The organism is Penaeicola halotolerans (assembly GCF_016464625.1).
Taxonomy (GTDB): Bacteria; Bacteroidota; Bacteroidia; order Cytophagales; family Cyclobacteriaceae; genus Penaeicola; species Penaeicola halotolerans.
Genome location: NZ_JAEAGO010000003.1, coordinates 461,371 through 576,713 on the forward strand (window position 1 = coordinate 461,371; position 115,343 = coordinate 576,713).

A 115,343-nucleotide genomic window follows, 5' to 3' on the forward strand; every position below is an offset into this window, starting at 1 on the left:
TGAGGGCTAAAGTAAAACTACCGCTTTCACTGACCAATCAGCAAATAGAGTCTGAAGTCATGGCAGTAGAGGAAGTGATCAAGTGGTTGGAAGGAAAATCCCCTAAAAAAGTGATCATCGTCCCAGGTAAGATCGTCAACATCGTGATCTAAAAATAAAAATCCGAGGCGCCTGCTTCGGATTTTTTTATTCCTCTTCCTCGTTTGAGTTGACGATAGCTTCTTGTTCTTGCTTGCCCCTCCTACGTTTATTATCAGAGTTAGGCGTATTGATAGGCTGGTTATTTCCTTTCCTTTTTAGAAAAGAAAAAGGTCCTTTTCTCTGCTGCGTACTGTCTTGCAGTGTATCTACAGGGATGACCTCTGGCACGGGAGCTTCATACTCAGGGAAGTCTAGTAAATGTCCAAACTTCTCCATATACATATAATGATCCGTATTGAAAGGCGGCATGTCATCACTTAGTATAAGCGGATTACGCCTGACAAACATCACAGAATCTGCATTGAGTGTCGAGTCTATCAAAGCGAAAGAAGTTGTATCCTTCCCTATATAAGTCTCTCTGCGAAGGGTGTTAAATTTCTTACTTCGCGCCATGAGCTGATTCGTCCGTGTGCCATGCTGAAAAACTACAGGCTCGTCTCTATGGAAGAAGTTGAATCGAGGTGGTGGGGTGTACTTATGAGCAGCTGGATTAGCTATCGGATTATTTTTAGGCAACTTGCTAGTGGCATACAAAGGCTTATGATCCACGGGTTTTTTACGAAAAAAGAAAAAACGTTTCTCTTCACGCTGTGCTCTAAAATTAGGATCCATCAAGGTGGTATCTATGAAATGCCCAAAAGTCATCGCCCTCAGATCATCATCTAAAATCATGGCTGTCTGATAAGCAGGACATATCCTCCGAGGCGCACAGGAATAAATCCCTATGGCACAGATCAATAGAAAAAATAAAAGCTGTCTCTGCTTCATTAAATACACTAAATGAACTCAAAAATAAGCAAAATAAATACAAAATAATCCATCTTGTACTGACTAATCAATCTGTGATGAACTAATCCCTTTCCTGAGACATTAAAGATATAAGTTTTATCTTGCAACAAATTTTAAAACATGACAATATCTAACAAAAAAGTCGTAGGACTTACTTATGAATTAAAAGTATCAAATGATGAAAACTCCGCACCTTTTAGTGTAGAAGTGAGAAATGAAGAAGATGCTTTTTATTTCCTTTTTGGCAATAGTGGCCTTCCTGAGAAGTTTGAAGAACTTCTCTCTGGTAAAGTACAAGGAGAAGCATTTTCATTTACACTCTCTGCTGATGAAGCTTACGGACAAGCCAGTGATGACATGATCATCAGTGTCCCTAAAGAGAATTTCTCCAAAGAAAGAGGTTTTCAAGACGGTATGCTTGAAGAAGGTAATTTCCTCCCACTTTTAGATGAAGAAGGCCTCCCGATGCAAGCCAAAGTAGTGAAAGTATTTGAAGAAGATGTACTCTTAGATTTCAATCATCCCCTAGTAGGTTTTGATCTGCACTTTGACGGAGAAGTCTTAGAAGTAAGAGAAGCCACTGAAGAAGAATTAGCACATGGTCACGTACATGGAGAGCATGGAGTAGACCACGACTGAGACAAAACCTCATCTAAACATAAAAAAGCGCTCTTGAAATGGCAAAGAAGGATCATCCTTTTCACTTATTTCATTAAGCATTTTACTTTTGATATAGTAGTAAAGCTCCACAATAAGCTCATCTTTACTTTCAAAATATGTGTAGATCGTACCAGCAGCAACTCCCGCCTTCTTTGCGACCATGCTCATAGGACTTCCATGAAATCCATTTTCTTTGATCAATTCTAAGGCACTTTCAAATACTAGCTTTTTCTTTTCTGCTATTTGCTCCATGAAAAATTTATGAGTGAATGAATGTTCAATCGATAAATGAGTAAAAATGTTCCCTAAAGCGAAAGAAAAATGAAAAACGTGTCCTTTTAAATAAGAAACTCTAATTTAAAATCTTGAAGATCAAATCTCAATCAGTTGATCTGTATGGAGCTGAATGTTTACCTGTTCTCCAGCTTGCAATGCATTTGAATCAGTTAAATAGGCAGTGAGTGAAGACCCTTGAATATCTAATGTCACACGACTATAAAGTCCTAAAAATTGAACAGATTTGATTTGAGCCGCCACTCCTGAAGAGGATATATATAGTGCGCTAGGTCTGTAATAAACTTTGTTGGAATCATACATTTCCTCTAAGCCAAATACGGCAAATAAATTCAAAGGAAATAAATAGGTCTCCCCAAAAAGTGACGCTACATATTGACTATTAGGCTTGTGATAAATCTCTTGACTACTTGCTCTTTGCATGATTTTACCTTCTTTGATCACCACGATCTCATCGGCCAGCTGCAAAGCATCCTCATAATCATGCGTTACCATGATGACTGTACTCTCCATCGCCTTAAAAGCATCCCGTAATGCTACAAGCAACAGACGCTTTTGTATGGTATCCAACTGACTAAAAGGCTCATCGAGCAAAACTAATTGAGGTTCTATAGCCAGTGCCTTTGCGATAGCTGCTTTTTGACGTTGACCTCCTGATAGCTGAGTAGGCTTTTGATCAGCCAAGTGCTCTAGTTTGAATAATTCAAGCAGTAAGGCTATACGCTCAGCTGCATAATCAGCATCATAAGCGAGCAATTCTCTTTTGATATTTTCCCGAACGGTATTGTTTATATGCAACTTAAGGTCTTGATGGATCAGCTTGACCTCTTCATAGCCAGCAATCAGCTTTTCTCTAGGATCCTGTAATACATCTCCATCCAAAAATGCATTCCCTCTGTCGGCAGGCAACAAACCAGCGATGATTTTCAAAAGAGTAGATTTACCAGAACCACTTTCACCAAGTATTGCCAGTACCTTTCCCTTATCTAGTACCAGATCTATAGGGCCTAAGACAAAATTCGAATCATAATGCTTCTCTATTTGCGTCAACTTGAGGAAACTCATGAGGCTAAATTTGATTTGACTTTAGCAGGCAGACTTTGATAGACCAAGTCATAAGAGTGATCTGTTAGTTCTAAAAGTAGTTTGTCACTCACAGAACCATCATTGAGGATGGTATTCCAATGCCTCTTATTCATGTGATAGCCTGGTAAGATACCTTCATAGCGTTCTCTCAACTCTATCGCATATTCAGGATCACATTTGAGATTGACACTCACAAACTCTTCAATATCCAGTAAAGCAAAAATTTTTCCACCGACTTTAAAGACTAAAGTGGAAGTATCAAAGGGAAAACCCTCTTCTACTCCCACCTTAGAAAGACAGTGTGTCCTATAATATTCGACATTCATCAAAATACATGTCTAATCAACATCACGATGAGGGCAAATAAAAACAATAGGATAGATATCTTATTGATCCCATGCATCATCCTGAGGTTGAAATTTCCCTTTTGGTCAGGATCTGTTTTTTTAAATACTCTAAAGAAGTAATTGCCTACTTCTCCAAGCTTGAAATAATCTCCGAACTTATTTGCCATAATGTATTGCTTATAGATACTTAACTCAAAGCTTCTACTTCGGGTTCAATCCATTTGTTATCTTCTTTGATCAAATTAATTAATTCATTCACAGCTTTTTCCGAAGGAACAGATCGCTTGACGACCTCTTGACCTCTGTAGAGTGTGATCTTACCCTTACCAGAACCTACATAGCCATAATCTGCATCTGCCATCTCTCCAGGACCATTAACGATGCAACCCATGATACCTATTTTTACTCCTTTGAGGTGGTCTGTACGCTTACGAATCATCGCAGTTGTCTCCTGCAAGTCAAAGAGCGTTCTACCACAAGAAGGACAAGAGATATACTCTGTCTTAGATATCCTCGTACGAGCTGCCTGCAATACTCCAAAACAAACGCTATTGGCGAGTTTCAAATCAGCCAAATGTTTTTCCTTGTCATTAACGTGATACTGATCTACACCATACATGACGCCATCTCCCATGCCATCGATGAGTAGTCCACCCATGTCTGTGGCTGGATAGATCATCATTTCATCCTGACTCATATTATGATAAGTCGAATGAATGATCACAGGGATATTGATATTTCTTTTGATTAACTCAATGAAAAATCTCCTATTGGCGGCTAATGCGTGTTGATTATAGGTTTCTAACCACACGACCAACTTATCATCCTCTGCTTCTAAGATGCTAAAAATCTCATCTTCTAGTCTAGCGGCATCTAGCTTCAGGAAGTTGATTTCCTTGTGTCTAGTTGGAGCAAACATCCAATCTTGCAGGTTAAAAACAGGAATCTTATTGCCATGATCTTCATCTTTGAGCCATGCTTGATAGTTGAGGATTTCCTTTAGTCCATTTGGCAGCATAAAGGGTATCGGATGATCTCCGCTAAACACATAATCAGCCCCGATATCATTCATCTTCCACTTGTCTAGCTCTGGAAGATAAAAGTGTCCTATGGCTTTCAGGTCTTTGACTTGTACGTCTTCTAATTTGCTAAAATCAGCAATCACTCGAGGCACATTACCTCCACCGATATTGGCGACCTCTTTTGTTTGTCTTTTCTCATAAGCAAAAGGGTTTAGTGGATTGTCAGAAATAGGCGCTATCGGAGCATGGCCTGAGCGCTCTTGGTATCGATTGACGAGTACTTGTGCTACTGGTGCTTCAAACTCTGGTTCTTCTGTCAAAGAAACCCTCACCGTATCTCCCAAACCATCTTCGAGGAGTGTCCCTATACCTAAAGCTGACTTGATTCGGCCGTCTTCACCATCACCTGCTTCAGTCACTCCAAGGTGTAGTGGATATGGCTTAAAACCTTCCTCATCAAGTTTTTGTACGAGTAGTCTGTAAGCTTGTACCATGACTTGTGGATTGCTTGACTTCATAGAGATCACGATATTGTAATACTCCATGTCTTCACATATCCTCAAAAACTCTAATGCTGACTCAACCATACCTAGTGGAGTATCTCCGTATCGGCTCATGATCCTATCAGAAAGTGACCCATGATTCGTCCCTATTCGCATCGCTGTACCATGCTCTTTGCAGATCTTCACTAGTGGCTCAAATCGCTCTCTGATACGCTGTAGCTCAGCTTGATAACTCTCATCGGTATATTCGATGGTTTCAAATTTCTTCTTGTCAGCGTAGTTGCCTGGATTGATTCTGACTTTCTCTACGATTTTAGCGGCTACTTCTGCAGCATTAGGGGTAAAATGTATATCAGCTACAAGAGGGACTTTATAACCTCTCTTAAGCAACTCTTTCTTGATTTCTGCTAAGTTTTCAGCTTCTTTGATACTAGGAGCTGTGATTCTTACAAGTTCACAACCCGCCTCGACCATCCTGATGACTTGTTCTACAGATCCCTGCGTATCCATCGTATCTACAGTAGTCATAGACTGAACTACTATGGGATTGTCTCCCCCGATGATGACATCCCCTACTTTGACGGGAATAGTCTTTCGCCTCTTGTAAGCAACCATACTGTCGCAGTACTTTTTAGCTGTGGTAAAGGAAGTCTTCATATCAAATAAATGCTTTATATGCTTGCTTAAATATCCCCCAACTGAGGTCTAATCACTATCTCTTCTACTACTGTCTGCGGAGACATCTGATATGCTGACCATACAGCCTCAGCCACATCTTCTGACTTCATAAATCTCTCCACTGGCAGATCGACACCTTCCCAGCTACTTGTGTAGGTAGCCCCAGGCAATATCGAGGTTACTTTGATACCGTCTCCTTTGAGTTCAGCTCTGAGACACTTAGTAAATCCAAGCATCGCCCACTTAGAAATGGCATAAGAACCACCATGCTCATAGGCAGTCAATCCTGCTATGGAGCCCATGGAAAATATATGACCTGACTTTCTAGCCTTCATCTGAGGCACTATAGCCCTCGTGAGATGATACGCACTGTATAGATTGGTCTCTATCATTTTTTCCAAACTACCTTCTTCCTCTGTATGGATTTGTCCTGGGATAAATACACCCGTATTATTTACCAATACCCCAACTTCACCTTTAGACTGAATGAAAGTGGCAAAATCAGCTACAGCAGCTCTCTTTGAAAGATCTGCCACCATAGTATGTACTTGGACTCCGTAGAGATTGATCACTTCTTGAGCCATTTCATTTAGCGCTGCTTGATTACGTGCGCAGGTCACGATATCATATCCTGCGGCTGCAAATTTATGGATAATGGCTTTTCCGATACCTTTACTTCCTCCTGTGACTACTACCAATTCCTTCATATCATTTTTAACTATTTCAACTCAAGAAAGTTGTCATGACAACAAAAATAAAGAATGTTTGCGCCATCTTAAACAATTGCCTCAAAACAATGCACTAACCTGCATCCTGCCTGTGTGCACTGTGCGCTGATCTCCTGAGTTTCTGCCTTCATACACGAGGTTAAATTGCAAGCCATTTCCTATTCTCTGAAGCCAATTAAGTGTCCAAGTGACATTGGTCCCTGGCTGTAATGCCTCGAGCATCTCATAACCAATGGGGGAATTTACCAGCCCATCATATTGTATATTGACCAGTCTTAGATTAGCTCCTATCGTACTTTGGATAGCTTTAGCATATCTCAGATCAAAGACAAACTCACTCAAAGTAGCCTGTTCTCCACCCGCATCTCCATTAGCATTTGACTTGTCCGTAAAACCATAGGTCCCCGTCAACCGAAACTTAGTCGAAGGCTGCCAAGCCAATTCTGGACTCAACTTATAGGCATTGATCAAAAAATTCCTATTGTCTAAAAAGTCAGAAACGCTGGCTTTTACTTGCTGCGTGTAGCCTAAGTTGAGGTTGTACTGCTTCTTAATATTCACTCTAAAGTTGCCTCTCCACTCTCTCTGGCTGATCTCCTCAAATCCACCAGTGAGCAATTGTCGATTGTCCGTATTGAGAAAGCTAAGTTCAAAGCCATTTTTAGCAGAAGACCTATTATAGAAAAAAGTAGACCTAAATGACCTTCTCAAAGAGAGTAAATTTTCCTCATCTAATTGATTAATAAATGGAGAAATACGCTGCAAAAGGTCTGAATCGGTAGTCTTTTTCTCCACTGTCCAACTGGTATTATTAGTAAATCGCTGAATGAAAGCCTTCAACCCTTCCTCTTTTCGCCAAGTATCTGGGAAGCGCGCATTCAATCTGTAATTAAAAAGAGTACTAAAAGCCTGGATGTAGTCATCCGTAGGTACAAATATTTTCACATAGTTCTTTTCATCTGCATTGACTGCTAGATAAAACTCTTCAAGTTGTTGCACCCCATCTCTATTATCATCACGCCAAGTATGTGTTCCCTCACCTGTAGGCACTGGCAGATAGACATATTCTCTTCGTAGTTCTCGACCATTGCTGATCGCATAGTTGAGCTCATTTCTGATAGCACCTTTCCATAGTGAGCCATTGTAGTCTACGCGTCCCATCACGGTCTCTTCGTCAAAGTCAGGAAAAAGCACATTCTCTAACTTTCTGTATGTAAAAGTACTCACCAAAGAGTGATTCGAAGCCAACTCTCTTCTGAGTTGAAAATTGGTAGTGATCGACTCATTTTGTTTCCTGATTTCTCCTTGCTGAGGGGTATTATCCTCTCTCAAAATGACTTCACCTAGAAACTGTGTTTTTAGCGTATCATTTGATCTTAAATAAATTCTATGAGAGACAAAATTCATTGCTGTATTGACCACACTGTCAGCTGCACGATCTCTGATGACATTACGATCCTCAGAGTAAGTATAGCCAGGCACTAAGTACTTACTCCTAAACTGCAAGTCAGCATTGAGTCGATACCATGAAGCATCTAATGTAGCTTGCTTATTTTGCATCTGAAACAAATCCGATTTCAGGTAAAGCCTTTTGAATATTCGCTGCCCAAATTCCGCCCTGAATTGATAGCCGTCTACCACTTCTCCCCTATTTCTAAAAGTAGAGGATATCCCCGCATAAGCATCTGCATTTTTACGGACTGACAATCCTCCATTAATGATTTGATCTGAATTGTTTACCTCCAAATCCTCAAAACTAGCATTCCAGTCACGATCAAACTCTATATATCTAACGCGATCTACAAACTCAAAATTTCTTGAGTCAAACTCGATATCTACCTCACTTTCAAGCTTATAATCTTTCAACCATCCAATAGGTCGACCTACAGATTTTAAACCGCTCTTTACCGCAAATCCCTGATTATCTGCATTATCTATACTAGAAAATGTATTCAAATCTCGCTGACTAAGTGCTACTTCTGTAAATACTTGCTCATACTGTGACAACTTGTATTTGATGCTTGCCGTCATCATTTGTCTGAGTGCCGGAGTAGTGAGACGGATTACAGGTTCGTGAGTTCCTTGTGGCTGACCATTTATTGGAGCCACATACGCGTAGACCGTTCCATTAGCTTGGAAGTTTTGACGGACATAGTTCCCATTACCGAAGCCTACCTCACTAAAAGTAAGCGTGTATCTTGCACTATCCGGATTAGTGGAGTATTCATAATATACAAACCCAGTTTCATCTGTAAGCCTCCTATATAAGATCAAATCTTGGCTAAACTCCGTACTATCAACCCTAGGCACTATCGCCTGATCCAGATCGTCTCCGATACTACTGAGCAATATTTTATCTGCATCGCTGAGGTCTTGGAGAAGTGGCCTGTTACGATTGTCCTCTTCTTTATAAAAATCCAAGCTTACTTCAAGCTTATCATTTGTAAATCGCTGATTGGCTAAAATAATAGATCGGCTATAGTTTTGATCTGCGTACTCAAAATCAACCCGCAAACGAGAAAATTCTGTGATTAATACATTATTGGTAAATGTAATTTCCCCGATATTATAGTCTATGACATAGTCATTGTTAAATCCTCTTTGAAGCAGCTTTCCATCTAGATAAACTTTCTCTGAGTTAGCCAATACGATGATAAAGCGTTCATTATTAGGTCCTCTAAGCCGATAAGGTCCTAGCACTCCTTCTAACACTTCCACTATCGTAGAAGCAAATTTTCCTTTAGCTACAGAAGCACCTATAGAAGTCTGTGCTTTAAATTTGCCCAGATCATACTTGGTACTGAACATGCCACCTTGTACGTTTTTGTAGTATTGCAAAAACTCTGAATCTCGCTTTTGAAAAACCACGTCTCCCCCGCTGAGCGAAAACTTCTCATTGTATAACTCTATAAATACTCTATCAAAATCTTGTAGCTGTTGGGTATTTCCTTCCGGTTGGAAAGGCACATTTTGATCAGTGATACTAGCTCTAATCTGTAAGTTATCAGAAAGCTTGCCTTCCATCTGTAAGTTGAGAGCCGAGTTGACAAAGACATTTTGAGTATTGCCAAAAGATATCCCTCGACTGATACTACCACTCTTCTGTAAATCCGAAGTGCTAAAGAGCTCTTCTCTGACATCAAAAACAGTATTATTAATCGCTATGCGTTTGTCTTTAAATAGCGCATTGGAATCATAAATCGCCAAGGTCTTATGTTGGATAGGTCTGTGTAAGCTGTAAGGGAAAGTTCTGTAACAAACACGCGCAGAGTCTACACTCACTGCTGAGAAGGAGATCATTCCAGTATTTAAATCAAAACTATGGGCTAAAGTGTCTCCTGCTAGAGTAGTCGCAACAATACTCTCAGGGATCGCTGTGAGAGAGTCTAGTTCTATCGGTATCGCTGTTTTAACCCACTTACAATTGGGCAAGTTGGTCTGAGCACTTAGCGTATATGCGCTCATCATGCACCATATGACTAATCCCCAACAACGCATCTAGACTAATAGAAACTCTAAATAAAATGTAGTCCCTGCTCCTTCTTTCGAATCAAACCAGATCTTCCCTCCTGCATTCTCTACCCCTCGCTTGACGATGGCTAGTCCTAGTCCAGATCCCTCAGTTTTAGTACTGAAGTTTGGCACAAACACTTTTTCTCTCAAATGACTCGGGATACCCTGTCCATTATCTTTAACAGTGATTTTCACCTTGCCTTCTGATTGCCTTGCTGTAATCTTGATCTCAGCCACCTGATCGTCTGGGACAGCTTGTATACCATTGATCACCAAGTTGCTAAATACCCTCCCAAACAGCTTCTCATCTCCTAGTACATAGATCTCTCCTTTGATACCTTGACAGATCACGCTTCCCTTTTCATGATTTCTAAAGAGCGTTTCTATTTGTCTCAATACCTTGGCTAGATCGATTTTCTCATTTTTAGGAAGCGGCATTTTGGCAAAATCTGAGAAAGATGTAGCGATATCACTAAGCGTATCGATCTGCTCCAGCAGCGTATTGACAGGCCGCTCTAGCTGCTTAGGATCATCTAGCTTACCTTCCATTTGAAGCCTTCTCATATGCTGCAATGTGAGCTTCATCGGTGTAAGTGGATTTTTGATCTCATGTGCCACTTGCTTAGCCATTTCTCTCCAAGCAGTTTCCTTCTCGCTCGCTGCCATAGATTCTCTACTGGCTTCTAGCTTTTCCAGCATCTTATTGTATTCACCTACTAGTAAGCCGATCTCATCCTTATTTGGCCAAAACATCGGCTCGTTTTTCTCGAGGGATGTAGATTTGATCTTTTGAGCAATTAGCTTGAAAGGACTAGTGAGGTTTTGCGAAGCAAAGTAGGACACTACCAAAAAGATGATCAAGATAATGATAAAGATATTGATGATATTCCCCAACACATCCGTTCTCAACCTATTCAACTCGCTAGCTGACTCAAAGAACGGAATGCCTATTATAGCGTTGAGTTTATCTCCATTGGGTGATCTTAATGCCATGTATACAGTCTTAAAGTCCAGCTTACCGATCTGCTCATCTATGATGATGCGTGTATTATACTGTTCCTTGATCTGAGAGAATGCAATAGGATTAATGAGATCTGACAGTATCTTCTTTTCATATATCGCTGGCTGATTTCCTGAGAGCAATCTACCCTCTTGATCATAGACATTGATATCGGAGTTGGTCGTACCCGATAAGGCATATAGCTGCCCTTCTAGCTCCTCTATATCCATCTCTCCACTAAAGTATGTCTCGAGACTTCTACTGATATTTTCCTTGATGAGCTGTGCCTTATCGAAATATTGCCTTGTCAGATCTTGCGTGTAACTTCTACTCACTAAGGTCACTGTCACAGCACTCACGATAAGCATCGGAAGGAAGAATGCTAAGTTGAGATATAACTGGATCTTCGTGGAATAATTGAGTGTGTAATGCCTAAATCCTTTGAGACTCTCAAATAAGACGACTACCACAATCGTCATAAGTATGAAGATCAAGAGAATCAGAGAGAAATCAGCGATAAATAGTCTTGGCTCATACAGTGGGGAAGATACGATCACCATTTCATCTTCACCAGTATCGAAGGCCATATGATGATATCCCCCCTTTCTAATCCCAACCTCTCTCAACCTCCTCGATTCAAAAAACTCAGGAGTGACTACCGTACGATAATTGATATTTCCTACCGAAAGCATCAATCGCTTATTTTCATAGATCGCGTAATCAAAATCTTGATTAGGGTCACTATTGACATAGCGATTGTCTATCAACAGTTTAGGAAATACGCTGGAGGCGAGCAACCTTCTTTGTCTTAGCTCAATAGCTACTGTCCCGATCTGCACATTATTTCTATTGATATCGACTATTCCGAAGTAATTTTTATTGAAATTTTGATCCTGATCTCGACTAAAATAAAGGTTGGTCACCGCTGTTTGATTCTCAAACTTGACAAATTTACGCATCAAGTTTCTCAGGTTGTCAGCCCCTGAGCGCCTATTGTAGAGATCTCCTCTTGAGTTAAAGATGTACACAAAGGCATCATATTTATCAAAATAACTACCCAAATACACTCGCTTGATCTTTCGCTCGATCACTTCTTTATTTCCAAAAGGCTCCGCCAGTTTACTCCTTATGAAGACATCACTACGGATATTATCCATCACTTCTGCTAATAAAAATTCTCCAAGGATATCATTGTCTATAAGTAACTGGTTGGAAAATTTCTGCTTATCATTAATGGCTGCTAATTCTTGATGTTTATAAAGCGCAAAAACCCCAATCATGGCACAGATCATAGCGCCAAAGAACAAGGTCAAAAAAGTCGAAAAACTGAAGCTAAAGATATTTTGATACAGCCTCAGAGTGATCACAAAAAGCAACGCTAAAACATGAAATATAATCAGCGTTCGCATCTCCAACCCTGTAGCATAGTCAAAGGCTAATGCTATCACGGCAAAAATCACCAAGACTGTATAAGGCTCATGCTTCAATCTATTCCGAGCAAAAACCACCATATTGATCCCTAATAGCAGCATCAAAATATAGAAAGCCCCTCCCATGAAGATGATCAAGTAGCTGATCAACTTAAAAACATCAAAATCCGCAATAGAGCTAATGTCCAAAGACCACTGTGAGTTGAAAAGTAGGGATCTATACAGCAAATAGTAAAATATACCAAAGCCCAAACTCACTGCATAGGCAATGATATACCAAAACCCTATGGGATGTCTTAGGGTAAACTTTCTAAATTTTTTCAGGAAGTAGTTTTCTGCAATAATGCTGAAGCCAAGAGTAACTATTACTCCCAAGGCCAAGATATTGAGCAATAGATCTCCTAATGAGGGATTGATGATTGAAGCGGCATAAAACTTTGGATCAAACAGGTCTAGATCAAAAAAACCAAATGGAATCTTCAAGCTAATCATCAGCACTCTAATCAAAATCAAAATAGCTGTAGTATACACTAGTGCTAAAAACTTCCTATTCTTTCTCCAAAATGGTGTGATGAAATTGATCGAAAAAATAGTAAGCAAAGCAAATAGTGACACGGAGAAAATCAAAGCGGCACTGTTGATACCAGATTTATTAAGCGCATATCCTGATCTGAATGAGACAGCAAACAAAAACTCACCATTAGGATCGGTGATTTGTTCAAAAAACTCATTTTCTACACTACTAATGACGAGGTTGTCATTGCCAAATACTGATGGGTCATAGCCTCCATTGATATATTGATTGACCAATTGTATATTTCTGTAAAGCGGTATCAGTTGAACAATCCGATACTGATCGCCACTACTTATCTCTATTAATGAGGTTTTACTAATAAATTTCCCTGAGGTATTTTCTACCAACCTGATCAAGTCGCTATCACGCGTCTCTACATTTTGTGGGATGTATTCATTATCTGACCAGTAAAGCAACTTATCATCACGATAGACGAAAAAAGCATGATTAGTAGGGATGTTTAAATAAGTAAAAGTGACCGTATCTCTAGCATTGATCCTGTTAGCAATCAAGGTAGAGTCCTGTGTTAATTCTTCAAATAATTGATCGATGTTTGACTGAACAGTCTTTCTAAATAGCTCCTTTTGCTGCAGCTCATCAGAGCTGTCATAAAACCAAAAATACCCTGTAATAAAAAGGGCTATGGCGGACAAAAATATATAGATAAATCGCTTCAAATTCACTCAGCTAATATGTTGTCAATTTAATAAAAATAAAATACCCGATAGTCATATCGGGCACTTAGCTGAGATTATTTATATTTTCAACGCTTTATAAAGCGCATGGCTTTTAGTTTGTTTTTCTTACTACTCCTGTACCAAAAGAAGCCTATCACCATTGCCATCAAATAGGGCATGACAAAAAGATAAAGAATACCGAAATTTAAGCCTGAAGCTACAGAAGTATCTCCTGCACTGACATTATTTTCTACAGAAACCCTACACATGGCACACTGTGCAGAGGCACTTATCTGAACTAATAGTAGCGAACAGGCTATGACTAATGATTTCAAAAACTTTCTCATGACTCCTTTAGATTACTAAGTATTAAACGTCAAATGTCTGGACTGAGTTCTTAAAATGAATAATATGGACTGATCATCAAATATACAATCACTCCTGTCACAGACACATAAAGCCATATAGGAAAAGTCCATTTGACGATCTTTTTGTGCTTCTCTATCTTCTGCGTCAACGCAAAGTAAAAGGCAAAGAGAACAAAAGGAACTACGATAGCGGCTAATAAAATATGACTAAGCAATACCACATAGTATATAGTTCTAATAGCGCCCTCCCCACCAAAACTAGTCGATGGAGCACTTGCGTGATATACTACATATGATACCAAAAATAATGCTCCCAAGACAAAAGCAGATGACATCACTGCTCTATGCTGGTTGATCATTTTCTTTTTGATAAAAATAAAACCAAGAATGAGCAGTACTGAAGTCAGGGAATTGATGACTGCATTGATTTTTGGCAAAAGGTAAACCCACTCCGCACTTAAGCTTAATTTAGCTGGCACAAATAGAAGCACTGCTACGACAATCGGAATCAAAACAGAGACGATAGCGATCAATCTGCTGTATTTTTTATCTACTTGATTTGATGATAATGTACTCATTACTCTGCTAGATTATATTCGTATAATAGTATTTTGATCTCTAATATCAACCTGTCCACCTCTTCACGATTGGTACCACTGTAATAGCCTCTAATCCTTCTTTCTTTATCTACTAAGACAAACTTATCACTATGGACAAATTCATCAGGATCACCATTACCATCTATAGTAGGTAGCGCAAATCCACAGGTAGCCAATTCATAAATATTGTCTTTATCACCCGTCAAAAAGTGCCAAAAACCATCAATCGCTTGGTGTTTCTGTGCATAAGATTTTAACACTTCTACTGAGTCATAAGTAGGATCTACGCTGACCGATAGGATTTGAATATTAGGATTATCCTTGAAAGCATCCTGCACACGCTCCATTTGACTAGACATGATCGGACAGATACTAGGACATGAAGTGAAGAAAAAATCAACAATAGTGATTTTGTCATTTAATGATGTCCCTTCTATTACCTGATTAGACTGATTTGTCAAAGAAAAATTCGGAACTAAGTACTGGGTAGAATCACTAGGACAATCCCCATAAATAGTGGATAAACCACTCTCATAAAATACTGGCACTGAATAATGATTCTCCCCAAAAGTCCTTAAAAACAAGTAAATAAGCACTGGGATCATCAGTATGCAAATAAGTACTAGAGCCTTGAGTAATTTCATATTGCGTTTATTAGACAACAAAAAAATAGGTTGAAGTTCACACCCCAACCTACCTTTTTTCTATAAATTTTATTTTATCTGTAGATGGAGATGGCACCACCTTCATTGAGTAACGCTATCACTAACCATACTACAAATAGCAATGGGATCACGATAGACCAGAAAAGTGCTTTAGACTCTTCCTTTAAGTGCATAAACTCCATCACGATGTAGGCTGCTTTCACCAAGGTCAACCCAATGAAGATTGAGTAAAGCAATAATCCTCTCTCCATGGTGAAAGCAAAAACGAATTCTACTAAAGTCACTACCAATAGGATCAAAGCGATCTTCCAGATCTTCTGGATTTTCTCTTTGTTAGCTGGTATTACTTCTAATGTCTTGTGTTGATTGTCAAATGAATCCATGACTATGATATTTTAAAATTTCGTTAAATCAAATAAAAGAATGTGAAGACAAAGACCCATACTAAGTCTACAAAGTGCCAGTAAAGACCTACTTTCTCTACCATTTCATAGTGTCCTCTTTGCTCTAACTTGCCTACTGCCGCTTGATAAAAGATCAAGAAATTAAAGGCTACACCTGAAAACACGTGGAATCCATGGAAACCTGTGATAAAGAAAAACAGTTGAGCGAATGCTGCTGGCCCATATTCATTAACGCTGAGATTAGCTCCTTTTACTGTCTGAGACACCCAGTCTCCATCTATCAAAAATCTAAAAGTAGAGCCTGTGTCTGTACCGTGAATAAAGTGATTCCACTCCCAAGCCTGACAGCCCAAGAAAGCAAAACCTCCAACTACCGTCCAAAGCATCCACTTTACTACAGCATCTTTATCATTTCTATGTCCTGCTTCTACTGCTAATACCATAGTTACTGAACTTAGGATGAGGATAAAAGTCATCAAACCTACGAAACCAAGTGGAATATGTACACCATGAAGGAACGGGAAGGCATCAAATACAAGCTCTGGCACTGGCCAGTACTCATTAGACCCTACAAAATCCTCCGCTGGCCCAGCATATCCTGGGTAAGTAAATCTGATCATTCCATAAGCTACCAGTAATGCAGAGAATGTAAAAGCATCTGATAACAAGAAAAACCACATCATCAGCTTACCATAACTCGCATTAAGCGGCTCATTACCTCCGCCCCAAACTTTACGCTTTGGGCCATCTAAAACTGCAGTAGTTGACATATTTCAGTAGTTAAAACTATTTGTTAATTAATGATTCAATAATAAAAAGACGAAAAGGTAAATCCAAAGCCCACCTAGGAAATGCCAGTAGGTAACACACATTTCCATCCTAGTCATGTTCTTGGAGTGTACTTTATATTTGTAAGACGAAATTAATACAATTATTAGAAATATCACACCAGAAATCAGGTGAACCGCATGAAGTCCTGTGATAACATATAAAAATGAGGCAGATATATTACTCCCCACGAAAAATAAATCAGCATCAACTAATACTCCCCAAGCTTCCCACTGACCTACTAAGAAAGCAAAACCCAAAACGGTAGTCAGCCACATCGCTAATTTCACTTGCCCTAAATTGTCCTTTTGGGCTGCAGTGTATGCCCAGTGCATAGTCGCACTACTAAGTATAATGATACCACTATTGACATAAAACAAAGTAGGTAAATCAAAAATAAGCCAGTTACCTTCCCCTTGCCTTACGATGTAAGCACTCGTCATCGCAGCAAAAAGCATCACCACTGTGACAATAAAAAGCCACAATGCAAACTTTTGAGGATGCATCGAAAGCGGCTGCTCTGCCTCTTCTACTGTATTTATTTTATCTATACTCATACTAAACTTTATCTAATAAATAAGCAATCTGTACTATAGGCAAATACAAGAATGATCCAAACATGATCCTGAGGGCTGATTTTTTAGAGCAGTCTTTCATCAAAGAAAATGTCTGCGCCAAAAAGAGTACACCACATATCGTAGCTACTATGCCAGAGTTCAACCCAGTAAAACCAAAATAAGTAGGCAATAAACCTAGAGGTAGTAAGAACAGCGTATAAATCATTATTTGAATAGCTGTATTAAGATCCTTACGACCACCCATCGGCAAAAGTTTAAAACCGGCCTTCTTATAGTCATCATCCCCTACCCAAGCGATTGCCCAGAAGTGAGGAAACTGCCATATGAACTGTATGCCGAAAATAATCAAAGCTTCATAACTGATACTCCCTGTAGCAGCAGTCCAACCTAGCAATGGAGGCATAGCTCCTGGTATAGCTCCTACAAATACTGCTATCGGACCTACCTTTTTCAAAGGAGTATAAACAAATACGTACAATACTAAACTAGTGATGGCCAGTACTGTGGTCAATAAATTAGTAAAAGCATAAAGTAGTGTAAATCCTATAAGACCTGTAAAGATCACAAACCATAAAGCCTCCTGTACACTGATAGACTTAGTAGGTAGCGGCCTGTTTTGAGTTCGCGTCATCAGCTTATCGACATCTCTTTCGATGATTTCATTAGCGGCACACGAAGCACCACTTACCAGAAACCCACCAATCATAGTCATGGCAAACTGAAACCAATCAATCTGACCATTAAAACCTAATATGTAACCGAAACCACAAGAGAATGCTACTAAAGCCGATAAACGAAATTTTAGTAAATCATTATAAGCCTTTAATCGACTTACGACTATGGCTTGTAGGGTTATAGAAAGCTCGTTTGACTGCATCAGATTATTTTACTTTTGGCTAATAGCCTGTGCTGATAATTAAGGTGCAAAATTAACAGAAATTCGACACCTATGATAAGAGTACCCACTAATAAATGTATTGGCTGCACAAATGCTGGTATAGCAAAATATGCCATGGCTGCGCCAGTACCTATTTCTATAAGCATTAATGCCAAGATAAAATTCCCCATTTGAGAAATTCTTGACCTACTTGGAGTGATTTGATACAACTTGACTATCAGATAGATGTGTATACCTAATAGTACGAGAGAAAAGGATCTGTGGATGATAAAATCAATACCCAAATTATCAATCCATCGCTCTCTAAAGAGATTGTCAAAAGAAGATGCAATGACATCAAGCGATTCTCTCACTTGTGTACCTAACATGATCTGTATAAACATCAATACTAAGGCTATCCATAATAGTGCAAATAGTCTGGGTTGCGGCTTATCGATATTTTCTTTATACACTTTCCCAAGAGTAAGGCTTTGAAAGTATATCCAAATCAAAACTCCTACAATTACGATAGCCAACACCATATGTACAGTAATAGTCCATTGAAGAAGGTTAGTACTGACTACGATTGATCCAAACCATCCTTGGATCCCTGTAAGCACCATAGCGACAAGAGCGATGATGCTGATAATAGGCTTAGAAGAAAAAAAGTTTAAAGAGTAGATGAAGGTTGCGAAAATCAATAAACCAATGATTGCACCTATTAATCTATTGACATACTCTGTCCATGTTTTGGCCACATTGAACTCTTCTTCAATGAGAATAGACTTATCTGATCTGATTTTTTGAGCTTGCTCATCTAGACCAACTAATTCCAAATAAGAAATGAACTTAATGTTTTTTTCAGCACGAAGGGCTGCATATTGATCTTGATAATCAACAGGGAGTTGATCAACAGAAGTAGGAGGCACCCAACTGCCAAAGCATTTTGGCCAATCTGGGCAACCCATTCCAGAGCCAGTAGACCTGACGATCCCACCTACTAAAATAAGGAAGTATACTGCAATAACAGTCAGGAGGCTGAGCCTCCTGAAGTTATTGATTTTTTTAATGTTTATGCTCATTAGCTACTACGACATCATCCGCTGCATCTTCTCTCTCCTCATCTACAAACTGCTGCTCGTGCGGTAAGTTAGACTCAGGAGTTTGAGAGTAAGGCACTGTCTGAGGGATAAAGTCCTCTTCTGCACCTGGCTTAGAATAATCGTATGGCCATCTGTATACAGTTGGTATTTCACCAGGCCAGTTACCATGAACAGGCTCAAGTGGAGTAGTCCATTCAAGCGTATTTGATCTCCATGGATTAAGAGGTGCCTTTTTACCTCTATACATACTCCAGAAGAAGTTGAATAAGAATACAAACTGCGCTACAAAGGTCAAGATCGCAGCCACAGAAACGAACATGTTCAAATCTGTAAAAGAGTTAGCAAACTCAAAGTTAGACCATGAATAATATCTTCTTGGGAATCCAGCAATACCGATGTAGTGCATAGGGAAGAATACCATGTAAACACCTACGAATGTTAGCCAGAAGTGGATGTAACCCAATTTGGCATCCATCATCTTTCCAAACATTTTAGGGAACCAGTGGTAAACACCAGCCATCAAACCAAAGAATGAAGCCGAACCCATTACCAAGTGGAAGTGAGCTACTACAAAGTATGTATCGTGCAACTGGATGTCAATCGCTGAGTTTCCAAGGAATATACCAGTCAAACCACCAGAAATGAAGAACGATACAAGACCTATAGAAAATAGCATCGCTGGCGTGAAGATGATATTACCTTTCCAGAGTGTAGTTAAGTAATTAAATACTTTCACTGCTGAAGGTACTGCAATGATCAATGTCAAGAACATGAAGATTGAGCCTAGGAATGGATTCAAACCTGACACGAACATGTGGTGAGCCCATACTACGAAAGATAGTACAGTGATCCCCAACATAGAGATGATCATCGCCTTGTATCCAAAGATTGGTTTACGAGAATTCGTAGCAATAATCTCAGATGTGATACCAAGAGCAGGTAGAAGTACGATATATACCTCTGGGTGACCTAGGAACCAGAATAAGTGTTGGTAAAGGATAGGGCTACCTCCCATGTTAGGAAGCGCTTCACCTTGAATGTAAATATCTGATAGGTAAAAGCTAGTACCAAAGCTTCTGTCAAATACTAATAACAATGCTGCAGCAAATAACACTGGGAACGAAAGGAGACCAATCACAGCTGTCAAAAAGAAAGCCCAGATCGTCAGTGGAAGTCTTGAGAAAGACATCCCCTTTGTTCTTAGGTTAATCACAGTAGCGATATAGTTGATACCTCCAAGAAGTGAAGAGACGATAAAGAATACCATCGCCACTAGCCAGAGTGTCATACCTAGGCCAGAACCTTGGATCGCTTGAGGAAGTGCACTCAGTGGCGGATACACAACCCATCCACCTGCAGCAGGACCTGTCTCTATAAATAAAGACGTCAACATGATCACACTTGAGAGGAAGAAGAACCAATAAGACAACATGTTCATGAAACCTGATGCCATGTCTCTTGCTCCGATCTGAAGTGGGATCAAGAAATTAGAGAATGTACCACTAAGACCTGCCGTCAATACAAAAAATACCATGATAGTACCATGCATCGTGACGAGGGCTAGGTAAAACTCAGGATCTAGACTTCCATCTACCTGAATCCACTCTCCTAATAGTGGTCTTAACCACTCCAACTTCATCTCTGGAAAGCCAAGTTGAAGTCTAAAGATGACAGAAAGAAAACCACCAATTAATGCCCATAACATACCTGTAAGCAAAAACTGCTTACCGATCATTTTATGATCTGTACTGAAAATATATTTGGTGATAAAATTTTCTTTGTGCTCATGGTGCTCATCATGAGCATGTGCACCTGCGGAAACATTAGCTGCTACTGACATATTCTACCTTTCTATTACTTCTGAATAATTTTTTCCTGATCCACTATTACCTGCGCCACACCCTTCAAATCATCAGGAACTTTCTCCATATACTCTGGATTCTGAGATAACCAAGAAGACTGTTTTGCTAACCAAGCTTCATATTCTGCTGGCTCCACTACCTCTACTCTATATCTCATTGCAAAGTGCGATCTGCCACAAACTTCCGTACAAGCTATTTCATAAGTGAAATCAGGATTTCCTGTTTCTTCTCTCATTTCAGCCGTAGTTTTAGTTGGTGTAAACCAAAATCTGGTAGGCATACCGGGTACTGCATCCATCTTTAATCTGAAATGTGGAGCAAATACAGAGTGTAACACATCCCTTGATCTGATTTTGAACAATACGGGCTTACCTTTAGGAAGTACCATTACGTTTGGCGCTACGAAATCATCTAAAGAAGACTCATCCGTAAGATCCATCCCAAATTGATTAGATCCATCAATCAATCTAAAGTCGTAGTCACCGATCTTCTTATCTTCTCCTGGATATCTTACTGCCCAAGCAAATTGATAACCCATGATCTCTACTTCTTCAGATCCCTCAGGTGCCTTTTCAGTGATATCTACCCAAGCTCTCCACCCAGTAAAGATCAACAAGGCAAGTACAACTGCTGGCACAACAGTCCAAATCAATTCAAGCTTATTGTTATCAGGATAATAGAGTGCTTTACCATTCTCCTTGTACTGGTATTTGTAACCAAACCAGAAAAGCAAGATGTGAGTAATCACAAAGACTATCCCTGTAACAGCCATAGTCGTCCAGAACAAACCATCTGTCACTACCCCATGCTCAGAAGCAACAGGCAGTTGATAGTTGTCAAACTCTTTGAATGAATACCAAAAGAACAAGAATCCAGTACCTAACAAGAAAATCATCCCTAAAGCAGCATTCCATTTATTGCTGCCTGTAGCTCTCTTCTTATCAGATCCTTTGACTACACTAACTAGTGATTGTATCCTGAAAATCATCAACAAAATGCTAATGAGCAACAGAACCCCTATACCTATGATAAATCCTAACATATTATTAAATTATACTTGTCCTTTACTATTAAATATGATGATTATAGCTCTCCTCTAACATCGGGTGATTCTTAGGAACCAAACCATTTTTAGCAAGTGAAGTGAGAATAACGAATGTAACAATCGCTCCATATACTAAAAGAGAACCAACTTCCATCAAACCAACCCCTCCATTTTCTTTCAGCGTACCAGGTGTCACCATCAAGAAGAAATCCATCCAGTGTCCGAAAAGGATAACAGAGCAGACAATCTTTAAGAAGATCGTATGTCTCTTTGAATCTCTTGTCATCAAAACTAAAAATGGAAAGAAAAAGTTTAGGATAATATTTATAAAAAATACACCTGCATAATGATCACTTTCCATTCTTTCCACGAAGTAAACCGCCTCTTCAGGGATGTTAGCATAGTAGATTAGCAGGAACTGTGAAAACCATATATAAGTCCAGAAGATGGAGAAAGCAAATACGAACTTACCTAAATCATGAAGGTGGTTAGCATTGATCATTTTCAGGTAACCAGCCTCTCTCAAGAATACTACGATCAAGGTGATAGCTGCAAGCGCAGATACAAACCATGAAGCAAATACATACCATCCAAACATCGTTGAGAACCAGTGTGTATCAATAGACATCACCCAATCCCAAGCAGATACTGATGAAGATACCGCAAAGAAAACAATAAAGAAAGCCGATACTGATCTGATCTTGTACCAATAAGAATTTCCTCCATTAAGGTCTTCAGCAATAGATAAACTTCTCAGTTTTCTAAAGAAAAGTACCCAAACTCCAAAGAAGACAACCATTCTTAAGAAATAGAATAGTGGAAAACCTCCCGCCTCTCCTGGCCAGAAGAAAAATGTCTTTTTACCATCTATGATCTTATCATACTCAGGGCTTGTAGTATCGTACAGCTCGGCATGAGTCCAGTGGAATATATCATGATTTCCTATCAAAAACACAGCGATCATTGCTAGGCCAGCAAAAGGCAACCAAGAACCAAATGCTAAAGGCACTCTCAAAAATGGAGTAGACCATCCCGCTTGAGCTGCATACTGTAGTGCAAAAAAGAACACTCCAACTATTGCTATACCTGCAAAATACACGTTATTGATCCAAATGTTGGCGATTAACCTTTTTGACCAATGAAATGCATGATGTGCACCGTCTGCTGCTTCATGCTCACCATGTCCTCCTCCAGAAGCAAAGACAATACCGAGTACCAGCATCACCAATCCTATGATTGCTACGATACCGATCTTTTTCTTAAGAGAGCTTGAGAAATCAAACTTCTCTTCCAGATTGAAATTAGTTGCTTGTGCCATTACTTATTTAGTCTGAAGTTGTTTAACATAATGAACAATTTTCCATCTATTCTCTGGGGTGATTTGAGAACCATGGGCTCCCATTCTTCCTTTTCCTTGAGTGATCACATGGAAAATATGACCTTCGGTGATGTTAATATATGCGCCACCTTTGAAGTTAGCCACACCACCTATCACTTGACCTACTGAACCATTGCCATCTCCTGCATCACCATGACATGGCGCGCAGTATGAAGTATAAAGCTTCATACCCTCAGCAAGTACTTGCTCCGTTGGTTCGATTGGGCTTTTTACTACTCTAGCGGCATACTCTAAGCTGTCCATAGGGATTCTGTATGGAAGGTATCCATTAGCAGTTCTTTGAACAGTGTTAGGAGCTGGCTCTCTCATGTTCATGCCATGAGGATTGTTATCATTTGAATTGTAGAATTCACCAAGACCATCTTCTCTATTTGACAACCACTTACCTGCTTCCTTATCTCTAGTTTGAGATAGTGGCTCATAAGCAATAGAATGATACATCTGAGGAGCGTATTCTACCCCTGGGTTATCTCCATCAGCAGAACAGCTAGTAAGTGCTGCTAAGCCTAGTGTGGAAAGTAACAATGTATATTTAGTTATAGACCTCATATTTCCAATATTCATGCTTATTCGAAACTTTTGTTATTTACCTCTGATGCACCTGAAGATTTCAATACTTCCTTGATTTTATCTTCTGCACCGTCATTGTAAGCTAGATCGATAGCCATGATATGCTTATCATCTGTGCTTCTAAGGTCGAAAATTCTTGGAATCTTATAGGGTTTCAAATCGCTAGACACCATAAAAACAGCCACCATTCCAAGTGCCGCTAATAATACTGTCAATTCAAAACCTACAGGAACCATAGTCGGGAAGTTACCGAAATCCTTACCACCAATGATCATAGGCCAATCCCACTTCATCATGTAAAACTGCATCAATAGTGCTAAAGTAGTTCCTAGCATACCAAAAAGAAAAGCAGCAATCGGAAGTCTAGATCTTCTATATCCGAGTACTTCATCTAGTCCGTGAACAGGAAATGGAGAGTAAACCTCATGTATTTTCACACCTGAGCTTCTTACCTCTTTTACTGCATTTAATAGGACATCCTCATCATCAAATACTCCGAGGACAAAGTTCTTATCTCTTTCCATATTACTTGTTAACTTTTTCAGATGAAGACTTTAGTACAGATTTCACTTCGGCCATGTTGATCACTGGGAAGAACTTGGCAAAAAGGAAGAATAAAGTGAAGAATAAACCAAATGTGAAGAGGTAAACACCCACATCATACATGGTCGGGTAGAACATAGCCCAGCTAGACGGTAAGTAATCTCTGTGAAGCGATGTCACGATAATCACAAAACGCTCGAACCACATACCGATATTTACTACAATAGATAGGATAAATGTAGCTACGATACTTGTTCTGATCTTCTTAAACCAGAATAGCTGTGGAGAAATCACGTTACAAGTCATCATAGACCAGTAAGCCCACCAGTAAGGACCTGTAGCTCTATTGATAAAGGCATACTGCTCAGCAGCTACACCTGAATACCAAGCGATGAAAAATTCTGTGATATAAGCAATACCCACAATTGAACCAGTGATGATAATGACAATATTCATCAACTCGATATGTGTCATAGTCACGTAGTCTTCGAGTTTGTACACTTTTCTAGTAATGATCATCAAAGTCAATACCATGGCAAAACCAGAGAAAATCGCCCCTGCAACGAAGTATGGAGGGAAGATAGTAGTGTGCCATCCAGGTATCACTGATGTAGCAAAGTCAAAAGATACGATCGTGTGTACAGAAAGTACAAGAGGTGTAGCCAAACCTGCAAGGATCAAAGAAACTGTCTCGTATCTCATCCAAGTTTTAGCAGCGCCATCCCATCCGAAGCTCAACGCACCGTAGATAACTTTTCTCAAGCCTTTTGCTCTATCCCTGATAGTAGCAAAATCTGGGATCAAACCAATGTACCAGAAAACAAGAGAAACAGTAAAGTATGTAGAAATCGCAAATACGTCCCAAAGAAGTGGTGAGTTGAAGTTCACCCAAAGTGAGCCGTAAGTATTTGGAAGTGGCAATGCCCAATAAGCACCTAACCATGGACGTCCCATGTGTATGATAGGAAACTGAGCCGCACAGATAACGGCAAAGATGGTCATAGCTTCAGCAGCTCTGTTGATAGATGTTCTCCACTTTTGTCTGAAAAGTAAAAGTACTGCAGAGATCAATGTACCAGCGTGACCGATACCAACCCACCATACGAAGTTGGTGATATCCCAAGCCCAGCCTACAGTTTTATTGAGACCCCACATACCTATACCTTCCCAAAGTGTCGCTACCAATGCTAATGCACCGATAGTCAATACGCCAAGAGAAACAGCTACAGCTAGAAGCCAGCCTTTGGTTGGTTTACCCTCTACGTGTCTGGCGATGTCATTAGTGACATCTTTGATGGTTTTCCCACCAGTTACTAAGGGTTCTCTTACGGATGAAGTAACCTGCATATCTTAATTGTTTGTAATGATTAAGCCTTATTTTCTACGTCCTTGTTTCTGATCTTAGTGAAGTACCAAACGTTTGGAGCAACATTGATTTCCTCCAGTACGTGATAAGCTCTTTCTTCATTCACTACTTTCTCTTCACCCTCTTCTTTGAGTTGAAGCATCTTAGTGATTCTGCTGTTTGGATCATTCATATCACCAAATACAATAGCATCTGAAGGACAAGCCGTAGCACAAGCCACATCTACATCACCATCTTTCATTGGTCTAGCCTCACGCTTAGCAGTTAATTTACCAGCTTGGATTCTCTGTACACACATGGTACATTTCTCCATCACACCTCTTGCTCTCACTGTTACGTCAGGGTTCAACACCATTTTACCTAGGTCATTGTTCATAGATAGGTTAGTGTCAAACTGCTTATTATCGTGATACTTAAACCAGTTAAATCTTCTTACTTTGTAAGGACAGTTGTTAGCACAATATCTAGTACCGATACATCTGTTATAAGTCATTTGGTTGAGACCTTCAGATGAGTGCGTAGTAGCCGCTACTGGACATACTGTCTCACAAGGAGCGTTGTTACAGTGCTGACACATCATCGGCTGGAATGTTACCTCTGGGTTCTCCGCAGCTACTTCCATAGCAGTAAGATCACCAGCAGGTGCATCAGAACTGTAATATCTATCAATTCTGATCCAAGCCATTTCTCTTCTATTGAGGACTTCATCTCTGCCAACTACCGCAACGTTGTTTTCAACTTGACAAGCAATGGTACAAGCTCCACAGCCCACACATGAGTTCATATCTATTGCTAGACCCCAGTGATGCTGACTGTATTGATGTCCTTTCCAAAGTGATATTTTCGAAGGCTTTTTAAAACCTTCAGAAGTATAGATTTCTGGATGCTCTCTTCCAGCACTAGCATCTTCTTTATATTTAGCTAATACAGACTCCTGTACTACGTTCGTCCTACCCATGTAGGTCTGATGAGTCTGTGTCTGAGCTATTCTATATTTAGTAGAAGTCAACTCTACATTGACCCCTGAAGTGATGCTATAATTAGCAAAACCATTGGCTACTGCTACTAACGGGAAGGCATTCATACCAACGCCATTGGCGACTTTACCAGCTTTAGTACGTCCGTATCCTACTGCTAGACCAATCGTGCCGTAAGCCTGACCTGGCTGAACCAATGCAGGTCCTTCTAGTGTCTTACCATTTACAGTTACCTTGATGACAGTGGTCTCACCTTCTACCATCTTGATACCATTCTCATTAGCCCACTTTTGTGATACAGTGAAATAGTTGTCCCAAGTAGCTTTGGTGATAGGATCAGACATCTCTTGTAGCCAAGGGTTATTAGCTTGAGACCCGTTTCCTAGACCGATCTTTTCGTAAAGCACGATCTCTACATCTTTACTATCAGCCTTATAAGTTTTACCTATTTGCGAAGCACATACAGGGAGATTTCCTCCAAAAGAAACACTTTCCGCAGCTGGAGTAGCTGTAGTAAATACACCATCAAAAAGTGCTTTATCCCAGAACATATTGAAATCACCTGTCTCACTTTGCTTAGTGAAATAGTTGGCTTTCCAATTGGCTCTTAAGAAATCATAGTATGAAGACGAATCCTCAGCCCATGTCAAGAAAGATTCTCCAGCATGACGAGTATCAAATAGTGGAGTAATCGTAGGCTGAGCTAGACTGTAGTGTCCTTCTTTTGGATTAGCGTCATTCCATGACTCTAGGAAATGATGGTCTGGTGCTACAAACTGAACTAGAGAAGTCGTCTCATCCATTCTGTCTGAAGTGGATACTGTCAAACCAATCTTAGAAATAGCATCTGCTAAATCCGCTCCATTAGCATGGTTATAAACTGGGTTAGCATTGAAGAAAATAGCTGCTGCTACTCTTCCAGCCTTAGCATCTGCTATGAACTGTGTCATGGCAGCATCATTACCCTGTCTGAAGTTCACAGGTGCTGACAAGTTGATTGTCTTACTATAGCTTCCTATTAGGCTGTTGATGGCATTTACTACTACTTGTACATAAGGGTCATTTGATGAAGCTACTACGAGACCAGCTCCTGGATTTGCCCAAAGTTCATTGGCAGCTTTAGTCAAGAATGGCACATCAAGTTTAGCAACACTCATAGTAGCTGCACCTGCCTTAGCTGCTAATAGATTATATAAGTTAGCGATCACTAGACCTTCTTGTGAAGGTTTGATCGGTGTTCTGTAGTCTGCATTAGCTCCAGTCAATGAGAAATTGCTCTCAAACTGGAAGTGTCTTGACATCTCTGGCTTCTCCTTAGAGATTTTTCTTGTCTTACCATACTGCTTGGTAAACTCAATTGGAGAAATCCATGTACCTAGAAAATCTGCACCAAAACCAACAATCACCTTAGCATTGTCAAAGTGATATGAAGGAATTACAGCCTTTCCAAATGCCCAATCATTAGCTTGAACCATACCGTTTGAAGAAGTAGGATCATAGGCTACGTGAACTGCATTAGGATATTTTGATGTGAAGTTTTTGATAGCCTCTTTAGTGGTTGGGCTCAAAACAGTATTAGAAACAATTCTGATAGCACCACCAGTGAGTGCAATACTCTTTAATTTAGCAATTACCTGCTTGTCCAACTCTTCCCAAGAAGCACCTTTGCCTCCAATGTATGGATTAGTCAGTCTTTCTTTGTCATAAAGAGAAAGTACAGAAGCTTCTACTTGAGCATTTGTACCTCCTTGAGTGATCGGAGAAAGTTTATTGCCATCTATTTTGATAGGACGACCTTCGCGCGTCTTTACTACTATCGATGCATAATCTCCACCATTAATATAAGTAGATGCATAGTAGTTAGGAATAGAAGGGTTGATATCTACAGGCTTGTTGAGATATGGAATAGCATTTTTGATAGGCGTTTCGCAAGCCGCTAGTGATGCAGCAGCTACTCCAAAACCCATCAACTTCAAGAAGTCTCTTCTAGAGCTTCCAGAAGCCTCTTCATTTTCTAGAGGCAATGCTTCAGGAAATTCTTTGTCAGCGTGCTTAACAAACTCAGGATCATTTGTGAGTTGCTCTACGCCTTTCCAATATATCTTTTGATTCTCTTTCATATTATATTAAGGAGAAGATGTTTCTAATTAATTGATTATTAATAGTGACATTTAGCACACTCTAGACCACCGATATCAGCTACTTTCATAGCGTTGCCATCACCGTGTAGTTTGACTAGATTATCATAGTATGCGTTTCCAGCTGTATTGACATCAGTTGTTCTATGACAGTCAATACACCATCCCATTGTCAGCGGACTGTGCTGTGCAACTACCTCCATTTCCTGGATTTGTCCGTGACATGTCTGGCATTCTACACCACCTACTTTGACGTGCTGAGAGTGGTTGAAATACGCCAAGTCTGGCAAATTGTGAATTCTCACCCACTCGATAGGCTCATTGTTTTCTACAGCATCATAGATTTTCTTGATTTCTGGAGAAAAACCTTCTGCACCACCTACGTTTTTGATATGTTGGTGACAGTTCATACAGATATTTGCAGATGGGATGTTAGCAGACTTTCCTATTTCAACGCCTGTGTGGCAGTATTGACAGTCGATACCGTACTGACCAGCGTGCAGTTGGTGAGAGAATGCAATCGGCTGAGCAGGAGCGTATCCTTGTTGAATACCGATAGAGTAAAGACCATCAATTGCTGTTTTAGCGATCAAGGCAACCACGATGGCAGTCACTATGAGGATGAAACCCTCACTCTTGAAAACTTTCTTAAGATCAGTTTTTTGATTGATGTACTCCTTCTCGTCTTCGTCTAAGTCCTTTTTATCATTTAAGAATTTAGTCAAAACAGAAATGATAAGACCTAGTACGATCAAGATGAGTAATAAAACAACTACTAGCACAACTAAGATGACAGTCAAGTACTCGCTAGGCATAGAAGAATCCCCAGACTGCGCAGCTCCACCATCTGTAGCAGCTCCATCAGCATCAGCTTTATCTCCGCCTTTATCACCATTTTCGATGTAAGCGAGTAACTGCATGATTTCTTCATCAGCTAAAAACTCGTGAGGAGGCATTACTGTGCCACCATACTCTTGGAAGAGTGCTTTAGCATCTGCATCCGTTGCGATTAACTTTGAGGAGTTCTTGATAAATGATTTGATCCAAGGAAGCTCTCTTCTTCCTGTTACACCTCTAAGTGCTGGGCCAGTGTACTTCTGATCTAACTTGTGACACTGAGCACAGTTAGCACCAAAAAGACTTTTACCAGCAGCGATGGATGCTTCATCACTTGGGATATCCTGCGCCTGCACTGGTGAGCTAAATGCCACCAAAGCTAGCATCGCTACAAAGAAGCCTGCGATTACATGAACTTTAGTCAACGAGCGTTTAATAGACATATTTATTACTCTTTAGGTATTTTTTATGCGTTTTTTATAAACTCCACAAATGTACTATAGGACTTCCTTTTTTCAAACAAATAAGTACAGTTAGCGACACAATGAGGAAATGCTAACTATTCGATACTATCATTTGAATATCAGACACTTAAGCGTTGTTTAATTAAGGGGTCTTATAATTTAGAATTTGTATAAATAATAAGTTGAATTGCTTTCAGATCTCAACTGATGTCCATATTATAGCGAAAAGTCTAAGTAGAATGTTTGGTCTCACACGAACAAATAGGCTATGTTTTAATAAAATTTGGATAAATCTTTATAATACAAAATAATCACCTATAGAAACCCCATTTAGCTGCATTGATTAAAAAAGATCCTTTCACTTAACCCATTATCAGAGTAGGGCATATGCTAAAATGACTGTAACAATTAGGTATAAAGCTTATCAAAATGCTAGGATTTAACTCACAGTGAAACTTCTTCTAACGCGAGTCTACGCTACCGAAAATGATTGAAACAAAAAAAAACCAAACATTGCTGCTTGGGTTTGCTGAGGTCGAGAGCGGATTGCTCGTATCCACTTTAGTTTTGAAATGTACTCGCGAAGCTTCAAAAATCTTAATGATTTTCTCGCTTTCGAACCGAGCGGTTCTCATCCGCCCAGCTGCATGAAGTGAGTGAAACAAAAAACCCAAACATTACTGCTTGGGTTTGCTGAGGTCGAGAGCGGATTCGAACCGCTGTAGAAGGTTTTGCAGACCTCTGCCTAGCCACTCGGCCACTCGACCAATCGTTGATTGGACTGCAAATGTAAGGACATTGCAGATACATTACAAAGCTCTAAGACTAAATTTAGTTCAACGGCAACTAATATTTTGATTGCTATTTTGATGAAAACGAAAAAAGCGCCTCATAATGAGGCGCTTTGTATATTATTGGATTGGATAATTACTTCTTATCTTTTCCACCTTCCATTTGCTCTTTCAAAGAAGCTAATGCATCGATGTCTCCAAGTGTTGACTTTTCAGCATCTTTGTTTTGATCTGCAGGAGCAGCAGCTTTCTTAGAAGTTTTCTTCTTCTCAGCTGGCTTCGGCTTCTCTTCTTTGAAGATAGCAGTATGAGAAAGTACTATTCTCTTGTCTTCTTTAGAGAATTCCATCACTTTGAAATCCAGCGCCTCGCCAAGTTCAGCTACAGAACCATCTTCTTTTTCGATGTTCTTAGCTGTAGCGAAGCCTTCAAGTCCATAAGGAAGCTCTAGTACAGCTCCTTTATCGTTTTTGCTAGTGACAGTACACTTGTGAATAGAACCTAGTGCAAATACTGTTTCGAAAGTATCCCATGGATTCTCTTCCAACTGCTTATGACCTAGAGCCAATCTTCTGTTTTCGATATCAAGCTCAAGTACTTGAACTTCGATCTCCTCACCTACTTTGATAAACTCAGATGGGTGCTTGATCTTCTTAGTCCAAGAAAGGTCAGATACGTGTACTAGACCATCAATACCTTCTTCAAGCTCGATGAACAAGCCGAAGTTAGTCAAGTTTCTCACGATACCTTTGTGCTTAGTACCGATCGCATACTTAGTCAATACATTATCTTTAGTCCATGGATCTTCAGTCAATTGCTTGATGCCAAGAGACATCTTACGCTCTTCTTTGTCCATAGTCAAAACTACAGCCTCTAGCTCATCACCGATGTTGATGAAGTCTTGTGGGTTTCTCAAGTGCTGAGACCATGACATCTCTGACACGTGGATCAAACCTTCTACGCCAGGAGCGATTTCAAGGAATGCACCGTAGTCAGCTACGTTTACAATCTTACCTTTTACTTTAGAACCTACTGCAAGGTCAGCAGGAAGTGAATCCCAAGGATGAGCAGTCAACTGCTTCATACCAAGTGAAATTCTCTTCTTGTCATCATCAAAGTCTAGTACTACTACGTTCAACTTTTGGTCTAAGCTGAGTACCTCCTCTGGATGATTGATACGACCCCAAGAGATGTCTGTAATATGAAGTAGACCATCCACACCACCAAGATCGATGAATACACCGAAATTTGTCATGTTCTTGATCACACCTTCTAGTACTTGACCTTTCTCTAGGTTGTTGAGTATTTCTACTTTTTGCTTCTCTAGGTCTTTTTCGATCAAGACTTTATGAGAAACGACTACGTTATCATTTGCGTGATTGATTTTCACAACTTTCACTTCCATCTTCTTGCTCACATAGATATCGAAGTCTCTGATCGGCTTCACATCTATCTGAGATCCTGGAAGGAAAGCCTCGATGCCATAGACATCTACGATCAAACCACCCTTAGTTCTTCTTTTCACTAGACCTTCGATCACTAGATCCTCATCATGTGCCTGCTGGATTTTCTCCCATGCATTGACGATTTTGGCTTTTCTTCTAGATAGGATCAATTGGCCTTGAGCATTTTCTTGCTCTTCTACATATACTTCTACTTCATCACCGATTTTAAGAGATGGAGTATCTCTAAATTCTGTAACTGGTACAAGTCCATCAGATTTGAAGCCGATGTTGATGATGACATCCTTGCTGTTGATACCTACTACAGTACCTACGATGACTTCTTTTTCAGAGACTGAGGTTAGAGTATTCTCATAAAGCTTAGCCATTTCAGCTTTTTCAGCTTTTGAGTAACCTTCTCCGAAACCTTTGGTCTCGAACTTTTCCCAGTCAAATTCTTGATTTTTAGACATGTTGTATGCAGCTCATTAAATACTCATCGACTCTAGAGCTATCGATTCGTGAGTTTTTGGTTAGAAAATTTCTCAGCAAACTGAGACCGCTCACTCGAACGGACTGCAAAATTAGGGATTTTTGATAGAATACAAGGTGATAAATGAAAAAAAATGCAAGTATGAAACCGCTAAAAGTCTGTAAATCAGCAAAGACCTATACCAGAGTACGTGCCTTTAGATAAGGAAGCCACTCGATAGCATTTTGTAGCGCATATTCCTTCAAAAAATCTGCATAGGTGGGCTTATAAGGTTGCTGCGCTAGTTTGAGTCCTACCTGCTCAGGAGTTTGATGACCTTTGCGCGCATTACAACGTCTACAGGCTGTTACGAGATTTTCCCAAGTAGTTTTACCTCCTTTTGATTTAGGTATCACATGATCTAAAGTGAGGTCTTTTCGCGAACTACAATACTGACAACTAAACCCATCTCTTTTAAAGAGATTGAACCTGTTTAGCATAACACCTTTGTAGGGGATGTTTTTGTAGTTGGACAGCTTGATGACTGCTGGATAGGGAAATGATTTCTCTATAGTTCTAAGCTTAAGAGACTCAAACTGCTCGATGATATCTGCTTTGTCAAGAAAAACAAGTATGAATGCTTTCTGGACATGGCAAACCCCTATGGGTGAATAATCCTGATTGAGCACTAATACTTTCTTATTCATCATTCCTTGGGTAATATCCTTTTGATGCTATGAAGCTTATGTGTCAACTGCCCATGCTCTGAGTGGATGATTCCCTCTTCAGTGAGTTTGTCTATCCTTACTTTGCCAGAGGCATGTATCAGCTGATGATCTTCTAAGATAATGCCTACATGGGTAATTTTTCCATTTTCATTTGAAAAAAAAGCTAAGTCTCCAGGACAAGCATCAGTCAAATGAGGCACTAGCTTTCCTTGATCAACTTGTTGAGAAGCATCACGGTTTAATCTGTAGCCTGATATTTTAAAGACATTTTGTGTAAAACCAGAACAATCGATCCCAAATGGTGAACGACCTCCCCACTGATAGGGACTATTGAGGTAGGTCAAAGCTACTCTTTTGACAAATTCAAAATCTCGCTTCTGATGAAGGCTTTTGCTTTCTCCATTGAAAGCCAAACTCTCTTCTACATGGAAAAGCTCATTACTGGTGATCGGTAGCACACTGCCTAGGAGGATATTTTGAGTTTGCTTTTTGAAAAGGATCGTGCTGACCAAATCAAGCGTGACCTTGAAATCTGAACTACTCAACTCTTGATAATAAGCATCTGGAATGATGTAATGCTGCTTTGCATCAATCCATCCCTGATAGCTATCATAGGCGATTTCTACTCTCAGCCATTTACCATCAGCACTACTTTCTAATACCTGATAATGGTCACCAAAGAGTAACTGACTCACCTGTTCAGAAGTATCACTGGCCTTTGACCTAACTGGTACTACACTCAATCTACAAATCCCTTTATTCTCTTCCATATCAGAATTTTAATCGATCCATTTCTCGTTTTGCATCCTTGGCCTTCATGTCTTGTCGCTTGTCATGAAGCTTCTTCCCTCGTGCCAAAGCGATCTCCAATTTAGCAAATCCTCTGTCATTGATAAATAGCCTAATGGGGATAATGGTCAAACCCTTTTCATCCATTTTAGATTGAAGCTTTTCAATCTCCTTTTTACTCAAAAGCAACTTACGCTCTCTATCTGAGATATGGTTAAAGTGGGCAGCTTGATTGTAGGGCGTGATGTGGAGTTGCTTCACGTAAAGCTCATCTCTGTTAAAGTAACAATAAGCATCATTAAGTGTAGCTTTGCCCTCTCTGATGGATTTGATCTCAGTACCCATCAGCACCATACCTGCTACTACTTTCTCTATAAACTCAAATTCAAAACTTGCCTTGCGATTTTTAATGTTGACCGTCTTAGCAAATCTATTTTTATCTTTTACCTGCGACATTTCTATTGTATCAATTAAATTTTCATTCTAGGCAAAGGACTTACCTCCTGCCCCACAAACTCCCCTGCCAAAAACTTATAATGTGCCGCCATGGCGATCATTCCAGCATTGTCTGTACAGTATTCAAAAGCAGGAATATATACTTTCCAACCATACTTATTAGCTAACTCAGCAAGTGTTGCTCTCAAGCCAGAGTTAGCCGAAACACCTCCTGCGATAGCGATTTCTTTGATGCCCAAATCCTTGGCTGCTTTGATTAGCTTTTTCATCAAAAGTGCAATCAAGGTATACTGGATACTCGCGCAGATGTCTGCTAAATTGTTTTTGATAAAGCTCGCATCTGCTTTCATTCGATCCTGTAAAAAATACAAGATAGCAGTTTTTATTCCACTGAATGAATAGTCATAACCTTTCATTTCATAGAGTGGAAATTCAAAAGCTTTTGGGTTACCACTTTGTGCATATCGATCGATCAGTGGTCCTCCAGGATATGGCAAGCCTAAGATTTTAGCAGATTTGTCAAAGGCCTCCCCAACTGCATCATCGAGCGTCTCCCCGATCACTTCCATTTCCAGATGGCTTTTGACCAGTACAATCTGCGTATGCCCCCCACTCACTGTCAAACATAAAAACGGGAAGTTTGGCTTAGGATCATCAATAAAATGTGCTAAAATATGCGCCTGCATGTGATTTACCTCAATCAAGGGGATATTCAGACTTAGTGCAAACGCCTTAGCAAAAGAAGTACCTACCAATAGCGCTCCTAATAACCCTGGTCCACGAGTAAAGGCTACAGCAGACAGTTGATCTTTACTGATGCCGGAGGTCTTCAGCGTCTCTGCAATAACTGGGATCAGATTTTGCTGGTGTGCACGTGAAGCTAACTCAGGAACCACTCCTCCATATTTTTCGTGTACGGATTGCGTGGCTACAATATTATTAAGTACTTTGCCATTAGATATAATAGAAGCCGAAGTTTCGTCACATGAGGACTCTACAGCCAGGATATTTATTTCCATCTTTCAACTTTGAAACAAAAATTTCAATTTAGCCAAATTTTCAAAAGCCGTATCTTTAAAACGATCATGGCTGTGATCTTATCACTGCTGACCATCCTTTTGGCTTTGGTTTTATTGATTTCTCTCCCTCCTGTACAGACTAGAATTATCCAAGTAGCTACTAGCTATCTCAACAAAGATTCTGACTTTACAGTAAAGATCGGCTACATCAATATCAGCTGGTTTGATGCAGTATATCTCAAAGACTTATCCGTCACAGACCCACTCGATAGTACCATGATCTCTACACAGCGACTGCATGTAGATGTGAGTATCATCGATCTGATCAGATCTAATCGATTTAGATTAGATGCAGTCAATCTTGAGAACACAAAGATACAATTAATTAAACCTGACAGTACCTCTGGGCTGAATATCACCACTTGGATAGCAGAACTTAATGAACGATTTGGATCAGAAGAGCCGGTGGATACTACTGCTGCTGCCGTTTTTGGAATAGGTCGTATTCGACTCAAAAATGGTGTTTTTGCAATGTATGACCTCACTCAAGCGCCTCTTGAAGATGGTTTTGACTACCAAAATTTCCAACTGGATAATGTCAATTTGAGTCTGCAAAATTTTCATAGTGAAGGAGATTCATTGGCATTTAATGTTTTGCAATTAGAAGCTTATGACGATGTATCTGGATTAGAAGTCAATCGATTGGAAACTGCCTTCAGAATGAATGCACAGCTGATGCACTTCGATGAACTAGACCTGAGTCTCAATGAAAGTCGAATAGGCGAGTCTATTCGACTGAACTATGACAGCATAGATGATTTAAGTGATTTTATCGATAAAGTACAGATCCAAGCAATCCTAACACACACCTATCTAGATACGCGAGATCTAGCTTTGTTTGCGCCAGCTTTAGCAGACTACACGGACATCTACAAAATAAGCGGGGAATTTGATGGCACGATCAGTGACTTCAAAATCAATAATCTTGCAGCTTTGCTAGGGGAAAACTCTCTCCTTAAAGGCACCTTATCTATGCAAGGACTGCCCGATATCAATGCCACCTTTATCCAAGCGAGTCTGAACAATTCAGTACTTGACATGAGGGATCTGCAAACCTATCTCCCTGCTGATGCTTATCAAACAGCTCGCAAATTTGGAATGGTTAATTTGACTTCGGAGTTTATCGGCTATACCAATGACTTTGTGGCCAATGGTAGATTTCGCACAGCATTAGGAAATATCAGGACAGATATCAATTTAAAGCTCCCTCAAAACCAAGATAATATCTCTTACAATGGCTCACTTTACTTGAGAAATTTTCAGCTGGGAAAACTCCTAGATCAAGAAGAAACAATCCAACAAATCAGCTTTGATGGACTAGTGAAAGGCCAAGGAATAGATCCTGAAAAAGCAGTCATAGAGCTAGATGCAAAAATAGCCAAACTTGGTGTCCTCGGATATGACTATCAGGATATCATCGCAGAAGGGAAATTGGCCCTAGGGCTCTTTGAAGGCTCTCTAGACATCAACGACCCTAATCTTAAATTTACCGCACTTGGAAATGTGAACTTAGCTGCTGATCAAGAGCTGATTAATATCTCAGCAAGTCTTGATACAGCCTTTTTTCAAGAACTAAACTTGACAGAGAGGGAGCTATTTCTAAGCAGCAAAATGGTCCTCAACACTTCTGGTTTTACAATAGATAACCTGACAGGTGAAGCCTTCTTCTCTGATAACTACCTGTACCTCGATGGACGAGGTCTAGAGATCGAAAATCTGAATTTTTCCTCAACCCAAACCAATAACAACAGAAAGATCAATATCGAATCTGAGCTGATCAAAGGAGAAGTCAGCGGTGACTTTCTTTTCACCCAATTTGTAATAGATCTAGAGCAACTACTCGAAGACTACAGACGCATACTTGTGAGTGAAGCTCGCGTGCCCGCAGACTCACTAAATAGCTCTTCCGCTTCTAAAACTTCCAATAAACAAACTTCAATAAACTCAAAAAATCTTGGCACAAAGGCTAACGAACCCAAAGACTCACTATCAAATTATACCATTACGTATAATTTCGATTTAACAGACATCAGCCCACTGGTGCATTTACTAGAGCCATCATTTTATGCCTCAAAGAATATCAATCTTTCGGGGGAATTCATCAATGGAGAGAATACCATTTTTAATATCTTCACAGAATTTGATTCCTTATTTTTCAAAAACAATTGGTTTTTTGACAATACCCTAGACTTCAATACCGCCAAAGTGAGGAATACGAGCAATATCCTCGCGATGGGATTTGTGGAGTCCAAAAAACAAAAAATCTCTAATAGCATAGACACAGATAATCTGTTCGTGGAAGCACTTTGGGATGATGATCACATAGACTTTTCTATTGGAATCGAACAGTTAGCATCAGATAACAAGTTGCTATTTGAAGGCGAGCTCGATATCATGACTGATCGGACAGAGATCACCTTCAAACCATCTGAAATTAGAGTTTTGGAAAGAAAATGGGAATTTACTCCTAATAACCTCATCACGATCAGTGACGGTGAGTTTGGTTTTTTTGACTTCAAAATTTCCAATCAAAACCAAGCGATCTCTTTGGAAGGTTTCCTGTCGAGTGATCCTGAAAAGGAATTTATCTTCAAACTAGATCAGTTTGAAGCGGACAATATCAATCCAGTCACACTCCAATCCTACGAAGGGCTCATTACCTCTAAGATCATCATCAGTGATCCATTCAATGACCTCAAAGTAAGTGGCGATCTTCAGACAGAGGAATTTAGAATCAATAGCTTACTGGTAGGTGATATCACAGCTAGCGCAAAATGGAATAACAATGAAGACGAAATGGATGTCAGTCTAGTAAACAACAGACGAGACATTAAAACAGTCGATATCAATGGCTCCATTGCTTTCAATAACGAAACTCAAAATTTTGATTTGACTGCTAGGTTTGATGAAGCCGTACTCAATGTGGCAGAGCCTTTCCTCCAAGACTATATCAGCAATATCAAAGGCACTGCAAGTGGTAGTTTTAGGATACTGGGAACATTTGACTTTCCCAACATCACTGGAAATGGCGAAGTGAAAGGCGCTCAAATGAAAGTGAACTATCTAGGCACTACTTACAACTTTGATGGAGGGTTGGTTTTCACAGATAATGAAATTGGTTTTAGGAGACTAGCCCTCAAAGACAATGAAAATAATACGGCTTTCATCAGTGGTGGGGTATTTCATGACGGCTTTAGCAACTTCGTCCTTGACATCAGTGGTAACTTAAACAAATTTAAGCTACTCAATACTACGGCTAGAGACAATGAGCTTTTCTATGGTACTGCAGTAGCCACTGGCAATATATCTGTACTAGGTGCTGCCAATAACTTGACCATAAACGCTAAAGCTAAAACAGAAACAGGAACGAGAATATTTATTCCAATAGGCGGCACATCAGAGCAAAAAACAGAAGACTTCATCAAGATCGTCAACAAATTAGACACTAGCAGGACGGTAACCTTCACCGAAGAAGTAGAGAAACTGGATATCACAGGACTCAAAATGAACTTTGATCTAGAGATTACTCCTGACGCTTATACAGAGATCATCATCGACCCACGAACGGGTGATATCATCAGAGGTCGCGGCAATGGAGATATCAAGCTAGAAATTGACAGCAAGGGCACTTTCAAAATGACTGGAGATTATACAGTCACAGAGGCATTTTACAATTTTACACTAGGAGGTGGGATCATCACCAAAGAATTTATCATCGAGCCAGGAGGAAAAATCTCTTGGTTTGGCGATCCTATGGCGGGCACGCTCAATCTCCGCGCTTACTACGAAGAGCTCGCTTCCCTCGCATCCTATGACACGACCTTGACTAGAGATCCACAGCTGAGCAGAAGGTATCCAGTCAAAGTAACCCTCAACTTAGATGGCCCGCTTCTCGAGCCTAATATCCAATTTGGATTCGATTTTTCTGGATTTCCAGAAACGAGTACAGAGATGCAAACAGCCATAGCCTCTTTCAAAAACCGTATTCAAAATGACGATCAAGAGATGAATCGCCAAGTATTTAGTGTGATCATCCTGAGGAGGTTTTCACCACAAGGATCGCTCAATCTAGGTGGTGGCGGTGGTGCTAGTGTAGGACAGAGTTTATCTCAGTTGCTCTCTAATCAACTCAGCTACTTAGTGGCTCAGATAGACCAAAACCTAGAGATTGACTTTGACTTATCAGGATTAGATGAAAGTGCCCTCAATACTTTCCAGCTGAGGCTTTCATACACGCTGCTCAATGGTCGCCTACGTATCACCAGAGATGGTGGGGTAGCTAATATGGACAATACAGTGGATGCTACGAGTATAGCAGGCGACTGGACTGCTGAATACCTACTCACTGAGGATGGAAAGTATCGTGTGAAAATCTACAATAGAAATAACTTTAATACTGTCAACAGATCTCTCAATAACCGTGTAAATACCACAGGGGTCAGCTTACTTCAAACCATCACTTTCAATAGCTTCAATGAGTTTTTTAATGATCTCAAAAAGAAGAAAAAAGAAGAAAATGAGCTCTTCAATGATAATGATGAGTATCTCAGAAATGAAGATCAAGAAGGTCTCGTAGAAGAAAAATCTGAAGATACTGGCGAATAATTTTTCCTACAGCAAACAATTTGGATGGCTAAAGAGTCAAAACAAAAACACTAATACAGGAAAGATGTCAAAACCAAGTATTTCAATTTTTTGGCTAAGAAGGGATCTTAGGCTAGAGGACAATGCTGCGCTTTACTATGCGCTGAGAGAAAAAGAACCCGTACTCCCGATATTTATATTCGACAGTAATATCATAGACAAGCTATCAGATAAGGATGACGCAAGAGTGAGCTTCATCCATCAAACTTTATCCGATATCAAAGCTGAACTTGAGTCAAAAGGTAGCACGCTAGTAGTCAAATACAACACGCCTGAAGCTGCTTATCAAGAAATTTTTGAGTCCTATGACGTCAAAGCAATCTATACCAATAGAGACTATGAACCATACGCTAAAGAAAGGGATGCTCAGATAGAGCGACTTGCTCATCAAAAAGGCATCACATTTTTGACATTCAAGGATCAGGTCATCTTCGAAAAAGACGAAATACTGACTGATGGAGGGGATTTTTACAAAGTTTTTACGCCTTATAAAAACAAGTGGCTCGCTAAGTACAAGGAGTCTAACATACAGCCTTATCCTTCTGAAAAGCACTTATCCAACCTGTATAAAACGGCTCCTATCAATATGCCAAGCTTAAAAGATATGGGATTTGAGAAGTCGACCATTGAAATCCCTAGCTCAGAAGCAAAGCAGGATATCATCGCTAACTATGATAAGACGAGAGACTTCCCTGCTGTGAAAGGTACTACAAGACTAGGCATACATTTGAGATTTGGTACGATCAGTATTCGTCAGCTAGTTCAAAAGTCAGCTAAACTCAATGATACTTACCTCAGTGAGCTGATCTGGAGGGAGTTTTACAGCATGGTACTTTACCACAACCCTCAAGTGGTAGATCATGCATTTAAGCCGCAGTATGATCGCATACCTTGGAGAACGTCAGAAGAAGACTTCGAGCGCTGGTGCCAAGGCAAGACCGGATATCCGATAGTTGATGCTGGTATGAGAGAACTCAACGCTACTGGCTATATGCACAATAGGGTACGTATGATCGTAGCAAGTTTTCTTACCAAACACCTACTGCTCGACTGGAGATGGGGCGAAGCTTATTTTGCTAGAAAATTGCTCGACTTCGAACTAGCCTCCAACAATGGTGGCTGGCAATGGGCAGCAGGAACAGGAACAGATGCTCAACCCTACTTTAGAGTGTTCAATCCTAGTTCACAAACGGAGAAATTTGACAAAGACCTCAAGTATATTAAAAAATGGGTGCCAGAATACGGGACTCAAGATTATGTAAAGCCAATGGTAGAGCATAAATTTGCTCGAGAAAGAGCAATCAGCACATTTAAAGAAGCACTCAACCAATGAATATAGGCGACAGAGTCAGACTACTGCACGGGCATGAAGAGGGAAGAATAGTCAAAATACTAGAAAATGGTCTCATAGAGATCGAAATAGAAGATGGCTTTCAGATCCCAGTGATGAAAAAAGAAGTGGTCTTGATCGCACGAGAAGAAGCTGACTATTTTAACAAGCCAGAATCTGATCAAGGGACTCCTATCATCAAACAGAAGCAGGTGAATCAGTCAGAGAAAGGCGTATTCCTCTCCTACATTCCTGTAAATGATAAAGTACTCGCCTGCCACATCATCAATACCAAAGAAGAAACATTGCTTTTTTCGCTATCGGAGCAGCATGGCAATGATCTCAAACACTTATCAGCTGCTGAACTAAAGCCTAACAAAAGTCTGAAAATAGCTGAGTTTACGGTAGCTAGCTTTGACCAATGGCCTAGCCTCCACTTTGAAGCGCTGTTTTTCAAAACTGGCTTTTATGCTAAGCGACTTCCCTTTATCAAAGATATAAAGTTTAAGGCTAGCGCTTTTTTTAAAAGTCAAAAACTCACGCCTCTCTTGAACCAAAAAGGCTATGTCTATCAACTAGATGCCAATATTAGTTCAGTGGATACAGCTGCACTTAAAGAGGCATTGACTGAAAAAAACATACCTGAACAAGCAAATCCAAGTTTTGTCAGACCAGCCAAAGAAATAGATCTGCACATAGAAGTTCTCACGGATCAGTATGAGCAAATGAGTAATGCAGAAAAGATACAACTGCAACTAAAGACTTTCGAACAACAGCTAAACTATGCCATAGCTTCGGGTATGGATGAGATCACTTTCATACATGGTGTTGGAAATGGTGTACTGAGAAAAGAAATCCATAAAATCCTCAGTCAAAATAATAACCTGAAGTTTTTTCAAGACACGCAAAAGAGCAATTTCGGCTATGGAGCGACACTTGTAAAAATCAAATAATTTGAGGACATTAGGAGTAGAATTATAAGGTTGTGAAATCAAACAAACTACTTCTTTCTCACTTTCACTCCGTATCATCGGATCTAGATCATGCTTTAGTAGCATTAAGCAAGGCATTTGACCCTGTACATAATCAGCACCTGATAAAGTGTCTTAATAAATTACACATACTCTATGAATTAATAGAGACTGCCTATCCTATGGATAATGTTCAGGCTAAGCAACTTTTTAAACCTTATCATAAACTTGCCAAACTTGCTAGACAAACAGCTGACTATCAGAATTTATATGAGAAGTTTAAACAGTATCAACTCAAGTCCGAAGAGCTCTACAGTAGCTATAAGCAACAAGTAAAAAAACATAAGCAAAATGCGGAAAAAGAGCTGAGAGAATTTATTATAAAGATCAAACTTGAGTCACTACATCAGCACCACGAACTGGTCAATGAAAAACTAACTGAGGCATCAAACTATGTGGCAAATGTACTGACAGCCAAACTCATCAATAACTACATGGATGAACATATCATACCAAATATACATGCTTCAAAAAATGTAGCTACACTTAAGGAACTGAGGGAGTCACTCGAAAACTTGATCCTAATAGAGCATCTTCGCGAAACTAGCGGCTACAATAAGACATTCAGAGACGAAATCTATACATCTTTTATCAAGCTAAAAGCGTCTCTAGAGACATGGTATCGCACGCAAGTATTTATCCAACACTTGTCTTTTTTTCTTTCTGACCGAGAAATCAAAAAAGAGAAATACACCAAACTCTTGATTCACCTCAAAAACGACAAGACCAAACAAGTAGAAAAAATAAGCAAACTCACAGATAGTCTCTTTAGTGCTACAAAGAGCTTCTAAAAAAAATCGGCCAGTATCTCTACCAGCCGATTATCAATAAATTCATCTTAAGCTTAACCGATCGCTTTTCTCAAATCATCGATCAAATCTTCCACGTCCTCTATACCAACAGATAATCTGATGAGAGAGTCTGTCACACCTGTCTTTTCACGCTCCTCCTTAGGGATACTCGCATGAGTCATACTAGCTGGATGACCACTGAGCGACTCTACCCCTCCTAGCGACTCTGCTAATGAGAACAGCTCTAACTTCTCTAACACTGACTTAGCTGCTGCTAGCGAGTCATCTTTTAAAGTAAAAGAAATCATTCCACCAAAGTCTCTCATCTGCGCTCGTGCGATGTCATGATTAGGATGGTCCTCAAACCCAGGCCAGTAAACTTTGGCTACTTTAGGGTGATTTTTTAAATATCCAGCGATAGACTTTCCATTTTGACAGTGTCTCTCCATTCTGATATGCAGCGTCTTAAGTCCTCTCAGTACCAAAAAGCAGTCCTGAGGACCTGGAGTAGCACCACAAGAGTTTTGAATGAAAGCAAGCTGCTGATGAAGCATGTCATCATTGACCACAAGCGCTCCCATCACTACATCAGAGTGTCCTCCTAGGTATTTGGTTACCGAGTGCATCACGATATCAGCTCCCATATCTAGTGGGTTTTGGATATACGGAGTCGCAAAAGTATTGTCCACTGCAAATAGCACTTGATGCTTCTTAGCAATCTTACCCAAAGCTTTGATATCTATGATATTCATCATAGGATTCGTAGGAGTCTCAGCCCAGATCAACTTAGTCGCAGGAGTGATGAGCGCCTCTACAGCTGAGACATCATCCATCGATACGAATTTGAACTTGATGCCATACTGTGCAAATATTTTCGTAAAAATACGATATGTACCACCATACAAGTCATTGGTTGAGATCACTTCATCACCAGGCTTGAGCAGCTTTACTACAGCATCTATAGCTCCTAATCCAGAAGAGAAACAAAGCCCATGTTGACCATTTTCTAGTGCAGCAAGTGCCTGCTGAAGAGCTGTTCTCGTAGGGTTGTGCGTTCTCGAATACTCATATCCTTGATGATCTCCAGGAGATCTCTGTACATAAGTAGAGGTTTGAAATATCGGTGTCATGATCGCTCCAGTAGAAGGATCTGGCGATACGCCTGCATGAATAGCCTTAGTGCCAAATTTCATATATGATTGTTTTTGATTAAACCTAGTTTGTATCAAGATGCCAAATATGCACATTTTTTAGGTTGAAAATGTAGAAAGCATTTACATTTGACAGATCTTATATAAGGACAATCATTCCATGAAAGAAATTCCCCAGAAGAAATCTTTAAAGCTCATATTCCTCAGCTCATGGATGTTGCTAGCCCCTTTGATCGGTAGTGTGACTTTGACTGGATTGCTAATGTCATTTGAAGCTCAGATAGCCAATTTTGACTTAGTTACTTGGATCCTTTTTTGCCTTTTGAGTATACTTACGATTGCACTTGCCCTGACACCTACCACACTTATTGCTATCGCTATGGGATATTTTCTTGGTTGGATAGCTTTACCGATTATCATAGCCTGCTATCAGATAGCCTCTTTGATCGGATATCAACTCGCCAAAGTAGTAGATGATGGATTCATAGCAACTTGGATAGCAGATAAACCTAAGGTAAAGCTGTTTTTAGAAAAGCTCCACCAAAATGAGACTGAAAGCATCATCTTGGCTAGAATATCACCCATACTCCCTTTTGCGATCATGAATGTCGTCTTGGCACTTGCTCGAGTATCTCTTCAGCGCTTTTTCTGGGCTGGGCTAGTTGGGATGCTTCCTAGGACACTACTAAGTATCATTACGGGAATAGGACTTAGCAGCTTACAAGCATACATAGCGACAGGCCAAAGTCCAGCTTATCAGCAATACATCTTACTAGCTTTACTCTTAGTAAGTATTCTAGGATTTATCAAAATTTTTAGATCAAAAACTACAGCCTAACTTTTTGAGAAAAATGACTCAAAAGCCTTTTTCTGCGTAGCTATATCTGATTCATAGCTAGGTGAAAGTCCCTTTTTCTCAGGAAAAGTTTCCATGTGTAGCGTCTGAGTAGGGAATGCAAACCGAACGCCTATCGACTCAGCCAATTGGATGATTTTAAGCAGCACTTCTTGTCTCGCCCTCAGTTCATCTCCCCAAGTAGGCACTTCAAAAAATACATAAAACATGACATTAATCGAAAAAGCACCCAGATCATTGAGATACACATGATAATTATCCTTTTTAATATCAGGATGCTCCTCCACGATCTTTCTCAAACCTTCTACAAATAAGCTGATTAGCTGAGGTGGTGTATCATAGGTGATAGCGAGCTGAGTAGAAAACCTCCTAAACTTTCTCAGTCCATGATTGTCAATGACTGCATCAGCTACTTTACCATTTGGAACATAAGTAAGCGAATTACGGAAAGTTCGGATGCGTGTAGACCTAAAACCCACTTCTTCTACAGTCCCATCGATATCTCCAGAAGTGATCCAATCTCCTATTTGAAAAGGCTTATCAATAAAAATCATCAACGAGCCAAAGAAATTCTTAATGGTATCTTGCGCTGCCAGTGCAAATGCCAAACCTCCTATCGAAAGGCCAGTCAATAATGGAACTATATCAATCTGCAAGCCATATCTCAATACGAATAGCGTACCGATGATCACGACAAAAGTCTTGAGCGTTTTTCTCAATAGCGGTACCAACTGATCATCTAGCGTACTCTCCGTCTTAGCGGCCATTCGAGTGAAATACACTGAAATAACATCCACTAGCCTGTAGAATGCTATAGTTAGCACCAAAGGTAATACAGCTCGCATGATCACAATGATATAATGAGTGAGTTCTATCGGAAGCTGCAAGACACGTACAAAGAGTACATTGACATAAAGCACAAAAAATATACTGATCGGCTTAGCGACTGGCAGTAAATAACTATGTGCTAACTTTTCATAGCCAAATTGCGCCAATATCCTCACGATAATATACTCTGTCAAAATAGTAATGACTTTATGACCAAGCACACTAATCACCACCCAGATCAGGATACTCAGCAGCTGCCACAGCTGCAAGCCGAAGTACTCATTATCTCCCATCTGTGGCAATAAATTGAGCAATCGATGCGTACCAAACGGATACACCTCTCTGTGCAATTCGTTTATTTTATTGACAGATGCCTCTGAAAGTTTCCACTCTTCTCCTACTCGCTCTAAATATAACTGCGGGAAAAAGCTGTCTATAACATAGCGTTGCCTACCGTTTCTAGTTGTATCTCTGAATTCAGGGTCTCTCGGAATAGTCGAAAAGTCAATCAGCAAGCCTTCTCCATCATAAATCTGCTTGAACTTAATGGCCAGATTTGCCTTTTCTTGTTCATTGTAATTAGAAGACCTTAAGGCAGCCCCTGATAGTTCAGGATGAAAATGCTCATTATCCAAATTGTAAAAAATAGTGAGTGCTGCTCCATAAGGAGAACTCAAATCATAAAATGTAGAATCTGCCTGCTGTGCCGAAAGCCTAAAACTAGCCAACAACACTAAGCATAATACACCGAAAGCCTTGAATCTAAACACTAACTTCATGATGGTAAGTAATATATAGAAACTCTATTTTGAAATGTAGTCACCAATCTGTACTGATTTTTACCACTGAGATATTCGATCGACACCCCTTCAGCTCCGTTGATAGGAAGTGTACTCATTAGCTCTCCTTTTTGATTAAACAAGTAAGTAAAAGCTTGTTCTTGGTCTATAATGACAATGACTTCTTTGTCTCCTCCAAAAGTGAAATACTGTACGGCTATTTGCTCACTGGTAGGAATCGGATTGATAAACCAAAGCTCTCCATTAGGTTTCAAAATGCTCATATTATTGTAATCTTGAACAGAGAAAATATACCCATCCCTTCTTTGATTCAGTACCATTTCAAACTTTGTCTTGGTGTCATTTTTAGGCAACTGAAGCTTTTTAGTGATCCCTCCTCTAAAGTCTACTTGTAGCACTTGCCCATCTTCTGAGACTGTGGTCAAATATGAGCTCGTCTCAGAGCTTCCGATATTGACCAGATAGCTACTCATCAGCCTGCTACCCACATTGACTGGAGAGTATGACTCATCCTCACCTCGTCTATTCAAGAAATGAATGTATCCGTCTAGCCTTGGAGCTAATATGAAATCCTTTGTCCTGATGCGGTAGTGATCAGCTTGTGTACTTAGTCGATAACCTGTTGCTCTCGGTTGCCAGCCCTCAAGGTTATTACCCATCTTATCATAGAGATATAGTTCACCTTTCTGATTAGCCACTAGGTATCGATAATCTCTGTTTTTGTTATAATCCAAAAGTGAATATCTAGTCGCATCTAGTCCTGCCTTGAGTGAGATAGGGTATCCCTCCACCAAGTCACCATTGCGATCTATGAGATAGATGGACTGAGGTGTGGTGAGGAGGTACTGTAGCTTACCGTTTTTATAAAAATCCACTTGCTCTACTTTTGGAATCATCTGACCATCTAGCTGATATTTCCATAATAAGCTGCCATCTTCAGAAAGCAAGTAGACCATGTCTTGCACATCTTGGAAAACATACTCTGAACTTCTATCCACAAAGCTTCTAACCAAAAATGGCCTAGTCACTATAGTGGTATCTGCAAATACATTGATCGCTTCTTCTGCGATCACATCAGTAGCAGGCCCTGATTTACCTAGTGTATATCCCAACTCTACTACTGTATAGATCTGATCATCAAAATGACTGGTTTGCAGTGCCAGCTTATCAAACATACGGATTTGAGAACCATACTTTTGAAGAAATGACTTCCACTTTGGACTCATCTGCTTTTGGATATTATTCCAAAAACGATCCAAATTGATGATGAAATTAAAATTGGCGTCTTTAACTATACCAGCCAAAAAGCTTGACTTATCTACCGACCTTCCCCAGGTGTTTTCTGAGTCAAAATCGTCTATGTAGAGCTTCATGGCTTTGATAGAATTAGCAAAAACTAAAAAATCACCATGCTTCGTCACAATAGTCTGATCAAATCCTCTAAAGTTGCCTTCAAAAAGTGCTGCAGGAAATTCATTAACATTGACTTGTAAAAGATCAAAACCTTGGTAAGCTTGCTGTATAGCTGTATCAGCAGTAACTTGCTCTAGCTCCATTGAGTAGCGCTTAAGCTGCTCATAAGCAGCCTCTACTTCTTTCACTTCCATCATGAGCACACGATCAGAGCTCATTCCTACTACATTTTCAAATATGCTGTAGCCTATTTGCTTGTCTATTTTTGCATGAAAGAGTGTTCGATCAAATTTTCCTGCAATGGTATTCTCACCTAGGTCTTTATACTTCCATAGTTCTTTAAGCTCTTGGAAATTGTACTGATAAAAAATGGCTGTTCGATTAGAAATATAATTATTAAAACTGCTTGATGTTTGGCCTTGTACAGAAGTCAATACAGGTACCTTTTTATCGAGATCATTGGTATCCTTGAGATATGAGAACCCATCAAGAAGAAATTGCCCTTCTGTAAATTTAAGCTCTAAGCTGCCATACATCTGAGAAGCGGCTAAGTCTAACTGCAACTGCGTCTGCTCTCCTCCTGTAAATACTTGAAGCCAATCCGCCATACGTGCAGCATTATACTTGATGATGCCTAGACCATTGTAGAGATAGTTATTACCAAAAAGCTGCGGATTCTCTGATTTAAAGTTAGATAGCCCTCCATCTTGAATATTTCTAATCACATCTTCAATCAAAAAAGACGTGTAACTAGCAATCAAAAAACCTTCATGAATGATGTAATTGTATATTCTCTCTGTAGCATTATTCTTTATCTCATTGATCGTAAATCCACTGTATGAGCGAGTCGAAAGCTCAAAATCTGTATTTGCTTTGAGTTGATCTAAGATATCACTGAAGACTTTTTGCTGAGACTCCTCTTTTACTTCTATAAACAATAAGAAATCAACCTCATCTTTCGACACTTTATGCAATGAAGTCACGAGCATTTTACCTTTCAAAGCTGCGTCTAATCTACCGCCTTTGCCAGCTAGACTATCTATCATCAGCAATCCATCTTCTAGGCTTTTGAGATAGGGAATCTGCGATAGCATATCCCATGTCTGTTGCCCTACAAAAGTATTCCAAGTACTGACAGGCTCTCTACTTTCAAAAGTCAAGATGGCATCTCCTGGTATGAGCGCATAGGGATCTACTATTTTGGATTGGCTTCGCTGCCACCAGATCGTACCGACTATGGCTAATATGACGGTAGTGATGATGGCTATAAAAATCTTTCTTCTGATGCTCAATTTTGCTCGGGATTGAATGAAGCGTAAATATAGGAAATTTAAAAGGGAGCTTGAAATGAAAACGTGCATTAGCAAGTGATCATGATAAGCAAACAAAAAGGACTGCTTCAATGCTGAAACAGTCCTTTTCTAAAATTATGAAGAGTGATTACTTACCTAATTTGTCTAAGACAGCCATCACCTCTTTTACGTGACCTCTAGAAACTTCAAGAAGGGCTTTTTCTTCTGCATTGAGGTCTAGTTCGATTACCTTTTCTATACCGTTTTTGCCCAAGATCACTGGTACACCTAAGTAGCAGTCATCGATACCATACTCACCATCGAGTTTGATACATACTGGAAATACACGCTTTTGATCTTTTACGATCGCTTCTACCATCTGAGCAGCAGCTGATCCTGGTGCATACCAAGCAGAAGTACCCATTAGTTTCACTAGTTCACCACCACCAAACTTCGTTCTTTCGATGATTGCATCTAGCTTATCTTTAGCAATCAACTCTGTTACAGGGATACCCGCTACTGTAGTATATCTAGGAAGTGGCACCATCGTATCACCATGTCCACCCATTAGGATCGCTTGAATCTCCTTAGGAGAGACGTTAAGCTCCTCTGCTAGGAAGGCTCTGTATCTTGCTGTATCGAGGATACCAGCCATCCCCATAACTTTAGTACGTGGCAACTTAGAAGTGATGTGTGCTTGGTAAGTCATGACATCTAGTGGATTTGATACCACGATGATGATCGCGTTTGGAGAGTGTTTTACGACATTTTCAGTAACAGACTTTACGATTCCAGCATTTGTCTCGATCAAGTCATCTCTAGTCATACCTGGCTTTCTTGGCAGACCTGAAGTGATCACCACTACATCAGAGTTAGCAGTTTTGCTGTAGTCATTTGTGCTACCGATAGTTCTGCTGTCATACACATCGATAGGCGCTTTTTGCCAAATGTCGAGTGCTTTACCTTCAGCTACACCTTCTTTGATATCTACTAGGACGATTTCTTGTGCGATCTCTTTGTACGCCAATACATCTGCACAAGTAGCACCTACGTTACCGGCACCTACTACTGTTACTTTCATATCTGTATATTTTGTGTTTTGTTAGTTTTAAAATCCGAACGCGAAGATACCAAAGAAGGTTTAGTATTTAAAGCTATCGATTGAAATGTTATTTGGATGGACAAAACACTTGATCGGCTACCTTTCAAGGGGTTAACCATCCTTATCCAAACTACTCATAAATCTCCCCTAAATTGAAAAAGCCAAAGGAGTCCTTGTATGCAGTGAATAGTCGAACGTAGTTTTTATTGTAAAACTCTGCCAACGAAGTCATCATCTTGGCCTTGATGCGAGCATTGGTAGCAAAAACTTCTTGAATCGTATCACTAGGAATGACATAAAGCTCCGCTTCTTCTGAGATGACTAGCGAGGTATAAACGCGTTTGGTTCCTTCCAAAAGGGAGTTTTCCCCAAAACATCCTCCTTTACCGACATGAAGAATCGTCTCAAACTCATCTTTGATATCCAAATTGAGCGTGATCAAACCCTTCTTGACGATGTAGATGGCTTGGCTTGGATCATTTCTAAAAAATACCACCTCATCTTTTTGATATTTACGTGTATGGATCAATGGTAAAAACTTCACCATCTCCGCATTGGTCAAACGCTCAAAAAAATTGATCCCCGCTAAAAAGGCGAACATCTCTAACTCCGTATCAGTGTACTTTTTCTTAAAAGGGTTCATCATGTTCTTAGTCTTTTCGCCATTTAAAATTTATTGCTCGAGTCGTAGATTCGCTGACTTTGAAGCGTTCAGATATCCTCAAACCTACTACCCAAACGATCTCTTCACCACTGAGTAGTACAGTGACTGCCTTTTTATCGACAAGTGGTATTTTCAAATCTATCAATAAATCACTGATTTTCTTAGCCTGCCGCATTCCAAGTGGCTGAAATCTATCTCCATGACGCCAAGTGCGCCATACTAGTGGCCATACTAATTTATCAGCATCCAATATGGCCGAAAAGCGATCCGTTGTCAATTTCCATGTATTGACTATTTGCCATTCAATACTTTGATTGGAGATTTCTATCCGACCATCTCCCTCTAAAAGTGTACATTCAAATTCATCCGAGATGCTATCATTCAACTGAAGTAACCCTCGATCAAGCCATGCGATTTGTGACTCTCCCTTGAATTGTTTACCTGAAGTCTCAGCCAAGTAACTCATCCAGATATCCTCACAGATGGACTCATTAAAACCAAAAGGCTTGAGCAAATAATGTAAAACAAGAACTGGATGTAGCTCACTTTCAAGTATTTTTAGATCAAATGTGCTAGTTAAAAAGTAATTTTGTCGCAGTCGCTCTACATGTGCTAGGAAATATGCTCCACTAGCGGCAATTCTAGCAAATGTCTGCGCTAATGTAGTCTCATAGTTAGGGTTGAGCTTTTCAATCGCAGGCAGCAACTCGTGCCTGATATAGTTTCGCTTGTACTTGACTTCCTGATTAGACTTATCTTCTCGCCACGCTATACCTTGTTCTGCTGCATAAGCCTCGATCTCTTCTCTCGAAAAGCTCAATAATGGTCTCACTAGATTGGCTCGTTTCTCCAAAATACCAGAAAGTCCCTCCACACCTGTTCCTCTGATGAGATTGCCCATGATAGTCTCCAACTGATCTCCAGCATGGTGTGCTGTAAGGATATACTTTAGTCCAAACTTTTGGCTAAGCTCCTCAAACCATCCATAGCGGATTTCTCGAGCAGCCATCTGTGTGGAGATTTGGCGGGATTGGGCATAGTCTTTGGTATCTGCACGGTGGACATGTAGCTTCCAGCCAAACTGATCAGCTAGTGATTGTACAAACTGCATATCCTGCTCGGAGTCTTCTCCTCTAAGTTGGAAATTGACATGAGCCAGTTCACATTGAAAACCTGAGCGGTGAAGTAAATGAGCCAAGACTACTGAATCTATGCCGCCACTAACTGCCAGTAATAGCCTATCTTCGGCATCGAAAAGCTGCTTTTCACGTACATATCTCAAAAATCGCTCATGCATAAGCCAAAAATATCAATTTTGAGTAATTTTGACCCTACGAAAAACTAAAATGCTAGTAAATCTCTCTAAATATATTTTTTTTAGTCTGGGTCTTTGTTTGATCTTATCAGCCAGTGATCTGCTCGCACAAGTCAGACCGGCAACTAATTCTAACAGGATTCAGATAAAACAAGCAGACGTACTTGTAGGTCAAACTAATGCTTATAGAAAACTCCGAGGCAATGTCATCTTGACTCAAAAAACTAGTACCATCTACTGCGACTCTGTAACATTGGATGACCTGAGAAATGAGGCAAAAGCATACGGAAATGTAAGAATCATAGATAGCGAAGATCCTGTAGTCATCACTTCGAAATATCTACTATATGAAGGTAATACCCGTATCGTGAGGCTCCGAGACAAAGTCGTCATGAGAGATGATAAATCTACACTCTACACTGATCAACTGGACTACGAAAGAGAAACAGGCATCAGCTACTACTATGATGGCGGCAAACTAGTAGACACTACAAACGTCCTCACAAGCGAGCGAGGCACCTATAATTCAATTACCAAAAAGGCTGTATTTGTCAAAAAAGTAGTGCTAGTAAATCCCGACTACACACTCAACAGCGACACTTTGGACTATTATACTGATACCAAAATAGCCACTACAGAGGGCCTCACTAAAATCGTATCAAAAAATGATGACCTGCTCACTGCCCGCGAGGGATTGAAGTATGATACAAGACAAGAAACTTTTGAGTTTTATCAAGGACGCATAGAAAATGACAAATCCATCACAGAGGGAGATTGGCTCTTCTATGACAAGCCTAAGATGTTTTATGAAGGCAAGGGGGACGTGAGCCTTTACTCCAAAGAGCGTGAAATGTACATCCTAGGAGATGAAGGTGAGTATTATGAAGACAGAGGCTTTAGCAAGGTTTTTGGCAAAGCTTTGATGAAAAAACTCTTCGAAAATGACACCCTATTCGTAGCTGCTGATACGCTCATATCTCAAGATAGCCCAGATATCAAGGAAAAATATGTCAGTGCTTACTATGGTGTACGAATATTCAAAAATGACCTCCAAGGTCTAGCTGATTCACTAGCCTATCAATTTACTGACTCCACTATCTACCTCTATAATGATCCCATCCTCTGGAGCGAGGAAAATCAAATGGAGGCAGACTCTATGAGGATATTGACGGCTAATGAGGCCATCGACAAGATCTACATGAAAGACCGCTCTTTTGTTACTTCAAAAGACACTAGTGATAACTTCAACCAAATCAAAGGAAGGGAAATGCTCACCCACCTCAAAGATGAACAAATATCAAAAGTAGATGTCAGTGGCAACGCAGAGAGCATTTATTACGTCTGGGAAAAAGATTCGATACTGATGGGAATGAACAAGCTCATTTGTAGTGATATGCTGATTCTGTTTTTGGATGGTAAGGTAAGTCGCATCAAAGCAATGGTCAAACCAGAAGGCACTCTTACACCTCCTGATGAATTTGTAGAAGACCAAAGGCTATTGCAAGGCTTTGCTTGGCGAGTAGAAGAAAGAACCACTTATGATGATATACTGGCGTGGCGAAGAGCAGCAGTGAGAAGAAAATTATTGCAAGAAGAGCTAGATCAGCTAGATGAAAAGTGAAAAAATACTCCATAACGAGCTTACAGATAGATTATTATTTTATCACAATATTTTTTATCAAAATACCCATCTATTTTAAAGTCAATTACGTAACTTTAAATATAATTCACTGAAAGCTTGAGTTTTGAACTTTAAACATCTTGAATGAAGCACTTTTAAGGATTTTATTTTAAATCACCTATGGCAAAAGTTTTTTACATAACTATATTTTTATGGTTGGGCACCACGATTGGATATGCTCAGGGTGTAAAAACGCTGCATGATGAAATCCTTATTCAATCAAGTGTCAATAAGACCATAACCAAATCTATACAGCTCAAAAACGATACACAAAAACCTGTCGATTTTTATCTTAGAGGTATCAGTGATGGACTTGGTTCTTCTCAAAAAATAGAATTATGCTATGGAGAGGATTGTTTTGATCTCAATAAAAATCTCAAAGGGATATACTTTACTTTAGCCCCTGGAGAATCTACTCAAGATTTGAAATTTAAGTTTGCTACAGGACTGACATCATCTTCTGGTAACTTCGATATCCTTTTTGCTTTGAATAATAACCCGAGAGACCTTCACAAGGTACATGTAGCTTATGCCGTAAGCGAAAGCAACACAAGCAAAACTGAACTGAATAGTTTCAATGGTATTTCACTAGGCAATATTTACCCTAATCCTGTGGAAAATCAAGCAAACATAGATTACAGAATTCTTGATGATGGAATTCAAGCAAGCATTACCATCTCTGATGTTTTGGGCTCTCCACTCAAAACTTTCAACCTTGACCAGCAAGTCAATAAAGTGAGCTTTTCAGCGATTGATTTTAGAGCAGGGATTTATTTTTATACTTTGCAGGTAAATGGCAAAAATATAGTCACCAAAAAGTTCGTTGTCAAAAGATGAGATAGGAGTATCATCTCCCATATCAACTTTAATTTTTGAATCTCGAACGTATCCATTAACTTTGCACTTTAAAATCAGCAATGAAAAGAGTTTTATTCAGTACCTTATGCATATTTAGTTTATTTCTCAGCACTTCATGTGGTAGCTATTACAAGCTAGAAAGAAGTGACGATTGGGAAGCGATCTACAATGCAGGCATTACCTATTACGAAAAGAAAGAGTACAATAGAGCATTGGTGCTTTTGGAGCGCGTGATTCCTGTGTACAAGGGTAGTGAAAAAGCTGAGAAAGCTGAATTTTACTACGCTTACTGTAAATACCACGCTAAATTATACTTAGAGGCATCTTTTCACTTCAAGAGTTTTTATGATGCATACAATAGAAGCCCTTTTGCCGAAGAAGCCCTCTACATGCATGGTTATTCGCTATACAAGGATTCTCCTGAGTACAACTTAGATCAACAAAGTACCAAAGATGCAGTCAATGCACTCCAAGTATTTGTCAATAGATATCCAAATAGTGAATATGCAGCGGAGGCATCCGAAATCATAGGTAATCTTCAAGTAAAATTTGAAAGAAAAGCGTATGAAGAGGCTATTCTATACTACAAACTGACCAAGGGGATCTACCCAAGGGATCACATGAGAGCGGCCATCCAAACTTTTCAAGGATTCCCTAAGTTATACCCTGACTCTAAATATAATGAAGAGCTTCATTACTTATTAGTGGAGACAGCTATCAAGTATGCAGATAATAGTTTCGATGCCTTAAAAGCAGAAAGAATGGAAGACGCGCTAAAGTTTAGCATGAGCTTTTTAGAAAAATATCCTACGAGCCGGTACACCAAAGAAGTTAATGACTTCAAATCAAAGGCAGAGGAAACGATCAAAAAAACAGCAAGTAACAAATAAATAAAATATCATATGGCTTCTAATCCATCTATCATCACTAGAGATCTAGATAAAATAGCTGCTCCTACGGGAAACGTTTACGAATCTCTCGTAGTAGTCTCTAAAAGAGCAAGACAAATCTCTACTCAAATGAAAGAAGAGCTCAACTCAAAGTTGGCTGAGTTCGCTTCAACAGTAGATAATCTAGAGGAGATCTTTGAAAACAAAGAACAAATCGAAATCTCTAAATTCTACGAAAGAATGCCAAAGCCATCTACCCTTGCGATGGATGAGTTTTTGGAAGGCAAAGTTCACTTCCGCAGACCAGACACAGAGGCTGACGAAAAATAAGCCCTATGTCACTTCATGGGAAGCGCATATTATTAGGTGTTACAGGGAGTATCGCAGCTTACAAAGCGGCTTCACTCGTAAGACTATTGATCAAATCAGGAGCAGAAGTAAAAGTCATCATGACTACTTCTGCTTCTGCATTTATCACCCCTCTCACGCTGGCGACCCTTTCTAAAAATCCTGTGCTCACCGAATTCGTCAAAAATGAATCTGGTGAATGGAACAATCATGTAGAATTGGGACTGTGGGCAGATATTATGCTAATAGCCCCTTTGACGGCCACTACACTTGCCAAGATGAGCCAAGGCCAAAGTGACAATCTCCTGACTGCTACATACCTCTCAGCTCGATGTCCTGTGGTAGTCTGTCCCGCAATGGATCTAGACATGTATCAGCATCCCAGTGTTATCGATAATTTACAAAAGATACAATCTTACGGTAACCAAGTCATAGCAGCTGAGCACGGAGAACTCGCTAGTGGTCTAGAAGGACAAGGCCGTATGGCAGAACCTGAACACATAGTAGAGTATCTTAGATATCATTTTGCAAAAAACACACCTCTCAAAAACCGAAAAGTCTTAGTCACTGCAGGGCCAACCTATGAGCCGATCGATCCTGTGAGATTTATTGGAAATCACTCCTCCGGCAAAATGGGGTTTGCTATAGCGGATGCCTTAGCTACTGCAGGTGCTGAAGTTCACTTAGTACATGGCCCTACACATGAGCGAAGCACACAAGCCAACATCCATCACTATGCTGTCACATCAGCTGCAGAAATGTACGGTAAATGCCTAGAAATTTTCCCAAAAACAGATGCTGCCATATTATCCGCAGCAGTAGCTGATTTCACGCCTAAAGCCCCCGCAAAAGAAAAAATCAAAAAACAGGCTGGAGAGGATAGCATGGCCATCGAACTTATCAAAACCACTGATATCGCCAGAGAGCTGGGGACTCTTAAAAAAGCACATCAAGTGATCGTAGGCTTTGCTTTAGAGACAGAAAATGAGTTAAATAATGCGCAAGAGAAACTACAGCGTAAAAACTTTGACTTCATCGTACTCAACTCACTGAAAGATGAAGGTGCTGGCTTCGGTCATGATACCAATAAAGTTACCTTGATATTTAAAGACGAACAATCTAAGTCTCTGCCCCTGCTTTCAAAAAGTGCTGTAGCCAAAGAAATCGTCCAAGAAATCAGCCGAATATTTAGCCAAAAGAGCTAATTGGCTTTCTACAATATTCTGTATCTTTATTTTTCGTTATCAAATCATGACATACCGAAAAATACTATACCTCTTACTTTTGACGCTCTTCACGCAGCCACTCTTAGCACAAGAGTTAGCCTTCACCGTCACAGTCAATGCTGATCGTGTGCAGACGACTGAGCGTAGGATTTTTCAAAACATGCAGTCATCCATTGAGCAGTTTCTAAACAATCGAAAATGGACCACAGATGAATTTAGTCAACAAGAGAAAATCAAAGGCAACCTAGTCATAACCATTGAGCAGATGCCTACTTTGGGAAATTTCTCTGCGACTGTACAAGTGCAAACAACACGCCCTGTCTACAATACCAACTATGAGTCTTTAGTGCTTAATTTTGCTGATCGAAATTGGCAGTTTGAATACTTAGAATCACAGCCACTAGAGTTTAATCCTAATAATTTCACCAATAACCTGACCTCTCTTTTGGCCTTTTATGCCTATGTAGCCATCGGATTAGACTATGATACTTTTAGCAATCTGGGAGGAAACCCTCACTTCGAGCAAGCTTACAATGTGGTAAATAATGCCCAACAGTCTCCAAGACCAGGATGGAAACAGTTTGAAAGTAATAGAAATAGATATTGGCTAGCTGAAAACTTGTTTATCAACCAGACCATGGCACCAGTTCGTGAAGCCATCTATCGATATCATAGACATGGATTGGATAAAATGTCCAGCGATCCCGCAGCAGCAAGAGAAGAGATACTTACACTACTGGTGAATATCGAAGCAGCGGCTAGGACAGTTCCTGGTGCAATACTAATAGTGTCTTTCATGGATGCCAAATCAGACGAGCTAGTCAATATCTTCAAAGCAGGTACGACTGAAGAAAAGCAGAAAGCTTATGATCTGCTCAGTAAGATCGATCCCAATAATAGCAATAAGTACAGAAGTCTTATAAATTGACCCAAACCTATGCTGAAAAGTCTAGAGATACATAATTATGCCCTCATAGATGGCCTCCAAATGTCCCCTGATGCTGCACTTAGTATGATCACAGGTGAGACTGGTGCTGGTAAATCCATCATGTTAGGAGCTATAGGACTTTTACTGGGCAATAGAGCAGATACCAAAGTACTCTTCGATGAGGAAAAAAAATGTGTGATCGAAGGAGTATTTGATATCCAGCAGTATGATTTAAAAGCACTTTTTGATCAAGAAGAGTTGGACTATGACCAGCACTGTATCATCAGAAGAGAAATTGCGCCCAGTGGTAAATCCAGAGCATTTATCAATGATACTCCCGTGCTACTAGATACGCTCAAAACAATCGGTTCCAAGCTCATGGATGTACATTCTCAGCATGATACATTACAGCTTGGTTCCAATGAATACCAACTCGAAGTCATCGATACATTTGCTCAAAATCAAAGTTTGCTAAATGACTATCAGCAAGCCTATAGAAGCTACAAAAAAGCTGAAAAAGCCTATAATGACTTAGTCAAGTCAGCAGCTGATATGCAAAAAGAGGCTAACTTTAATCGCTTTCAATTTGAAGAACTAGATGCTGCTAAACTACAAGCTGACGAGCAAGAGTCTCTGGAATCGCAGCTCAACCTACTTGAAAATGCAGAGGAAATCAAACGCAAACTAGCTGAGTCCACTGAACTACTAGAAGGGGAAAACTTGGCTGCCATTGACCTCATTCGCAGAGTAGTTGACAACCTACAGCAACTGTCTAATTTTGGACCTACCTATCAGCAGTTATTTGAGCGTATCAATAGCGCATATATCGAACTCAAAGATATCTCAATAGAACTTGTTCAGGCAGAGGAATCCATGGAAGTGGATTTCGAACAGACTGAAGAGATGAGACAAAGACTCAGCACCATCTATCAACTGCAAAAAAAGCATGGAGTACTCAGTGTGGCTGATTTGATCTCGCTCAGGGATCAACTAGATGAAAAACTGCAGCAAGTCGAAAACTTAGAAGAGGACCTTTTGGCCAAGAAAAAAGCGAAAGAAGCAGCGTATGAAACTACGATAGCCTATGGCCAAAAGCTCTCAAAAGCAAGAACTGAACATTTTGCTAAATTCACAGATCAAATAGAAAAACTGCTTCACGAACTAGGCATGGAGAATGCCCAAATGCAAGTGCAGCATCAAACCATAGCTCCTTCAGCTTCAGGCTTGGATGAAATAGCTATTCTCTTCACAGCTAACAAAGGTATGAAGCCTCAGCCACTCAAAGCTGTAGCATCGGGCGGTGAGTTTTCTAGATTGATGTTTTGTGTGAAATATATCCTTGCCGATAAAAAAGCCCTTCCAACACTGATTTTTGACGAGATCGATACAGGAATCTCTGGAGAGATCGCCCTCAAAATGGTACGAATGATGCGACAGATCGCTCAAAAACTACAAGTAATCTGTATCACACACTTACCACAAGTAGCCGCTAAGGGTGCTGTGCATTACTTTGTGTACAAAGACAACTCACAAGCTAAGACAATCAGTAAAATCAAACGACTAAGCGAATCAGAGCGTATCCAAGAGATCGCCCAAATGATAGGAGGAGCTCAGCCAACAGATTCTGCCTATCAGAGTGCCAAGGAACTGTTGGAAATTTCTTAAGGTACATTACTCGAATTTCCTTAGATTTACGACTTAATCATTTTCAAAACCTTAGATAAAGAACCTGAAAAATGGCGAATGACTTACTAAAAGGTAAATTAGGTATCATCACTGGCGCATTAGATGAAAACTCTATCGCTTGGAAAACTGCCCTAAAAGCTAAAGAACAAGGCGCAAAATTCGTCTTGACCAATGCCCCAATCGCAATGAGAATGGGCGCAATCAATGAACTCGCGCAAGAATGCAATACCATCGTCATCCCTGCCGATGCGACTTCACTAGAAGATATAGAAAAGCTTTATACAGAAGCAAAAGAATACTTAGGTGGAAACTTTGACTTCCTACTTCACTCTATCGGGATGTCACCAAATATCCGTAAGGGTAGATCTTATGGTGACCTCAACTATGACTGGGCTGTCAAGTCATATGATGTCTCTGCCATCTCTTTTCACAAAATGATGCAAGTAGCTGAGAAAATGGACGCCATGAATGAATGGGGCTCTATCATCGGACTTTCTTACATCGCAGCACAGCGAGTTTATCCTTTCTACACAGACATGGCTGATGCCAAAGCCCTTCTTGAGAGCATCGCTAGAGGCTACGGATACAGATACGGTAAACTCAAAAAAGTAAGAGTCAATACGATCTCTCAGTCTCCTACTAAGACCACAGCGGGAACTGGCATTGGAGGATTTGATTCATTCTTCAATTTCGCTGATAAGATGTCTCCACTTGGCAATGCCTCTGCAGAAGCTTGTGCAGAGTATATCATCACGATGTTCTCAGACTACACACGCATGGTCACGATGCAAAACCTCTTCCATGATGGTGGCTACTCTTTCACTGGAGTATCTGAAGAACTCATGGATTTAGTAAAATAATCATCCTTACCCTCACCGAAAAGTGAGGGTATTTCCTTTTTAAGACCCCATGGTAGTATTTCCAAACTGCAAAATAAACCTAGGACTTCGAATCACTAGCAAACGAAATGATGGCTATCATGATATAGAAAGTTGCTTTATCCCGGTAGCTTGGACTGATGCGCTAGAGATCGTCCCTTCTAGTAAAAAAACTAGCTTCGAACAGTCTGGCATCACTATTCCTGGAGAAGCTCAAGACAATCTTTGCCTCAAAGCTTTTAAACTTTTGCAGAAGGACTTTCAACTACCAGAAGTGCAGATTCATTTATTGAAAAATATTCCTATTGGTGCTGGTCTAGGAGGAGGTTCTGCTGATGCTGCTTTTACACTAAAAGTACTTGATCAACTATTTGAACTGTACTTAGACGACTTTATATTAGAGGAGTATGCTGCTAAGTTGGGGAGTGATTGCGCCTTTTTTATCAAAAACACCCCTCAAATAGCCACTGGAAGAGGCGAAATCCTTGAACCGATAACACTGCCGCAACTAAACGGAAGGCAGCTCCTCTTGATCAATCCTAACATTCATATCAGTACACAGGAAGCCTACAGTGGCGTCAAGCCAAAGAAGTCTGAAAGCTCGCTCAAAGACATCTTGATCGACACACCGCTTCACCAGTGGAAAGAGCATGTGTATAATGACTTTGAAGACTCCATTTTTCCCAAATATCCCGAACTAGCAAAGATAAAGTCAAAACTTTATGAGACTGGAGCCCTATATGCTGCTATGTCGGGAAGTGGATCCACGCTCTTTGGCATATTTGATAGGACACCTCCTAAATTAGATTTGCCTAGTAACTATCAAGTTTGGGCTGGAGCCTTATAAAAAATGCCCTATGAAAATCATAGGGCATTTTGCTAATCACAGCTTTGTAGTTCTTAAGTATGGCTTCTTAGTATCATATCCTTGAGGAAACAACTTATTAGCTTCTTCATTAGATACAGAGGGCAAAATCACGACATCCTTGCCATGTTCCCAGTCGGCAGGAGTAGCTACTTTCCTATTATCTGTCAACTGTAAGCTGTCAATTACTCTAAGTAATTCATTGAAATTACGACCTGTAGAAGCCGGATAGGTCAGTGTCAATCTGATCTTTTTATTAGGATCGATGATAAAAACTGATCTAACAGTAGTTTTCTCTGTAGCCTGTGGATGGATCATATCATAAAGTGTAGCTACTTTACGATCAGAATCTGCCAAAATAGGGAAGTTCACTGTAGTATTTTGCGTCTCATTGATGTCTTTGATCCACTCATGGTGACTCTCCACTCCGTCCACGCTGAGCGCGAGTACCTTTACATTCCTTTTGGCAAACTCATCTTCCAATCTAGCTGTAGCTCCTAACTCAGTAGTACATACAGGTGTGAAATCAGCTGGATGCGAAAATAAAACACCCCATTTATCTCCTAACCATTGGTGAAATTTGATTGGTCCTACAGAACTCTGTGCCTCAAAATCTGGCGCAATCTCTCCTAATTTTAATGACATGATATTTATACGTTTTATGAAACATTCTTTACTATTTACTTAACTCCTATCGGATTAGTAGGGTTTTGATAAAAGTGTTAAATAAATATAAAATTGAATGAATTTAGCGTCTCACACCACCACTGATCTTGATGGTAGCCCTCCGCTTGTTCCAATAGTTAAACACAGGATAGAGTAATACAGAAATGAGGATGATCAATGTCCCAATGTAAAATCCAGTAGTCATTTTTTCCTTCTCCCCAAAAATCAAAACTGCTAGGATAATACCATAGACAGGCTCAAGATTTACTGTGAGATTGATTGCAAAAGCACTTAATCGCTTCATGAGATCTACAGAAACTGAAAAAGCATAAACCGTACAAAATCCACTCAAGATCAATAGCCAAAACACATCTTCACCAGTTGGGATTAATTGAATTCCGGCTCCATCAGCAAAGAAATAAGCATACACAGGCATGAAAAGCACTGCAAAAATACATGCCCCAATCATCTCATAAAAAGTGATCATGTAAGGGTTAAAACGCTTGGTGAAGCGACCATTAATCACTGTAAAAAAAGCTGCAATAAAAGCAGAAGCTACTGCCATCAGTAATCCTACCGCATGATCAAACTCAAAAGAAAAAATCACATACAAGCCCGAAATGACCAATATGCCTAAAAAGACTTCATAAGGCTTCACTTTAGTACCATTCATAAAAGGCTCCACCAAACTCGTCCATAAAGAGCAAGTAGCCATGCCTGCTAGACAAACAGAGATAGTAGATACTCTCGCTGCCCAAAAGAACAGGATCCAATGAGCAGAAATCAAAAAGCCTGTCCCCACTATACGCAGTAAATCAGCTTTTTTGAGCTGGATGTTGCGCTTTCTAAACAAGAAAATCACACCCAAAATCAGTGTAGCAAACAACGTCCTGAAGAATACTACTTCTACAGATGGAATAGAAATGAGCGCGCCAAGTATAGCCGTAAATCCCCAAATCATCACGATAAAGTGAAGCTTGAGGTAGTCAGTCATTTGTTCGTTTTTCAACATATAGATTACCTAGGTACAGTTCGGTACATGATCCCTCCTATCACCAAAAAGATGATATTGGGCATCCAAACTGCTAATATAGGAGAAGTCGAGCCTGTCTCAGCAAACGTCTTGGTCAATAAAAATAAAATGATGTAAATGAAGGAAAGCATAAAGCCGAGTGCTATCTGATAGCCCGATCCTCCGCGAGTCTTTCTAGCGGACACGATCACACCGATAAATGTCAACACTATAGCGGCAAATGGTGACATGTAGCGAATATACTTTTCGATAATATAGATATTCACATCGTCCGCACCACGTGACTTGAGTAGCTGTATATGGTCTGTGAGCCCTGGTAGAGTGAGTGTCTCCCAAAGCCCTTTCGAATTGCCAAAGTCAGCTGGAGTGATCGAAAGTACAGTATCCATCGAATTTCCCGTTCTGAAGATCTCCGTACTATCTTTGATGATGCGATGCTTCCAGTTTTTGACCGTCCAGCTATTCTTGGTTGTATCCCACTGTATTCGCTCAGCATTGAGTTTTTCTAGCAGCTTGTTGTCTTGAATTTTCTCTAAAGAGAAGACATAGCCGATGTCCGTATTGTTGTAATAGGTCTGTATATAAGCATAAGTGTCTTCTGCGATCTTGATATGCTTATTGCGCTCATCATTGTAGTATGGATCTTCTAGGTAAGTGGCCTGAAAAGCAATCCGCCCTTTATTGGCATTGGGCAATATCCAGCCATTGAGCACAAAGCTAAAGCTAGCAATGATCATGGAGGCAATAAAGTATGGACGTAGAAATCTCCAAAAACTCACCCCACTACTCAATATCGCTACTACTTCTGTTCTGCCTGCCATACGAGATGTGATAAACACCACTGCGATAAATACCGTAATCGGTGTCAGCAGATTAGCCATATAAAGGCCAAAATTTAAAAAATACATCAAGATCTCAGCAGTAGGAACATTCTTTTGGATGAAGTCGTCATTCTTCTCTGTAAAATCTATGACTAGAATGATCGAAATCAGGATCAAGACCACGAAAACATAGGTCTTCAAAAAATCCTTGATGATCATTCTATCGAGTATTTTAAACATAGTGATAATTAAAGTCTTTGGCTTACTTTTTTGACCATTTGGTCTTTCCACTGAGAAAAATCTCCTGCTAAGATATGTTCTCTGGCTTGCCCTACTAACCACAAGTAAAACGCCAAATTGTGAATACTGGCTATTTGTGCACCAAGTATTTCTTTGGCATGCACCAAATGTCTCAAATATGCCTTGGAATAGAAAGCACTTACCTCATTTCCTATCGCTGGATCTATTGGACTGAAATCATCCTCCCACTTTTTATTCCTAATATTGATGATTCCCTCGGATGTAAACAGCATTCCATTTCGAGCATTTCTAGTGGGCATCACGCAGTCAAACATATCTACTCCCAGCGCAATCCCTTCTAGGATATTGGCGGGAGTACCCACCCCCATCAGATAGCGAGGTTTGTCTTGGGGCAAGATATCTGTGACCATATCTGTCATCTCATACATCATCTCAGCAGGTTCACCTACAGAGAGTCCTCCGATGGCATTGCCCTCTCTACCAAAAGAAGCTATCGCCTCAGCTGACTGCACCCTTAGATCCTTATACACACTCCCCTGTACGATAGGAAATAATGTCTGACTGTAGCCATAAAGCCCCTCTGTCGCATCAAATCGCTCACAGCAGCGCTTCAACCATCTATGAGTCATCTCCATAGAGTTTTTAGCATAGTTGTATTCGCATGGATAAGGCGTACATTCATCAAAAGCCATGATGATATCAGCCCCAATTTTGCGTTGGATGTCCATCACGCCTTCGGGAGTAAATACATGCTTAGCACCATCTATATGAGATTTGAAGACTACGCCTTCTTCTGTGATCTTTCTATTTTCAGCCAATGAAAAAACTTGATATCCTCCACTATCTGTAAGGATAGGACGATCCCAACCATTGAACTTGTGCAGTCCACCAGCCTTCTGTAGTATATCTAAACCAGGTCTCAAGTACAAGTGATAAGTATTGCCCAAGATGATTTGTGCTTTGATATCCTGCTTGAGCTCTCGCTGATGGACAGCCTTCACCGTACCAGCAGTCCCCACAGGCATAAATATAGGCGTCAAAATATCCCCATGGTCTGTACTGACTACGCCAGCCCTTGCTTTACTTTTCGGATCTTGTGCCTTTAGTTCAAATTTCATTCAATTGCCGCTTTATTGCTTAGTTTTAAAGGCTACAAAAATATAACCTTCTAGCCAATATTTTATTCTCTCAATAGCTTTTATATTTACCCCATCACCCACTGATTTTATGGTTTTGGAAGTCGTTTTTGGTATTTTTATAGGCACACTCTGCATACAGCTATTTTACAACCTTTACTTTTTTGCAGCGCTTGGTAAGAAAAAGAAAATCCAAACGCCTCATCCTACATCAGCCCCAGTATCTGTGATCGTAGCTGCGAGAAATGAAGCGCATAATCTTCCCCTACTTATCGAACATGTGCTCCTACAAGAGCATCCTGACTTTGAACTGATCATCGTCAACGACCGTAGCACAGATGATACCGAAGACTTACTCAATGCCTACCAAAATCGCTACCCTAACAAAATCAAAGTGGTTCATGTCCGCTATTTACCAGATCACCTCACGGGTAAAAAGTATGCACTCACACTAGGCATTCTCAAAGCACAACATGATCTGCTCTTACTGACAGATGCTGACTGTAAGCCTGTCTCTGCAAAATGGATCCATCAGATGACTGCACCTTTTGTAGCATCTGAAGTAGCATTTGTGCTGGGTTTTTCGAACTACAAAAAATATCCTGGTATCCTCAATCGCTTCATCAGATTCGAAACACTGGTCACTGCCATGCTCTATCTTGGCATGGCTATCAAAGGCGTACCATTCATGGGAGTAGGGCGCAATATCGCCTACAAACGGTCTTTTTTTATATCCAAAAAGGGTTTTAAAGGATTCTACCACCTAGTAGGTGGAGATGATGACCTCTTTGTCAATCGCTATGCTAATGCAAAAAATACCCGAGTGGTGACAAATCCTGAGGCCATGACGCTTTCGGAACCCAAGCGAACTTTAAGCGAGTACTTAATTCAAAAAAGGCGACATTTGCATATTGGCAAATTCTATAAATTCTCTACCAAATGGATCTTGGGAGCTTATCATCTTAGCCATTTAGCACTATGGATTTTAGGGATCACTTTGATAAGTGTCAGCTTTGGAACAACTTATGTCATACTGGGGTTTATAGTGAAGAGCTTAGTCGCTCAATGGGTCATTCAAAAAAGTAATTCGAGACTTCATGCTGGCTTTGAAACAGTTGGTGTTTTGCTTTTTGATTTAGTGCATTTACTTTATTTTTGGATGATCGGCACGCGTGGATTTTTTTCTAAAAAAGTGAGATGGAAGTAAACAAACAGTTTTCAGATAAAGCATTAGAAGATTTCGCATTGATTGACCTTGCTGTCAATGAAAATGATGAACAAGCTTATGCTAAACTTATGCGCAGGTACAAAAAACCTGTCTACTTCATCATCCTCAAGATGATCCGCAATGTCGATGACGCAGAGGATCTGACCATAGAGGCTTTTGCTAAAGCCTTTAAAAATCTACACCGATTCAAAAAAGACTTTACTTTCAGTACTTGGCTCTTTAGGATCGCGACTAACAATACTATTGATTTTATTCGAAAAAAGCGTCTCAAGACTACTAGTTTGAACACTTCTATGACAGATGATTCTGGTAACAATGTCAATATCGATGTAGAAGACTACGGTCTAGATCCACAAGAAGAAGCGATCAAGAAGCAAAAAATAGAACTTGTCAGGGTCTTCGTCACCAAGCTACCTCCCAAATACCAGCGACTGGTCAAGTTGAGGTACTTTGATGAGCTGTCTTACGAAGAGATCGCCACCGAACTGGAAGCACCGCTAGGTACGATCAAAGCACAACTTCATAGAGCACGCGAGCTCCTCTTTGAATTAGTTAAAGGAAAAGAAAAACACATTTGATACATGTCAGATAATCAACTGATCGCCAAATATTTTCCAGCAATCACTGCTGAACAAAAGCGCCAATTTGAGGCGCTTTTTGATCTTTATGCCGAGTGGAATGAAAAGATCAATGTCATCTCACGCAAAGATATCGACCACCTCTACGAGCGTCACATCTTACACTCTCTGGGCATCGCCAAGGTCATGGAATTCAAAGCAGGCTCAGAAGTCCTAGATGTAGGTACAGGAGGAGGATTTCCCGGAATTCCCCTAGCCATACTTTTCCCAGAGACCAACTTTCATTTGGTGGACTCTATCGGCAAAAAGATCACAGTCGTGAAAGAAGTCGCACAAGCACTAGGCCTCAAAAATGTAGTAGCAGAACAAAAGCGAGCAGAAGAAATCAAACGCAAGTATGACTTTGTGGTCAGTCGTGCAGTGACTCGATTTGCCAACTTCTATCCTTGGGTAGCCAATAAGTTTAAAAACAAGTCTAATAATGACCTAGATAATGGCATCCTCTACCTCAAGGGCGGAGAACTAGACGAAGAGATGTCAGAAGCTGGATTGCCTTATAGCTTATATGACTTGACGCAGTATTTTGAAGAGGAATTTTTCGAAACCAAAAAGGTCGTCTACGTACCTTGTATATCCTAAACAAACAAGGGCTATAAATGCCCTTGTTTCATTTTTGCTAGTCGCTGCTCCATGGTTTCCTTTTGATCTAGTCGGCCATCTGCAAGATACATCAGACTGTAAACCCCAAGAATAGTCCCAATAGGGAAATTAAACACGGCAAGAGCCGAAAGGACGATCCCCATGATCCTGCCCCACTCTGTTGCCTTCAATATACCTATCCCTGTGATGAGATTTAGCACAGTAAAAACTAAACAGATACCCAATCCAAACTGAGCGATGACTTCGAAAAATTGAAGTGGAATTTTAGCATCTGGATCATTGGCAATGACCTCCTCTGTGAAAATCTCCAACATAGGCATAAATGCTATAATGAATACACCTCCTAAAAGGTAAAGCACCGCACGAACGATAAAAATGATGCCGATTACTTTGGTGTGACTAGGTTCTTTAGTCCAAGACATAATTTTGATATTTAAGATGAAACAATACTTAAATGTAAGAAATTATTCTACCCTAGTACAAATCTGTAAATAAATAGTTGGGAACAGTAGGCATCCTACACGACAATCCTTGTCTTAAAAACTACAATCATTTTCGAAATTACCTTAGCTTAAATAAGCCCGATCACTTAAATTTAAAATCTGATTCATTCGATTATTTCCCCTTATGTATATCATATTTGATACTGAGACTACTGGTCTTCCAAGAGATTACAATGCCCCTATTACAGACCTAGACAATTGGCCTCGAGTCGTCCAGTTGGCATGGCAGCTACATGATAGCCGAGGAAAACTGCTACGTGCACAAAACTTCATCATCAAGCCAGAGGGATACACTATCCCCTATAATGCTGAAAAAGTACACGGTATCTCCACAGAGCGGGCACTCAAAGAAGGACATGACCTAGCCGAAGTCTTGGCTATTTTTGATCAAGATGCCGCTCAAGCAACCTATCTCGTAGGGCACAATATTGAGTTTGATATCAAAGTCACAGGAGCAGAATTTCTCAGAAAAGAAGTTCCTACCAAACTTCTAGAGCAAAAGAGTATCGATACCAAAGATGTCTCTACAGACTACTGTGCCATCCCTGGCGGAAAGGGCGGCAAATACAAATGGCCAACCCTTACTGAACTGCATAAGAAACTATTTGGAGTAGGCTTCGATGACGCCCATGATGCTGCCTATGACGTAGCCGCTACAGCCAAGTGTTTCTTTGGGCTTATCCAAGTAGGTGTAGTCCCTACTGTAGGAGACCTGAAAGTCTCAGAGGTCATCTATGAAGCTCCTAAGCTAGAGGCGGCCAACTTTGCACAAAAGCAAACGGATGAAACCAAGGCTGCCAAAGAGGTCATCAAGCAAGCTAAAAATGCAGACATCAGTGACCTGACAGACATTCCTTTCTCGCACTTACACTGTCACTCTCAGTACTCGATCTTACAAGCGACCACTGACATCAGTGCGCTCATCGCCAAAGCCAAGGAACTAGGTATGCCCGCTGTAGCACTCACCGATCATGGCAATATGATGGGGGCTTTTCAATTTGTCAGAGATGCGCTCAAAGCAGAGATCAAACCAGTACTCGGTTGTGAATTTTACCTCTGCGCAGATAGGAGTAATAAAAGCAGCAAAGATGATGGCTTCCAAACAGTTCTTTTGGCTAAAAATAAAAATGGTTACCACAACTTAGCCAAACTGGCTTCTTATGCCTACGTGCAGGGATTCTACTATGTCCCACGGATAGACAAACAGCTCCTTATCCAGTATAAAAGTGACCTGATCGCCACTACGGGTGGATTATGGGGAGAGATCCCCTTTCTTATCCTCAATGTAGGTGAAACACAAGCCGAAGAAGCCTTCGTCTGGTACAAAGAACAGTTTGGAGAAGACTTTTATGTAGAGCTTAATAGACACGGCCTTCCAGAGGAAGAAAAGGTCAACGAGGTCTTATTGAAATTTGCAACTAAATATGATGTCAAATACTTCGCAGCAAACAATGCCTACTACCTAGATAAAACAGATGCTAAGGCTCATGATATCCTCCTCTGCGTCAAAGATGGCGAGACGGTCAATAAACCAACCAAATACATTGGCAGAAGAGGGCGTGAATTTCGATTTGGTTTTCCCAATGAGGAATTCTATGTCAAGTCTCCTACTGAGATGAAAAAGCTTTTTGCAGACTTGCCAGAAGCCATCATCACGACTAATGAGATCACCGATAAGATCGAGACTTACAAACTGGCCAGAGAAGTACTCTTGCCCAAGTTTGACATCCCTGCTGAGTTTATAGATCCACAAGACGCCATCGATGGTGGCAAAAGAGGGGAAAATGCCTATCTCAGACATTTAACCTATGAAGGAGCTAAAAAGCGCTATAAAGAAATCACGCCCGAGATCGAAGAAAGACTCAACTTTGAATTGGAGACGATCGAGCGAACAGGCTACCCTGGCTACTTTTTGATTGTACAGGATTTCACCAGAGCTGCTCGTGATATGGGCGTATCTGTAGGCCCTGGCCGTGGATCGGCCGCAGGTTCTGCGGTAGCCTACTGCACTGGGATTACCAATATCGATCCGATCGAGTATGACCTCCTCTTTGAGCGTTTTCTCAATCCTGACAGGGTATCCCTACCCGATATTGATATTGACTTTGACGATGAAGGCCGTCAGAGTGTCATCGACTATGTGATCAAAAAATACGGAGCCAATCAAGTAGCACAAATCATCACCTACGGTACCATGGCTGCTAAGTCTGCCATCAGAGATACGGCTAGGGTATTGGACCTCCCCCTTTCAGAAGCTGGCAGATTAGCCAACCTAGTTCCAGACATCAAGCTCAAAGCCCTCTTTGCGCAGGCGAGTGACCGTACCAAACTGAAGATATCCCTCAAAAACAAAGCAGAAGACATCACACGTGCGGAAGAACTCATCACTATCTCTCAAGGCGATGACGCCTTATCACGGACCATCAATCAAGCACGCGTACTCGAAGGCACCGTCCGTAATACGGGAATTCACGCTTGTGGGGTCATCATCACTCCTGATGACATCACCAATTTCGTCCCTGTGGCCCTAGCCAAAGATTCGGACATGTTTTGCACGCAATTTGACAATGCTGTAGTAGAAAACGCTGGCCTGCTCAAAATGGACTTCTTGGGACTCAAGACCCTCACTCTGATCAAGGATGCGGTCAAAATCATCAAGGAAAGACATGGCATTACCCTAGATCCTGACAATTTCCCTCTAGATGATGAGAAGACTTACGAACTCTTCCAGCGAGGCGAGACTGTCGGTATCTTCCAATACGAATCTCCTGGCATGCAAAAGCACATGAAGGACCTCAAGCCTACAGTCTTTGCAGACCTCATCGCCATGAACGCTCTCTACAGACCAGGGCCGATGGAGTATATCCCAAGCTTTATCCGAAGAAAGCATGGCCTCGAACCCATCAGCTATGACCTAGAGGGGATGGAGGAATACCTCCAAGAGACCTACGGCATCACCGTGTACCAAGAGCAAGTCATGCTCCTCTCCCAAAAGCTCGCAGGCTTTACCAAGGGTGAGGCAGACGTCTTGCGTAAGGCTATGGGTAAAAAACTCAAGGATGTACTAGACAAGATGAAACCTAAATTCATCGAACAAGCTTCCGCTAAAGGACATCCTATCGACAAACTAGAAAAGGTCTGGAAGGACTGGGAAGCCTTTGCCTCTTATGCCTTCAATAAATCGCACTCAACTTGCTACGCATGGATCGCTTACCAGACGGCCTACCTCAAGGCGCACTACCCTGCAGAGTACATGGCTTCCGTACTGAGCAACAACATGAACAGCATCACAGATGTGACCTTCTTCATGGAAGAGTGCAAGCGTGCAGGTATCCAAGTTTTGGGACCAGATGTCAACGAGTCCAAGCTCGGTTTCACCGTTAACAAAGAAGGACAAGTACGCTTCGGGATGGGCGCCATCAAAGGTGCTGGAGAAGCCGCTGTACTCAATATCATCGAAGAGCGGGAGCAAAACGGCCTCTACAAAGACATCTTTGACTTTGCCAAAAGGGTCAATCTGAGGGCTGTCAACAAGAAAACCTTTGAAGCCCTTGCTATGGGTGGCGGATTTGACTGTTTCAAAAACTACCACCGCAGACAATACCTCGAAGCAGCTGATGGGGACAATGTCAGTCTCATCGAAAAAGTGATTCGCTATGCGCAAAAGGTCTCGCAAGAAGAAGAAAGCTCTCAAGTCTCTCTCTTTGGCGGTAGCTCTGGAGTGGCCATTCCATTACCTACAGTACCCGATGTGGAGCCTTTTAGCCAACTCCAAAAACTCAATATCGAAAAGGAAGTCGTAGGACTCTACATCTCAGGACATCCGCTAGACCAGTTTAAGATAGAGTTTAAGAAATTCTGCAATGCAGAGATGTCAGAGCTCAATGACCTCGAAACACTCCGTAGCAAAGGGGACATCAAAGTAGCCGGGATCGTTACTACCTTTGCGCACCGCATGACCAAGACAGGCAAACCCTTTGGTACACTGACAGTAGAAGACTACAACGGTTCCTATACCTTCTTCCTCTTTTCAGAAGACTATGTCAACTACAAGGAATACTTTATGCAGGACTGGTACCTCTTTATCAAAGGCAGCGTAGTAGACCGCAAGTGGGGCAATGGCGAACCAGAGTTTAAGATCAGCCAGATCAGCCTACTCTCAGAAGTCAGGGATAAGTTTGTCAAAGGCATCAAGGTCAACATGAGCCTAGACAGCATCAGACCAGACATACTTGATGATATCGAGCAACTGAGCAAAGCCAACCCTGGAGATTGCAGCCTCTCTTTCAATATCATAGACATCCATGAGAGCATCCAAGTGGACCTGCTTTCTGGAAAATATAAAATCAAACCTAGCAATGAACTCATCGAATCCCTAGAGCGTTTGGATAACGTTGAAGTATCTATCCTCACCTGATCAAAAGGATATTTGCTTGGGGAACTTTAATAAATATATTTGTGTAATTAGACAACATTTTAAAATAAACATTATGGCAAAGGCAATAGAAATCAATGATGCAAACTTTGAAGAAATCCTAAAAGGAGATAAGCCTATCTTGGTGGACTTTTGGGCTGAGTGGTGTGGACCATGCAAGATGATCGGTCCAGTAGTGGAAGAGATCGCTGGCGAATATGGAGACAAAGCCATCATCGGTAAAGTAGACGTGGACGCCAATCCAAACACAGCGGCTAAGTTTGGCATCAGAAGCATCCCTACTCTCCTATTTTTCAAAAACGGAGAAGTCGTAGACAAGCAAATCGGGGCAGTGCCTAAAAACGTCTTGACACAAAAACTAGACGCACAACTATAAGAGATACCCATCTCCACACAAAAAGCTGCTAAGAGAAGTCTTAGCAGCTTTTTTATGCCTCACCACACCATTTTACCAACCGTAGAGACGACCATTTATGGCGTCTCTGTTGATAGCATCTCCACTAATGATCTCTATTCAATATACAATCGTCCTACGTTTGCAACGAGGACGTACGAGAAAGACGTTTCTAACGTCATCCTACCTTCGGCAGGCTAGTGCAAGGGCTTGGCATGATGAACTCTTTCCATTAGGATCATTGCTAACAAAGCCTCGTCATCTATTCTGTCGATGGTGATAATTACTTTCCCTTTATCAATATAGGTTTTTGCGGCTATGGTTTCTGAGTTATTGTTTTTCCATAGAACTTCATTTTTAGGCGCTCTTTTTCTTTTGAAAATCAATTTTTCTGGAGAGGTGCTTTCTAGTTTAGACAAAGAAGCGTTTAATTGAAATCATAGATAGGTCTCAATGCCTAGTCCAATATGCAAAAATCATCCTATTAGAACTTAATGAGGAATTTGACTTTGAAGAAAAATAATAAAATCATTTAAAATTTTGATAAAAAGCACTTTATTAGCAAAATACTATACTATACTTAAAACAATTGAAGAGATGAAACAACTAGTCCTAATACTGCTTCTTAACATGATGGTCTACCAAGTTCAGGCTCAACAAACAGTCCACTTTAGCGGTAAAATAAACAACTTAGACCCAACAGAAATTGTGCGCTTAAGCTATGGCACTACATCGTATTTTCTAGAACTCTCAAGTGACCATCGCTTCGCAAGAGATATTGAAGTAGCTGAAACACCAACTTTCTTTTACTTTTCAACTATTTCCAAAAGTGGTAAGATAATACAGCATACACCACGCATTTGGTTTGATAACGACAGTGTTGTGATAAACCTAGATTGGTCTGATAAATCGATCCAAACAGCCAACACCTTAGATATACAAGCAGTATCTGAAAAAATAGAAAGCCTCAAAGGAAAAAAACAAAAGGAGTTTATTCTCAACAATCCCAATGAGATTCCCAGCTTATACTTTGCTGATAGAAACAAAGAAAAAATGTCAACATCAGACTTAACACAACTACTTCAAGCGCTTAATGAAGCAAATAAGAATACCACCTATGCAACACGCATTAAAAACTATGTCGCAGCAAAAAAGCTAGGAGGCTTAAAAAAAGGAGATAAAGTCAATGATTTCACATTGCCTGACGAGACGGGGCAAGAAGTCTCAGTCATCAAGGGAAGCGATAAAACAAAATTGATAGCGATTTTCTCCTCTGGATGTCAATATTCTATTGCCAGCATCAAGCTATTATCGCAACTCTCAGAAATCAATGAAGGTCAAATAGAAATCATCACCATCTGGGATGACGCAAGCAAAGACACTTGGCTCAATACACATAAAGAGGAGAAGGATAAAATCACCTGGACCAATCTTTGGGATGGGTATAACTTTGCTGCTACCTATCTAAACCGTAAACTTTGGCCTTCATTTTATGTGGTCAATAAAGAGGGAGTGTTGACAGATAAATTCCATAGCCTTAATAAGAAGACCGCTCAGAAATTAGGAGATTTAGTGAATTGAAACTATAAAGAAGAGTCTTTATAAAAGCTAGACGCACAACTATAAGAGATACCCATCTCCACCCAAAAGCTGTTAAGAGAAATCCTAGCAGCTTTTTTATGCATCACCACACCATTTTACCTGCCGTAGAGACGACCTACAGGACGTCTATTTTCAATACATATCGACCTTCGTTTGCAACGAGGACGTACGAGAAAGACGTTTCTAACGTCATCCTACCTTCGGCAGGCAAGTGCAAGGGCTTGATCCGTAGAGACGCGATTCATTGCGTCTCCATTTATCGCGTCTCCACCCATACGATCCCTTATTCATTTTAGAGACCCCACCGGTTACAATTTAGACCGACCTATGAACCCATACACGTTTTGTCACCCTGACGAAGGAAGGGTCTCGGAGCAAAATGTTTCAGAACGGACAAAGCCAGCTGGTCGCAGGATATAATAGTTTCTAGCTTTAAATTATTTCAACCGATGCCTCCCAACCATCTCTCTATACAAGCGATCAAGACCCGAAAGCGGGTCTTATATTTATAGCTACAAGATAGCTTTGGCTTCCGACCCCGAAGCAAGTCACATTTACCTCCCGAAGGGACGACCTGTCTCCCAAAGGGATGATTTACCACCAAAGAAAAACAGTGCAGGAGATCAATCAATACAAAATAACTTCACTTTTACAATCCTGACAATTTGAATTTAGATCAAAGGAAAGCTGTATTCGCCATCAACAATGACCTAGCATGATGAATTCTTTCCATTAAGATCATAGCTAACAAAGCCTCGTCATCTATTCTGTTGATAGTAATAATCACTTTCCCTTTATCAATACAGGTTTTTGCGGCTATGGTTTCTGAGTTATTGTTTTTCCACAGAACACCATTTTTAGGCGCTCTTTTTCTTTTGAAAATCAATTTTTCTGGAGAGGTGCTTTCTAGTTTAGACAAAGAAGCGTTGAATCTAAACCCTTGATCAAGGTTATCTAAAGTGACATAAACACCACCACTCTTTCCAACAGAAATACCTCCTATTGACAAACCTTCATTTGTTAACTTAACTTCTTTGAATAGATTTCCCTCAAAATCTACCAAATCAGTAGTACCCTCCATATTCATGACCTTTGGTATTTCAATACTTACCAAGACCTATTCATCTATTTCAGTTTTCAGAAAGAGACTTAAAATAATGACAAATGATAAATGCATGATTGAATGATTTATTAGTTAAAGAATTGATTATCAACATTGAGATCCTATTAAAGCAAGACCTCTACTACTCATTACGCAAATAACTACAACAACTATATCAGTAACAGTACAGATACAAACTGAAATAATTCCTAAATAAGTTAACGAAAAACTTAACTACTAGAAGCATTTTTCATATGACAAATGAAAAATTTATCATTCACTCTTCTTTAATTTACTCACAAAAGTATAAATATTAAAAATGATAAAATATAATATCAAAATTTTCGCCCAAGCTTCATCTTTGATTATTGATTCATGATCCAAGTAGATAATAATCATAAATAGGATATGAACGAAAGCAAGAATTTTCGGATTTGTCTCTTTCATTACATTAATTTTCTAAATACATAACATATCTAAATAACAAAGAGAATCAATACACCTACAAATCAATTCTTTCTTTTCTTTGTAAAATAAGTGGCAAATGAAAAAAAGCTGCTGGGAAAAGGGAAAATTGAATTAGTACCCCATTACATTAGTTGATTTGAATCAATTATGGTAATGAGGTACAAAGATTAAAACTTAAACATCGTTTAATAAACTATCACCTTTTAAAAAAACACAAAAAAAACAGTTTCATCAGCTATTTTCTTGTTTCGATAGTATTCGAGCCTATGATAAACCAATAATAAGGCTAACTCTGGATCATCTTTTGAGAGGATAATATTGATTTGAACCCCATTTTTGTTAGGTGCTAATTTGATCAATGCTAAATTTTCTCCTTCGAAGTCTTCCAAAGACTTATTGTTCTTTTTGCTTGTTTTACCAATCTTGTTTCCTTTCCAATCAAATATTTCACCTCTTATACCACCCCCCATTTCATATTTCAAGTTCGAATCTTGTAGGAGCTGTACTCTTCTTCGAACTTTTCTAAATGAATATTGCTTTCCCTCAAATTCAAAAGCAGTAATATCCTTTATAAACAAAGAATCACTAAACCCTTTAATGATTACATTATCAATAGAATAATTTTGAAATTGCGCATAAGCTTCGATTTCAATAGAATCCTGTGCCTTAGAAATCATAACACTTATGCACAAAGTGGTGAATACAAAAAGAACTCGAATTTTCATTTTTTTTTAGTTTTGCCTGAATTCTGGTCAAATAAAACAATGCAATCTGGATATTTACTCTTTAGTTGGACAATTACTATTAATTAATGCAAGTCCACCTCCAATTGTACCACTAACAGCTGCTGCACCTACACCAGTTGATAGTAATACAATACCAGTTACAACTGATATACCACCTAGAACACATTTCCAGTTCAGTTTCCCCCCCCCCAATTGACCAATTCCATTCTTTCAATACTTAACTCTTTCATAGTGAATTTAATTTATTATGTTGAAAATTTATTTAACTATACAAGTATAATTTATAAATGGTGAAATAATATTTCACCTAATCAATTTTTTTCTATAAAGATATAACTTTTTCCATCTTTACAATAACATATATCACTACCAATAGTCAATCTTAAATTATCAATAATTAAATACACCATTCTTTCTTTGAGGCCGAGACTTAGGGGGTCTAAAAAGTACCCTCTCTTAATTGGGATGGTGCTTTAGCCCATCCATATAAATATTGATTCACGCCTATTGGCTTTAACCGAATATTATTTCTAAGGAATTTATGATATAAGGGCTATGCCTAGATAGGATTGGATAAATCAGTCTGTAGTGATTAAAAATCCCCCTATTTGTTAATTACTATTTGTAAAATGGCCAAAACAAAAGATATGATATAAGTGATCTAAAAAGTGAATTTCTCAATGAAATTCACCCTTGATTTTTTTGTCTTCTTTTCAAAATAAGATCAACCACAACCATGATTGCAAGTGTAGTAAAAATAAAATATGTGGCAAAAGTATTGTCATAGAACAAAAGTCCTAAACCTATAAAAGTCAGTATTAATCTTGGTATGAATTTAATACTTCTGTTTTAAAAAAATTTTAGACCATATTATTGATCCTTTTCAATGAAATATTACAAATACGATTGGATAGAGGTACAAGGAAGATAATTTAACAAATACTCAAGGTATGATAACATACTGACAGAAGCTTTTAGAATATAGATTCTTTCGAGCTATTAGATAATATCAAAATTGATATTTCGATGAATCCTGTTTTTGTACTCTTCAGCCTCAAAATCATTGATAAAAAGAAAATAGTGGATTTAGTTTTTAAACATAATCCACTAAACTGACGATACTTCAAAATTCATCTCCTAGGAATTGGAATTGTTTTTAATTTTCATTGCAAACACATAGAGTGAAATAAAAGCAATTAATAAAAAGGAAAACGATATAATTGAATTAATATAGTCATTTGACTGGGATACTTGAAAATTAGTATTCATCAACATGAATAAGATATAACCCAAACAAATCCCTATCATTACAAGAAGAAATATTTTGATTTTCACGAGGAATTTTGATTTATGATATACAACCGCCTAAAGATAATCCAGTACCTACACCAGATGCCACAGCTGCCGTATAAAGCCATCCAGCTGTAGCCCAACCTATAGGCCCAGCTGGAGTCAAAGCAATAGTAGCAGCTATTGCAATTACACCCATTGCGACACCAAAACAAGAATCGAGACCTCCCCCATTCACAATCTCCATTTTTTCAATATTTACCTCTTACGTAACAAGTGATTTTTTTTAATGATATTTATTAATCATTACAAGTTTAATCAATTTTGGATACAATTTAATTACTTTTATTTTATAAAAAAAGTACTGATTATTATTTATAACAACAAATCTTGCAATCTAAGGATAAATTTAAGTCTTCCATCATGTCATAAATCATTAGTTCTTTGAGATTGAACCTTCTTAACAGCTCCTTCGAGCCATGAGTCTCACTTAAGGATAGTTTGCCTCTTCTAAAAAAGCAAATCCTCATAAAAGTTAATACTAATTAATCCTTTTCCCAGATAGCCTCACTTTTAGCTCGTTATCACGATCACGTCATCCTAACAGAGCTAGGATGATGCTATTTTGACGCACCTTCTGCTTTTAGTGAACTAGAGTCATTCCTCTATCACTTTTAAACTAGCTTTTAAGAGATAAATCGATCTTTTAACATTTTTTATATTTATTTTTATATTTTAGCAAACTGATAATCCTTATATTGATGAATACTATCACATAAACCCTTTAAAATGAAGAGCCAACTAGCCCTACTCCTATTCACAGCTATCATACTTTTTAGTTGTCAAAATGTCGAAAAAAAGACGCTAGCCAACAATTATGAGTTTGTATTACAGAAATCACACAGGATTGAGATCGATACCATGACTAGTAGAATACTAGAAATCACTGGTTACGATAAACACAAGAACGAGTTCTTCTTGTACAATAAGCTCAACCACTCCATATACTTCTATAGCCTAGACTCCAACAAGCAAACCAAGAAGATACAACTAGAGGCAGATGGACCAAATGCCATAATAGAGGTCAGGGGGATAGATAACATTGCCGAAAATAGGTTTATCATCTTTAATGGTAGAAAAGAAACATTTCATGAGATGCTTGTGAAGGAAGATACCGTACTTTTTACGAGACATACCCTTCAAAATGGCAATGATATTGAAACAATTCCGGAAACTAATAAAGGCGCTAAAAACTCTCATTTAGTGGGCAACACCTTATATATGGTCACAAGACCTTTGAGTGCTTTAAATAACTCCAACAACTTTCTGATAATCTCATACGACTTTGATACCAAGGAAACGAAATACCTATATGAGTATCCTCAAGATATCGTGGAAAACCAACACAATTTTAGAGCAGGCTCAAAGTCAGTATTTTTTGATGACAAGATTGTCGTTTCCTTCCCTTTTAAAAAATCAATCTATACCTTTTCTCTTGTAAAAAATGAGGTAGAAGAAAAAGAATTATCCTCAGAGAAAGCACAACCATATAAAATATTAGAGAATCCTAATCAGTCACATGCAGTAGCGATTAGAAATATGTTCAGTCAATCTGAATACAAAATATTTTACTATGACCCACAAAGTAAGACTTACTTAAGACATTTATTTACAGGAATTAGATTACCTGAGGACGATGCCAAAATAGGTTTTTCTATAAGATACAAGGATTACAAAACCATCAATAATGATGAAAATTACTACGTTACGCTCTTTGCAGATGAGTCAATGAATAAAATCGCCTTTATAAATGACTATTATTTATCGGAAAATATATTTTCATCTGAAGAAGGTGTTTTTCTACCGAATTATAAAGACGAAAACAAAAATGAAGACATCATCATTTTAAATAACTATAGAATAATAAAGAAATGAAAAAAATTATTATAATAGGTTCAATACTAATAATAATATTAATAGTATCGACATATAAAATACTTTCTAAAGGGATTGATAAAGAATTGAAAGAATATATTAGTACTAACACAATCGAATTAAACAATATTAACCCTAGCGATGATAATATTGAAGGATATTCAAAATTACTAGGATCAGTAGGTAATTCAAGACTAGTAATGCTTGGTGAACAAGATCACGGAGATGCTGCCACTTTTTTAGCTAAAACTAAAATCATCAAAGAATTACATAAAAAGAAATCATTCAATGTAATAATTTTTGAATCTGACTTTCATAACCTAAGCATAAGTTTAGATAAAGAAAAACAAAATAATGATTATAAAAAATTTATATATCCTCATTGGACTGAATGCCAAGAAGTATCTGAATTACTAAATTTTATAGATCAAAATTCTAGTACTATAAAAGTTGTAGGTTCAGATCCAAGAATTTTCCCTAATACAAAGCTAGATGATATAATAAATAAACTAGAGAAAGAGTTGCCAAAAGAAATTTGGAACGAAAGTAAAAAAGCATTAAAAGAAGCAGAAGTAATTTTGAGTGATGATGTTGCAGATGATGATACAGTAAATAGATTATCAGAAAAAATAAGACAGATAAGTGAATATCTTGAAGAGTCTACACTATTATATCAACAAATAATAAATCTGGAAGGTAACTTAAGGATAAAAATAGATAATTCAAATAATACAAGAGATACATATATAGCAAAGAATATCGAATGGATGATGAAATATCCACTAAAAGACGAAAAGGTAATATTCTGGGCTGCTAACTATCATATAGTTGATAATTTTGAATCAATGATCGAAATGAATCAAAGAAAGGGATCGAAAGATACAATTAATGTGGGGACTTTGCTTAGAGATAATCTAAATTTAGAATCATACATATTAACATTTACATCTGGAAGAGGAACTGCAGGGAGATTATTTGGAGAAAATTATGAAGTAACAAAAACACTACCTAAATCAATAGAATGGGAATTTGATAAATTGAATGAGGAATATTTATTTGTGAACTTTGATGAAAATATAAGAAGTAAACAAAATGAAAAGTTTTTCATGAAAACATTTGCTGGACAATATGAATACAATGATTGGACTAAAATGGTTGATGGAATATTCTATATCGGTGAGATGTTTCCATGTAGTAACAAAAAATAAATCAAAATTAAATTTGTTTAAATACACACCTAACAGATATGAGCTTTCATTCCTATCAACACATCTTAAAAATCACCCTAATCACCTGTTTTACAATACTTTGCTTTTCTATAAGGACGCAAGCACAGACAGAAAATCCTTTACCGATCACGCAGACAGAAAATGTATGGCGGGTCAATTTTCTGAACCCTAGCTTGACCTATGAAAAGGCCATGAGTCCTAAGACTACCCTAGAGGGAAGTCTTGGCTTCGGCTATAATGCAAGCTATCCAGACTTAGCTTTTTTCTCTGAAAGTGGATTCCAATATATCCTAGCTGTCTTTGTAGATGTCCAAAGCAGGTACTATTATAATTTGGATAAGCGAAAAGCTAAAGGAAAAACTTATAGTCAAAATGCTGGTAACTACCTAGCTCTTCGCATGCTCTACACCGGGCCTGATGTAGCCAGTAGCTTCATTCGGTTTGACAATAATTCCTTTGCGGTAGGCCCTACCTGGGGTATTCAGCGGCATTATGGAAGGTTTAACCTCAACTATAGCATGGGGCCTATTTACTATTTCAATACCAGTGGTTCTGCTAATTGGGTGCCTTTTTATTTTGAAATCAACTTAGGATTTAACCTTAGCAAACCAAAACAATAATTCAATAGGATGGGGATGTACCCCATCCTTTTCCTATTCTCATGAAGCATCTATTTATTATTATTTTCTTAGCAGGTCTACTCAGCGCCTGTGTCACGACCAAACCTAAGGTCATCCAGTTCTCCAGAGTCTGTATAGAACCTACCGATGGCATCATCATAGATGACATAGATAGTCCGCTGCTTACCGATAGAAAAAACCTAGAGATCCGTGAGCTCGTCATCAAAACCTTCCGATCTGAAGGCTTTGACCGAGTATATGACAAACACCTACTAGAATACGACTTTTTGGCCAATAATATCAAGGGCATCACCTCAGAGGATGATCGCTACGAAATCCACCGCAAGTTAGACATCAAATACATCCTAGTCCCTACAGTCTTAAACATGAAGGAAAAGGATCCCATGACACTCCAAGAAAAAAATACGGAGGACCTATCAGGAGCCAGACAGCCCACTGGCTTTCGCTCCTTCTTTGAGTTTGAACTCATCGAAACCTTGACAGGCAAAGTCGTTTACCAAATAGCCTTCGAACACCCCTCCTATGAATTCTCTAGAAACACCTCTGACGAATACATCATGTACTACATAGAAAGTGGCTATACCAAAGACCTATACAACAGCACAGCTGCGCATACCAAATACACCATCGCGGACTGTTCCTGCCCCAAAGGAAAATACCTCAAAAAGCGCAAGCGCTTACAAAAATTCGGGATGTAAAAAGACCATGCCTTGCATGGTCGATCAAAAAACTAATAGGGTTTTGCTTAAACTCGATAACCTAAGCACTGTACTATGATTATACTCACTCCTCCAGACTAGATACCCCGCCAGAGACGATAAACTTCATCAGATCTGCACTATTCACTCCTTCGATCAGTTGGATATTAGCCCTCGGTACCAGCACCAGATTGCCAGAGAAATTATACGAATGAGGCAGATAGACTGCTACCAAGTCTGTCTCACCGATCAAGCTACTCAGATCCTCCTGTGTGATAAAACCCAAACGAAAAATAGTCCCCTCCGCATTGAGCTTGACCTTCACCGCTTGCTTAAACTTCTTTTTATCCCCCACAAAGGCCGATAGTAAATCCTTGATACTCGTATAGAGGATATTGATGATCGGGATCTGCTTCAGCAAACTATCAAAAAACTCAAAGATAGGCCTCGTCAAAAATACACTACCTAGCGCTCCGATCACGGTGATACCAGCTATCAGGATCAAAATCCCCAAGCCAGGGATATCTAGTGGGATCAGACCATCTAGAAAACGGACCGACTCCACGATCACATAAGCCGTGGCTGCGAGAGGCACGATAAACAATAAGCCCCTGAGAAAATATCGAATCAATCTTTTCATATACTTTTACCTAACTCATCGGATCTCCCAATCTCCCTCTTCATCAGTGCGCTGGTTCCTATTGGCATACTCCGCCTCAGCCTCTTCTGTCAGCTGCTGAGAGTCCTCTCCCATCAACTCTTGCTGACCAGCCCTTTGGATAGCTGCCACCTCTGACAAGACTGCTTCATCTTCACACTTAATCAACCACTGTATCAGTTGTACTTTTAGTTTTGCTTTATCCATGAGTATATCCTACTATGTTGAAAGGTAAATTTAAGGAACACTTCCTAAAATACTCAAGATCGCGCAGAAATCTACACCATTGCTTCAAGCAAATACTGTATCCCAAATATCAATCCACAAAAAAAGGTCTTGCGTTGACACAAGACCTTAAAATAAAGTAAATGACTAATGGATTAGATAGAAATACCCATAAATGACATAAAGGCCATTCCCATCAGACCAGTGATTAGCATCGTGATGCCTAGACCCTTTAGGCCATTCGGCACATTTGAATACTTCAGTTTCTCTCTGATAGCTGCAAGTGCAATGATCGCTAGGAAAAAGCCGAAGCCTGATCCAAAACCAAAGACTGTCGCCTCAGCCACTGTATAGTCACGCTGTGCCATGAATAGAGAAGATCCTAAGATCGCACAGTTTACTGCGATCAATGGCAAGAAGATACCGAGTGAACCATAAAGTGATGGCGCAAACTTTTCTACTACCATCTCTACCAGCTGTACCATGGCCGCGATTACTGCGATAAACATGATAAAGCGTAAGAATGTCATATCTGTAGCAGCAAAGTCAGCACTGATCCAAGTCAATGCACCTTCCTTCAATACATATTCATTGAGTAGCCAGTTGACTGGTACTGTGATCGTCAATACGAAAACGACAGCAAGTCCAAGACCAAAAGCAGTACTTACCTTCTTAGATACAGCTAGGAAAGAACACATCCCTAAGAAGTAAGCGAAAACCATGTTTTCGATAAAGATTGACTTAATACCTAAATTAATTAATTCCATTTCTCTATACTTTTAGTTGTGTTCTACATAACCTGTCTTGGTACGCTGTACCCAGATGATCAAACCAAGGATGATGAAGGCTCCTACTGGAGACACCATCAAACCATTTGTAGCGATATTAGCCCCAAATACCTCTTCAAATACTTTGTATCCGAAGACACTACCTGAACCCCAGATCTCTCTGAAGAAAGCTACGGCTAAGATGATCCAAGCATACCCTAGTGCACTACCAAATCCATCAAGGATAGAATCATAAGGCTTATTACCCAAAGCAAAAGCTTCCAAACGACCCATTACGATACAGTTGGTAATGATCAGACCGATAAATACAGAAAGCTCTTTGTACATATCGTAAGCAAAGGCTTTCAAAAATTCACTCACGAGTGTCACAAGTGTAGCGACCACCGCCAACTGTACGATAATACGTACTCGGCTAGGGATGGTATTTCTAAGAAGGGAGATGGCCAAGTTTGACATCACCACTACGAAGATTACAGAGATGGCCATCACGAGGGTAGGTTTCATCTGTGTCGTCACCGCCAGGGCAGAACATATACCTAATACTTGGACCGTGACAGGGTTATCATCATTCAAAGGATCAGAGATGAGCTTCCTTCTTCTTTTCGAGAGTAAAGCTTCTGACTCTTTTACAACTGGTTTATCTATAGTTTCTGTGCTCATTATAATATGGCTTAGATAATTTTCAAATTATTTAATAGCGACAGCATCTCCGCCACTCTTTGCTTTAGAGATATAAGGCTGATAGTGTGAAATGTAGTTTTTCAGCATGGCATTGACACCATTGGCTGTGATGGTAGCACCAGACATACCATCTACTTTGTGAGGATCATCTGAGTAGTCTTTTCCTTCACCTTTCATCATCTCTACTGCGACTAGCTCACCATTCTCATCGAAGATCTGTTTGCCATCATAGCGTGCCTGTACACCATCTTCAGTGATTCTAGCACCTAGACCTGGCGTCTCTCCAGCGTGCGCAAAGACCACACCTTTGATCGTGTTGAAATCAGTATCTAGTGCCAAATAACCCCAGATAGCATCCCAAAGTCCTGCACCGTAAAGTGGCAAGATGTATGACTCTACATCATCTTCATTGCCTTCAGCATGAAACTTAAACACTGGGTAAAGTCTATCTTCAGGAGCCTTCTTATAGTTCTTAGCTACATCTACGTTTTCAGCGATGAGCGTTTCTCCTTTTTCGTTTTTCTCTACGATTTCACCATTGGCATCGACCACAAAAGAAGAAATTCTTTTCTGATAAAGACCCAAGATATCTTGCTCCCCTTCGATGTCCATTACAGCACCTAAGATTTGCTTTTTAGTATCTAGCTCTATCGCTACTTTTTGCTTTGGACCCAATATCTGAGAAGTACCAGAAAGCAATAATCCCAATACCACCGTCAAGATGATAGAGAATGTGATTACATATACATTAGACTGTCGCACGTTGTAACCTCCTTTTCTTATTAGCTTGTACAATATAATAATCTACCAGTGGTGCAAAGACGTTCATGAAGAGAACTGCTAGCATGATACCTTCTGGATAGGCTGGGTTGAGTACGCGGATGATGACCGTCAGTACACCGATGAGGATACCATAGATCCATTTACCCATTTCTGTTTGAGCGGCAGATACAGGATCTGTTGCCATAAAGACCGCTCCAAAGGCTAGACCACCCATTACTAAGTGATAATGAGGAGGCATCGCCATGAATTCATTGACTGCAAGGGCATTGAGTAAAAGACCCATTCCGTAGGCACCACCAAAAACTCCCACGATGATCTTCCAGCTACCTACGCCTGTAGCGACTAATATCAATGCACCGATCAAAGCAAATAAGGTAGAGGTCTCACCAATTGATCCCGGGATAGCACCCCAGAACATATTGAAGAAACTAAACATACCATCACCGAGCGCAGTGTTATGCTCTGCCAGAGCTTGCTCCACAGTACCAATATCTGATACAGTGGTATTATAAGCTACCGCAAGTGCTGTAGCTCCCGAAAAACCTTCTACTGGAGCCTTATCTCCTAAGTAAGTCCAAACTTGATCACCTGATATCTGTGAAGGATAAGCGAAGTACAAGAAAGCTCTTGCAGTCATCGCTACGTTAAGAATATTCATCCCTGTACCACCAAATACTTCTTTAGCGATCACTACAGCAAAGACTGTAGCTAAAGCCACTTGCCACAAAGGCAATGTTGCTGGTACTACTAGTGGAATCAACATACCCGTTACTAGGAAACCTTCATTGATTGGGTGCTTTCTGATCACCGCAAAGGCTGCCTCTACCAATCCACCTGCAGCATAAGCTGTGATGACGATAGGAAGTACCAATTGTGCTCCTAGACCAAATTTTTCTAGGAAAGTGCCTGCCTGACCAGTCGCTAAGAAGTGCTGCTCCCCTACGTTCCAGATACCAAATAGTAAACATGGAATCATAGCAATCACCACAGTGATCATCATTCGCTTCAAGTCGATGGCATCCTTGATATGGGCCCCTTTAGGACCTGTCGTATGCTTAGGCGAGAAAAGGAACGTTTCCCCAGCCTCAAAAGCATAGTAAAACTGCTCTAGCTTGCCTCCTTTTTGAAAGAGCGGCTTTTGCTTATCTAATAAATCTCGTAAAAACTTCATATGATTAACTATACTGTATTAGTTCTAATCCTTTTCTCACAATCTGCTGCACATCATGCTTAGAGACGTCTATGAACTCACAAAGTGCCAAATCTTCTTCGACTACTTCATAAATACCTAACTCCTCCATACCATCAAAGTCTTCAGCCATGATCGCCTTTAGCAAGTAAGTCACATAGATATCCATAGGCAATACTTGCTCAAAAGTACCTGTCTGTACAAAAGCTCTTTCTTCACCTCTTACATTAGTATCCAAAACATACTCCTTGTTTGGAGACAAGAAAGAAAGTAGACCAAGTGCTCTATGGAAGCTGAGTTTCTTAGCAGTAGGCTTCATCCAACCTAGGAACTCATAGTAATCGCCCTCTGGAAGTACAGAAACTACATTGTTGTAAAAACCAACATAACCTTCTCTGTCAATGCGCTCACCTGTTAGTGGATTACCTGAGATGAATCTCACGTGATCTTGCTTCAAGTTACCTTCGATGAAGCGCTTGATGCTAGCACCCTTATAAGTTTTGTAGTATTGAGGAGACTTCACTTCTGATCCAGCAAGAGCGATCAAAGTGGTGGTGTCATATTTTCCTTCTAAAAAGAGTTTACCGATCTCGACTACACCCATTGGAGTAATAGTCCAGACGATGTCTCCTTTATTGATAGGATCGATGTGGTGGATTTGCACCCCTACGTTACCCGCTGGGTGTGGACCACTGAATTTATTGATTTGAACACCTTGTGCATTAGAGAAAGTAGTTGGTATCTCTGCAGCAGCGTTGATATTGAGGTGGATCAAACCTGAAGTAAATTTCTTAAGAATATCTATACCCGCTTGGAAGTATTCGTCTGATCCTTTGAGGATAAATGAATAATCCGCTGCTATTGGGCTAGAGTCAAAACCAGAAATAAAGATAGATTTAGGACTATCAGCAGGATCTGCTACGATACCAAAAGGTCTTTGAACAATATTTGGCCACACACCGCTTTTGAGCATTTGTGCAAGCGCCACATCCTTATTGAGACCCTTGATGTCCGAGATGGAGTATTTGTCAAAAGACTCAAAAGAGACCTCTTTGTCTGCCAAGATTTTGATCTCGAGGAGCTTTCTTTTCTCTCCTCTTTTGATTTCTACGATTTCTCCTGATACAGGTGCTGTATATTGTACAGCTTCCGCTTTCTTATCGAACAAGATAGGAGTTCCGGCCTTTACCTTATCACCCTCGTTGACCAAGACTTTAGGACGTTGCATTCCTACAAAGTCCGTTGGCTTAATCGCAAAAGTTTCAGGTTGTTGGATCTCAGCGAGTTTTTTCTCCGCACGTCCAGCCAGCTTAATGTCGAATCCTTTTTTAAGCTTTACTAGTTTTGACATATTTTATTGAAAATAATGGTCTGTTGAAAAACGTCCCAAATCTAATAAAATGAATTAGTTAATTGAAGATAAATTCTTGATAATTTACAATCGGTAGAGAAAATTTTCAGCCCCAGAAATCCACCTTAAAATTAAGCTGGAATCAGTTCATCTTGCTCTTTGATGTACTTGGCTACTTTCTCCATAAGCCACATAGGTGTACTTGTAGCGCCACATATTCCGACCTTATCACTTTTCTCAAACCACTCGTTTGAGATTTCTGTTTCGTTTTCTACAAAATAAGATCGGGGATTTTCTTGTAAGCAAACTTGATAAAGTGCTTTACCATTGGAGCTCTTTTTGCCACTCACAAATATGATCACATCTTGCTCTTTAGCAAACACTTGAAGCTGTGGTTCTCTGTTAGATACTTGTCTACAGATAGAGTCATTTGCATTAAAGTCCACCTCATCTAGTTTACCTTTTTTAGCTTTGATGCGTGCCTCTATTTTCTCCTTTAGCGCATAAAATCCTTTGGTGCTTTTTGTGGTTTGAGAAAAAAGTGTGACAGGTTTTTGAAAATCTATTTGATCCAAATCCTCATCATTCATCACCACTATTGCCTTTTCTTGCGTCTGACCAGTCAAGCCGATGACTTCTGCATGACCCTTTTTACCATAGATCACGATCTGACCATCTTCTCTTTGCATTTTGTCAAAGGCAGTCTTGACCCTGTGTTGTAATTTGAGCACTACGGGGCAAGAAGCATCAATCAACTCAATATTATTTTGAAGGGCTACTTGATATGTCTCAGGAGGCTCACCGTGAGCTCTGATGAGTACTTTACAGTCATGGAGGTCTTTAAGATCTTCACGATCGATCACCGCTAGCCCCTTAGCTTTGAGACGTGCTACCTCCATATCATTGTGTACGATATCACCCAGACAGTATAGCTTGTCCTCATGTTCCATCTCATCCTCTGCCATCTTGATGGCAAATTCCACTCCAAAACAATACCCTGAATTTTTATCTATACTAACTTCCATAAGTACCCTTCTATTTATTAATTATTTTTTTGGCAAGACCTACTACTTGCGCTACTTGATCTTCAAAAGATAAAAAGCTCGTGTCAATCTCTATTGCATCATCAGCTTTTATCAGCGGACTCTCTTTGCGTGTAGAATCCAAGTGGTCTCTATGAGCAAGATTTTGCTTGATTTCATCCAAATCTACGAGCGTTCCAGCAGCGAGAAGTTCTTCTTGTCTTCGACCTGCTCGCACATCCATGTCTGCTGTCATGAATACTTTTAGGTCTGCCTGAGGAAATACCACCGTGCCTATGTCTCGTCCATCCATCACTACACCTTTACTTTTCCCCATCTTTTGTTGTTGTGCGACCATCGCATGACGCACTTCCTTGATGGTGCTCACCTCACTGACTTTCTCTGAGACACGCATTGTCCTGATCTCTTCTTCTACGTTGAGCCCGTTCAAGTAGGTTTCGTTTTTACCATTACGCTCATTGTAATGGAAGTCTATGTGTAGATTGGCTAGTGCCTTAGCGACATCTTTTGGATTGTCTAGGTTGATGTAATGTTCTAGAAAATACAAGGTAGTGGCTCTATACATGGCACCGGAGTCTATGTATTTATACCCTAGCGCACTAGCCACTTGTTTGGCTGTAGAACTCTTTCCGCAAGCAGAATAACCATCTATGGCTACAACAATTTTCCTCATTAAATAATTGGTAGAAGGCTCGATTTTCTTTAGAATTGATGCAAATATAAGAGATAAAAAGGTATACCGAAGACAATACCTTAGCTTTATTGACTTAGGCGATAGAGCACATTCATTCAATCACGCGCTGACTAGATCAGCGATCAAAACACGCATCCATGTCACAGCATTTTCAAGTAAGCGGGCAAATAGTCGACATCCCCGCAAAACAAATATATCCAGGCACCATCGTAGTCAAAGATGGTTACATCAGTGAAATTATCAAGCTAAGCTCAGCACCTGACATTTTCATCTGTCCAGGATTCATAGATGCGCACGTACACGTAGAAAGCTCCATGCTCGTCCCTGCGGAGTTTGCTAGGCTAGCGGTCATGCATGGCACTGTAGGCACTATCTCAGATCCGCACGAGATAGGCAATGTCCTAGGTGTAGCAGGTGTCAAATACATGATCGAAAATGGCCGACAAGTCAACTTCAAGTTTTACTTTGGTGCGCCTTCTTGCGTACCTGCCACTCCATTCGAAACAGCTGGTGCAGAGATCACAGCTGATGATATCGAGTCCCTCTTCCAAGAATACCCAGAGATCACCTATCTCGCAGAGATGATGAACTGGCCAGGAGTACTCTTTGAAGATCCCATAGTCAAAGAAAAAATAGCCCTAGCCCAAAAGTATGGTAGAGAAGTCGATGGTCATGCGCCTGGACTCAAAGGTGAAAAAGCTGCCCAATATGCTGCTGCTGGTATCACCACTGATCATGAGTGCTTCACAGCAGAAGAAGCGCTAGATAAACTGAAAGTAGGTATGAAAATCCTCATCAGAGAAGGCTCCGCTGCTAAAAACTTTGAAGCACTTATTGATTTATTACCTGACTATGCCGATCAAATGATGTTTTGCTCGGATGACAAGCACCCAGACAATTTGGTAGAAAGCCACATCAATGCGCTCTGTAGAAGAGCCGCTGCTAAAAACATCGATCGTTTCAAGATCCTTCAAGCCGCCTGTATCAATCCCGTGGAGCACTATCATATGAAGGTAGGATTGCTTAAGGTAAACGACCCTGCGGACTTCATTTTGCTCGACAACTTAGACGAATTCAATGTCCTAGCGACATATATCAATGGCCAAAAAGTAGCTGAAAATGGTCAATCTCTCATCCCTAGAGTAAAGAATGAGATCATCAATAACTTTAGCACTGGAATAAAGTCTACAAGTGACTTTGCACTCTCCCCAGAAACAAAAAATATAGCCGTCATCGAAGCACTAGATGGACAGTTGATCACTAATCGATTGAGCTACCCTGCTAAAGTAGTAGCAGGCAATGCCATTTCCGATCTAGCAAATGATGTCCTTAAAATGACCGTTGTCAATCGCTATGAGGAGGCAAAACCAGCCATAGCCTTTATCAAAAACTTTGGCTTGCAGCGAGGTGCCATAGCTTCTTCTGTAGGACATGACTCACACAATATCATTGCATTAGGCGTGGATGATGAGAGTATTTGTCGCGCAGTCAACTTGGTCATCAAAGCTAGGGGAGGCGTATCTGCGGTAGATGGCTCTGAAGAAAAGCTCCTACCCTTACCTGTAGCAGGCATCATGTCTGCGGAGGATGGATTTGAAGTAAGCAAAGCTTATGCAGCCATAGACCAAATGGCCAAAAAGATGGGAAGCAAACTCACTTCTCCATTCATGTCGCTCTCTTTCATGGCGCTGCTAGTGATCCCATCCCTCAAACTCAGCGACAAAGGACTCTTTGATGGAGACAAGTTTGAATTTGTCTCGCCATTTGACAAATAAGTCATACCATTCAACAGATATTCATTGTCTCTGAAGAGGAATCGATAGATCTTAAAACAAAAATACCTACATAATGAAAAAGTTACTCTATATCGCCCTGATCTGCCTGATAGGAAGTCCTGTCATGGGACAAGGCTTTCAAGGACTAGACCCAGAGTCTGCGGTTAGTTCTACACATGAAGTCACTATCGGTGGTAAAAAAGTACCATACGAAGCTACTGCAGGCACACACCCAGTTTGGGATGAAAGTGGCAAGCCTTTAGCTACACTTTTCTACACCTACTACAGAAGAACAGATATCGCAGATAATACCAAGAGACCGCTAGTCATCTCTTTCAATGGTGGCCCTGGCTCAGCTTCTGTCTGGATGCACATCGCCTACACTGGTCCTAAACTTCTTCAGATAGATGCAGAAGGCAATCCTATCCAGCCTTATGGTGTCAAAGACAACCCACACTCTATCCTTGATGTGGCTGACATCGTCTACGTAGATCCAGTCAATACTGGCTACAGCAGGATATTGGACAAAGATGCCAAGCGCTCAGATTTTTTTGGGGTCAATGCAGATATCAAATACTTAGCTGAGTGGATCAATAGCTTTGTCACACGTCAAAACAGATGGAGATCGCCTAAGTATCTTATCGGTGAGAGCTACGGTACTACACGCGTATCTGGCTTAGCCAATCAGTTACAAAACAGTCACTGGATGTACCTCAATGGGGTAATCCTCGTCTCTCCTACCAATCTAGGGATCGATAGAAGTGGTCCTGTAAGTCAGGCGCTTTATCTACCATACTATGCTGCTACCGCTTGGTATCATAAAGCCCTCAGCCAAGACCTTTTGGCTAAAGACCTCGAAGAGATCCTCCCTGAGGTAGAAAACTTCACTATCAACGAACTACTGCCAGCTATGGCGATGGGTGGGTTTTTAGATCCTGCCAAAAAGAAAAGCCTAGCTGCTACCATGTCTAAATACTCTGGCTTATCAGAAGAGGTATTACTTCAACACAACTTGGCTGTTCCCACTAGCTTTTTCTGGAAAGAACTCCTAAGAGATCGTGGGCTGACAGTAGGTCGACTAGACTCTAGATACAGAGGGATAGATAGACAAGATGCTGGTGAGCGATATGACTATGACCCTGCTTTGACAGCTTGGAATCATGCCTTTGCTCCAGCGATCAACTACTATCTCAGACAAGAGCTTAAGTTCAAGACAGACTTCCAGTACAATCTCTTCGGACCTGTCAATCCTTGGGATAGAAGTAATGACCGAACAGGTGAAAATCTCCGTCAAGCGATGGCCCAGAATCCATACTTACATGTCATGATCCAGTCAGGATACTTCGATGGAGGTACTGACTACTTCAATGCGAAGTACTCTATGTGGCAGCTAGACCCAAGCGGCAAACTTAAAGACAGACTTGAGTTTAAAGCCTACAGAAGTGGACACATGATGTATCTCAGAGATGAAGACTTGGCTACTTCAAATCAACACATCAGAGACTTTATCAAAAAATCACTTCCACCAGCAGGAACTCCTGCTAAGTACTAAGCTTGAAGCCTGGACGTTGAAGTTCAGGCTTCTTTTTTTAAACCTAGATCTCCTGCGTACTGATTCCTTCTTATCTTTGGGACAATGAAAAAACTCTTTTCCATAGGCTTATTCTTGATCATTCCTTTGATCTCCTTAGCGCAGTTCAATGTAGGACTCAAGGCAGGTGCAGGATTTACGACCTCACTTTTTATACAGGGAAATCAGACTGTAGAACTAGAATCTATCAATGGTCGCAGCTTTGGCGTGATCATGCAGTACTTAGCTGTTCGCAATGCAGGTGTACAAGTAGAAGTACTGAGACAAACTAAAGGTTGGCAGCAATTAATTCCTGGAGTAGATGGTTATTACAGAGTAGATATGAACTCAGTCGATATCCCTATACTTTCTCACTTCGTACTGGGTAAAAAGGACGTACGCTTCATCTTTACCATAGGACCTCACCTCTCTTTTACCAATAGCTCGGACTTTGAGACGACCTTTGAGGATGATGTTTTATTTTCCCAAGTTTTTCTATACAATGACCGCATAGACAATCGATTTACTTATGGACTCAGCGCTGGCATGGGACTCAAGTATGTCAAAAATAAAAATGTCGTACAGCTAGAGGCACGATTCAGCAATGATTTTCAAAATAACGTGACGGACGAGCGTCTTACCTATGCACAACATCAGGTATTTAGTGTAACTTTAAGCTACTTGTACCAAATCATCAAATAATCATGAGCGACAAAGCATTTCAAGAATTCGAAAAAACACTCAGAGAAGTGGGTGACAAAATAGAAGAACTCATCGCCAAAGGAGCTGAGATGACGGGCGAAGCACGCAAAGACTTAGACAAAAGTATCGAAAAGCTCAAAGCTAAAAGAGACGAGTTAGAAGTGAAGTTTGCTGAATTTAAAAAAGAAAGCGAACCAAGATGGAATGCTTCTAGAGACCATTTTGAAAACGCGCTTTCCGAAATCAAAGCTGCTGTAAAAACGCTTTTTAAAGGTTAATCAACTATCTGATAGTTGCGCACACTGTATTTTTGATAAAACAAGGTCAAATGCCAAGCTTTTGACTACTTTTGCGCCATGAATTATCTATCAGTAGAGACACTCTCTAAGGCCTTTGGAGACAAGGTCCTCTTCCAAAATATCTCCTTTGGCATAGATCAAGGACAAAAAATAGCCCTAGTAGGCATCAATGGTAGTGGTAAATCCACTCTCATGAAAATCATCATGGGATTGGAAGAAAGCGATGCTGGTTCAGTGACTTTCAGGAATGATATCAAGGTGACTTTCGTGCACCAAAACCCTACTTTTGCAGATAATCAATCGGTCGCTGAAGCAGTCTTTTACAACTCTGATGATCCTGTACTACAGACGATCAGAGAGTACCAACTTACTTTGATCAAAAGTGAAACTGACTTAGATGCTCAAGATCAACTCACTGGTCTATTTGAAAAAATGGACACCTACAATGCTTGGGACTATGAAAGCCAAGTCAAGCAGATACTTGGTAGACTAGGAATCCATGACCTCGAGCAGCCTATCTCTCAGCTCTCTGGTGGACAGCGCAAACGTGTGGCACTAGCCAAAGCACTCGTGGAAAAACCTGATCTCATGATCATGGATGAGCCTACCAACCACCTCGATCTAGAAACCATTGAGTGGCTAGAAAACTATCTCAGCACGGCCAATCTTTCTCTCCTATTGGTAACACACGATAGGTACTTCCTAGAGAAAGTCACCAATGAAATCCTTGAACTTGACAATGGCGGTATCTATCGCTACAAAGGAAACTATGCTTATTTCTTGGAAAAAAAGGCTGATAGAGAAATGATCGAGGCTAGTGAAATCGATAAGGCCAAGAACCTCTACAGAAAAGAACTCGACTGGATCAGAAGACAACCCAAGGCTCGAGGTACTAAAGCCAAGTATCGAGTAGATGCCTTTGAAGATACCAAAGACAAGGCTTTCTCTGCCAAAAAGAAAGATAGCCTAGAACTCAGTGTCGCAGCCAACCGCATGGGAGGTAAAATCATAGAGATCGAACACTTACAGAAGAAATTTGGCGATAAGAAGATCGTCAATGACTTCTCTTATGTGTTTAAAAAGCAAGATAGAATCGGGATTATTGGGCCAAATGGTGCAGGAAAAACCACTTTCCTCAATATGCTGACGGGCAAACTAGCACCTGATGCTGGTATGATCGAAGCAGGAAAGACGATCAACTTTGGCTATTACAGACAGGAAGACGATAGTTTTGATCCTAATCAGCGCATCATAGACATGGTCAAGGAAATAGCCGAAGTCGTCACTATGGCCAACGGCTCAGTGATTACAGCATCACAGTTTCTCAACCACTTCCAGTTTAGTCCAAAAGCCCAATATACCCCAATAGGCAAGCTAAGTGGGGGAGAAAAAAGAAGACTACAACTACTCAAGATCCTCATCAAGAGTCCTAATTTCCTCATCTTAGATGAACCGACCAATGACTTGGACTTGATCACACTGAACATTCTTGAAGACTTCCTAGCCAATTTTCCTGGATGTATCATCTTGGTCTCGCACGATAGATATTTCATGGACAGACTAGTAGATCATCTCTTTGTATTTGATGGTGAGGGAGAGATCAATGACTTCCCTGGCAACTATACCGACTACCGAGAGTGGGAAAAAGAGCAAACAAATACACCTATGCAAAAAGATGATTTGTCTAAAGCAAAGGAAAGTACTGCTCCCATTTCACCAAAAGTAGAGGTCTCAAAGACAAAAGCTAGCTATAAGGAAAAGCGTGAATATCAAACCATACAGGAAGACATGGCTAAATTAGATGAGGAAAGAGCTACCTATATCGACAAATTAAATAGTGGAAGTGGATCTCATGAGGACTTACTAGATTGGTCTCAAAAAGTAGAGGCATTTACACAAAAAATTGACGCTATGGAGCTCCGTTGGTTAGAGCTCTCTGAGCTAGAAGGAATAGAGGATTAGGCTTTCACCTAATCCTTTTTTTTAGCAATGATCTAATGTGTGAAGGATCAATTTCTCCACAATCGCATGAGCATCAGTAGCAAATTTCTGAGTGATTCTATTAGCCACTATCGCATTTAAGCTGAGAACTTCATGTCCTAGAAGCCTACCCATCGCATAGTATCCCGCAGTCTCCATCTCAAAATTCGTTAACTGCTGACCTTCCACTTTCAGTTGACTGAGGCGCTCAATGATGTCAGGTATAGCAGGTCTTAGGCGTACCATTCTTCCTTGGGGACCAAAAAATCCAGGGCAAGTAACTGTTTGACCAATCAAAAGCCCTTTACCTAATTTATCCAGAAGCAATTGGGAGCCAGCTACCACATAGGGATCAAATCCTACCTTTAAGGTATCTTTCACTGCTTGACTCATGGCTTGCTCATAAGCAGTGTAATCTGTATTATAGTAAGTCATCAAAGTGTCGAGCCCCACTCCATATGCAGATGCGAGCATAGATCCCTCTGGTATGGACGCTTGCATACTCCCTGAAGTACCCACTCGGATGATATTTAGAGTCGTATGCTCCGCTCTGATCTGACGTGACTTTAAGTCTACGTTGACTAGTGCATCAAGCTCCGTCATGAAGATCTCTATATTATCCGTCCCCATCCCTGTACTGATGACAGAGAGACGTTTACCTTTGTAGTAGCCAGTATGCGTCACAAATTCTCTATGTTGCACTTGATGCTCTATCGATTCAAAATGCTTAGAAACTTTAGCCACCCTATCTGGATCACCTACCGTGATAATAGTTGAAGCCAGTTGATCTGGCTTCAAGTTGAGGTGATAGATACTTCCGTCAGCATTGATGATCAGTTCTGACTCTGGTATATGATTACCCATGATGGAGTTGTTTTACTTGTTTAGCAGTTGTTTTTCTACTGAAGCCTTTATAAGGATTATATCCATTAGACTTCTTTTGATAGTATCCAGTACCATCATAAGGGCGCTTTTCGGGATCTGACTTACAAGCATCTGAGCAGCAACCTTCCATTTCCCAGCCACAGTCTTCACAAATGGCTACGTGTAAATTACATTTAGAACTGGCACAGTTGACCATTCTGTCACTAGGTTTTTCGCAGATGTAGCATTTAGAGATGATCGTTGGGTTGACTTTATTGACTTCCACAGCAAGTCTATTGTCAAACACATAACATTTGCCTTCGAAGTCCTCTCCTCCTTCTTCCATGCCGTATTTGATGATCCCTCCATGGAGTTGATATACGTTTTCAAAACCCTGCTCTAAAAGGTATGCAGAGGCTTTTTCACATTTAATCCCTCCCGTACAGTAGGTGATCACCTTCTTATTTTTCAAGTGTTCCAACTCATGTACTTTGTCAGGAAAGTCTCTAAAATTATCGATATCGAGTGTGATGGCATTTTTAAATTTACCTACACTATGCTCATAGTTAGATCTGACATCTAAGACTACGACATCTTCCTGATCTTTGAGTTGCTTAAAATCCTTTGGAGATAAATGTACTCCTGTTTTTTCACGAGGATTGATATGACGCATGCTAGAGTGCACGATTTCTTCTTTGTCTCTGACATGAAGCTTAGCAAAGGCATGATCGTGATGAGCTTCTACTTTAAAGTCTGTATCGGCAAATCTAGGATCAGACTTTACGTATTCCATGTACTTCTCGCAGTCTTCCTTCAGACCGCTGACTGTCCCATTGAGTCCCTCGCTCGAAATGATGATTCTCCCTCTGAGATTATTTTCTAGACAAAAGAGGTGATGCTCCTCTCTGTACGCTGCTGGATCTGCTATCTTAGCATAGCAGTAGTACAGCAAAATTGAATACGGTTTATTTTCCATAACTAATTCCTGTTTCAGGCAGGCTGCTTTGGTTAATATATTGAATTAAGATTATACGATATCCGCGGGATTGCCAAATACTGTCTTACCAGGAGCTACATCAGCAATAACTACCGAACCAGCCCCCACACGTGCATTTTTTCCAATAGTCACACCACTCACTATAGTGACTCCTGTACCGATGAAGGCTCCTTCCTCTAGCGTAACTTCCGCATTGATGATACTTCCAGCACCGATCTGAACAAAATCCCCCACCTTGACATTGAAATCAATGATCGCTGAATTATGCAGAATGCAGTGGTTTCCTATGCTACTATTGGGCCCTATTTTGACACCAGTATTGATGAAGTTACCATGACCTATAGCTGCCGCAGGAGAGATATCTGCATGTCCATGGATAGCATTGACAGGCATCACCTTTCTGCGCTCATTGAGCAATTTAACTAAAGACTTACGATATTTAGGGTCATCTACTGCTACAAATGCCTCACATTTCTTCCCGATCAATTTCAAAAAACCGTCATCTTCTGGATTGCCCAAGACACTGATGTCATTGATTTCCTTCCCATGCATGGAGGCATCTTCATCCAAGAAGCCAAAGACGATCACATCATTGCTTCTAAATATATCTAAGGCCACAGGGCCTATTCCCTTCGCTCCAAATATCAATACTGGGTTATCCATTTTCATCTATTTTAGCCCGCAAAGATACAGCTTTATTCATTGCTTACAAAAGATTATCCCGCACTGATCAAGCTAGCCCCTACCTTACATTGTAGGCATTTATGTGCTTGACAGTACTGATTATATAGCGCGATCATGGACTGACTATCATAGGCCGTTTTACAAGATACTGATAGTGCTTCCCATAGTTCGGTGATATAGTTGCGCTCAGCTTTGATCAACTCTAGCAAGCCAAAAGCACTTTCAAAATATGATGTTTCATCATGAGATTTGGCACGTGCAGCTAGCAGCGTAGGTGTCATATTAAGCAAGATATTCTCAAGACTCTTTTTGCCCATGTATTTAGCCCTTCTTTTGAGAGGCTTACCAAAATGATAATGCTCTTGCCAGTATTTTGAGACTTCAAGCTTAGCCAACTGCTTTAATAGTAGATCAGCACTCTCAAAATCGACAAAAGTACTATACAGATGAGGGAAATGATGACACAGCGCTGCAAACTGCGCCATACGCAGTGTAGGAAAACTCGCAGGCCTGATTCGCATAAACTTCCATTCAGAAGCATGAAGCGGGCTGGATAGTTGATATTTATGTGTTAATAAACTAAACTCTCTTCTAAGAAGTGATGCATAGGGATCATCTATATCCTCTTGAAGTAGTCCTGACATTCCGAAGATCAGAGCTTCTAATTGAAGTAGATTTGTACTATGCTTTCTAATGATTTTAAATGAGAGTTTCTCTGCTAGTCTTTCCCAAGCAGCTGCATTACTTTTAAATCCAAAACATCTCGCTAACCATCTAAAGCTAGCCTCTTCCCAATCTCCGTGACATTGTTCAAGCAAAGTAAGAAATTCATTTCCTTTAGCATACAGACGCGCCACTAGTGCTTCTTCTAGCATACTTCTTAGGACAATATCTTTCACACTCGAAAGCTGATGAGCACAGGGAATAGCCGTCTTGGACAAGCTAAGTTTTTCATAATTTCTAATTAAGTGGAGAGGGATCTTGCCAAGAAGTGCTAATGTTGGAATCTCCGAACCATCTTTCCTGAAAATCTTAACATCTGCTTCCCAGACCACATGAAGGATGACACTATCATAGCGAGCGTCTGACTCGTGCTTATGTGCAAGCCAATCTGATGACTTGATATGAATTTCCACAGGTCCATGCCAAACGATTCCATCCAAAAGCACACTGGCCTCTAAAAAATCTGGCCCTTCATGAAGATTGTGACTACCTGTCTTTCTGATTTCTAGTGATTCCCCAGCGATGGTTTGAAGTGACTGCGTATTGAATAATTGTGTCTTCCAGATATGATGTAAAAAATCTTCTTTCATGGCTTTCAACCTTGATGATCAACTAATATAATCATCTATTCAAAAAATAAGAAATATCAATGAAAGCATCTCAGACTTTAGGAAAGCCTTAAAAATAAAAAAGCCCTATACGAAAGTATAAGGCTTAAATGTGATCCCATCAGGACTCGAACCTGAAACCTACTGCTTAGAAGGCAGTTGCTCTATCCAGTTGAGCTATGAGACCATTCACTACCCTGAGGTAGTACTATTGTCGGGGTGGCAGGATTCGAACCTGCGACCTCCACATCCCAAATGTGGCGCGATAACCGGGCTACGCTACACCCCGAACATTAGCTTTGAAAAACCGGCTGTTTTTCTTGTGATCCCGCTGGGATTCGAACCCAGGACCCATACATTAAAAGTGTATTGCTCTACCAGCTGAGCTACGGAATCGGAATCTTCAATATGAGAAAATCTGAAGGCTTTTTTGTTATATTTGACCTCGAGATCGATGATCAGATGCTCATCGTTTTCTCTAATTGAGTTGCAAATTTAAGTGCTTTATATCGTAATGCCAAACATCAAACGAATCTTTCTTTCAATATTTTTTATCTCTTTTTCAGCTTTTTTTCAAGGAGCTTATTCTCAAGCAAATACAAATGAGCTTGCTGAAGCAGATTCCCTTTTTTCTGAAAAAAAATTTACAGAAGCGCTCCCAATCTATGAAAAAATCTTCTTTGAAGAGGGGTTGTATAGTGAATCCATGCTTCTGAAACTAGCTTTTATCTATGAAGGAAAGGGTGATTTTGAGCAAGCACTTTATGTCCTAAAATATTTAGAGCAGAAGAATAACGCCAGATATGTTTCTACAAAGATTAAAGAACTAGCAAAAAAGCATCAGCTTGTAGGTTATGAAAATTCAGATTTGCAGGCCTTATTCAAATTCTTTTTCAACTACCAAATGGAGATCACAAGTGTGTTTCTTTTTTTAGGTTTGCTAAACTTATCTATCCTAGCATTTCGACAAAAGAAATCAGCCCAGAAGGTGCCAATTGTGCAAGTTATACCTAGCATAGTATGTTTATTGATAGCGATAGGCATCTGGCACTTTGCTAGCCCCACTAAGCAGGGCATCATCATCACAGACCATACGATCCTCATGGAGGCGCCCAGCGCTGCGGCTGAGGTAGTAGAGCTCACTAATAAAGGACATCTCTTACAGCTAAAAAGAAAAAAAGATGTTTGGTATGAAACAGACTGGTTTGGGCAGACAGTCTATGTGAAAGAGAATATGGTGAAGACTTTTTAGCGATCTACTTCTCCTAAGACTAGGTCTATAGATCCTATGATGGCTACTAAGTCCGCTAGTAAGGCTCCTTTGGAGATTTCATGAATGATTGATAGATTAGAAAAACAAGCAGACCTCGCCTTCACGCGACTAGGCTTGTCTGACTTACCATCTGAGCGCATAAAGAAGCCAAGCTCACCTTTTGGGTTCTCCGCTCGTACATAGATATCTTGCGCCTTAGGGCGAATCTTTTTAGGTACCAAAGCCCGAGGGTCAAAGTCTCGATCTCGCTTATAATCCATAGTTAACTTTTCTAAGCATTGAGCGATGATCTTTAAGGATTCTTGACACTCCTGCACCCTGACGTATGTACGATCCCAACAATCCCCGACAGTTCCCATCAAACCTTGCCCCACAGGAATATCAAAATCTATTTCAGAATAGACAGCGTAACCATCTACTTTTCTCAAATCATAAGCTAAGCCACTTCCGCGCAACATGGGGCCTGAAACTCCATAGTTGATCGCCAAGTCTGGATCAAGCACCCCTATGTTTGCAGTACGTTCTACAAAGATCTTATTGTCCATGACTAACTGATTAAGCTCTATGAGCTTGGGCTTTAAATAAGTCACAAACTCAGCACATCGCTCTTCAAATCCAACTGGCAAGTCATAGTATAAACCTCCTATCCAGATGTAATTATAAAGCATGCGAGCACCAGAAGTCCACTCGAGCAGTCTCAGGATATGCTCTCGGTCTCTCATCATCCAAAGAAAAGGCGTGAAAGCCCCAATATCCAAGGCATAAGTCCCCAAAGCCACAAAATGCGAAGCCAATCGATTCAATTCGGCTACAAGCACACGTATATATTCTACTCGCTTAGGAATTTGTTCAGTGATGCCCAACATACGCTCCACTCCCATTGCATACACATGCTCAGAATTCATCGCAGCCAAATAGTCCATCCTATCGACATAAGGGATCACTTGAGGATAAGTCAAAGACTCGGCATGCTTCTCAAAACAGCGATGTAAATAACCTAAGTGAGGTACTACATCCAACACAACTTCTCCATCAGTAAGCACCTCTAATCTCAATACACCATGCGTAGAGGGGTGCTGAGGACCAATATTGATGATCATCTGACCTGGCAACAAATCCCTTTCTTGGTATTTATTTGGCTCAGAATTTTTAAGATGATCTGGATGGTATTTATACTGTATCTCTTTCATCCCTCCCAAGATTTTGCAGCTTCCTCTGATCGGTCATAAGCCACTTTGATACCGTGATAATACTCTGGGTTAATAGCATCCTTGCGAAGTGGATGCCCCTTCCAATCTGCTGGTAAGAGAATCCTTCTCATATCAGGGTGACCGAGAAAATTGATCCCCATCAAATCATAGGTTTCTCGCTCATGCCATAGAGCCGTCTTCCAGATATAAGAAACGGTAGGGATAGTCGGTAAACCTTCCGATGGTTTTTCAAGCAACACAGAAATCGCTAGCTGATGACCATGAGGAAGGCTATTCAGCTGATAGTTCACCTCAAAATAGTTTGAATCTGTACCATGGTCTATACCAGAAATACAGGATAAAAAGTCAAAATAGGTAGCTTCACTACGCCAAAGTAAGTCACAAACAGCTACTAAATTTTCTGCAGAAACATAAATCGTCCCTGGATGATGATCTACCTTTTGATCTAAGACTATTTCAGTGCCTAGTTCCTGCTGAATGAATGAAACTATCGAATCAAATGTCATGCAGTAGTCTTTAATAGGTTTTCGATGGCCTTAGGCCTCATGAGTGTCTCCTTTCGTATTTTCTCTTGGAGCTTGATAAATCCACCAATAAGTGCCTCAGGACGAGGTGGACACCCTGGTACGTATACATCAACTGGGATCACATTGTCAACACCCTTCACCACATGATAGCCATGCTCCCAGTACGGACCTCCACAGTTAGCACATGAACCCATCGAGATCACATACCTAGGCTCGGCCATTTGCTCATACAGTCTTCTTACGCGATCAGCCATTTTGAAAGTCACTGTACCTGCTACGATCATGACATCTGATTGTCGAGGACTCGCTCGAGGAAATACGCCCATACGATCTAAGTCATAATTGGAGGCATAAGCACTCATCATCTCTATCGCACAGCAGGCCAGACCAAAGCCCATAGGCCACATAGAAGAAAGTCTAGCCCAGTTGATAAGTGTATCTACTTTAGTGATGATCATACCACCCTGCCCAAATTGTTGATCGAGTAGTCCTTTCATTTGCGTCTTTTTATAAATTTAGAGTAGGCGATCTTTGGAATCGGAGAGTAATACTGCTTACCTGTAGGCATAGGTCGCTCCCAGTTGAGAAAACCTTTGACCCAAAGGTAGACTAACCCTAAGGCAAGTATAATGACAAAAGCCACCATCTCTACTAAGGCAATCATACCCCACTTACCTCCAGTGAGCTCCATCAGTTCCTGATCTGCATAAACAGTAGCCCAAGGAAATAGAAATACCAACTCTACTTCAAATAAGATAAAAACTAAAGCGATGATATAAAATCGCGTGTTGAATTGTGACCATGCGGTGCCTAATGGATCTTCTCCAGATTCATAGGTAGTGAGTTTTTCGATATTGGGACGCTTAGGGCGGATCAGCCTAGCTGTCAGCAGCCCAAAAGCTACAAAAAATATCCCCCCTATCAAGAAGAGTAGGATAATTCCAAATTCGCTTACTTCACCATGTATCATTGAAAACTCAGCGGATCTAAATGCTTAAAATGACCATTCAGCTTTATCTTTTCTTTAGCTTGTTCCATTTCGCGAAGAATTGGCAAGGCTACTGCCAAGTGCTGATTGATCAAATCTAGGCGATCTGATTCTTTTTCTAATTTTAGCAATTCATATTCTTGACTTAAAGATAAGCCTATTTTATGAGCAAAGGTAAAAGAATTGAAGTGCTTTGTATCAAACTTCACATTGGGAATAGATAGCAAGCCAAAAAGTTCTTTTAACTGCTTCGCTAGCATTTCTTTTTGTCGAGCTTCCCCATCTTCTATCAATGGTACAAAAGTTACCGTCCCTCCTGCATAGAGTTTACCAGGAAGCGGATTTACATAATCCTGTACTTTAAAAACACGTTTGGCAATTGTCTTGACATCCATTTTGCCATCTTCGTAGATGTGCGATATCTCTACGAGAGACACCTCAGTTCCATAACCGAGTTTTTGATGAACGTAAGAGGGTATACCAAATGAAAAGCCCTCCCTTTCTGCATCTCTGATCAAAGCACGATAGCGAGGCTCAAAAATATGTAAGTTCAGTTCCTCTCCAGGAAAAACAACAATATTGAGAGGAAATAATGGGAAGTTTGAGATTGTCTGCATAGCTGCATAACTCAGATATACTTCATTGTGTTGGAAGCTGATAGTCTAAAGGCAGCATATCACCTATTTTTTCCCACCCCATATAGCCTTCAAAAAGTACATCAAATGGCTCTACGATACCTCCAAGCGGATCTATCTCCACACGATCTTTTAACAAACTCATCACTGATGTTTGAAAAACAGGTATTCTATTCTGCATTCCTAAAAAGGCAGCCTCCTCCTTTTCACCAGCATACACTATTTGATGATATCCTTCAAAACGAAGGAAGTACTTCCCGTCTGGAGTTTTCTCTACTAATTCATCTACTGTGATAGGTCTTTTATCCAACGACTCGATGATTTTAGGGAGATTAGCTTTGGAGAGATAGTGCGTCATCAGTGAATCTCTGATACTAGGATCTCGCGTCTCCCGATAGCGCTTTCCTGCCATATCAAGTGTGTCTTGAGTTGGTCTATTAGGATTAGGATTTCGATACAGTCTTCTGACTGCAAACTTTTCTTCTTCCAAAAGCCCCTTTTGAAGAGAACGCATAAAATGCATCACTGAACCATTATATGCAATAATCCGCTGCCTCTCCGCTCTTCTTATTTGTCTGTTATTACCTCCAATTGACTTAAAGAAAGGATATCCTCCAAAGAAAACTGTTCCCTCTTTAGGATAATACTCAAAACGTACCAAGCTATAAGAGATCTCATAACCTAACCTTGGGTTAAGGATTTTTAACTGATCTCTAGCGCGAACAGTCAGTTTAGCTTGTTGCTCATCGTATATGATGATCAGCACCTCAGGATTGAGGATTTCACAAGCTTGTGCGTTCATAGAGCTTCCTAGAAAGAAAAGCTTGAAAGTCTCCAAGTTTTTATACCATACATCATCCCTTGTACCTGTGACTTCTACCTCACTCATCTCCACCTCAAGGGGAACTAACTGGATCAAAAATGAAGCAGGAATAGACTCTGTATCTATCTGGAAGCTTAAAGGCTCATATCCCATGAAACTTGTGATGATCTCATGCTGACCGCTTGGAATGCTGAGCGAAAAAGTACCATCCTCAGAAGTGACAGTACCTATAGTTGTATTGTTTAAAAACACTGACGCGAAAGCTAAGGGCTCAGCAGACTTAGCATCAACTACTTTACCCTTGAGTATAGTCTCTTGCGCTATTGAGCTATACGAAAAGCAAATAAATAGGAAGTGAAAAAGTAAAAGTCGCTTCATGAAAAACAAGATTGTTTGATTGAATTACGAAAGCTATTCGCATTAGTTCAAAATGCACAAAAAAACCCTGACGCAGAAGCATCAGGGTTCATTATATTCAGACTAAACTGATTACATATTTTTGACGATCTCTTGACCAAACTCAGAACACTTAAGCAGTGTAGCTCCTGTCATCAAACGCTCAAAGTCATAAGTCACTTTTTTAGCCTCGATTGATTTCTCTAGTCCTTTGACAATCAAATCAGCTGCTTCTTGCCAACCCATATACTCAAGCATCATCACACCAGACAGAATTACAGAACCAGGGTTTACCTTATCCTGACCTGCATACTTAGGCGCAGTACCGTGAGTAGCTTCGAAGATAGCGTGACCGGAGATATAATTGATATTCGCACCTGGAGCAATACCGATACCACCTACGATAGCCGCTAGTGCATCAGACACATAGTCACCATTGAGATTGAGTGTAGCGATCACAGAGTACTCAGCTGGTCTCAGCAATATCTGTTGCAAGAAGGCATCAGCGATCACATCTTTGATGATGACCTTGTGTCCATCCTTCTCGATCACTTGCCATGGTCCTCCATCTAGATCTGTTGCTCCGTATGACTTTTTAGCCAATTCATAACCCCAGTCTCTGAAAGCACCTTCTGTGAACTTCATTATATTACCTTTGTGTACCAAAGTCACAGAGTCTTTCTTCTGAGCAAAGGCATAATCAATCGCTGCTTTTACTAGACGCTCAGTTCCCTCTTGAGATACTGGCTTGATGCCATATCCAGCAGTATTAGGGAATCTTACTTTTTTAAATTTATCAGGGAAGTTAGTTTTTACCAACTCAGCAAACTTCTTATTCTCTTCCGTTCCTGCTTGAAACTCGATACCAGCATATATATCCTCTGTATTTTCCCGGAAGATCACCATGTCGCAAAGTTCCGGCTGCTTCACAGGAGAAGGCACACCTGTAAACCATCTAACAGGACGGACACAAGCATATAGATCTAACTCTTGACGAAGAGCTACATTGAGCGAACGGATACCTCCACCTACAGGAGTAGTCAATGGTCCTTTGATACCTACCAAATATTCTCTGAATGCATCCAAAGTCTCAGCTGGCATCCAATTGCCTGTCTGGTTGAAGGCCTTCTCACCTGCCAATACTTCTTTCCACTGTATCTTACGCTTGCCTTTATAGGCTTTCTCTACAGCGGCATCTAGGACAAGCTTAGAAGCTGGCCAAATATCTATTCCAGTACCATCACCCTCGATAAATGGAATTACGGGCTGATCTGGCACATTTAATTTACCATTTTGAATGCTTATTTTTTGTTCGCTCATGCTATCTATTGATTTATAAATCTGTAAAATATATGACTTTTTTCGGCCACGAAGATAATGATTTCCCTTTACAACTCCTTTTTCAGTATAAAAAAGAGCAGGACAGTAACAAGGAATTCACCTATGGCCTTGTTCAAAACTATAAAATGCTTCAGATGATTTCAGAAATGCATAAAAAAGACTGCCGAAACAGTCCATTTTTTAGTAGCTCTCTTTACTATTGGGAAAATCTTTGGCTTTCACATCATGAACGTAGCGCCCTACTGCATCTAAGATAGTAGTCCTCAAATCAGCATATTGTCGTAAAAATCTCGGCTTGAACTCATGCGTGATACCCAGCATATCATGCATCACGAGAACTTGTCCATCTACATCTTGCCCTGCCCCTATTCCAATGACTGGGATATTAACTGTTTCAGCTACCTTCTTAGCTAGTTTGGCAGGAATCTTTTCCAATACAATGGCAAAACACCCACAAGACTCCAGCAAAATCGCATCTTCAATGAGTTTTTCTGCTTCAGCATCTTCTTTGGCCCTGACAGTATAGGTGCCAAACTTATAAATAGACTGTGGCGTAAGCCCCAAGTGACCCATCACAGGCACTCCTGCACTGAGGATTCTAAGCACTGACTCTTTAATCTCAGCGCCTCCCTCTACCTTGACAGCATGTGCTCCTGACTCCTTCATGATCCTAATTGCAGATCTGAGCGCCTCTGAGCTATTGCCTTGATAGGATCCAAATGGAATATCTACTACCACTAGTGCACGATTAACAGCGCGCACTACGGAGCTAGCATGATAGATCATCTGATCTAATGTGATCGGTAGTGTGGTCTCATGACCCGCCATGACATTGGAGGCTGAATCCCCTACCAAGATGATATCAACACCAGCTGCATCTATGATCCCCGCCATCGAAAAGTCATAGGCTGTCAACATAGAGATTTTCTCCCCACGATTTTTCAACTCTTGTAGTTGATGGGTGGTGACGCGCTTAAGATCAGATGATTTATGAATGGACATGTTTTGTGTATTTAGTGTAAATAGGCGACAAACTCATCACCTGTCAAATCTACTTCTATGTGATCACTTAGTGTCGTAGCCAACTCATAGCCTGTATAGTCTGCTTCTACTGGAAACTGCTTGTGACTGCGATTGACCAAGACAGCTGTTTCCAATTTGGATACTCCTGCTTGCATAAAAGGAAAAAGTGCAAAGAGTAATGTTTTTCCCGTGTTGAGCACATCATCAACCACGATGACAGCCTTGCCTTCTAGCGCTACCTTAGGATCTAGTGACACTTCTGGCTGTGTCACGGCTTGCTTATCTAGCTTGAGTTTGATCAGTTCTACTTGGAGAGGAGAGATAATTCTTAGCTGTGCTTGAAGCATCTCTGCGAGTCGGTACCCCATCTTGTCAATGCCTGCCAGCCAAATAGTACCCTCAGTAGCATTGTGCTCATAGATCTCATAGGCCATCCGAGTGACTTTTCGACTGATCTGCCTTTGATCTAGTATGCGTGTTTTATTAGACTGCATAGGTTTTAATTAATCACTTGAAATTACGCTATATCCTGCCACTCTCAAAAAATAATCAGGCTAAATGCGGAATTAAATCCCTAGAAACAAAAAAATCCTGCTTTACAGGCAGGATCTTCAACTCTTTTGAGGGATTGATTACATAGGAATCGGCATCACTTTGCTATCCTTAAAGGTAGAAAGGATCACCATAGACTGCATGCTATCCACTTCTTTGATCTCACTCACGCGCTCAAGCATCAACTTCTGATAAGCTGAGATATCTTTAGCGATGATCTTAAGGATAAAATCACCTGTACCTGTGATGTGATGACACTCAATGATCTCATTGATATTCTCGATCTCTTTGATGAATGCATCAATGTTCGTTTTGTTGTGCCCGATGAGTGTTACCAAAACGAATGTACTTACGCCCAATCCGATTTTTTCAGTATCTAATTTGGCATGGTAGCTTTTGATAATTCCAGCATTTTCAAGCTTTTTTACACGCTCCAAAGTAGGCGCTGGAGAGAGTCCAATGTCTTTAGAAAGTTGTGCATTAGTAATCTTAGCATTGGCTTGTAAAATATCTAATATTTTACGGTCTATCTTGTCTAGTTTCACGTTTAAGTTGCTCATAATTTAAAAAGATATGTGCGGAATATTATTTTGGACAAAGTTAAATCATTTAGCGTTTATTTCAAACATTACTGCAAAAATAACGCATCTTTAAAATATGTATTGTATGAGCGGTTTATATTTCATACCAAAGCCACAATTATAGCTTGTTCTTTTTGATGAAATTCCTAGCCTCCTCATGTGCTGGATGCTTGCGTTTCGCATATTTCTTGATCGTATTGAAATATTGCTTCGCTTCCCGTTTATTATTTTCTTTCAGGGCTATTTTACCCAAACCTAGCAAAGAATATAAGTAATATCCTGATTCTTCTGCTTCTATCTCTTCTCCGAATGAAACTGCTCGCTTGTAGTACTGCTTGGCCTCTGAGATCTCTCCCATTCGCTCATGATACTGCCCCGCAAAGAAGGCGGCATATCGACCAGAAGTAGCTTCATAGCCAACGTAGCTACTATCGATTTTGTTTAAGATTTCAATAGATTCTTTTGCAGCAGCACTTGTGAAACCACTCGCATAGAGCGTCCTGGCATAGTATCTATGGAAGTATGGATTGTTGGGAAAATTATTATGCAAACTCTCCGTGATCCTCAATGCCTCAGCTGTATGACCGGGGCCATTTTCAAGCGAAAGGATACGCATCAAAAAGTATTGCGCTTCGATTCTCGCATAAAAAGCATTGTTAGCCACTTCTCTGAGTTGTTTGAGGCCTAGTGCCTTGTCTCCATCTGGAAAAAGTGCCAATACAGGCCTCAGCAGCGTGTAATTCTCTTTGATCCATACAGAGAAATAATTGAAAAGTGCATCTCCGAGCAGAAGCTCTGGACTCAAATCTTCCTCTCCTTTACTCAACTCTAAATATTTAAGCGCATTTCTCCCAGCAAATGTAGCAGCTGTCCAATTTTTACGCTCCGCATTCAGTCTACCTTTAAATCCATAGGCGCCCGCTAAGAAAAATGAAGCTTCTCTATTAGTAGGATCTTCATCTAATAGGTCTTTAGCTTTGTCTATCGTACGATCCATATAATCAAAGAAAGCTTTATCATAGCGCTTCTCCTCTATGTTAGGCACTATCCTCCACCACTGACTCAGTCCTAGTAAAAACTCTGGCAATGGATGATCCGGATATCGGTACTTCATGTAGGTAAACTCTCGCTCAGCTGCTTGAAAATTGAAATTATATAGGTGGTTAACAGCATCAGTGATCTCAAACTGCAAACGCCTGTTCATGAGCAGATAGGGTGAAATGCTATCTACCTCAGTGGGTCTATTTTGCGCCTGTAGTGGGATGATAAAGGAAAAGCCTAAAAGTATAGAAAGCAGCAGCTTTGGTAATGACATAAATCTTAATTTTAGAAACGGCCTGTTGGAATCCAATAATTTATTGGCAAATTTAGTTCCAAAATTAGCCTCATGCAGGACAACGAAGCAAAATTACAAAACCATATCCGACAATACTTGGATTTCGACAAGCGATTGTTCTTTATCTTCTTTTGCCTTATCAGTTTCTTGCTGCTTTTTATGAAAAAAACACTTGTGGAAAGTGAAATCGCAGCCTTCGAAATGTTGGAAATGCGCGGTGAGATGGGGCTTTTCAAACTGCTCAATGCCTTAGAGTATCTTAGCATTCCATTAGTCTATCTGTGGAAATTTACCATTCTAGCTTTTATCATCTGGGTAGGCAGCTTTATGTTTGGCTACAAAGTGACTTACACCAAATGTTGGCAGATCGTCATGATCGCAGAGTCTGTGTTTTTCATCCCTGAGTTACTTACGACACTTTATTATATCCTGATTCCTAGCGATCCGAGCTACTGGGACATTAAGGCTTTCTATCCACTATCACTGATGAATCTCGTCAATTACGAACTTGTGGATCCCCGCTATCACTATGTACTCAAGCGACTCAATGTCTTTGAAATAGTCTACTGGTTTGCTTTGATCTATGGACTCCACTGGACAGCAAAAAAGCGGCTTGACACCGCTTATGCTATCGTATTTTCTTCCTACGTATTAGTCTTTTTCCTTTGGCTGGCATTTTATGCCATCGTGTACAAGTGATCAGACAAATCGCTGCCTAACAGCTTCATAGACGATCACCGCTGCAGAAACTGACACATTGAGTGAAGCAATCTTGCCTTGGAGTGGGATCCTCACACGAAGATCAGACATGCTCAGCAAGTCTGGAGATATACCATCTTCCTCAGAACCCATGATGATCGCGAGCGGGCCAGTCAGATCAGCAAAGTACATATCCTTGTCCGATTTCTCTGTACAGGCTACCGTCCTGATTCCATTGTTTTGCAGGTAGCTCACCGTCTGCGCTAGGGTTTTCACACGGCAGATTGGTAAGTGATTTAGTGCGCCAGCAGAAGTCTTCACCGCATCAGAATTGATCTGAGCGGAACCCTTCTCAGGAATGATGATCGCATCAGCACCAGCACACTCGGCTGTTCTGACGATCGCTCCGAAGTTGCGTACATCTGTGACACGGTCTAAGATCAACAAAAGTGGATCTTTGCCTCGCTGATAGCAGTCTTGAATGACATTGTCTAGCGATGCATAATTGATCGCAGACATGTACGCAATCACTCCTTGATGATTCTTTTTGGTAACCTTATTGAGTTTCTCCGCAGGGACCTTGACGACCAATATACGCTTTGACTTAGCAGCTACTTGCACCTCTTTGATGAGATCATTTTGCAAATCCTTTTGAATCAAAATCTTATCTATCTCTTGATCTGCTACTATCGCTTCGATGATCGCTCTAGAGCCAAAAATAAAGTCTTTTTGTCCGTCTTTTTTATCTATTAAAAATCCTGTCTGCCGCTTCTCCATAAGGTGATTTTTCTGTACCAAAACTGCTCGTATTCCTTTTTTCGCTCTAATACGAAGTAGTTTGGTGTAAATATGTTGTTAATGCGCACAAAGGTAAAGCTAATTTTTGGATTTGAACCGCTCTCTAGATAATTCCAAATCTCTTTGTCTGCTTCATAAAACACTTCATCAGGTGGACCCATGATGATATAGACCATTCCCATGTCTGTTTTCCAACCTTCTTTGAAGTGCGTAAAATACTGATTAGCGAGTAGGACATTACCAAAAAAATCATTAATGATCTGTTTGGCAAGTTCTTGCGATTTAGCCACCGTGAGCCAATATTCATCTAGTGCTTGCTTGGGATTTGGGGCATTACTCAGCTTATTGTACTCAGGCCTCGTGCTCATGTAAATCAGCGGACCAATCATGTCAGACCAATCAGTCAAGCCTGGAAAGGCAGCATCTCCGACTCTTACCGACACTCCTTCGGTAGCTAAGGTATCCGTCTGAAAAAAGTACATTCCTTTTTCCACTGGTACAAAACTCGTGTTAGCCAGATGCATCTTAGCAGGCAAGGCACTGAGTTCTTTGCTTACTTGTGTCTGCCTCAGAGCCATAGGTGGATCTGCAGGCGTGAAATCATCAGGATAATAATAGTAATAAAGTGTGTCAAGCGAGGATTTCACTATGATTTCTTCTCCAGAAGCCACATATTCGTTCATCAAGGGCTTCTTTTCTGTTGCAAAAAACTGAATATCTGCACTCGATACGATAGGTTGAAAAAGATTAGCCACACTGATCGGCTTATCCAAACTGATGATTTTTTCTACTGCCAAGGAGTCGTCTAAAGAGATCTCTCTGATATCTCGAGAGTTTCCCGTGTGTTCATCTACCATCAATCTCAACACACTATAATCAGTAGGCTTTTCTATGATAATTTTAGCCCATAGGTCATTTCTAAAGCTCAATACGGAGTCAAAATCAATCATTCTCATCTCCCAATAGTCTTCAATATCCGAGCTGTCTTTCATCGGGATATAGCTGAAATCGAAATCTTCAGGAGTCATTCTAGGATCCGCTATTCTGAAATTGATCCACCAGAGGTAGGCTGAGTCCGTTTCATAGATTTTAGACTTGACTTTGACAGGAGAGAAGGCATTGTACTTAGCAGATATGTCATTGGGACTCAATTGCTGCGCTAACAAAGGAGAAAGGCATATAAAAGAACAGAAAAGTAGTAAGAGGGACTTTTTCATGACATTTATCTTGCTATGATTCAAATGTGCAGCTATCAAAGCTACCCTAAAATATACTGCGAAATGCCAAAGAATGTTAATAATACAAGGGAAATAATTCCTAAATGATTATTTCTCCTAATTTTGCGACAAATCAAAAATTGACATGGCTACCTTCACTACAGAAATCGCTTCTGATCAAATCATCTCAGATAATCCCATTCACCAAAGACTACTCAAAGCCTATTTTGCCGCACTCCCTTATGTACAGGGCAATATCTTAGAAGTAGGCTGTGGAGAGGGTCGTGGTGTAGAGCTGCTACTAGAGAAGGCTGATCAACTCACTGGCATAGACAAAATCCAAGAAGTGATCGATCGACTAACTGTCAAATATCCTCAAGGAACATTTAAGCAGTCTTTTATCCCTCCTTTCGGTGGTTTAGCGAGTGATACTTATGACGTAGT

General features: G+C 40.2%; 105 protein-coding genes and 4 tRNA genes (2 of these 109 only partly in view). 34 read left to right on the top strand and 75 right to left on the bottom strand.

Annotated elements, in window-relative coordinates; all coding sequences use genetic code 11:
- Positions 1-152 carry the 3' end of a leucine--tRNA ligase gene (gene leuS, locus I5349_RS09565; protein WP_226390539.1) on the top strand. Its footprint begins 2,626 nt before the window's first position, so 152 of the gene's 2,778 nt are visible here — the last part of the coding sequence; its start codon lies beyond the left edge, outside the window; its stop codon occupies positions 150-152.
- Positions 153-186: 34 nt separating this feature from the next.
- Here leuS and I5349_RS09570 read toward each other — a convergent pair whose 3' ends face one another.
- A complete protein-coding gene (locus I5349_RS09570; RefSeq protein WP_226390540.1) occupies positions 187-969 on the bottom strand; it encodes a hypothetical protein in 783 nt (260 codons plus the stop codon).
- A 141-nt stretch (positions 970-1,110) separates the two neighbouring features.
- Between I5349_RS09570 and I5349_RS09575 the strand changes: the two genes are divergently transcribed.
- Positions 1,111-1,629 carry an FKBP-type peptidyl-prolyl cis-trans isomerase gene (locus I5349_RS09575; protein WP_226390541.1) on the top strand — a complete coding sequence of 173 codons (519 nt, stop codon included), beginning with the start codon at positions 1,111-1,113 and terminating at the stop codon, positions 1,627-1,629.
- A 9-nt stretch (positions 1,630-1,638) separates the two neighbouring features.
- Here the strand turns inward: I5349_RS09575 and I5349_RS09580 are convergent, their stop codons facing one another.
- The 30 genes from I5349_RS09580 to tsaD form a co-directional block, all read right to left on the bottom strand.
- The gene (locus I5349_RS09580) at positions 1,639-1,902 is read right to left on the bottom strand and encodes a TetR/AcrR family transcriptional regulator (RefSeq protein WP_226390542.1); all 264 of its coding nucleotides are present in this window, start codon (positions 1,900-1,902) and stop codon (positions 1,639-1,641) included.
- A gap of 120 nt (positions 1,903-2,022) precedes the next feature.
- Positions 2,023-3,009 (bottom strand): ABC transporter ATP-binding protein, encoded by a 987-nt coding sequence (locus tag I5349_RS09585; RefSeq protein ID WP_226390543.1) that lies wholly within the window; start codon positions 3,007-3,009, stop codon positions 2,023-2,025.
- The gene (locus I5349_RS09590; protein ID WP_226390544.1) at positions 3,006-3,356 is read right to left on the bottom strand and encodes an MmcQ/YjbR family DNA-binding protein; all 351 of its coding nucleotides are present in this window, start codon (positions 3,354-3,356) and stop codon (positions 3,006-3,008) included. The genes I5349_RS09585 and I5349_RS09590 overlap by 4 nt, the downstream gene beginning before the upstream one ends.
- The gene (locus tag I5349_RS09595) at positions 3,356-3,544 is read right to left on the bottom strand and encodes a DUF6728 family protein (protein WP_226390545.1); all 189 of its coding nucleotides are present in this window, start codon (positions 3,542-3,544) and stop codon (positions 3,356-3,358) included. Before I5349_RS09595 ends, I5349_RS09590 begins: the two co-directional genes overlap by 1 nt.
- Positions 3,545-3,564: 20 nt before the next feature.
- Positions 3,565-5,559 carry a (E)-4-hydroxy-3-methylbut-2-enyl-diphosphate synthase gene (gene ispG, locus I5349_RS09600; protein WP_226390546.1) on the bottom strand — a complete coding sequence of 665 codons (1,995 nt, stop codon included), beginning with the start codon at positions 5,557-5,559 and terminating at the stop codon, positions 3,565-3,567.
- 26 nt (positions 5,560-5,585) lie between these two features.
- Positions 5,586-6,287, bottom strand: coding sequence for an SDR family oxidoreductase (locus tag I5349_RS09605; RefSeq protein WP_226390547.1), 702 nt, complete (start codon positions 6,285-6,287; stop codon positions 5,586-5,588).
- Between the two features lie 81 nt (positions 6,288-6,368).
- A complete protein-coding gene (locus tag I5349_RS09610) occupies positions 6,369-9,773 on the bottom strand; it encodes a DUF8818 domain-containing protein (protein ID WP_226390548.1) in 3,405 nt (1,134 codons plus the stop codon).
- A 33-nt stretch (positions 9,774-9,806) separates the two neighbouring features.
- Positions 9,807-13,502, bottom strand: coding sequence for a sensor histidine kinase (locus I5349_RS09615; RefSeq protein WP_226390549.1), 3,696 nt, complete (start codon positions 13,500-13,502; stop codon positions 9,807-9,809).
- A gap of 86 nt (positions 13,503-13,588) precedes the next feature.
- On the bottom strand, positions 13,589-13,849 hold the full coding sequence (locus I5349_RS09620) for a hypothetical protein (RefSeq protein ID WP_226390550.1): 261 nt from the start codon (positions 13,847-13,849) through the stop codon (positions 13,589-13,591).
- Positions 13,850-13,899: 50 nt separating this feature from the next.
- Positions 13,900-14,448 (bottom strand): DUF420 domain-containing protein, encoded by a 549-nt coding sequence (locus tag I5349_RS09625; protein WP_226390551.1) that lies wholly within the window; start codon positions 14,446-14,448, stop codon positions 13,900-13,902.
- Complete coding sequence (locus I5349_RS09630) at positions 14,448-15,113, bottom strand: SCO family protein (protein ID WP_226390552.1); 666 nt, start codon at positions 15,111-15,113, stop codon at positions 14,448-14,450. Before I5349_RS09630 ends, I5349_RS09625 begins: the two co-directional genes overlap by 1 nt.
- A gap of 74 nt (positions 15,114-15,187) precedes the next feature.
- Complete coding sequence (locus I5349_RS09635; protein WP_226390553.1) at positions 15,188-15,517, bottom strand: cytochrome C oxidase subunit IV family protein; 330 nt, start codon at positions 15,515-15,517, stop codon at positions 15,188-15,190.
- 23 nt (positions 15,518-15,540) lie between these two features.
- The gene (locus I5349_RS09640) at positions 15,541-16,308 is read right to left on the bottom strand and encodes a cytochrome c oxidase subunit 3 (RefSeq protein ID WP_226390554.1); all 768 of its coding nucleotides are present in this window, start codon (positions 16,306-16,308) and stop codon (positions 15,541-15,543) included.
- A gap of 27 nt (positions 16,309-16,335) precedes the next feature.
- A complete protein-coding gene (locus tag I5349_RS09645) occupies positions 16,336-16,923 on the bottom strand; it encodes a cytochrome c oxidase subunit 3 (RefSeq protein ID WP_226390555.1) in 588 nt (195 codons plus the stop codon).
- 1 nt (position 16,924) lies between these two features.
- A complete protein-coding gene (gene cyoE / locus I5349_RS09650; protein WP_226390556.1) occupies positions 16,925-17,821 on the bottom strand; it encodes a heme o synthase in 897 nt (298 codons plus the stop codon).
- Positions 17,821-18,903, bottom strand: coding sequence for a COX15/CtaA family protein (locus tag I5349_RS09655; RefSeq protein WP_226390557.1), 1,083 nt, complete (start codon positions 18,901-18,903; stop codon positions 17,821-17,823). The genes cyoE and I5349_RS09655 overlap by 1 nt, the downstream gene beginning before the upstream one ends.
- Positions 18,887-20,764, bottom strand: coding sequence for a cytochrome c oxidase subunit I (locus I5349_RS09660; protein WP_226390558.1), 1,878 nt, complete (start codon positions 20,762-20,764; stop codon positions 18,887-18,889). Before I5349_RS09660 ends, I5349_RS09655 begins: the two co-directional genes overlap by 17 nt.
- A 14-nt stretch (positions 20,765-20,778) precedes the next feature.
- Positions 20,779-21,828, bottom strand: a complete 1,050-nt coding sequence (locus I5349_RS09665; protein WP_226390559.1) for a cytochrome c oxidase subunit II — start codon at positions 21,826-21,828, stop codon at positions 20,779-20,781.
- Between the two features lie 28 nt (positions 21,829-21,856).
- The gene (locus I5349_RS09670) at positions 21,857-23,149 is read right to left on the bottom strand and encodes a quinol:cytochrome C oxidoreductase (protein WP_226390560.1); all 1,293 of its coding nucleotides are present in this window, start codon (positions 23,147-23,149) and stop codon (positions 21,857-21,859) included.
- Positions 23,150-23,152: 3 nt separating this feature from the next.
- Positions 23,153-23,779: a c-type cytochrome gene (locus tag I5349_RS09675; RefSeq protein ID WP_226390561.1), complete on the bottom strand. Its 627-nt coding sequence runs from the start codon at positions 23,777-23,779 to the stop codon at positions 23,153-23,155.
- A 17-nt stretch (positions 23,780-23,796) separates the two neighbouring features.
- Positions 23,797-24,324, bottom strand: coding sequence for a DUF3341 domain-containing protein (locus tag I5349_RS09680; protein WP_226390562.1), 528 nt, complete (start codon positions 24,322-24,324; stop codon positions 23,797-23,799).
- A gap of 1 nt (position 24,325) precedes the next feature.
- Positions 24,326-25,690 (bottom strand): NrfD/PsrC family molybdoenzyme membrane anchor subunit, encoded by a 1,365-nt coding sequence (nrfD, locus tag I5349_RS09685; RefSeq protein ID WP_226390563.1) that lies wholly within the window; start codon positions 25,688-25,690, stop codon positions 24,326-24,328.
- A 20-nt stretch (positions 25,691-25,710) separates the two neighbouring features.
- Positions 25,711-28,806, bottom strand: coding sequence for a TAT-variant-translocated molybdopterin oxidoreductase (locus I5349_RS09690; protein WP_226390564.1), 3,096 nt, complete (start codon positions 28,804-28,806; stop codon positions 25,711-25,713).
- A gap of 38 nt (positions 28,807-28,844) precedes the next feature.
- Positions 28,845-30,104: a c-type cytochrome gene (locus I5349_RS09695; protein WP_226390565.1), complete on the bottom strand. Its 1,260-nt coding sequence runs from the start codon at positions 30,102-30,104 to the stop codon at positions 28,845-28,847.
- A gap of 717 nt (positions 30,105-30,821) precedes the next feature.
- Positions 30,822-30,892: transfer RNA gene (locus tag I5349_RS09700), tRNA-Cys, on the bottom strand.
- Positions 30,893-31,052: 160 nt separating this feature from the next.
- Positions 31,053-32,831 (bottom strand): 30S ribosomal protein S1, encoded by a 1,779-nt coding sequence (gene rpsA / locus I5349_RS09705; protein ID WP_226390566.1) that lies wholly within the window; start codon positions 32,829-32,831, stop codon positions 31,053-31,055.
- 196 nt (positions 32,832-33,027) lie between these two features.
- On the bottom strand, positions 33,028-33,540 hold the full coding sequence (locus tag I5349_RS09710; protein WP_317194238.1) for an HNH endonuclease: 513 nt from the start codon (positions 33,538-33,540) through the stop codon (positions 33,028-33,030).
- Entirely contained in the window at positions 33,537-34,328 is a 792-nt protein-coding gene (locus I5349_RS09715) for a C40 family peptidase (RefSeq protein WP_226390567.1), read from the bottom strand. Before I5349_RS09715 ends, I5349_RS09710 begins: the two co-directional genes overlap by 4 nt.
- Position 34,329: 1 nt before the next feature.
- Complete coding sequence (gene smpB / locus I5349_RS09720; RefSeq protein ID WP_226390568.1) at positions 34,330-34,803, bottom strand: SsrA-binding protein SmpB; 474 nt, start codon at positions 34,801-34,803, stop codon at positions 34,330-34,332.
- A 14-nt stretch (positions 34,804-34,817) separates the two neighbouring features.
- Positions 34,818-35,822: a tRNA (adenosine(37)-N6)-threonylcarbamoyltransferase complex transferase subunit TsaD gene (gene tsaD, locus I5349_RS09725; RefSeq protein ID WP_226390569.1), complete on the bottom strand. Its 1,005-nt coding sequence runs from the start codon at positions 35,820-35,822 to the stop codon at positions 34,818-34,820.
- A 66-nt stretch (positions 35,823-35,888) separates the two neighbouring features.
- Here tsaD and I5349_RS09730 point away from each other — a divergent pair, with 66 nt between their 5' ends.
- The 4 genes from I5349_RS09730 (at position 35,889) to I5349_RS09745 (ending at position 43,678) form a co-directional block, all read left to right on the top strand.
- The gene (locus I5349_RS09730; RefSeq protein ID WP_226390570.1) at positions 35,889-40,487 is read left to right on the top strand and encodes a translocation/assembly module TamB domain-containing protein; all 4,599 of its coding nucleotides are present in this window, start codon (positions 35,889-35,891) and stop codon (positions 40,485-40,487) included.
- Between the two features lie 64 nt (positions 40,488-40,551).
- Positions 40,552-41,859 carry a cryptochrome/photolyase family protein gene (locus tag I5349_RS09735; RefSeq protein ID WP_226390571.1) on the top strand — a complete coding sequence of 436 codons (1,308 nt, stop codon included), beginning with the start codon at positions 40,552-40,554 and terminating at the stop codon, positions 41,857-41,859.
- The gene (locus tag I5349_RS09740; RefSeq protein WP_226390572.1) at positions 41,856-42,809 is read left to right on the top strand and encodes a Smr/MutS family protein; all 954 of its coding nucleotides are present in this window, start codon (positions 41,856-41,858) and stop codon (positions 42,807-42,809) included. The genes I5349_RS09735 and I5349_RS09740 overlap by 4 nt, the downstream gene beginning before the upstream one ends.
- Before the next feature lie 32 nt (positions 42,810-42,841).
- The gene (locus I5349_RS09745; protein WP_226390573.1) at positions 42,842-43,678 is read left to right on the top strand and encodes a hypothetical protein; all 837 of its coding nucleotides are present in this window, start codon (positions 42,842-42,844) and stop codon (positions 43,676-43,678) included.
- A 53-nt stretch (positions 43,679-43,731) separates the two neighbouring features.
- On the opposite strand, the gene I5349_RS09750 is transcribed toward I5349_RS09745, so the two are convergent.
- Positions 43,732-44,925 carry a cystathionine gamma-synthase gene (locus I5349_RS09750; RefSeq protein ID WP_226390574.1) on the bottom strand — a complete coding sequence of 398 codons (1,194 nt, stop codon included), beginning with the start codon at positions 44,923-44,925 and terminating at the stop codon, positions 43,732-43,734.
- Positions 44,926-44,989: 64 nt separating this feature from the next.
- On the opposite strand from I5349_RS09750, the gene I5349_RS09755 reads away from it, so the two are divergent.
- Positions 44,990-45,667 (top strand): TVP38/TMEM64 family protein, encoded by a 678-nt coding sequence (locus I5349_RS09755; RefSeq protein WP_226390575.1) that lies wholly within the window; start codon positions 44,990-44,992, stop codon positions 45,665-45,667.
- On the opposite strand, the gene I5349_RS09760 is transcribed toward I5349_RS09755, so the two are convergent.
- From I5349_RS09760 to tilS, 5 genes are all read right to left on the bottom strand, one after another.
- Positions 45,664-47,292 carry a mechanosensitive ion channel family protein gene (locus I5349_RS09760; protein WP_226390576.1) on the bottom strand — a complete coding sequence of 543 codons (1,629 nt, stop codon included), beginning with the start codon at positions 47,290-47,292 and terminating at the stop codon, positions 45,664-45,666. The two genes, I5349_RS09755 and I5349_RS09760, sit on opposite strands and share 4 nt — an antisense overlap.
- The gene (locus tag I5349_RS09765; protein ID WP_226390577.1) at positions 47,289-50,018 is read right to left on the bottom strand and encodes a hypothetical protein; all 2,730 of its coding nucleotides are present in this window, start codon (positions 50,016-50,018) and stop codon (positions 47,289-47,291) included. The genes I5349_RS09760 and I5349_RS09765 overlap by 4 nt, the downstream gene beginning before the upstream one ends.
- A gap of 148 nt (positions 50,019-50,166) precedes the next feature.
- Positions 50,167-51,099: a malate dehydrogenase gene (gene mdh, locus I5349_RS09770; protein ID WP_226390578.1), complete on the bottom strand. Its 933-nt coding sequence runs from the start codon at positions 51,097-51,099 to the stop codon at positions 50,167-50,169.
- A gap of 151 nt (positions 51,100-51,250) precedes the next feature.
- Positions 51,251-51,766 (bottom strand): Crp/Fnr family transcriptional regulator, encoded by a 516-nt coding sequence (locus tag I5349_RS09775; protein WP_226390579.1) that lies wholly within the window; start codon positions 51,764-51,766, stop codon positions 51,251-51,253.
- Positions 51,767-51,770: 4 nt separating this feature from the next.
- Complete coding sequence (gene tilS / locus I5349_RS09780; protein WP_226390580.1) at positions 51,771-53,081, bottom strand: tRNA lysidine(34) synthetase TilS; 1,311 nt, start codon at positions 53,079-53,081, stop codon at positions 51,771-51,773.
- A 49-nt stretch (positions 53,082-53,130) separates the two neighbouring features.
- Here tilS and I5349_RS09785 point away from each other — a divergent pair, with 49 nt between their 5' ends.
- From I5349_RS09785 to ispE, 9 genes are all read left to right on the top strand, one after another.
- Entirely contained in the window at positions 53,131-54,720 is a 1,590-nt protein-coding gene (locus tag I5349_RS09785; protein WP_226390581.1) for an OstA-like protein, read from the top strand.
- Between the two features lie 180 nt (positions 54,721-54,900).
- A complete protein-coding gene (locus I5349_RS09790) occupies positions 54,901-55,617 on the top strand; it encodes a T9SS type A sorting domain-containing protein (protein WP_226390582.1) in 717 nt (238 codons plus the stop codon).
- Between the two features lie 80 nt (positions 55,618-55,697).
- Positions 55,698-56,528: an outer membrane protein assembly factor BamD gene (locus I5349_RS09795; RefSeq protein ID WP_226390583.1), complete on the top strand. Its 831-nt coding sequence runs from the start codon at positions 55,698-55,700 to the stop codon at positions 56,526-56,528.
- A 12-nt stretch (positions 56,529-56,540) separates the two neighbouring features.
- Entirely contained in the window at positions 56,541-56,858 is a 318-nt protein-coding gene (locus tag I5349_RS09800) for a DNA-directed RNA polymerase subunit omega (protein WP_226390584.1), read from the top strand.
- 5 nt (positions 56,859-56,863) lie between these two features.
- A complete protein-coding gene (gene coaBC / locus I5349_RS09805) occupies positions 56,864-58,081 on the top strand; it encodes a bifunctional phosphopantothenoylcysteine decarboxylase/phosphopantothenate--cysteine ligase CoaBC (RefSeq protein WP_226390585.1) in 1,218 nt (405 codons plus the stop codon).
- Between the two features lie 46 nt (positions 58,082-58,127).
- A complete protein-coding gene (porD, locus tag I5349_RS09810; protein WP_226390586.1) occupies positions 58,128-59,030 on the top strand; it encodes a type IX secretion system protein PorD in 903 nt (300 codons plus the stop codon).
- Between the two features lie 9 nt (positions 59,031-59,039).
- The gene (recN, locus tag I5349_RS09815; RefSeq protein ID WP_226390587.1) at positions 59,040-60,695 is read left to right on the top strand and encodes a DNA repair protein RecN; all 1,656 of its coding nucleotides are present in this window, start codon (positions 59,040-59,042) and stop codon (positions 60,693-60,695) included.
- A 71-nt stretch (positions 60,696-60,766) separates the two neighbouring features.
- On the top strand, positions 60,767-61,576 hold the full coding sequence (locus I5349_RS09820; protein ID WP_226390588.1) for an enoyl-ACP reductase FabI: 810 nt from the start codon (positions 60,767-60,769) through the stop codon (positions 61,574-61,576).
- A 49-nt stretch (positions 61,577-61,625) separates the two neighbouring features.
- Positions 61,626-62,441, top strand: coding sequence for a 4-(cytidine 5'-diphospho)-2-C-methyl-D-erythritol kinase (gene ispE / locus I5349_RS09825; RefSeq protein ID WP_226390589.1), 816 nt, complete (start codon positions 61,626-61,628; stop codon positions 62,439-62,441).
- 36 nt (positions 62,442-62,477) lie between these two features.
- On the opposite strand, the gene I5349_RS09830 is transcribed toward ispE, so the two are convergent.
- The 4 genes from I5349_RS09830 to tgt form a co-directional block, all read right to left on the bottom strand.
- Positions 62,478-63,104 (bottom strand): peroxiredoxin, encoded by a 627-nt coding sequence (locus tag I5349_RS09830; protein ID WP_226390590.1) that lies wholly within the window; start codon positions 63,102-63,104, stop codon positions 62,478-62,480.
- 103 nt (positions 63,105-63,207) lie between these two features.
- Positions 63,208-64,137, bottom strand: coding sequence for a DMT family transporter (locus I5349_RS09835; protein WP_226390591.1), 930 nt, complete (start codon positions 64,135-64,137; stop codon positions 63,208-63,210).
- A 5-nt stretch (positions 64,138-64,142) separates the two neighbouring features.
- The gene (locus tag I5349_RS09840) at positions 64,143-65,219 is read right to left on the bottom strand and encodes an LptF/LptG family permease (RefSeq protein ID WP_226390592.1); all 1,077 of its coding nucleotides are present in this window, start codon (positions 65,217-65,219) and stop codon (positions 64,143-64,145) included.
- 8 nt (positions 65,220-65,227) lie between these two features.
- Positions 65,228-66,358 carry a tRNA guanosine(34) transglycosylase Tgt gene (gene tgt / locus I5349_RS09845; protein ID WP_226390593.1) on the bottom strand — a complete coding sequence of 377 codons (1,131 nt, stop codon included), beginning with the start codon at positions 66,356-66,358 and terminating at the stop codon, positions 65,228-65,230.
- A 115-nt stretch (positions 66,359-66,473) separates the two neighbouring features.
- Here tgt and I5349_RS09850 point away from each other — a divergent pair, with 115 nt between their 5' ends.
- Genes I5349_RS09850 through rsmG form a run of 3 tightly spaced genes read left to right on the top strand, consistent with a single transcriptional unit; the run spans position 66,474 to position 68,821 of the window.
- Positions 66,474-67,583 (top strand): glycosyltransferase, encoded by a 1,110-nt coding sequence (locus tag I5349_RS09850; protein ID WP_226390594.1) that lies wholly within the window; start codon positions 66,474-66,476, stop codon positions 67,581-67,583.
- Positions 67,574-68,182, top strand: a complete 609-nt coding sequence (locus tag I5349_RS09855; protein ID WP_226390595.1) for an RNA polymerase sigma factor — start codon at positions 67,574-67,576, stop codon at positions 68,180-68,182. Before I5349_RS09850 ends, I5349_RS09855 begins: the two co-directional genes overlap by 10 nt.
- Before the next feature lie 3 nt (positions 68,183-68,185).
- Positions 68,186-68,821 (top strand): 16S rRNA (guanine(527)-N(7))-methyltransferase RsmG, encoded by a 636-nt coding sequence (gene rsmG, locus I5349_RS09860; protein ID WP_226390596.1) that lies wholly within the window; start codon positions 68,186-68,188, stop codon positions 68,819-68,821.
- 11 nt (positions 68,822-68,832) lie between these two features.
- Here the strand turns inward: rsmG and I5349_RS09865 are convergent, their stop codons facing one another.
- Positions 68,833-69,264, bottom strand: coding sequence for a hypothetical protein (locus I5349_RS09865; protein WP_226390597.1), 432 nt, complete (start codon positions 69,262-69,264; stop codon positions 68,833-68,835).
- A 205-nt stretch (positions 69,265-69,469) separates the two neighbouring features.
- Here I5349_RS09865 and dnaE point away from each other — a divergent pair, with 205 nt between their 5' ends.
- Together dnaE and trxA are read left to right on the top strand one after the other, a co-directional pair.
- Positions 69,470-73,762, top strand: coding sequence for a DNA polymerase III subunit alpha (gene dnaE, locus I5349_RS09870; protein ID WP_226390598.1), 4,293 nt, complete (start codon positions 69,470-69,472; stop codon positions 73,760-73,762).
- Positions 73,763-73,835: 73 nt separating this feature from the next.
- Complete coding sequence (trxA, locus tag I5349_RS09875; protein WP_226390599.1) at positions 73,836-74,156, top strand: thioredoxin; 321 nt, start codon at positions 73,836-73,838, stop codon at positions 74,154-74,156.
- Between the two features lie 215 nt (positions 74,157-74,371).
- On the opposite strand, the gene I5349_RS09880 is transcribed toward trxA, so the two are convergent.
- Positions 74,372-74,593, bottom strand: coding sequence for a hypothetical protein (locus I5349_RS09880; protein ID WP_226390600.1), 222 nt, complete (start codon positions 74,591-74,593; stop codon positions 74,372-74,374).
- Between the two features lie 178 nt (positions 74,594-74,771).
- Between I5349_RS09880 and I5349_RS09885 the strand changes: the two genes are divergently transcribed.
- Positions 74,772-75,755 carry a TlpA family protein disulfide reductase gene (locus I5349_RS09885; RefSeq protein ID WP_226390601.1) on the top strand — a complete coding sequence of 328 codons (984 nt, stop codon included), beginning with the start codon at positions 74,772-74,774 and terminating at the stop codon, positions 75,753-75,755.
- A gap of 697 nt (positions 75,756-76,452) precedes the next feature.
- Here the strand turns inward: I5349_RS09885 and I5349_RS09890 are convergent.
- The 3 genes from I5349_RS09890 to I5349_RS09900 all read right to left on the bottom strand — a co-directional run bounded on the left by I5349_RS09890 (position 76,453) and on the right by I5349_RS09900 (position 79,629).
- The gene (locus I5349_RS09890; protein WP_226390602.1) at positions 76,453-76,857 is read right to left on the bottom strand and encodes a hypothetical protein; all 405 of its coding nucleotides are present in this window, start codon (positions 76,855-76,857) and stop codon (positions 76,453-76,455) included.
- 692 nt (positions 76,858-77,549) lie between these two features.
- Entirely contained in the window at positions 77,550-78,071 is a 522-nt protein-coding gene (locus tag I5349_RS09895) for a hypothetical protein (protein WP_226390603.1), read from the bottom strand.
- A 1,369-nt stretch (positions 78,072-79,440) separates the two neighbouring features.
- Complete coding sequence (locus I5349_RS09900; protein WP_226390604.1) at positions 79,441-79,629, bottom strand: hypothetical protein; 189 nt, start codon at positions 79,627-79,629, stop codon at positions 79,441-79,443.
- A 542-nt stretch (positions 79,630-80,171) separates the two neighbouring features.
- Between I5349_RS09900 and I5349_RS09905 the strand changes: the two genes are divergently transcribed.
- Genes I5349_RS09905 through I5349_RS09920 form a run of 4 tightly spaced genes read left to right on the top strand, consistent with a single transcriptional unit; the run spans position 80,172 to position 83,885 of the window.
- A complete protein-coding gene (locus tag I5349_RS09905) occupies positions 80,172-81,317 on the top strand; it encodes a DUF4221 family protein (protein ID WP_226390605.1) in 1,146 nt (381 codons plus the stop codon).
- Positions 81,314-82,525, top strand: a complete 1,212-nt coding sequence (locus I5349_RS09910) for an erythromycin esterase family protein (RefSeq protein ID WP_226390606.1) — start codon at positions 81,314-81,316, stop codon at positions 82,523-82,525. Before I5349_RS09905 ends, I5349_RS09910 begins: the two co-directional genes overlap by 4 nt.
- Positions 82,526-82,563: 38 nt before the next feature.
- Positions 82,564-83,166, top strand: a complete 603-nt coding sequence (locus tag I5349_RS09915; protein ID WP_226390607.1) for a hypothetical protein — start codon at positions 82,564-82,566, stop codon at positions 83,164-83,166.
- Between the two features lie 41 nt (positions 83,167-83,207).
- The gene (locus I5349_RS09920) at positions 83,208-83,885 is read left to right on the top strand and encodes a hypothetical protein (protein ID WP_226390608.1); all 678 of its coding nucleotides are present in this window, start codon (positions 83,208-83,210) and stop codon (positions 83,883-83,885) included.
- Between the two features lie 85 nt (positions 83,886-83,970).
- Here the strand turns inward: I5349_RS09920 and I5349_RS09925 are convergent, their stop codons facing one another.
- The 9 genes from I5349_RS09925 to cmk all read right to left on the bottom strand — a co-directional run bounded on the left by I5349_RS09925 (position 83,971) and on the right by cmk (position 91,276).
- Positions 83,971-84,525, bottom strand: a complete 555-nt coding sequence (locus tag I5349_RS09925) for a DUF502 domain-containing protein (RefSeq protein WP_226390609.1) — start codon at positions 84,523-84,525, stop codon at positions 83,971-83,973.
- A gap of 15 nt (positions 84,526-84,540) precedes the next feature.
- Positions 84,541-84,750 (bottom strand): hypothetical protein, encoded by a 210-nt coding sequence (locus I5349_RS09930; protein WP_226390610.1) that lies wholly within the window; start codon positions 84,748-84,750, stop codon positions 84,541-84,543.
- A gap of 173 nt (positions 84,751-84,923) precedes the next feature.
- Positions 84,924-85,535 (bottom strand): NADH:ubiquinone reductase (Na(+)-transporting) subunit E, encoded by a 612-nt coding sequence (gene nqrE, locus I5349_RS09935; RefSeq protein ID WP_226390611.1) that lies wholly within the window; start codon positions 85,533-85,535, stop codon positions 84,924-84,926.
- Positions 85,536-85,547: 12 nt separating this feature from the next.
- Positions 85,548-86,216 carry an NADH:ubiquinone reductase (Na(+)-transporting) subunit D gene (locus I5349_RS09940; protein WP_226390612.1) on the bottom strand — a complete coding sequence of 223 codons (669 nt, stop codon included), beginning with the start codon at positions 86,214-86,216 and terminating at the stop codon, positions 85,548-85,550.
- Between the two features lie 27 nt (positions 86,217-86,243).
- The gene (gene nqrC / locus I5349_RS09945) at positions 86,244-86,999 is read right to left on the bottom strand and encodes an NADH:ubiquinone reductase (Na(+)-transporting) subunit C (protein WP_226390613.1); all 756 of its coding nucleotides are present in this window, start codon (positions 86,997-86,999) and stop codon (positions 86,244-86,246) included.
- Complete coding sequence (locus tag I5349_RS09950; protein WP_226390614.1) at positions 86,986-88,191, bottom strand: NADH:ubiquinone reductase (Na(+)-transporting) subunit B; 1,206 nt, start codon at positions 88,189-88,191, stop codon at positions 86,986-86,988. The genes nqrC and I5349_RS09950 overlap by 14 nt, the downstream gene beginning before the upstream one ends.
- A gap of 4 nt (positions 88,192-88,195) precedes the next feature.
- Positions 88,196-89,560: a Na(+)-translocating NADH-quinone reductase subunit A gene (locus I5349_RS09955; protein WP_226390615.1), complete on the bottom strand. Its 1,365-nt coding sequence runs from the start codon at positions 89,558-89,560 to the stop codon at positions 88,196-88,198.
- Positions 89,561-89,691: 131 nt separating this feature from the next.
- Complete coding sequence (locus I5349_RS09960; RefSeq protein ID WP_226390616.1) at positions 89,692-90,585, bottom strand: 4-hydroxy-3-methylbut-2-enyl diphosphate reductase; 894 nt, start codon at positions 90,583-90,585, stop codon at positions 89,692-89,694.
- Between the two features lie 10 nt (positions 90,586-90,595).
- Positions 90,596-91,276, bottom strand: coding sequence for a (d)CMP kinase (gene cmk / locus I5349_RS09965; RefSeq protein ID WP_226390617.1), 681 nt, complete (start codon positions 91,274-91,276; stop codon positions 90,596-90,598).
- Positions 91,277-91,434: 158 nt separating this feature from the next.
- On the opposite strand from cmk, the gene ade reads away from it, so the two are divergent.
- From ade to I5349_RS09990, 5 genes are all read left to right on the top strand, one after another.
- The gene (gene ade / locus I5349_RS09970) at positions 91,435-93,072 is read left to right on the top strand and encodes an adenine deaminase (RefSeq protein WP_226390618.1); all 1,638 of its coding nucleotides are present in this window, start codon (positions 91,435-91,437) and stop codon (positions 93,070-93,072) included.
- A gap of 124 nt (positions 93,073-93,196) precedes the next feature.
- Positions 93,197-94,624 (top strand): S10 family peptidase, encoded by a 1,428-nt coding sequence (locus tag I5349_RS09975; RefSeq protein WP_226390771.1) that lies wholly within the window; start codon positions 93,197-93,199, stop codon positions 94,622-94,624.
- A gap of 84 nt (positions 94,625-94,708) precedes the next feature.
- Positions 94,709-95,344, top strand: a complete 636-nt coding sequence (locus tag I5349_RS09980; protein ID WP_226390619.1) for a porin family protein — start codon at positions 94,709-94,711, stop codon at positions 95,342-95,344.
- A 2-nt stretch (positions 95,345-95,346) separates the two neighbouring features.
- Positions 95,347-95,622 (top strand): sll1863 family stress response protein, encoded by a 276-nt coding sequence (locus tag I5349_RS09985; RefSeq protein ID WP_226390620.1) that lies wholly within the window; start codon positions 95,347-95,349, stop codon positions 95,620-95,622.
- Between the two features lie 78 nt (positions 95,623-95,700).
- A complete protein-coding gene (locus I5349_RS09990) occupies positions 95,701-97,605 on the top strand; it encodes an ABC-F family ATP-binding cassette domain-containing protein (RefSeq protein ID WP_226390621.1) in 1,905 nt (634 codons plus the stop codon).
- A gap of 21 nt (positions 97,606-97,626) precedes the next feature.
- Here the strand turns inward: I5349_RS09990 and I5349_RS09995 are convergent, their stop codons facing one another.
- From I5349_RS09995 to I5349_RS10025, 7 genes are all read right to left on the bottom strand, one after another.
- Positions 97,627-98,487, bottom strand: coding sequence for a nucleoside phosphorylase (locus I5349_RS09995; RefSeq protein ID WP_226390622.1), 861 nt, complete (start codon positions 98,485-98,487; stop codon positions 97,627-97,629).
- Positions 98,480-99,463 carry an oxygen-dependent tRNA uridine(34) hydroxylase TrhO gene (trhO, locus tag I5349_RS10000; RefSeq protein ID WP_226390623.1) on the bottom strand — a complete coding sequence of 328 codons (984 nt, stop codon included), beginning with the start codon at positions 99,461-99,463 and terminating at the stop codon, positions 98,480-98,482. The genes I5349_RS09995 and trhO overlap by 8 nt, the downstream gene beginning before the upstream one ends.
- A 51-nt stretch (positions 99,464-99,514) precedes the next feature.
- Entirely contained in the window at positions 99,515-100,147 is a 633-nt protein-coding gene (locus I5349_RS10005) for an acetyltransferase (RefSeq protein ID WP_226390624.1), read from the bottom strand.
- A 53-nt stretch (positions 100,148-100,200) separates the two neighbouring features.
- Positions 100,201-101,481: a DUF2851 family protein gene (locus tag I5349_RS10010; RefSeq protein ID WP_226390625.1), complete on the bottom strand. Its 1,281-nt coding sequence runs from the start codon at positions 101,479-101,481 to the stop codon at positions 100,201-100,203.
- A 131-nt stretch (positions 101,482-101,612) separates the two neighbouring features.
- Positions 101,613-101,686, bottom strand: a tRNA-Arg gene (locus tag I5349_RS10015).
- A gap of 27 nt (positions 101,687-101,713) precedes the next feature.
- Positions 101,714-101,788 (bottom strand) — tRNA-Pro (locus tag I5349_RS10020).
- Between the two features lie 34 nt (positions 101,789-101,822).
- Positions 101,823-101,895 (bottom strand) — tRNA-Lys (locus I5349_RS10025).
- Positions 101,896-102,205: 310 nt separating this feature from the next.
- On the opposite strand from I5349_RS10025, the gene I5349_RS10030 reads away from it, so the two are divergent.
- Complete coding sequence (locus I5349_RS10030) at positions 102,206-102,751, top strand: hypothetical protein (RefSeq protein WP_226390626.1); 546 nt, start codon at positions 102,206-102,208, stop codon at positions 102,749-102,751.
- Here the strand turns inward: I5349_RS10030 and I5349_RS10035 are convergent.
- The 11 genes from I5349_RS10035 to I5349_RS10085 all read right to left on the bottom strand — a co-directional run bounded on the left by I5349_RS10035 (position 102,748) and on the right by I5349_RS10085 (position 112,164).
- Positions 102,748-103,962 (bottom strand): NADH-quinone oxidoreductase subunit D, encoded by a 1,215-nt coding sequence (locus I5349_RS10035; RefSeq protein ID WP_226390627.1) that lies wholly within the window; start codon positions 103,960-103,962, stop codon positions 102,748-102,750. The genes I5349_RS10030 and I5349_RS10035 overlap by 4 nt on opposite strands.
- A complete protein-coding gene (locus I5349_RS10040) occupies positions 103,959-104,489 on the bottom strand; it encodes an NADH-quinone oxidoreductase subunit C (RefSeq protein WP_226390628.1) in 531 nt (176 codons plus the stop codon). Before I5349_RS10040 ends, I5349_RS10035 begins: the two co-directional genes overlap by 4 nt.
- Positions 104,486-105,007, bottom strand: coding sequence for an NADH-quinone oxidoreductase subunit NuoB (nuoB, locus tag I5349_RS10045; RefSeq protein ID WP_226390629.1), 522 nt, complete (start codon positions 105,005-105,007; stop codon positions 104,486-104,488). Before nuoB ends, I5349_RS10040 begins: the two co-directional genes overlap by 4 nt.
- Entirely contained in the window at positions 105,004-105,480 is a 477-nt protein-coding gene (locus I5349_RS10050) for an NADH-quinone oxidoreductase subunit A (RefSeq protein ID WP_226390630.1), read from the bottom strand. The genes nuoB and I5349_RS10050 overlap by 4 nt, the downstream gene beginning before the upstream one ends.
- Positions 105,477-106,115 carry an LON peptidase substrate-binding domain-containing protein gene (locus I5349_RS10055; RefSeq protein ID WP_226390631.1) on the bottom strand — a complete coding sequence of 213 codons (639 nt, stop codon included), beginning with the start codon at positions 106,113-106,115 and terminating at the stop codon, positions 105,477-105,479. The genes I5349_RS10050 and I5349_RS10055 overlap by 4 nt, the downstream gene beginning before the upstream one ends.
- A gap of 22 nt (positions 106,116-106,137) precedes the next feature.
- Positions 106,138-107,334: a carboxypeptidase-like regulatory domain-containing protein gene (locus I5349_RS10060; protein ID WP_226390632.1), complete on the bottom strand. Its 1,197-nt coding sequence runs from the start codon at positions 107,332-107,334 to the stop codon at positions 106,138-106,140.
- 111 nt (positions 107,335-107,445) lie between these two features.
- Positions 107,446-108,672 (bottom strand): NADP-dependent isocitrate dehydrogenase, encoded by a 1,227-nt coding sequence (icd, locus tag I5349_RS10065; protein WP_226390633.1) that lies wholly within the window; start codon positions 108,670-108,672, stop codon positions 107,446-107,448.
- Between the two features lie 201 nt (positions 108,673-108,873).
- On the bottom strand, positions 108,874-109,695 hold the full coding sequence (gene panB / locus I5349_RS10070; protein ID WP_226390634.1) for a 3-methyl-2-oxobutanoate hydroxymethyltransferase: 822 nt from the start codon (positions 109,693-109,695) through the stop codon (positions 108,874-108,876).
- A gap of 11 nt (positions 109,696-109,706) precedes the next feature.
- Positions 109,707-110,210: a phosphoribosyltransferase family protein gene (locus I5349_RS10075; RefSeq protein WP_226390635.1), complete on the bottom strand. Its 504-nt coding sequence runs from the start codon at positions 110,208-110,210 to the stop codon at positions 109,707-109,709.
- 138 nt (positions 110,211-110,348) lie between these two features.
- The gene (locus I5349_RS10080) at positions 110,349-110,828 is read right to left on the bottom strand and encodes an Lrp/AsnC family transcriptional regulator (protein ID WP_262895381.1); all 480 of its coding nucleotides are present in this window, start codon (positions 110,826-110,828) and stop codon (positions 110,349-110,351) included.
- 139 nt (positions 110,829-110,967) lie between these two features.
- A complete protein-coding gene (locus I5349_RS10085) occupies positions 110,968-112,164 on the bottom strand; it encodes a tetratricopeptide repeat protein (protein ID WP_226390636.1) in 1,197 nt (398 codons plus the stop codon).
- Positions 112,165-112,344: 180 nt separating this feature from the next.
- On the opposite strand from I5349_RS10085, the gene I5349_RS10090 reads away from it, so the two are divergent.
- Positions 112,345-112,884 carry a sulfate ABC transporter permease gene (locus tag I5349_RS10090; RefSeq protein WP_226390637.1) on the top strand — a complete coding sequence of 180 codons (540 nt, stop codon included), beginning with the start codon at positions 112,345-112,347 and terminating at the stop codon, positions 112,882-112,884.
- On the opposite strand, the gene rlmB is transcribed toward I5349_RS10090, so the two are convergent.
- Together rlmB and I5349_RS10100 are read right to left on the bottom strand one after the other, a co-directional pair.
- Positions 112,885-113,661, bottom strand: a complete 777-nt coding sequence (rlmB, locus tag I5349_RS10095; RefSeq protein ID WP_226390638.1) for a 23S rRNA (guanosine(2251)-2'-O)-methyltransferase RlmB — start codon at positions 113,659-113,661, stop codon at positions 112,885-112,887.
- Entirely contained in the window at positions 113,634-114,899 is a 1,266-nt protein-coding gene (locus tag I5349_RS10100) for a GWxTD domain-containing protein (RefSeq protein ID WP_226390639.1), read from the bottom strand. The genes rlmB and I5349_RS10100 overlap by 28 nt, the downstream gene beginning before the upstream one ends.
- A gap of 145 nt (positions 114,900-115,044) precedes the next feature.
- Here I5349_RS10100 and I5349_RS10105 point away from each other — a divergent pair, with 145 nt between their 5' ends.
- Positions 115,045-115,343: the 5' portion of a class I SAM-dependent methyltransferase gene (locus I5349_RS10105; protein ID WP_226390640.1), read on the top strand. 478 nt of this gene lie beyond the right edge of the window; 299 of the gene's 777 nt are visible here — the first part of the coding sequence; the start codon lies at positions 115,045-115,047; the stop codon falls past the right edge of the window.

Coding starts and splice junctions, on each gene's coding strand:
- I5349_RS09570 (WP_226390540.1), bottom strand. CDS start 969: ATGAAGCAGAGACAGCTTTTATTTTTTCTATTGATCTGTGCCATAGGG.
- I5349_RS09575 (WP_226390541.1), top strand. CDS start 1,111: ATGACAATATCTAACAAAAAAGTCGTAGGACTTACTTATGAATTAAAA.
- I5349_RS09580 (WP_226390542.1), bottom strand. CDS start 1,902: ATGGAGCAAATAGCAGAAAAGAAAAAGCTAGTATTTGAAAGTGCCTTA.
- I5349_RS09585 (WP_226390543.1), bottom strand. CDS start 3,009: ATGAGTTTCCTCAAGTTGACGCAAATAGAGAAGCATTATGATTCGAAT.
- I5349_RS09590 (WP_226390544.1), bottom strand. CDS start 3,356: ATGAATGTCGAATATTATAGGACACACTGTCTTTCTAAGGTGGGAGTA.
- I5349_RS09595 (WP_226390545.1), bottom strand. CDS start 3,544: ATGGCAAATAAGTTCGGAGATTATTTCAAGCTTGGAGAAGTAGGCAAT.
- ispG (WP_226390546.1), bottom strand. CDS start 5,559: ATGAAGACTTCCTTTACCACAGCTAAAAAGTACTGCGACAGTATGGTT.
- I5349_RS09605 (WP_226390547.1), bottom strand. CDS start 6,287: ATGAAGGAATTGGTAGTAGTCACAGGAGGAAGTAAAGGTATCGGAAAA.
- I5349_RS09610 (WP_226390548.1), bottom strand. CDS start 9,773: ATGAGCGCATATACGCTAAGTGCTCAGACCAACTTGCCCAATTGTAAG.
- I5349_RS09620 (WP_226390550.1), bottom strand. CDS start 13,849: ATGAGAAAGTTTTTGAAATCATTAGTCATAGCCTGTTCGCTACTATTA.
- I5349_RS09625 (WP_226390551.1), bottom strand. CDS start 14,448: ATGAGTACATTATCATCAAATCAAGTAGATAAAAAATACAGCAGATTG.
- I5349_RS09630 (WP_226390552.1), bottom strand. CDS start 15,113: ATGAAATTACTCAAGGCTCTAGTACTTATTTGCATACTGATGATCCCA.
- I5349_RS09635 (WP_226390553.1), bottom strand. CDS start 15,517: ATGGATTCATTTGACAATCAACACAAGACATTAGAAGTAATACCAGCT.
- I5349_RS09640 (WP_226390554.1), bottom strand. CDS start 16,308: ATGTCAACTACTGCAGTTTTAGATGGCCCAAAGCGTAAAGTTTGGGGC.
- I5349_RS09645 (WP_226390555.1), bottom strand. CDS start 16,923: ATGAGTATAGATAAAATAAATACAGTAGAAGAGGCAGAGCAGCCGCTT.
- cyoE (WP_226390556.1), bottom strand. CDS start 17,821: ATGCAGTCAAACGAGCTTTCTATAACCCTACAAGCCATAGTCGTAAGT.
- I5349_RS09655 (WP_226390557.1), bottom strand. CDS start 18,903: ATGAGCATAAACATTAAAAAAATCAATAACTTCAGGAGGCTCAGCCTC.
- I5349_RS09660 (WP_226390558.1), bottom strand. CDS start 20,764: ATGTCAGTAGCAGCTAATGTTTCCGCAGGTGCACATGCTCATGATGAG.
- I5349_RS09665 (WP_226390559.1), bottom strand. CDS start 21,828: ATGTTAGGATTTATCATAGGTATAGGGGTTCTGTTGCTCATTAGCATT.
- I5349_RS09670 (WP_226390560.1), bottom strand. CDS start 23,149: ATGGCACAAGCAACTAATTTCAATCTGGAAGAGAAGTTTGATTTCTCA.
- I5349_RS09675 (WP_226390561.1), bottom strand. CDS start 23,779: ATGAGGTCTATAACTAAATATACATTGTTACTTTCCACACTAGGCTTA.
- I5349_RS09680 (WP_226390562.1), bottom strand. CDS start 24,324: ATGGAAAGAGATAAGAACTTTGTCCTCGGAGTATTTGATGATGAGGAT.
- nrfD (WP_226390563.1), bottom strand. CDS start 25,690: ATGCAGGTTACTTCATCCGTAAGAGAACCCTTAGTAACTGGTGGGAAA.
- I5349_RS09690 (WP_226390564.1), bottom strand. CDS start 28,806: ATGAAAGAGAATCAAAAGATATATTGGAAAGGCGTAGAGCAACTCACA.
- I5349_RS09695 (WP_226390565.1), bottom strand. CDS start 30,104: ATGTCTATTAAACGCTCGTTGACTAAAGTTCATGTAATCGCAGGCTTC.
- rpsA (WP_226390566.1), bottom strand. CDS start 32,831: ATGTCTAAAAATCAAGAATTTGACTGGGAAAAGTTCGAGACCAAAGGT.
- I5349_RS09710 (WP_317194238.1), bottom strand. CDS start 33,540: ATGATGAATAAGAAAGTATTAGTGCTCAATCAGGATTATTCACCCATA.
- I5349_RS09715 (WP_226390567.1), bottom strand. CDS start 34,328: ATGGAAGAGAATAAAGGGATTTGTAGATTGAGTGTAGTACCAGTTAGG.
- smpB (WP_226390568.1), bottom strand. CDS start 34,803: ATGTCGCAGGTAAAAGATAAAAATAGATTTGCTAAGACGGTCAACATT.
- tsaD (WP_226390569.1), bottom strand. CDS start 35,822: ATGGAAATAAATATCCTGGCTGTAGAGTCCTCATGTGACGAAACTTCG.
- I5349_RS09730 (WP_226390570.1), top strand. CDS start 35,889: ATGGCTGTGATCTTATCACTGCTGACCATCCTTTTGGCTTTGGTTTTA.
- I5349_RS09735 (WP_226390571.1), top strand. CDS start 40,552: ATGTCAAAACCAAGTATTTCAATTTTTTGGCTAAGAAGGGATCTTAGG.
- I5349_RS09740 (WP_226390572.1), top strand. CDS start 41,856: ATGAATATAGGCGACAGAGTCAGACTACTGCACGGGCATGAAGAGGGA.
- I5349_RS09750 (WP_226390574.1), bottom strand. CDS start 44,925: ATGTGCATATTTGGCATCTTGATACAAACTAGGTTTAATCAAAAACAA.
- I5349_RS09755 (WP_226390575.1), top strand. CDS start 44,990: ATGAAAGAAATTCCCCAGAAGAAATCTTTAAAGCTCATATTCCTCAGC.
- I5349_RS09760 (WP_226390576.1), bottom strand. CDS start 47,292: ATGAAGTTAGTGTTTAGATTCAAGGCTTTCGGTGTATTATGCTTAGTG.
- mdh (WP_226390578.1), bottom strand. CDS start 51,099: ATGAAAGTAACAGTAGTAGGTGCCGGTAACGTAGGTGCTACTTGTGCA.
- I5349_RS09775 (WP_226390579.1), bottom strand. CDS start 51,766: ATGATGAACCCTTTTAAGAAAAAGTACACTGATACGGAGTTAGAGATG.
- tilS (WP_226390580.1), bottom strand. CDS start 53,081: ATGCATGAGCGATTTTTGAGATATGTACGTGAAAAGCAGCTTTTCGAT.
- I5349_RS09785 (WP_226390581.1), top strand. CDS start 53,131: ATGCTAGTAAATCTCTCTAAATATATTTTTTTTAGTCTGGGTCTTTGT.
- I5349_RS09790 (WP_226390582.1), top strand. CDS start 54,901: ATGGCAAAAGTTTTTTACATAACTATATTTTTATGGTTGGGCACCACG.
- I5349_RS09795 (WP_226390583.1), top strand. CDS start 55,698: ATGAAAAGAGTTTTATTCAGTACCTTATGCATATTTAGTTTATTTCTC.
- I5349_RS09800 (WP_226390584.1), top strand. CDS start 56,541: ATGGCTTCTAATCCATCTATCATCACTAGAGATCTAGATAAAATAGCT.
- coaBC (WP_226390585.1), top strand. CDS start 56,864: ATGTCACTTCATGGGAAGCGCATATTATTAGGTGTTACAGGGAGTATC.
- porD (WP_226390586.1), top strand. CDS start 58,128: ATGACATACCGAAAAATACTATACCTCTTACTTTTGACGCTCTTCACG.
- recN (WP_226390587.1), top strand. CDS start 59,040: ATGCTGAAAAGTCTAGAGATACATAATTATGCCCTCATAGATGGCCTC.
- I5349_RS09820 (WP_226390588.1), top strand. CDS start 60,767: ATGGCGAATGACTTACTAAAAGGTAAATTAGGTATCATCACTGGCGCA.
- ispE (WP_226390589.1), top strand. CDS start 61,626: ATGGTAGTATTTCCAAACTGCAAAATAAACCTAGGACTTCGAATCACT.
- I5349_RS09830 (WP_226390590.1), bottom strand. CDS start 63,104: ATGTCATTAAAATTAGGAGAGATTGCGCCAGATTTTGAGGCACAGAGT.
- I5349_RS09835 (WP_226390591.1), bottom strand. CDS start 64,137: ATGTTGAAAAACGAACAAATGACTGACTACCTCAAGCTTCACTTTATC.
- I5349_RS09840 (WP_226390592.1), bottom strand. CDS start 65,219: ATGTTTAAAATACTCGATAGAATGATCATCAAGGATTTTTTGAAGACC.
- tgt (WP_226390593.1), bottom strand. CDS start 66,358: ATGAAATTTGAACTAAAGGCACAAGATCCGAAAAGTAAAGCAAGGGCT.
- I5349_RS09855 (WP_226390595.1), top strand. CDS start 67,574: ATGGAAGTAAACAAACAGTTTTCAGATAAAGCATTAGAAGATTTCGCA.
- rsmG (WP_226390596.1), top strand. CDS start 68,186: ATGTCAGATAATCAACTGATCGCCAAATATTTTCCAGCAATCACTGCT.
- I5349_RS09865 (WP_226390597.1), bottom strand. CDS start 69,264: ATGTCTTGGACTAAAGAACCTAGTCACACCAAAGTAATCGGCATCATT.
- dnaE (WP_226390598.1), top strand. CDS start 69,470: ATGTATATCATATTTGATACTGAGACTACTGGTCTTCCAAGAGATTAC.
- trxA (WP_226390599.1), top strand. CDS start 73,836: ATGGCAAAGGCAATAGAAATCAATGATGCAAACTTTGAAGAAATCCTA.
- I5349_RS09885 (WP_226390601.1), top strand. CDS start 74,772: ATGAAACAACTAGTCCTAATACTGCTTCTTAACATGATGGTCTACCAA.
- I5349_RS09890 (WP_226390602.1), bottom strand. CDS start 76,857: ATGGAGGGTACTACTGATTTGGTAGATTTTGAGGGAAATCTATTCAAA.
- I5349_RS09895 (WP_226390603.1), bottom strand. CDS start 78,071: ATGAAAATTCGAGTTCTTTTTGTATTCACCACTTTGTGCATAAGTGTT.
- I5349_RS09900 (WP_226390604.1), bottom strand. CDS start 79,629: ATGGAGATTGTGAATGGGGGAGGTCTCGATTCTTGTTTTGGTGTCGCA.
- I5349_RS09905 (WP_226390605.1), top strand. CDS start 80,172: ATGAAGAGCCAACTAGCCCTACTCCTATTCACAGCTATCATACTTTTT.
- I5349_RS09910 (WP_226390606.1), top strand. CDS start 81,314: ATGAAAAAAATTATTATAATAGGTTCAATACTAATAATAATATTAATA.
- I5349_RS09915 (WP_226390607.1), top strand. CDS start 82,564: ATGAGCTTTCATTCCTATCAACACATCTTAAAAATCACCCTAATCACC.
- I5349_RS09920 (WP_226390608.1), top strand. CDS start 83,208: ATGAAGCATCTATTTATTATTATTTTCTTAGCAGGTCTACTCAGCGCC.
- I5349_RS09925 (WP_226390609.1), bottom strand. CDS start 84,525: ATGAAAAGATTGATTCGATATTTTCTCAGGGGCTTATTGTTTATCGTG.
- I5349_RS09930 (WP_226390610.1), bottom strand. CDS start 84,750: ATGGATAAAGCAAAACTAAAAGTACAACTGATACAGTGGTTGATTAAG.
- nqrE (WP_226390611.1), bottom strand. CDS start 85,535: ATGGAATTAATTAATTTAGGTATTAAGTCAATCTTTATCGAAAACATG.
- I5349_RS09940 (WP_226390612.1), bottom strand. CDS start 86,216: ATGAGCACAGAAACTATAGATAAACCAGTTGTAAAAGAGTCAGAAGCT.
- I5349_RS09950 (WP_226390614.1), bottom strand. CDS start 88,191: ATGAAGTTTTTACGAGATTTATTAGATAAGCAAAAGCCGCTCTTTCAA.
- I5349_RS09955 (WP_226390615.1), bottom strand. CDS start 89,560: ATGTCAAAACTAGTAAAGCTTAAAAAAGGATTCGACATTAAGCTGGCT.
- I5349_RS09960 (WP_226390616.1), bottom strand. CDS start 90,585: ATGGAAGTTAGTATAGATAAAAATTCAGGGTATTGTTTTGGAGTGGAA.
- cmk (WP_226390617.1), bottom strand. CDS start 91,276: ATGAGGAAAATTGTTGTAGCCATAGATGGTTATTCTGCTTGCGGAAAG.
- ade (WP_226390618.1), top strand. CDS start 91,435: ATGTCACAGCATTTTCAAGTAAGCGGGCAAATAGTCGACATCCCCGCA.
- I5349_RS09975 (WP_226390771.1), top strand. CDS start 93,197: ATGGGACAAGGCTTTCAAGGACTAGACCCAGAGTCTGCGGTTAGTTCT.
- I5349_RS09980 (WP_226390619.1), top strand. CDS start 94,709: ATGAAAAAACTCTTTTCCATAGGCTTATTCTTGATCATTCCTTTGATC.
- I5349_RS09985 (WP_226390620.1), top strand. CDS start 95,347: ATGAGCGACAAAGCATTTCAAGAATTCGAAAAAACACTCAGAGAAGTG.
- I5349_RS09990 (WP_226390621.1), top strand. CDS start 95,701: ATGAATTATCTATCAGTAGAGACACTCTCTAAGGCCTTTGGAGACAAG.
- I5349_RS09995 (WP_226390622.1), bottom strand. CDS start 98,487: ATGGGTAATCATATACCAGAGTCAGAACTGATCATCAATGCTGACGGA.
- trhO (WP_226390623.1), bottom strand. CDS start 99,463: ATGGAAAATAAACCGTATTCAATTTTGCTGTACTACTGCTATGCTAAG.
- I5349_RS10005 (WP_226390624.1), bottom strand. CDS start 100,147: ATGGATAACCCAGTATTGATATTTGGAGCGAAGGGAATAGGCCCTGTG.
- I5349_RS10010 (WP_226390625.1), bottom strand. CDS start 101,481: ATGAAAGAAGATTTTTTACATCATATCTGGAAGACACAATTATTCAAT.
- I5349_RS10030 (WP_226390626.1), top strand. CDS start 102,206: ATGCTTCTGAAACTAGCTTTTATCTATGAAGGAAAGGGTGATTTTGAG.
- I5349_RS10035 (WP_226390627.1), bottom strand. CDS start 103,962: ATGAAAGAGATACAGTATAAATACCATCCAGATCATCTTAAAAATTCT.
- I5349_RS10040 (WP_226390628.1), bottom strand. CDS start 104,489: ATGACATTTGATTCGATAGTTTCATTCATTCAGCAGGAACTAGGCACT.
- nuoB (WP_226390629.1), bottom strand. CDS start 105,007: ATGAAAGGACTACTCGATCAACAATTTGGGCAGGGTGGTATGATCATC.
- I5349_RS10050 (WP_226390630.1), bottom strand. CDS start 105,480: ATGATACATGGTGAAGTAAGCGAATTTGGAATTATCCTACTCTTCTTG.
- I5349_RS10055 (WP_226390631.1), bottom strand. CDS start 106,115: ATGCAGACAATCTCAAACTTCCCATTATTTCCTCTCAATATTGTTGTT.
- I5349_RS10060 (WP_226390632.1), bottom strand. CDS start 107,334: ATGAAGCGACTTTTACTTTTTCACTTCCTATTTATTTGCTTTTCGTAT.
- icd (WP_226390633.1), bottom strand. CDS start 108,672: ATGAGCGAACAAAAAATAAGCATTCAAAATGGTAAATTAAATGTGCCA.
- panB (WP_226390634.1), bottom strand. CDS start 109,695: ATGTCCATTCATAAATCATCTGATCTTAAGCGCGTCACCACCCATCAA.
- I5349_RS10075 (WP_226390635.1), bottom strand. CDS start 110,210: ATGCAGTCTAATAAAACACGCATACTAGATCAAAGGCAGATCAGTCGA.
- I5349_RS10080 (WP_262895381.1), bottom strand. CDS start 110,828: ATGAGCAACTTAAACGTGAAACTAGACAAGATAGACCGTAAAATATTA.
- I5349_RS10085 (WP_226390636.1), bottom strand. CDS start 112,164: ATGTCATTACCAAAGCTGCTGCTTTCTATACTTTTAGGCTTTTCCTTT.
- I5349_RS10090 (WP_226390637.1), top strand. CDS start 112,345: ATGAAAAAAACACTTGTGGAAAGTGAAATCGCAGCCTTCGAAATGTTG.
- rlmB (WP_226390638.1), bottom strand. CDS start 113,661: ATGGAGAAGCGGCAGACAGGATTTTTAATAGATAAAAAAGACGGACAA.
- I5349_RS10100 (WP_226390639.1), bottom strand. CDS start 114,899: ATGAAAAAGTCCCTCTTACTACTTTTCTGTTCTTTTATATGCCTTTCT.